106 protein-coding genes, 3 tRNA genes, 3 pseudogenes and 2 riboswitches (1 of these 114 cut by a window edge) are annotated in these 114,388 nt (G+C 56.8%); of the genes and pseudogenes, 62 read left to right on the top strand and 50 right to left on the bottom strand.

Annotated features, from left to right (window positions below; genetic code table 11):
• Positions 1-296 carry the final stretch of a SpoIIE family protein phosphatase gene (locus tag ACR0DX_RS14405; protein WP_170355635.1) on the top strand. 976 nt of this gene lie to the left of the window's left edge, so 296 of the gene's 1,272 nt are visible here — the last part of the coding sequence; its start codon lies beyond the left edge, outside the window; the stop codon is at positions 294-296.
• Here the strand turns inward: ACR0DX_RS14405 and ACR0DX_RS14400 are convergent.
• Entirely contained in the window at positions 293-736 is a 444-nt protein-coding gene (locus ACR0DX_RS14400; RefSeq protein ID WP_170355636.1) for an NUDIX hydrolase, read from the bottom strand. The two genes, ACR0DX_RS14405 and ACR0DX_RS14400, sit on opposite strands and share 4 nt — an antisense overlap.
• A 76-nt stretch (positions 737-812) precedes the next feature.
• Here ACR0DX_RS14400 and hslO point away from each other — a divergent pair, with 76 nt between their 5' ends.
• The 8 genes from hslO (at position 813) to ACR0DX_RS14360 (ending at position 10,047) form a co-directional block, all read left to right on the top strand.
• Positions 813-1,790 carry an Hsp33 family molecular chaperone HslO gene (hslO, locus tag ACR0DX_RS14395; RefSeq protein WP_170355637.1) on the top strand — a complete coding sequence of 326 codons (978 nt, stop codon included), beginning with the start codon at positions 813-815 and terminating at the stop codon, positions 1,788-1,790.
• Positions 1,780-2,379 carry a CoA pyrophosphatase gene (locus ACR0DX_RS14390; RefSeq protein ID WP_170355638.1) on the top strand — a complete coding sequence of 200 codons (600 nt, stop codon included), beginning with the start codon at positions 1,780-1,782 and terminating at the stop codon, positions 2,377-2,379. The genes hslO and ACR0DX_RS14390 overlap by 11 nt, the downstream gene beginning before the upstream one ends.
• A complete protein-coding gene (locus ACR0DX_RS14385; protein ID WP_170355639.1) occupies positions 2,376-3,530 on the top strand; it encodes a CCA tRNA nucleotidyltransferase in 1,155 nt (384 codons plus the stop codon). The genes ACR0DX_RS14390 and ACR0DX_RS14385 overlap by 4 nt, the downstream gene beginning before the upstream one ends.
• Positions 3,531-3,721: 191 nt before the next feature.
• Entirely contained in the window at positions 3,722-5,560 is a 1,839-nt protein-coding gene (locus ACR0DX_RS14380) for an ABC transporter ATP-binding protein (RefSeq protein WP_170355640.1), read from the top strand.
• On the top strand, positions 5,557-7,389 hold the full coding sequence (locus tag ACR0DX_RS14375) for an ABC transporter ATP-binding protein (RefSeq protein WP_170355641.1): 1,833 nt from the start codon (positions 5,557-5,559) through the stop codon (positions 7,387-7,389). Before ACR0DX_RS14380 ends, ACR0DX_RS14375 begins: the two co-directional genes overlap by 4 nt.
• A 48-nt stretch (positions 7,390-7,437) precedes the next feature.
• The gene (locus tag ACR0DX_RS14370) at positions 7,438-8,661 is read left to right on the top strand and encodes a class I SAM-dependent RNA methyltransferase (RefSeq protein WP_170355642.1); all 1,224 of its coding nucleotides are present in this window, start codon (positions 7,438-7,440) and stop codon (positions 8,659-8,661) included.
• A 20-nt stretch (positions 8,662-8,681) separates the two neighbouring features.
• On the top strand, positions 8,682-9,467 hold the full coding sequence (locus ACR0DX_RS14365; protein WP_170355643.1) for an ion transporter: 786 nt from the start codon (positions 8,682-8,684) through the stop codon (positions 9,465-9,467).
• Positions 9,468-9,528: 61 nt separating this feature from the next.
• Positions 9,529-10,047 carry a L,D-transpeptidase family protein gene (locus ACR0DX_RS14360; protein ID WP_170355644.1) on the top strand — a complete coding sequence of 173 codons (519 nt, stop codon included), beginning with the start codon at positions 9,529-9,531 and terminating at the stop codon, positions 10,045-10,047.
• On the opposite strand, the gene ACR0DX_RS14355 is transcribed toward ACR0DX_RS14360, so the two are convergent.
• The 7 genes from ACR0DX_RS14355 to cysQ form a co-directional block, all read right to left on the bottom strand.
• Positions 10,031-11,476 (bottom strand): nodulation protein NodH, encoded by a 1,446-nt coding sequence (locus ACR0DX_RS14355; protein WP_480846510.1) that lies wholly within the window; start codon positions 11,474-11,476, stop codon positions 10,031-10,033. The genes ACR0DX_RS14360 and ACR0DX_RS14355 overlap by 17 nt on opposite strands.
• A 6-nt stretch (positions 11,477-11,482) precedes the next feature.
• Complete coding sequence (locus ACR0DX_RS14350) at positions 11,483-13,183, bottom strand: DUF5927 domain-containing protein (protein ID WP_170355646.1); 1,701 nt, start codon at positions 13,181-13,183, stop codon at positions 11,483-11,485.
• Positions 13,180-14,166, bottom strand: a complete 987-nt coding sequence (locus ACR0DX_RS14345) for a glycosyltransferase family 2 protein (RefSeq protein WP_170355742.1) — start codon at positions 14,164-14,166, stop codon at positions 13,180-13,182. Before ACR0DX_RS14345 ends, ACR0DX_RS14350 begins: the two co-directional genes overlap by 4 nt.
• Positions 14,167-14,302: 136 nt before the next feature.
• Positions 14,303-15,370: a glycosyltransferase family 2 protein gene (locus ACR0DX_RS14340; protein ID WP_480846507.1), complete on the bottom strand. Its 1,068-nt coding sequence runs from the start codon at positions 15,368-15,370 to the stop codon at positions 14,303-14,305.
• A 7-nt stretch (positions 15,371-15,377) separates the two neighbouring features.
• Positions 15,378-16,361 carry a UDP-glucose 4-epimerase GalE gene (gene galE, locus ACR0DX_RS14335; protein ID WP_480846505.1) on the bottom strand — a complete coding sequence of 328 codons (984 nt, stop codon included), beginning with the start codon at positions 16,359-16,361 and terminating at the stop codon, positions 15,378-15,380.
• 70 nt (positions 16,362-16,431) lie between these two features.
• Positions 16,432-17,232 carry a 3-deoxy-manno-octulosonate cytidylyltransferase family protein gene (locus tag ACR0DX_RS14330; protein WP_170355648.1) on the bottom strand — a complete coding sequence of 267 codons (801 nt, stop codon included), beginning with the start codon at positions 17,230-17,232 and terminating at the stop codon, positions 16,432-16,434.
• A complete protein-coding gene (cysQ, locus tag ACR0DX_RS14325) occupies positions 17,232-18,029 on the bottom strand; it encodes a 3'(2'),5'-bisphosphate nucleotidase CysQ (RefSeq protein ID WP_170355649.1) in 798 nt (265 codons plus the stop codon). The genes ACR0DX_RS14330 and cysQ overlap by 1 nt, the downstream gene beginning before the upstream one ends.
• A gap of 122 nt (positions 18,030-18,151) precedes the next feature.
• Between cysQ and ACR0DX_RS14320 the strand changes: the two genes are divergently transcribed.
• Positions 18,152-18,979 (top strand): ABC-2 transporter permease, encoded by an 828-nt coding sequence (locus ACR0DX_RS14320; protein WP_170355650.1) that lies wholly within the window; start codon positions 18,152-18,154, stop codon positions 18,977-18,979.
• Here ACR0DX_RS14320 and ACR0DX_RS14315 read toward each other — a convergent pair.
• Complete coding sequence (locus tag ACR0DX_RS14315) at positions 18,976-19,578, bottom strand: alpha-ketoglutarate-dependent dioxygenase AlkB family protein (RefSeq protein WP_170355651.1); 603 nt, start codon at positions 19,576-19,578, stop codon at positions 18,976-18,978. The genes ACR0DX_RS14320 and ACR0DX_RS14315 overlap by 4 nt on opposite strands.
• A 213-nt stretch (positions 19,579-19,791) precedes the next feature.
• Between ACR0DX_RS14315 and dnaK the strand changes: the two genes are divergently transcribed.
• The 13 genes from dnaK to radC all read left to right on the top strand — a co-directional run bounded on the left by dnaK (position 19,792) and on the right by radC (position 31,394).
• Positions 19,792-21,699: a molecular chaperone DnaK gene (gene dnaK, locus ACR0DX_RS14310; RefSeq protein WP_170355652.1), complete on the top strand. Its 1,908-nt coding sequence runs from the start codon at positions 19,792-19,794 to the stop codon at positions 21,697-21,699.
• 74 nt (positions 21,700-21,773) lie between these two features.
• Positions 21,774-22,919 (top strand): molecular chaperone DnaJ, encoded by a 1,146-nt coding sequence (gene dnaJ / locus ACR0DX_RS14305; protein WP_170355653.1) that lies wholly within the window; start codon positions 21,774-21,776, stop codon positions 22,917-22,919.
• A gap of 173 nt (positions 22,920-23,092) precedes the next feature.
• Positions 23,093-23,199, top strand: a riboswitch (TPP riboswitch).
• Between the two features lie 46 nt (positions 23,200-23,245).
• The gene (thiD, locus tag ACR0DX_RS14300) at positions 23,246-24,049 is read left to right on the top strand and encodes a bifunctional hydroxymethylpyrimidine kinase/phosphomethylpyrimidine kinase (RefSeq protein ID WP_170355654.1); all 804 of its coding nucleotides are present in this window, start codon (positions 23,246-23,248) and stop codon (positions 24,047-24,049) included.
• Positions 24,046-25,023, top strand: coding sequence for an FAD-dependent oxidoreductase (locus ACR0DX_RS14295; RefSeq protein WP_170355655.1), 978 nt, complete (start codon positions 24,046-24,048; stop codon positions 25,021-25,023). Before thiD ends, ACR0DX_RS14295 begins: the two co-directional genes overlap by 4 nt.
• Positions 25,007-25,201, top strand: coding sequence for a sulfur carrier protein ThiS (gene thiS, locus ACR0DX_RS14290; protein ID WP_170355656.1), 195 nt, complete (start codon positions 25,007-25,009; stop codon positions 25,199-25,201). Before ACR0DX_RS14295 ends, thiS begins: the two co-directional genes overlap by 17 nt.
• A 2-nt stretch (positions 25,202-25,203) precedes the next feature.
• Positions 25,204-25,968, top strand: coding sequence for a thiazole synthase (locus tag ACR0DX_RS14285; protein WP_170355657.1), 765 nt, complete (start codon positions 25,204-25,206; stop codon positions 25,966-25,968).
• Complete coding sequence (locus ACR0DX_RS14280) at positions 25,965-26,561, top strand: thiamine phosphate synthase (protein ID WP_170355658.1); 597 nt, start codon at positions 25,965-25,967, stop codon at positions 26,559-26,561. The genes ACR0DX_RS14285 and ACR0DX_RS14280 overlap by 4 nt, the downstream gene beginning before the upstream one ends.
• Positions 26,558-27,523 (top strand): ThiF family adenylyltransferase, encoded by a 966-nt coding sequence (locus ACR0DX_RS14275; protein WP_480846500.1) that lies wholly within the window; start codon positions 26,558-26,560, stop codon positions 27,521-27,523. Before ACR0DX_RS14280 ends, ACR0DX_RS14275 begins: the two co-directional genes overlap by 4 nt.
• A gap of 20 nt (positions 27,524-27,543) precedes the next feature.
• Entirely contained in the window at positions 27,544-28,479 is a 936-nt protein-coding gene (locus ACR0DX_RS14270; protein ID WP_170724647.1) for an ABC transporter substrate-binding protein, read from the top strand.
• A complete protein-coding gene (gene tenA, locus ACR0DX_RS14265) occupies positions 28,476-29,150 on the top strand; it encodes a thiaminase II (protein WP_480846498.1) in 675 nt (224 codons plus the stop codon). Before ACR0DX_RS14270 ends, tenA begins: the two co-directional genes overlap by 4 nt.
• Positions 29,147-29,872 (top strand): ABC transporter ATP-binding protein, encoded by a 726-nt coding sequence (locus tag ACR0DX_RS14260; protein ID WP_170527658.1) that lies wholly within the window; start codon positions 29,147-29,149, stop codon positions 29,870-29,872. The genes tenA and ACR0DX_RS14260 overlap by 4 nt, the downstream gene beginning before the upstream one ends.
• The gene (locus ACR0DX_RS14255; RefSeq protein ID WP_170355663.1) at positions 29,869-30,603 is read left to right on the top strand and encodes an ABC transporter permease; all 735 of its coding nucleotides are present in this window, start codon (positions 29,869-29,871) and stop codon (positions 30,601-30,603) included. Before ACR0DX_RS14260 ends, ACR0DX_RS14255 begins: the two co-directional genes overlap by 4 nt.
• Positions 30,604-30,638: 35 nt before the next feature.
• Positions 30,639-31,394, top strand: coding sequence for a RadC family protein (radC, locus tag ACR0DX_RS14250; protein WP_170355664.1), 756 nt, complete (start codon positions 30,639-30,641; stop codon positions 31,392-31,394).
• A gap of 3 nt (positions 31,395-31,397) precedes the next feature.
• On the opposite strand, the gene ACR0DX_RS14245 is transcribed toward radC, so the two are convergent.
• The 3 genes from ACR0DX_RS14245 to secA form a co-directional block, all read right to left on the bottom strand.
• Positions 31,398-32,954: a phosphate ABC transporter substrate-binding/OmpA family protein gene (locus tag ACR0DX_RS14245; RefSeq protein WP_170355665.1), complete on the bottom strand. Its 1,557-nt coding sequence runs from the start codon at positions 32,952-32,954 to the stop codon at positions 31,398-31,400.
• Positions 32,955-32,978: 24 nt separating this feature from the next.
• Entirely contained in the window at positions 32,979-33,899 is a 921-nt protein-coding gene (locus ACR0DX_RS14240) for a hypothetical protein (RefSeq protein ID WP_480846494.1), read from the bottom strand.
• 99 nt (positions 33,900-33,998) lie between these two features.
• Positions 33,999-36,716 carry a preprotein translocase subunit SecA gene (secA, locus tag ACR0DX_RS14235; RefSeq protein ID WP_170355666.1) on the bottom strand — a complete coding sequence of 906 codons (2,718 nt, stop codon included), beginning with the start codon at positions 36,714-36,716 and terminating at the stop codon, positions 33,999-34,001.
• Between the two features lie 176 nt (positions 36,717-36,892).
• Between secA and ACR0DX_RS14230 the strand changes: the two genes are divergently transcribed.
• Genes ACR0DX_RS14230 through mutT form a run of 3 tightly spaced genes read left to right on the top strand, consistent with a single transcriptional unit; the run spans position 36,893 to position 39,368 of the window.
• Positions 36,893-37,741: a peptidylprolyl isomerase gene (locus tag ACR0DX_RS14230; protein ID WP_170355667.1), complete on the top strand. Its 849-nt coding sequence runs from the start codon at positions 36,893-36,895 to the stop codon at positions 37,739-37,741.
• A 5-nt stretch (positions 37,742-37,746) separates the two neighbouring features.
• The gene (argJ, locus tag ACR0DX_RS14225) at positions 37,747-38,973 is read left to right on the top strand and encodes a bifunctional glutamate N-acetyltransferase/amino-acid acetyltransferase ArgJ (RefSeq protein ID WP_170724648.1); all 1,227 of its coding nucleotides are present in this window, start codon (positions 37,747-37,749) and stop codon (positions 38,971-38,973) included.
• Positions 38,970-39,368: an 8-oxo-dGTP diphosphatase MutT gene (gene mutT, locus ACR0DX_RS14220; RefSeq protein WP_170355669.1), complete on the top strand. Its 399-nt coding sequence runs from the start codon at positions 38,970-38,972 to the stop codon at positions 39,366-39,368. Before argJ ends, mutT begins: the two co-directional genes overlap by 4 nt.
• A gap of 94 nt (positions 39,369-39,462) precedes the next feature.
• Here the strand turns inward: mutT and ACR0DX_RS14215 are convergent, their stop codons facing one another.
• Positions 39,463-39,873, bottom strand: a complete 411-nt coding sequence (locus ACR0DX_RS14215) for an ester cyclase (RefSeq protein WP_170355670.1) — start codon at positions 39,871-39,873, stop codon at positions 39,463-39,465.
• 354 nt (positions 39,874-40,227) lie between these two features.
• Between ACR0DX_RS14215 and ACR0DX_RS14210 the strand changes: the two genes are divergently transcribed.
• The 10 genes from ACR0DX_RS14210 (at position 40,228) to ACR0DX_RS14165 (ending at position 51,136) form a co-directional block, all read left to right on the top strand.
• A complete protein-coding gene (locus ACR0DX_RS14210) occupies positions 40,228-42,171 on the top strand; it encodes an AMP-binding protein (RefSeq protein ID WP_170355745.1) in 1,944 nt (647 codons plus the stop codon).
• 79 nt (positions 42,172-42,250) lie between these two features.
• Entirely contained in the window at positions 42,251-43,069 is an 819-nt protein-coding gene (locus ACR0DX_RS14205; RefSeq protein ID WP_170355671.1) for an ABC transporter ATP-binding protein, read from the top strand.
• A 29-nt stretch (positions 43,070-43,098) separates the two neighbouring features.
• On the top strand, positions 43,099-44,085 hold the full coding sequence (locus ACR0DX_RS14200) for a branched-chain amino acid ABC transporter permease (RefSeq protein WP_170355672.1): 987 nt from the start codon (positions 43,099-43,101) through the stop codon (positions 44,083-44,085).
• 3 nt (positions 44,086-44,088) lie between these two features.
• On the top strand, positions 44,089-44,346 hold the full coding sequence (locus ACR0DX_RS14195) for a hypothetical protein (protein WP_170355673.1): 258 nt from the start codon (positions 44,089-44,091) through the stop codon (positions 44,344-44,346).
• A 3-nt stretch (positions 44,347-44,349) separates the two neighbouring features.
• On the top strand, positions 44,350-45,426 hold the full coding sequence (locus ACR0DX_RS14190) for a branched-chain amino acid ABC transporter permease (RefSeq protein WP_170355674.1): 1,077 nt from the start codon (positions 44,350-44,352) through the stop codon (positions 45,424-45,426).
• 75 nt (positions 45,427-45,501) lie between these two features.
• Positions 45,502-46,782, top strand: coding sequence for an ABC transporter substrate-binding protein (locus tag ACR0DX_RS14185; protein ID WP_170355675.1), 1,281 nt, complete (start codon positions 45,502-45,504; stop codon positions 46,780-46,782).
• A 73-nt stretch (positions 46,783-46,855) separates the two neighbouring features.
• On the top strand, positions 46,856-47,689 hold the full coding sequence (locus ACR0DX_RS14180; protein ID WP_170355676.1) for an ABC transporter ATP-binding protein: 834 nt from the start codon (positions 46,856-46,858) through the stop codon (positions 47,687-47,689).
• 19 nt (positions 47,690-47,708) lie between these two features.
• On the top strand, positions 47,709-48,926 hold the full coding sequence (locus tag ACR0DX_RS14175) for an acyl-CoA synthetase family protein (RefSeq protein WP_170355746.1): 1,218 nt from the start codon (positions 47,709-47,711) through the stop codon (positions 48,924-48,926).
• Positions 48,927-49,045: 119 nt separating this feature from the next.
• Complete coding sequence (locus ACR0DX_RS14170) at positions 49,046-50,713, top strand: ABC transporter permease (RefSeq protein WP_170355677.1); 1,668 nt, start codon at positions 49,046-49,048, stop codon at positions 50,711-50,713.
• A gap of 72 nt (positions 50,714-50,785) precedes the next feature.
• A complete protein-coding gene (locus tag ACR0DX_RS14165; protein ID WP_170355678.1) occupies positions 50,786-51,136 on the top strand; it encodes a DUF2794 domain-containing protein in 351 nt (116 codons plus the stop codon).
• Here the strand turns inward: ACR0DX_RS14165 and ACR0DX_RS14160 are convergent.
• From ACR0DX_RS14160 to ACR0DX_RS14150, 3 genes are all read right to left on the bottom strand, one after another.
• The gene (locus ACR0DX_RS14160) at positions 51,133-51,870 is read right to left on the bottom strand and encodes an NlpC/P60 family protein (protein WP_170355679.1); all 738 of its coding nucleotides are present in this window, start codon (positions 51,868-51,870) and stop codon (positions 51,133-51,135) included. The genes ACR0DX_RS14165 and ACR0DX_RS14160 overlap by 4 nt on opposite strands.
• On the bottom strand, positions 51,867-53,249 hold the full coding sequence (locus tag ACR0DX_RS14155; RefSeq protein WP_170355680.1) for a M17 family metallopeptidase: 1,383 nt from the start codon (positions 53,247-53,249) through the stop codon (positions 51,867-51,869). The genes ACR0DX_RS14160 and ACR0DX_RS14155 overlap by 4 nt, the downstream gene beginning before the upstream one ends.
• Before the next feature lie 63 nt (positions 53,250-53,312).
• Complete coding sequence (locus tag ACR0DX_RS14150) at positions 53,313-53,693, bottom strand: hypothetical protein (protein ID WP_414478922.1); 381 nt, start codon at positions 53,691-53,693, stop codon at positions 53,313-53,315.
• 153 nt (positions 53,694-53,846) lie between these two features.
• On the opposite strand from ACR0DX_RS14150, the gene ACR0DX_RS14145 reads away from it, so the two are divergent.
• The gene (locus ACR0DX_RS14145; protein WP_170355681.1) at positions 53,847-54,497 is read left to right on the top strand and encodes a carbonic anhydrase; all 651 of its coding nucleotides are present in this window, start codon (positions 53,847-53,849) and stop codon (positions 54,495-54,497) included.
• Positions 54,498-54,560: 63 nt separating this feature from the next.
• On the opposite strand, the gene ACR0DX_RS14140 is transcribed toward ACR0DX_RS14145, so the two are convergent.
• The 4 genes from ACR0DX_RS14140 to ACR0DX_RS14125 all read right to left on the bottom strand — a co-directional run bounded on the left by ACR0DX_RS14140 (position 54,561) and on the right by ACR0DX_RS14125 (position 59,658).
• On the bottom strand, positions 54,561-56,171 hold the full coding sequence (locus ACR0DX_RS14140; protein ID WP_170355682.1) for a DUF4139 domain-containing protein: 1,611 nt from the start codon (positions 56,169-56,171) through the stop codon (positions 54,561-54,563).
• A gap of 123 nt (positions 56,172-56,294) precedes the next feature.
• Positions 56,295-57,317, bottom strand: a complete 1,023-nt coding sequence (locus ACR0DX_RS14135; protein ID WP_170355683.1) for an aspartate-semialdehyde dehydrogenase — start codon at positions 57,315-57,317, stop codon at positions 56,295-56,297.
• A gap of 111 nt (positions 57,318-57,428) precedes the next feature.
• Complete coding sequence (locus tag ACR0DX_RS14130; RefSeq protein WP_170355684.1) at positions 57,429-58,463, bottom strand: glycosyltransferase family 4 protein; 1,035 nt, start codon at positions 58,461-58,463, stop codon at positions 57,429-57,431.
• 22 nt (positions 58,464-58,485) lie between these two features.
• Entirely contained in the window at positions 58,486-59,658 is a 1,173-nt protein-coding gene (locus ACR0DX_RS14125; protein ID WP_170724650.1) for an MFS transporter, read from the bottom strand.
• 141 nt (positions 59,659-59,799) lie between these two features.
• On the opposite strand from ACR0DX_RS14125, the gene ACR0DX_RS14120 reads away from it, so the two are divergent.
• A complete protein-coding gene (locus ACR0DX_RS14120) occupies positions 59,800-60,942 on the top strand; it encodes a DUF3095 domain-containing protein (protein WP_170355686.1) in 1,143 nt (380 codons plus the stop codon).
• A 3-nt stretch (positions 60,943-60,945) separates the two neighbouring features.
• Here ACR0DX_RS14120 and ACR0DX_RS14115 read toward each other — a convergent pair whose 3' ends face one another.
• Positions 60,946-61,716, bottom strand: coding sequence for an HpcH/HpaI aldolase family protein (locus tag ACR0DX_RS14115; protein ID WP_170355687.1), 771 nt, complete (start codon positions 61,714-61,716; stop codon positions 60,946-60,948).
• 177 nt (positions 61,717-61,893) lie between these two features.
• Here ACR0DX_RS14115 and hpaR point away from each other — a divergent pair, with 177 nt between their 5' ends.
• On the top strand, positions 61,894-62,328 hold the full coding sequence (gene hpaR, locus ACR0DX_RS14110; RefSeq protein ID WP_170355688.1) for a homoprotocatechuate degradation operon regulator HpaR: 435 nt from the start codon (positions 61,894-61,896) through the stop codon (positions 62,326-62,328).
• A 411-nt stretch (positions 62,329-62,739) separates the two neighbouring features.
• The gene (locus ACR0DX_RS14105) at positions 62,740-63,438 is read left to right on the top strand and encodes a fumarylacetoacetate hydrolase family protein (RefSeq protein WP_170355689.1); all 699 of its coding nucleotides are present in this window, start codon (positions 62,740-62,742) and stop codon (positions 63,436-63,438) included.
• Between the two features lie 3 nt (positions 63,439-63,441).
• Here ACR0DX_RS14105 and ACR0DX_RS14100 read toward each other — a convergent pair whose 3' ends face one another.
• A complete protein-coding gene (locus tag ACR0DX_RS14100) occupies positions 63,442-64,653 on the bottom strand; it encodes a DNA glycosylase AlkZ-like family protein (protein WP_170355690.1) in 1,212 nt (403 codons plus the stop codon).
• Positions 64,654-64,657: 4 nt separating this feature from the next.
• On the bottom strand, positions 64,658-65,683 hold the full coding sequence (locus ACR0DX_RS14095; RefSeq protein ID WP_170755452.1) for a LacI family DNA-binding transcriptional regulator: 1,026 nt from the start codon (positions 65,681-65,683) through the stop codon (positions 64,658-64,660).
• Positions 65,684-65,797: 114 nt separating this feature from the next.
• Here ACR0DX_RS14095 and ACR0DX_RS14090 point away from each other — a divergent pair.
• Positions 65,798-65,874 (top strand) — tRNA-Arg (locus ACR0DX_RS14090).
• 68 nt (positions 65,875-65,942) lie between these two features.
• Here ACR0DX_RS14090 and ACR0DX_RS14085 read toward each other — a convergent pair.
• The gene (locus ACR0DX_RS14085) at positions 65,943-66,635 is read right to left on the bottom strand and encodes an IS6 family transposase (protein WP_170355692.1); all 693 of its coding nucleotides are present in this window, start codon (positions 66,633-66,635) and stop codon (positions 65,943-65,945) included.
• 226 nt (positions 66,636-66,861) lie between these two features.
• Here ACR0DX_RS14085 and ACR0DX_RS14080 point away from each other — a divergent pair.
• Positions 66,862-67,608 (top strand): annotated as a pseudogene (locus ACR0DX_RS14080) (IS5 family transposase); the annotation flags it as partial.
• Positions 67,609-67,648: 40 nt separating this feature from the next.
• Here the strand turns inward: ACR0DX_RS14080 and ACR0DX_RS14075 are convergent.
• The 8 genes and pseudogenes from ACR0DX_RS14075 to ACR0DX_RS14040 form a co-directional block, all read right to left on the bottom strand.
• Complete coding sequence (locus ACR0DX_RS14075) at positions 67,649-68,818, bottom strand: DUF460 domain-containing protein (RefSeq protein WP_170355693.1); 1,170 nt, start codon at positions 68,816-68,818, stop codon at positions 67,649-67,651.
• A gap of 492 nt (positions 68,819-69,310) precedes the next feature.
• Complete coding sequence (locus tag ACR0DX_RS14070; protein ID WP_480846482.1) at positions 69,311-70,423, bottom strand: hypothetical protein; 1,113 nt, start codon at positions 70,421-70,423, stop codon at positions 69,311-69,313.
• 2 nt (positions 70,424-70,425) lie between these two features.
• The gene (locus tag ACR0DX_RS14065; RefSeq protein ID WP_170355695.1) at positions 70,426-71,214 is read right to left on the bottom strand and encodes a sulfotransferase family 2 domain-containing protein; all 789 of its coding nucleotides are present in this window, start codon (positions 71,212-71,214) and stop codon (positions 70,426-70,428) included.
• Positions 71,211-72,899, bottom strand: a complete 1,689-nt coding sequence (locus ACR0DX_RS14060; RefSeq protein ID WP_170355696.1) for a glycosyltransferase — start codon at positions 72,897-72,899, stop codon at positions 71,211-71,213. Before ACR0DX_RS14060 ends, ACR0DX_RS14065 begins: the two co-directional genes overlap by 4 nt.
• A 514-nt stretch (positions 72,900-73,413) precedes the next feature.
• Positions 73,414-74,168, bottom strand: a pseudogene (locus ACR0DX_RS14055) (IS5 family transposase); the annotation flags it as partial.
• Between the two features lie 315 nt (positions 74,169-74,483).
• Positions 74,484-75,566, bottom strand: a complete 1,083-nt coding sequence (locus tag ACR0DX_RS14050) for a glycosyltransferase (RefSeq protein ID WP_170355697.1) — start codon at positions 75,564-75,566, stop codon at positions 74,484-74,486.
• Positions 75,567-75,786: 220 nt separating this feature from the next.
• A protein-coding gene (locus tag ACR0DX_RS14045) for an IS5 family transposase (RefSeq protein WP_170724651.1) occupies positions 75,787-76,544 on the bottom strand; the annotation gives its coding sequence in 2 pieces (ribosomal slippage) (positions 75,787-76,220 and positions 76,220-76,544; 759 coding nt in all).
• A 289-nt stretch (positions 76,545-76,833) separates the two neighbouring features.
• Positions 76,834-78,618 carry an ABC transporter ATP-binding protein gene (locus ACR0DX_RS14040; protein ID WP_170355699.1) on the bottom strand — a complete coding sequence of 595 codons (1,785 nt, stop codon included), beginning with the start codon at positions 78,616-78,618 and terminating at the stop codon, positions 76,834-76,836.
• Between the two features lie 589 nt (positions 78,619-79,207).
• Here ACR0DX_RS14040 and ACR0DX_RS14035 point away from each other — a divergent pair.
• The 4 genes and pseudogenes from ACR0DX_RS14035 to glf form a co-directional block, all read left to right on the top strand.
• Positions 79,208-79,453: pseudogene (locus ACR0DX_RS14035) on the top strand (glycosyltransferase family 25 protein); the annotation flags it as partial.
• 18 nt (positions 79,454-79,471) lie between these two features.
• Positions 79,472-80,008, top strand: a complete 537-nt coding sequence (locus ACR0DX_RS14030) for a hypothetical protein (RefSeq protein ID WP_480846574.1) — start codon at positions 79,472-79,474, stop codon at positions 80,006-80,008.
• Positions 80,005-80,895 (top strand): hypothetical protein, encoded by an 891-nt coding sequence (locus ACR0DX_RS14025; RefSeq protein ID WP_170355701.1) that lies wholly within the window; start codon positions 80,005-80,007, stop codon positions 80,893-80,895. Before ACR0DX_RS14030 ends, ACR0DX_RS14025 begins: the two co-directional genes overlap by 4 nt.
• 1 nt (position 80,896) lies before the next feature.
• Positions 80,897-82,045 carry a UDP-galactopyranose mutase gene (gene glf, locus ACR0DX_RS14020; protein WP_170355702.1) on the top strand — a complete coding sequence of 383 codons (1,149 nt, stop codon included), beginning with the start codon at positions 80,897-80,899 and terminating at the stop codon, positions 82,043-82,045.
• 2 nt (positions 82,046-82,047) lie between these two features.
• On the opposite strand, the gene arsB is transcribed toward glf, so the two are convergent.
• Genes arsB through ACR0DX_RS14000 form a run of 4 tightly spaced genes read right to left on the bottom strand, consistent with a single transcriptional unit; the run spans position 82,048 to position 86,157 of the window.
• A complete protein-coding gene (arsB, locus tag ACR0DX_RS14015) occupies positions 82,048-83,070 on the bottom strand; it encodes an ACR3 family arsenite efflux transporter (RefSeq protein ID WP_170355703.1) in 1,023 nt (340 codons plus the stop codon).
• Positions 83,067-84,332, bottom strand: coding sequence for an organoarsenical effux MFS transporter ArsJ (arsJ, locus tag ACR0DX_RS14010; protein WP_170355704.1), 1,266 nt, complete (start codon positions 84,330-84,332; stop codon positions 83,067-83,069). The genes arsB and arsJ overlap by 4 nt, the downstream gene beginning before the upstream one ends.
• Positions 84,329-85,327, bottom strand: coding sequence for an ArsJ-associated glyceraldehyde-3-phosphate dehydrogenase (locus ACR0DX_RS14005; protein ID WP_170355705.1), 999 nt, complete (start codon positions 85,325-85,327; stop codon positions 84,329-84,331). The genes arsJ and ACR0DX_RS14005 overlap by 4 nt, the downstream gene beginning before the upstream one ends.
• On the bottom strand, positions 85,324-86,157 hold the full coding sequence (locus ACR0DX_RS14000; RefSeq protein WP_170355706.1) for an arsenate reductase/protein-tyrosine-phosphatase family protein: 834 nt from the start codon (positions 86,155-86,157) through the stop codon (positions 85,324-85,326). Before ACR0DX_RS14000 ends, ACR0DX_RS14005 begins: the two co-directional genes overlap by 4 nt.
• 164 nt (positions 86,158-86,321) lie before the next feature.
• On the opposite strand from ACR0DX_RS14000, the gene ACR0DX_RS13995 reads away from it, so the two are divergent.
• Positions 86,322-86,397 (top strand) — tRNA-Thr (locus tag ACR0DX_RS13995).
• An 18-nt stretch (positions 86,398-86,415) separates the two neighbouring features.
• Here ACR0DX_RS13995 and dxs read toward each other — a convergent pair.
• The 6 genes from dxs to ACR0DX_RS13965 all read right to left on the bottom strand — a co-directional run bounded on the left by dxs (position 86,416) and on the right by ACR0DX_RS13965 (position 91,673).
• Positions 86,416-88,344: a 1-deoxy-D-xylulose-5-phosphate synthase gene (gene dxs / locus ACR0DX_RS13990; protein ID WP_170527711.1), complete on the bottom strand. Its 1,929-nt coding sequence runs from the start codon at positions 88,342-88,344 to the stop codon at positions 86,416-86,418.
• Between the two features lie 16 nt (positions 88,345-88,360).
• A complete protein-coding gene (locus ACR0DX_RS13985; protein WP_170355708.1) occupies positions 88,361-89,227 on the bottom strand; it encodes a polyprenyl synthetase family protein in 867 nt (288 codons plus the stop codon).
• The gene (locus ACR0DX_RS13980; RefSeq protein ID WP_170355709.1) at positions 89,228-89,470 is read right to left on the bottom strand and encodes an exodeoxyribonuclease VII small subunit; all 243 of its coding nucleotides are present in this window, start codon (positions 89,468-89,470) and stop codon (positions 89,228-89,230) included. It lies immediately after the preceding gene.
• Positions 89,467-90,393, bottom strand: a complete 927-nt coding sequence (locus ACR0DX_RS13975; protein ID WP_353392641.1) for a histone deacetylase family protein — start codon at positions 90,391-90,393, stop codon at positions 89,467-89,469. The genes ACR0DX_RS13980 and ACR0DX_RS13975 overlap by 4 nt, the downstream gene beginning before the upstream one ends.
• Positions 90,394-90,462: 69 nt before the next feature.
• Positions 90,463-91,164: a response regulator gene (locus tag ACR0DX_RS13970; protein ID WP_170355711.1), complete on the bottom strand. Its 702-nt coding sequence runs from the start codon at positions 91,162-91,164 to the stop codon at positions 90,463-90,465.
• Positions 91,161-91,673 (bottom strand): MarR family transcriptional regulator, encoded by a 513-nt coding sequence (locus ACR0DX_RS13965; protein WP_170355712.1) that lies wholly within the window; start codon positions 91,671-91,673, stop codon positions 91,161-91,163. The genes ACR0DX_RS13970 and ACR0DX_RS13965 overlap by 4 nt, the downstream gene beginning before the upstream one ends.
• Before the next feature lie 160 nt (positions 91,674-91,833).
• On the opposite strand from ACR0DX_RS13965, the gene ACR0DX_RS13960 reads away from it, so the two are divergent.
• From ACR0DX_RS13960 to ACR0DX_RS13945, 4 genes are all read left to right on the top strand, one after another.
• Positions 91,834-92,700 carry a branched-chain amino acid aminotransferase gene (locus tag ACR0DX_RS13960; protein ID WP_170355713.1) on the top strand — a complete coding sequence of 289 codons (867 nt, stop codon included), beginning with the start codon at positions 91,834-91,836 and terminating at the stop codon, positions 92,698-92,700.
• Positions 92,701-92,826: 126 nt separating this feature from the next.
• Positions 92,827-93,777, top strand: a complete 951-nt coding sequence (locus ACR0DX_RS13955) for an AraC family transcriptional regulator (RefSeq protein ID WP_480846474.1) — start codon at positions 92,827-92,829, stop codon at positions 93,775-93,777.
• A 107-nt stretch (positions 93,778-93,884) separates the two neighbouring features.
• A complete protein-coding gene (locus ACR0DX_RS13950; RefSeq protein ID WP_170355715.1) occupies positions 93,885-94,250 on the top strand; it encodes an SPW repeat domain-containing protein in 366 nt (121 codons plus the stop codon).
• A gap of 133 nt (positions 94,251-94,383) precedes the next feature.
• Positions 94,384-95,952: an alkaline phosphatase D family protein gene (locus ACR0DX_RS13945; protein ID WP_480846472.1), complete on the top strand. Its 1,569-nt coding sequence runs from the start codon at positions 94,384-94,386 to the stop codon at positions 95,950-95,952.
• 53 nt (positions 95,953-96,005) lie between these two features.
• On the opposite strand, the gene cobO is transcribed toward ACR0DX_RS13945, so the two are convergent.
• The 5 genes from cobO to ACR0DX_RS13920 all read right to left on the bottom strand — a co-directional run bounded on the left by cobO (position 96,006) and on the right by ACR0DX_RS13920 (position 99,955).
• Entirely contained in the window at positions 96,006-96,605 is a 600-nt protein-coding gene (gene cobO, locus ACR0DX_RS13940) for a cob(I)yrinic acid a,c-diamide adenosyltransferase (RefSeq protein WP_170355717.1), read from the bottom strand.
• A 58-nt stretch (positions 96,606-96,663) separates the two neighbouring features.
• On the bottom strand, positions 96,664-97,599 hold the full coding sequence (locus ACR0DX_RS13935) for a DMT family transporter (RefSeq protein ID WP_170355718.1): 936 nt from the start codon (positions 97,597-97,599) through the stop codon (positions 96,664-96,666).
• A gap of 32 nt (positions 97,600-97,631) precedes the next feature.
• Entirely contained in the window at positions 97,632-98,306 is a 675-nt protein-coding gene (locus ACR0DX_RS13930) for an HD domain-containing protein (protein WP_170355719.1), read from the bottom strand.
• Positions 98,290-99,390, bottom strand: coding sequence for a chorismate synthase (gene aroC, locus ACR0DX_RS13925; RefSeq protein WP_170355720.1), 1,101 nt, complete (start codon positions 99,388-99,390; stop codon positions 98,290-98,292). The genes ACR0DX_RS13930 and aroC overlap by 17 nt, the downstream gene beginning before the upstream one ends.
• A 124-nt stretch (positions 99,391-99,514) precedes the next feature.
• Positions 99,515-99,955, bottom strand: coding sequence for a 6,7-dimethyl-8-ribityllumazine synthase (locus ACR0DX_RS13920; RefSeq protein WP_170355721.1), 441 nt, complete (start codon positions 99,953-99,955; stop codon positions 99,515-99,517).
• A 68-nt stretch (positions 99,956-100,023) separates the two neighbouring features.
• Positions 100,024-100,172: riboswitch (FMN riboswitch) on the bottom strand.
• Between the two features lie 55 nt (positions 100,173-100,227).
• On the opposite strand from ACR0DX_RS13920, the gene ACR0DX_RS13915 reads away from it, so the two are divergent.
• On the top strand, positions 100,228-100,842 hold the full coding sequence (locus ACR0DX_RS13915) for an FMN-binding negative transcriptional regulator (RefSeq protein ID WP_170355722.1): 615 nt from the start codon (positions 100,228-100,230) through the stop codon (positions 100,840-100,842).
• A 2-nt stretch (positions 100,843-100,844) separates the two neighbouring features.
• Here ACR0DX_RS13915 and ACR0DX_RS13910 read toward each other — a convergent pair whose 3' ends face one another.
• Positions 100,845-101,288 (bottom strand): c-type cytochrome, encoded by a 444-nt coding sequence (locus tag ACR0DX_RS13910; RefSeq protein WP_170355723.1) that lies wholly within the window; start codon positions 101,286-101,288, stop codon positions 100,845-100,847.
• Positions 101,289-101,778: 490 nt separating this feature from the next.
• On the opposite strand from ACR0DX_RS13910, the gene petA reads away from it, so the two are divergent.
• The 3 genes from petA to ACR0DX_RS13895 are packed head-to-tail and all read left to right on the top strand — an operon-like array spanning position 101,779 to position 104,509.
• Positions 101,779-102,363, top strand: coding sequence for a ubiquinol-cytochrome c reductase iron-sulfur subunit (petA, locus tag ACR0DX_RS13905; protein WP_170355724.1), 585 nt, complete (start codon positions 101,779-101,781; stop codon positions 102,361-102,363).
• A gap of 11 nt (positions 102,364-102,374) precedes the next feature.
• Positions 102,375-103,706 carry a cytochrome b gene (petB, locus tag ACR0DX_RS13900; protein ID WP_170355725.1) on the top strand — a complete coding sequence of 444 codons (1,332 nt, stop codon included), beginning with the start codon at positions 102,375-102,377 and terminating at the stop codon, positions 103,704-103,706.
• Positions 103,707-103,723: 17 nt separating this feature from the next.
• Positions 103,724-104,509, top strand: a complete 786-nt coding sequence (locus ACR0DX_RS13895; protein ID WP_170355726.1) for a cytochrome c1 — start codon at positions 103,724-103,726, stop codon at positions 104,507-104,509.
• A 142-nt stretch (positions 104,510-104,651) separates the two neighbouring features.
• Here the strand turns inward: ACR0DX_RS13895 and mtaB are convergent, their stop codons facing one another.
• Together mtaB and dapF are read right to left on the bottom strand one after the other, a co-directional pair.
• Positions 104,652-105,908, bottom strand: a complete 1,257-nt coding sequence (gene mtaB / locus ACR0DX_RS13890; protein ID WP_170355727.1) for a tRNA (N(6)-L-threonylcarbamoyladenosine(37)-C(2))-methylthiotransferase MtaB — start codon at positions 105,906-105,908, stop codon at positions 104,652-104,654.
• Positions 105,905-106,747: a diaminopimelate epimerase gene (gene dapF, locus ACR0DX_RS13885; RefSeq protein ID WP_170355728.1), complete on the bottom strand. Its 843-nt coding sequence runs from the start codon at positions 106,745-106,747 to the stop codon at positions 105,905-105,907. Before dapF ends, mtaB begins: the two co-directional genes overlap by 4 nt.
• A 211-nt stretch (positions 106,748-106,958) precedes the next feature.
• Here dapF and ACR0DX_RS13880 point away from each other — a divergent pair.
• The 7 genes from ACR0DX_RS13880 to ACR0DX_RS13850 all read left to right on the top strand — a co-directional run bounded on the left by ACR0DX_RS13880 (position 106,959) and on the right by ACR0DX_RS13850 (position 113,069).
• Positions 106,959-107,034, top strand: a tRNA-Lys gene (locus ACR0DX_RS13880).
• Between the two features lie 69 nt (positions 107,035-107,103).
• Positions 107,104-108,606 carry a tyrosine-type recombinase/integrase gene (locus tag ACR0DX_RS13875; protein WP_170355729.1) on the top strand — a complete coding sequence of 501 codons (1,503 nt, stop codon included), beginning with the start codon at positions 107,104-107,106 and terminating at the stop codon, positions 108,604-108,606.
• Positions 108,603-109,115: a hypothetical protein gene (locus ACR0DX_RS13870; RefSeq protein WP_170355730.1), complete on the top strand. Its 513-nt coding sequence runs from the start codon at positions 108,603-108,605 to the stop codon at positions 109,113-109,115. Before ACR0DX_RS13875 ends, ACR0DX_RS13870 begins: the two co-directional genes overlap by 4 nt.
• A gap of 124 nt (positions 109,116-109,239) precedes the next feature.
• Positions 109,240-109,434, top strand: coding sequence for a helix-turn-helix domain-containing protein (locus ACR0DX_RS13865; RefSeq protein WP_170355731.1), 195 nt, complete (start codon positions 109,240-109,242; stop codon positions 109,432-109,434).
• Positions 109,431-109,970 carry a hypothetical protein gene (locus tag ACR0DX_RS13860; protein WP_170355732.1) on the top strand — a complete coding sequence of 180 codons (540 nt, stop codon included), beginning with the start codon at positions 109,431-109,433 and terminating at the stop codon, positions 109,968-109,970. The genes ACR0DX_RS13865 and ACR0DX_RS13860 overlap by 4 nt, the downstream gene beginning before the upstream one ends.
• Positions 109,967-111,412 (top strand): hypothetical protein, encoded by a 1,446-nt coding sequence (locus ACR0DX_RS13855; protein ID WP_170355733.1) that lies wholly within the window; start codon positions 109,967-109,969, stop codon positions 111,410-111,412. Before ACR0DX_RS13860 ends, ACR0DX_RS13855 begins: the two co-directional genes overlap by 4 nt.
• Positions 111,405-113,069 carry a hypothetical protein gene (locus ACR0DX_RS13850; RefSeq protein WP_170355734.1) on the top strand — a complete coding sequence of 555 codons (1,665 nt, stop codon included), beginning with the start codon at positions 111,405-111,407 and terminating at the stop codon, positions 113,067-113,069. The genes ACR0DX_RS13855 and ACR0DX_RS13850 overlap by 8 nt, the downstream gene beginning before the upstream one ends.
• Positions 113,070-114,388 lie beyond the last annotated feature (1,319 nt).

Genomic DNA, 114,388 nt, shown 5'->3' with positions numbered 1-114,388 from the left:
AAGGCGGCTTGCCAATCGGCCTGCTGCCGGATGTCAAATTCCAGCGCACTGAGACCTATATGCAGCCGGGCGACAAACTGCTTCTGTATTCTGATGGCTTTACCGAATGTAGTATTGCTGATGGCGGTTTGCTTGAGGAAGAGGGGTTGCGGGACCTGGCGCTGAACTGCGTGCCCGAGCGATGTGGGACAGAGTTTCTGGATGATATGTTCTGGCGACTGACACAGAAGATGGTGCCCAACACCGGAATGGACGACGATGTGTCGGCAGTTTTCTTTGAATACAGCGGAACCTAAAGGCCCTGTAAATGTAGCTTGGCGAAGTGACGGTCGCCCGCATTGCCCAACATCTGCGCAGCGTCCAAGCAGTCCATCCATAACGCCTCGTGAAACGGCTCGGTCGGGGGGCCGATGCGGCGCACGGGTCGAGCGCGGTAGATCAGGCAGATTTTCTCGGCCCACAGGTCGTATTCGGGCATGAAGGTAAAGCGCCGAAACGCGCCCATGCGACGCGGCGCGGCGATCAGCCAGCCGGTTTCCTCGTACACTTCGCGATGCAGGGCGGTGATCGGTGATTCGCCCGGATCAATACCGCCTCCGGGCAGTTGCAGATCGGGGCCGGGCTGCAACTGGCAGGTCAGCAACAGGCTGCCGCCGCGCGGTAACAAAGCATAAACTCCGACACGTCTGATGTATTTCTGCCCCGATTGCGGGGTTTCACCGAACCGTCTGATCATGTATGGCCCCTTACAACCCGAAAACTTCGACCTATATGCTGGCGGTATGCCAATCTGTGGCGTGTAAGGAAACCCCATGTCTCTTGGAACCAAAATCGCGTGGGACGACACCGTCCTGCCCTTTCAACTTGATCTGTCGGATATGCGCGGCCGCGTCGCGCGGCTGGACGGAGTGCTGGACGGCATCCTGAAACAGCATGATTACCCCGAAAAGGTCGAGGCTCTGGTGGCCGAGATGGCCCTGCTGACCGCGCTGATCGGCCAGACCGTTGCTCTGCGCTGGAAACTGTCGCTTCAGGTGCAGTCCAAGGGCGCGGTGCGCATGATAGCCACTGATTACTATGCCCCCACGCAAGAGGGCGAACCGGCCCGCATCCGTGCCTATGCCAGTTTCGACCGAGATAAGCTGACCGATGCCGCCCCCTTTGATCAGGTGGGTGAGGGGTATTTTGCCATCCTCATCGACCAGGGTGAGGGCACGCAGCCGTATCAGGGCATCACCCCGCTGGCGGGCGGTTCGCTTAGTGCTTGTGCCGAGGCGTACTTCGCGCAATCCGAACAGTTGCCGACGCGGTTCTCGCTCAGCTTTGGCAAATCGACTGAGCCGGGCGTCGGTGAACACTGGCGCGCGGGTGGGATCATGTTGCAGCACATGCCCAAAGCCTCGCCCTTTGCCGCATCGGGTGAAGGCAGCGGTGAGATTCTGACGGCCAATGATCTGGTCGACGGCGACGAAGGTGAAAACTGGGGCCGCGTGAACATCCTGCTGGATACGGTCGAGGATCTCGAGCTGATCGGCCCCTCGATCGCGCCCACCGACCTGCTGATCCGCCTGTTTCACGAGGAACAGCCGCGTGTCTATGACGCGCAGCCAGTGCAATTCGGCTGCACCTGTTCCGAGGATCGCGTGCGTCAAAGCCTGTCGATCTACTCGGCGCGAGACATTGAAAAGATGACCACGCCCGAAGGTGACGTGACCGCAGATTGCCAGTTCTGCGGTGCGCATTACGTGCTGGATCCGGCCTCTGTCGGTTTTGATGCGGATGAGGCCTGATCCCACCGAACAGCTGCGGGCGGCGCTGCGCCGCCCCGGCCCGGGGTCCAGCGATTTCGACCTGAACCCCGACACGGTGCTGCCCGAGGGGCGCAAACTGCGTCCGGCCGGTGTGCTGGTTCCGATCTCGATCGCAAGCTATGAGCCGCGCCTGATCCTGACGAAACGGTCCTCGGCGCTGAAACATCATCCGGGCCAGATCGCCTTTCCCGGCGGCAAACAAGACGAAGGCGACGCGGATGTGACCGCCGCCGCCCTGCGTGAGGCGCAGGAGGAAATCGGCCTGCCCAGCTATGTGCCGCAGGTTTTGGGCCATCTGCCGCCGCACGAAACCGTCACCGCGTTCACTGTGACGCCGGTTGTGGCAATCCTGCGGGACCCGTTCCCGATCACCCCCGAGCCGGGCGAGGTTGACGAGGTATTCTCGGTTCCTCTGACACATGTGCTTGATCCGGCGAATTATGTTGTTGAATCGCGCCGCTGGGGTGGCCACAAACGGTATTATTATGCAGTGCCGTTCGGTCCTTATTATATCTGGGGCGCGACGGCCCGGATGTTGCGGGGATTGGCCGCGCGGATGAACGAATGACACAAATCTCGGACGGTTGGGTCGCGGACCCAGCAACCCAAAAATTGTGCGCAGCCCTGACGGATGCCGGGGCGCAGGCGCTTTTTGTAGGTGGTTGCGTGCGCAATGCGCTGTTGAAGGCACCGGTTTCGGATATCGACATCGCAACGGATGCGCGCCCCGAACGGGTGATGGAGCTTACACAGGCCGCGGGCCTCAAGGCCATTCCCACCGGGATCGAACATGGCACTGTTACCGTGGTCAGCCACGGCGTCCCGCATGAGATCACCACCTTTCGCCGTGATGTAGAGACAGACGGTCGCCGCGCCGTTGTAGCCTTTGCCGACACAATCGAAGAAGACGCGGCACGGCGTGACTTCACCATGAACGCGCTATACGCCCGGCCCGATGGCACCGTTTTGGACCCGCTTAACGGCTTGCCGGACCTGCATGCGCGGCGGGTGCGCTTCATCGGCACCGCTGAAAACCGCATTCGCGAGGACTACCTGCGCTCGCTGCGCTTTTTCCGGTTTCATGCATGGTACGGCGATATGGAAGCGGGTTTCGACGCGGATGCACTGGCCGCGATTGCTGCCAATCTGGACGGGTTGTCCGGCTTGTCCCGCGAACGAGTCGGGGCCGAGATGTTGAAGTTGCTTGGCGCGCCTGACCCTGCGCCTTCGGTCGCGGCGATGCGGCAGGCGGGGGTGTTGGTGCAGGTGCTGCCGGGGGCCGAGGATCGCGCGCTTGCCCCGTTGGTCGCGTTGGAAGAACAGGCCGGGGCCGCGCCTGACCCGATCCGCCGCCTGGCTTCCATAGCAACACCCGAGATCGCCAAAACCCTGCGTCTAAGCAAGGCGCAGCTGCAACGCCTGACCCGGATGCGCGATGAGGCAATGGCCACCACCAGCATTGCCGAGCTGGGCTTTCGCTATGGCGAAGAGGGCGGGATGCACGAAACCCTGCTGCGTTGCGCCTTGCTGGAACAGCCTTGGTCCGAGGCGATGCGCCAAGACCTGCGCGCCGGGGCGGCCGCCGATTTCCCCGTTCAGGCTACCGATCTGATCCCCGATTTCACCGGTCCCGCGCTGGGCAAGAAGCTGGCCGAGCTTGAGGCCCGCTGGATCGCATCCGGCTTTGCCCTGACCCGAAGTGATCTGCTGGGCGGGTAGGCGAGGTCTCAAAAAGGGATGACAAGTCGAAAGGTTTGTGATTACGTGCGGCTGTCACATGAATGGAGGGATGCGAATGTATTACGGGATCTGGTTCGGCTAAAGCCGGAACACTTTGACCCGTAGGGGTGGTGTTCTGGCGCCATCTGTCTTCGCATGACCTGTTATCTGCTCAATCTGGAGCATCCTCCATGTTTCGCTATTTCGAAAACCTTGTTGACCCTTTTGTCGCCTATCAGGAAACCAACACACCACCCACGCGGCTGTGGCCGTTCATGTTGGAATACACGCGACCGTTTTATCGGCTGTTCTTTTGGGCTGCGCTGATCTCGATCATCGTGGCCGGTGTCGAAGTCGGGCTGATCTACTATATGGGCCGCGTTGTTGACCTGCTGTCCGGGTCCCCGGCCGAAGTTTGGCAGGCCCACGGCACCGAGTTGATCCTGATGGCCGCCTTCGTGTTGCTGCTGCGCCCGCTGCTGCACGTGGTGGACGTACTTTTGCTAAACAACGCGATTTTGCCCAATATAGGCACTATTTTTCGTTGGCGCGCGCATAAGCATGTGCTGCGTCAATCTGTGGGCTGGTTCGAGAATGATTTCGCGGGCCGGATCGCCAACCGCATAATGCAAACGCCCCCGGCTGCGGGTGAGGCGGTGTTTCAGGTATTTGACGCAATCTCGTTCTCGCTGGCCTATCTGGTGGGTGCTGCGATCCTGTTGATGGCAGCTGATCCGCGTTTGCTTTTGCCGTTGCTGATCTGGTTTGCGCTCTACGCGATACTCGTACGCTGGACGGTGGCGCGTGTTGGCCCTGCGTCGCAGGCGGCCTCTGATGCGCGCTCGGCTGTTACAGGGCGAGTTGTGGACAGCTATACCAACATCCATTCGGTCAAGATGTTTGCCCATGACGCGCAGGAACTCGACTATGCCCGCGAAGCCATCGAGGAAACCCGCCGCACCTTCCAGATCGAGATGCGGATTTTCACCATCATGGATGCGGTTTTGGTCACGTTGAACGGGCTGCTGATCGTGGGCGTTGTCGGTTGGGCGATTGCGCTGTGGATGCAGGGCAGTGCCTCGGTTGGGGTGGTAGCGGCGGCGACCGCTTTAACCCTGCGGTTGAATGCGATGACTGGCTGGATCATGTGGGCGCTGACCAGTTTCTTTCGCCAGCTTGGCGTCGTGGCCGAGGGGATGGAGACTATTGCTCAACCCATCGATCTGCTGGATGCGCCGGGTGCTCAACCCTTGCAGCTAAGCAACGGTCAGATCGACATCCGGGATCTGTCGCATCACTACGGGCGCAAAACCGGGGGACTGGACCACATCAACCTGACGATCCAGCCGGGCGAAAAGATCGGCCTCATCGGGCGGTCCGGCGCTGGAAAATCGACCCTAGTTAAGCTGCTTTTGCGGTTTTATGACGTCGAACAAGGGGCGATCCTAATTGACAGTCAGAACATCGCGCAAATCACGCAGGACAGTTTGCGCAGCCATATCGGCATGGTGCAACAGGACAGCGCGTTACTGCATCGCTCGGTCCGGGACAATATCCTTTATGGCCGTCCCGACGCGACCGAAGAGCAGATGATCGCCGCCGCCAAACAGGCCGAAGCGCATGAGTTCATCCTGGATCTGCAAGACCCTCAGGGGCGCACCGGCTATGACGCGCATGTGGGTGAACGCGGTGTAAAACTGTCGGGTGGGCAACGGCAGCGGGTGACGCTGGCACGGGTCATTCTGAAAAACGCGCCGATTTTGCTGTTGGATGAGGCGACCTCTGCCCTAGATTCCGAGGTCGAAGCTTCAATCCAGGAAACGCTTTACGGCATGATGCAGGGAAAAACCGTGATCGCCATCGCCCACCGGCTCAGCACCATTGCTCAGATGGACCGCATTCTGGTCATGGATGGCGGCAGGATCGTCGAACAGGGTGGTCATGCTGAACTGCTGGCCAATGGCGGGCTTTACGCGCAGTTCTGGGCGCGGCAATCTGGTGGCTTTCTGAACCCCGAGGCTGCGGAATGAAGCTTGCCGACCTGATCAACCCGTTCAAAAACACCGAAACGCCCCCGCCGCAAACGCTGGGGGCGTTCATTCGCTGGTGCCTGTCGGGCGCTTGGCCGATGATCTTTGTAGCCGCGGCCTTCTCAGCCACCGCCGGCGCGATGGAAGCGGGCACGGCGTGGATGCTGGGTCTTGTGATCGACCTGACTGCGGAAACCGGGCCCGAGGGCATTCTGAGCGGCCCCGCGCTGTGGACGATCTTAGGGGTGGCGGCGTTTTTCATGCTGCTGCGTCCGGTGTTTTTCGGGCTGTCGGCCTTTTCGAACAACTACATCGTCATGCCCAACATTCCGCCGCTGGTTCTGGCCAAGCTGAACCGCTGGACTCTGGGTCAGTCTGTGACCTATTTCGACGACGATTTCGCAGGCCGGATCGCGCAGAAACAGATGCAGACCTCGAACGCGTTGGCCTCTGTCGTGTCGGAAACGATTAGTGCGATTGTGTTTGCGCTTGCCTCGCTTGTGGGCTCTTTGCTTTTGTTAGGGTCTATTCATCCACTGGTGATCCTTCCTTTTGCCGCTTGGCTGGTGGTCTATTTCCTGCTGATCCGCTGGTATCTGCCGCGCATCCGCGTGCGGTCGGCGGCACGGGCCGGGGCGCGGGCGATGGTGTCGGGGCAGGTGGTCGACACGATAACCAATATCAAAACCGTGAAGCTCTTTGCCCATTCCGCTTTCGAGGATCAGGCCGCACGAAACGCGATGGTCGATCTGCGGGAAAAGATGCTGGCCTTCGGCAAGCTGTCGGCCAGTTTCCGGCTGATCCTGATGGTTCTGGCCGGGGTTCTTCCGGTTCTGCTGTTGGGCGCCACGCTGATGCTGTGGCGCAATGGGATCGCGACAGCAGGGGATATTGTGGCGGCGGGCGCGGTATCGATACGCATATCGCAAATGACCGGCTGGGTCAGTTTCACTCTGATGGGCCTTTATGCCAATGTGGGTGAGGTCGAGAACGGCATGAACACTCTGGCCAAGCGCGACCGGGTCGAGGATGCGCGGGACGCGACCGCCCTGCGCGTGCCCGAGGGCCGGATCGCCTTTGACCATGTCAGCTTTGCTTATGGCCGAGATGTGGGCGGTGTGTCGGATGTGGATATGACCGTTCACGCGGGCGAGAAACTGGGCATTGTCGGCGCATCCGGCGCGGGTAAATCAACCTTGGTTTCGCTTCTACTCAGGCTCTATGATGGGGAAAAAGGCGCGATTTCGATTGATGGGCAGGATATCAGTCAGGTCACTCAGGACAGCCTGCGCAGTCAAATCGGCATGGTCACGCAGGAAACTGCGATGTTTAACCGATCCGCGCGCGAGAATATTCTGTACGGCCGCCCGGACGCGTCCGAGGAGGATATGATCGCAGCCGCTCAAAAAGCCGAAGCGCATGAGTTCATCCTGTCGCTACAGGACGCCCATGGCCGCGCAGGATATGACGCGCATCTGGGTGAGCGGGGGGTGAAATTGTCGGGGGGGCAACGACAAAGGATCGCTCTGGCACGCGCCATTCTGAAGGACGCGCCGATTCTGGTGCTGGATGAGGCGACGTCGGCATTGGATTCCGAGGTCGAGGCGTCGATTCAAACCGCGTTGCACCGGGTGATGCAAGGCAAGACCGTGCTGGCAATCGCGCACCGCCTGTCCACGCTCAGTGAGATGGATCGGATCGTGGTTCTGGATCAGGGCCGGATCGTGGAAACCGGCACCCATGAGGCCCTGTTAGAGCAAGGCGGTCTGTATGCCCGGTTCTGGCATCGCCAGTCCGGTGGGTTCATTCAGGCAGAGGCGGCAGAATAAGGGTCCAAAGGGCTTTTGTTGCGCGCAAAGCCCCGGTATCAGGCCCCCATGACGCAGCAATTCACCATAATCCGCCTTGGTCATCAGGGCGATGGCATCGCCGATGGCCCTGTCTATGCCCCGCGTACCCTTCCGGGTGAGGTGGTTAGCGGCACGGTGGACGGTCAGTTTTTGCAAGATATCCGGGTCGAAACCCCCTCGGACCAGCGTGTTAAGGCGCCGTGCCGCCACTACAAGGCGTGCGGCGGGTGTCAGCTGCAGCACGCGTCAGACGATTTTGTCGCTGGGTGGAAAGTGGATGTGGTGCGCAACGCGCTGGCCGCGCAGGGGCTCGATGCCCCGTTGCGGCCCATTCACACCTCGCCCGAGCGGTCACGTCGTCGCGCCACCATCGCCGTGCGACGGACGAAAAAGGGCACACTTGCGGGATTCCATGGGCGCGCGTCTGATACCATCACCGAGATACCTGATTGTCACCTGCTGGATCCGGACCTGATCGCTGCGATCCCCGTGGCTGAGGCGCTGGCCCTGTTGGGCGGCAGCCGCAAGGGTGTGCTGGCTGTCACTCTGACCCTGTCCGAGGGAGGGCTGGAAGTGGCCGTCAAAGGCGGCAAGCCATTGGACGGCCCGCTGGAGCTGGCCCTGGCGCAAGCGACCGAGAAACACGGCCTCGCCCGCCTCAGCTGGGACGGTGAAGTCATCGCCATGCGCCAGCCTCCGGTTCAACACTTCGGCAAGGCGGCTGTCGTACCGCCCCCGGGCGCGTTCCTGCAGGCCACGAAAGACGGAGAACAGGCTCTGTTACAGGCTGTTTCGCAGGCCACGCAGGGGGCAAAGCGGATCGTTGATTTATTTGCGGGCAGCGGAACCTTCTCTCTGCCGCTGGCCGAAACCGCCGAAGTGCATGCCGTTGAAGGCGAGGCCGCGATGACCGAGGCGCTGGATCAGGGCTGGCGGCGGGCGCAGGGCCTCAAGAAAGTCACGACCGAGGCGCGCGACCTGTTCCGCCGCCCTTTGATGCCCGATGAGCTGAAATCCTATGACGCCGTGGTCATCGACCCGCCCCGCGCCGGGGCCGAAGCGCAAACGGCTGAGCTGGCGCAGGCCAAACGTCCGGTGATTGCCTATGTTTCGTGCAACCCGGTGACTTTTGCCCGCGACGCAAAGACGCTGGTTAACGCGGGATACACCCTTGAATGGGTACAGGTGGTTGACCAATTTCGATGGTCGTCCCACACCGAACTTGCCGCTCGGTTCACCCTGAACCCCTAACCGCACAGGAGACCATCCCAATGGGGATCACTCAGCGCCTGCTGACCATCATCGAAGCCCCATGGTTTGGGAAATTCATCACCGGGGTCATCCTGTTCAATGCGGTGCTTTTAGGGATGGAGACCTCACCCACGCTGATGGAGGCCGCGGGCCCCCTGATCGTAACTCTGGATAAACTGTGTCTTGCGATCTTTGTGGCTGAGATCGCGATGAAGCTGGTCGCAACGGGCCGCAGGTTTTTTACAAGCGGCTGGAATATCTTCGATTTCATCATCGTGGGCATCGCTCTTGTCCCGAGTGCGGGTGCCCTTTCGGTGCTGCGGGCACTGCGAATTCTGCGGGTGTTGCGGGTAATATCCGTTGCGCCGCGCCTGCGCCGAGTGGTGGAAGGCTTCATCTCGGCGTTGCCGGGCATGGCCAGTGTGTTCCTACTGATGGCGATCCTGTTCTATATCGGGGCCGTGATCTCGACCAAACTGTTTTCCTACAGCTTTCCCGAGTGGTTCGGTGATCTGGGTCTGTCGGCCTACACGTTGTTCCAGATCATGACGCTGGAAAGCTGGTCGATGGGTATCGTCCGCCCGGTGATGGAGGTGTACCCCTATGCCTGGTTGTTCTTTGTGCCCTTCATCATGGTCACGACATTCGCCGTGGTGAACCTGCTGGTCGGTCTGATCGTGAATTCGATGCAGGATGCCCACCATGCTGAGGATGAGGTTAAAACCGACGCCTACCGCGATGAGGTTCTGGAGCGGCTGGAAAGCATCGAGCGCCGTTTAATTGAGCACTCGGACATCAAAAAGTGATTTCAGTTTTTGCCGATTCTGGCATAATCCTTGAAAAAAACAGAGCAGCAGGCAGTGAAACATGGATCGTCGAGCATTTGGAATGGGTGCTGTAGCAACGCTGGGCCTTTCGGCCTGCGCGTCGGCCAGCCCAAGGTTTCTGACCTATGACGGGCCCGAGGTCACCTCATTAGTGATCAACAAGGGTGCACGTAGACTTTATCTTCTTCATAACGAACATGTCCTGAAGGAATACAAGGTCGACCTTGGCTTTGCTCCGCGGGGCACCAAGACCCAGCGCGGTGACGGACGCACGCCGGAAGGCACGTATCTGATTGATCGCCGCAATCCCAACAGCCGTTATCACCTGTCGTTGGGTATTTCCTATCCCAACTCGCAGGATGTGGCTAAGGCCAAGGCGGCCGGTGTTGATCCGGGCGGAGACATCTTTATCCACGGCCAACCCAACAAGCGGGCCGAGCGTAAACGGGCAAAGAAAACAGAAGACTGGACGGCGGGTTGCATCGCGGTCACTAACGATGAGATCGAAGAGATCTATGCGATGGTGAACCGCGGCACGACTATCACGTTGCGCCCGTAGCCGGTTTCCATCCTCCGAACCCGAATTGCATATAGTCGCGCTGGTAGGCGTCCTCTGCCAGCGTTTCGAGTGTTTCGTCGTAAATCTCGGCCAATGTGAATGGCGCGTCATCGGGGGCTGTATCCGGCATGGGTGGGGCATCATGACCCATCTCTCGCACCAGATCAGGAAGCGCTTTGGTCATTTCATCTTCGCGTAAGATCAGATCGGGCAGAGCGAACGACGCCATCCCCTCAAGGACTTGTGCCTGACTGCACCAGACGCCATCCACTCGAACAGGGGTCTGCCCGGCGAGGTTTTGGCGCAGAAACACCAGAAACGCGCTGAACGCTTCATGGTGTTGATCCAGTGAATAGGTTTCAGCGCGCACCTGTCCCGGGATCGGGATTTTGAACCGGTTGCGCAGTATGTTGCGTATCTTCAGATAGGCGCCAGGTTCGGTACTGAGGATGTACCTGCAAAACACCGAATGTGCGCGGGCCAAAGGATGGCGCACAACGGTGAACTTACGATGCCCTTTGTTGGACTGAAGCCAGTGCCGGGTTTGCTTGCGGTTCTGGTTCGTCAACAGATTCTCGGGCGACACCCCGTCGAGTTTGGCCAACCACGCCTTAACCCGATCCTCGACACCTCCGCGAACTGGCAAATACATCACTGGCGTGTTCGGTGCTGCAACGTAATTGGCGACCGCCGGACCTCGTCGAGGTTCAAAATTGGGTGTGCGATGCAGATTGAAATAGTCCAGCCCGTGCAGGGATTGCTCGGTCTCGTAAGGGTTGGTGACTTTGGCCAGAGGCGGCTCGGGGTTTTGCGGCTTGAGCGTGTCGTCGATCCGGGACAAGCGACTTTCCACACCTAACCACTTGGCCAGACCTTTCAGTGTTTCAAGACGATGCAGGTCATCATACGAGATGTAGAAGGCTGTTTGGCCGCTTGCCTGCAAATGGTGCAGCAAAAACAGCTGAAAATCCTGCTGCTGGTCCAAGTAGTCCCTAAAGCTGTGAGGGTCGAATTCAACCTGAGCTTCGCGCCGGCGTTTTACGTTCTTTAACTGCCATTGCTTGGTTTCCCGCGCTATCTGCAGGGAAATGAAACTGTCCAACGGATTGCGCGTCAGGATGATCTTGGCGCAACGGGGATCGCTCAAAACAGGCTCTAACACACGGGAATCATGCCCTTGGAAAAAACGAAACCCATTCATTTCGCCGGGTGCAATCCTGATTGCTTCCAGCAGGCGTGACGGGTCGGCGTCCCGTTCGTCCAACGAAATGTCCAAAATCGTGTCCGATTTAACGCGTCCGATGAAATGGGGATTGAACGCCTCGCCATGGCTTGTGACACCATCCAGTGCGTTCAGGTTCGCCTCGAGCAGGTTGGAGCCAGTGCGCATGGCGGCAAGGATGACAAAATAGTCGAAACGGGGCTGCATAAGTGGTCACTGCACCAGATAGGGTTTGTGATAGGGTCTTGTCCGTTTGCCGAACACATCATCGGCAGGAAAATCGCCCATCAGGTAAGGGTGCATTCCTTGGTTTTTTAGGTTCTGCAGAAACTGTCCAAAGCCGCTCAGGTCGACCATCGTCGGCGCGGTTGTCAGGTGGGCTTGGGTCTGCATTCCAATTTCGTCTGCCACAGTTTGCAGGGGTTCCATGGGGGATTCGACGAATTCAGCCAGTGACCACGTTCGTACCCGCGCTTTGGTCCAGACCGAGTTCAAAACTTCGAGCTGCTTGGTTTCGATCTGCTGAAGGCGCGCGGCCTCGGCCCGGATATCCGAAAAATTCATATTTGACCGAAACAGAGATATGGCCCACGCCCCGGTCACGACCGAAATCTGAGCATTTTTGTCGCGCGCCAGAAACCAATTAAGCGACTGCGTGTCGCGAGGCCCGTATTGAAAACACTGCCGCTCGCCGCGCGTGTTCCAGATCAGATTAGACAGGAAGGCGGTTGGGTTATAATCCCGCAAAGTCGCGCAGTCGCTGAGTGCGCCATTCGAGATCGTCTCACCCCCCGAAAACTGGGCACGTTCCGGGGCAAAGAGATGACCATGGACGCGTGCACCAGTCGTATCCGTAAGCCAGCTTTCAAAATCGTCGAACAGTTCCGTAAAGCCCTGAAACACTGAGTAGGGAAAACACGTCAGACCGTTCTCGCTGCCATGCCGGGGAAAGCGGCTTTGCATGTACAAGCCATCCCGCCCGCGCGTGCGACGCTCGACCGCTTTGGAAAACACTCGGTCGATCTTGCCGGGGTTCGGCTCAGCCGGAGTGACCGCGCTGCTCTGCTTGGTCAGAAAGGTCTGATACAAGCGGTCGGCATTGCACCAAATCTTGCGGGCAACAAAACAATCGGACCGCCGTAAAAGCTGTAAATGGTCGTCGTAGAATATATGCGGACGACCTTGGAAATCGAACTTGGACAAGGTCAGTGACCGGCTTTCGATATGTGTGGAATACAACCGGGCAAGTGTTTGGAAATAGCTTTCGTCCGGAATCCACACCCGCCGGAAATAGCGATCATACACCTTGCGTTTGGGGTCTTGCAGAATTGCGGACAGGGTCTGGCGTGTCAGACACCACCATTGGCTACCCATATGCGGAACCAGCCCCTCGGGTATGCTGCGACGCATTCCCAGTGCACGTTGCAATTTAACATAGGCATCAAACAGTTTGCGATGCCTGCGCCATGAAAACGGAAATCGCAGCGTAAAGCGTTCCTGATCCAGGCCACCAATTGTCCAGCTTACGTCTGCCGTGGTTGCGCTTTCGATGAAATCCACTCTGGGGCGTTGCGCCAGGTACTCGATCAGTTCAGGTACTGGTCGCAAAGGTAGGCAAGCGCCCGAGGACAGGTAAACATGGTGAACGTCTGGGAACGCGTCCAGCATCAGTTCGGCCCCTGCCTGCGACGCCTCAACAAGGCCCCAACTGCCCCACGGGCATTTGTGACGTCTGGAGAACCGGATAAGTGGATTGTCATCGCAAGAGGCCACAAAATCCGAAAAGACCTGATCTGACACGTTCTGATCCACGTGGATCACGACGGGGCATCCCGACGCCGTCCAATGCCGCGCAACCTGCTCGGCCCGGTGCAGAGCCGTGTGTACCAGCATGACGACGCCCAGATTGCTCATGCCCAGTTTCCTTTGGACATAAGGCCCAGAATCTCAAGCTGTCGCCAATTGATGTACTTCTCGGACCACGTGCACCAAAAGACGGGCTGCTCGTCCAGGCCTTGCGCATAAGCCTGATATTCCCCGGATTTGCGATAATGCTGGCGACGGCCCATTTCTTCGCGGGCTTTTTCGCCCAGCGTATTGATCAGTTTGGCGTGCAGCAGCGCGCCGCTGGTCTTTTCGCCGCCCCATTCGTCATAGACCTGGTTCAACCCTCGTGGCAGCAACGAATGAGTCGAGCTGACATAAGCATAGCGACGATCCCATTTAACCAGCGGGATTTTGTTAAGCGCTGGTGCCTTTGACGGGGTGTCGCGAAAGAATACCCGTGCCCGCGGCCCACCTTGTATCCACAGATTTCCGTATTCCGGGTTCCGGGTGATCATGTAATTGCCGGAATCGAACCAACGAGCGATTTCAAACGGATCCTGCCCTTCGGTGTAAACCTGTGCATCGACCGGGCCACGCGGGTACATATCCAGCAGCATCGTGCCAAAGCTGCGAACGGCGCATCCGTCCAGCCAATCTGTCAGTGCCCGCAGCGGCCGCGTGTCGCAAAACGGGTAGATAAAAAACTCATCCGGGTCCACGGTCAGAACCCAGTGCCCATGGGCATATTTGCGCAGAAGGTAGTTCGACCAATCTATCCCGAAGGTCGCGCGCCGATAGCTGGCGTTTGTATGCCAGACCGAAACATCCGGCTGCGCGGCCAGGAACTCGGCCGTACCATCGTCACTGTCATTGTCCACGAAAAGAAAATGGTTAACACCCAGCTTACGATAATATTCCAGAAAATAAGGAAGGCGGATTTTTTCATTCCGCACCACGCTCATCAGCAGGCTGTCGCGGCGTTTGATCTTGCCAGTGTTGTTCGAGACGGTCGAAAGCTCGCGTCGTTTTCGAACGCAGCGCAAAATACGGCGCTTGCGCCGCAGTCTCATTCGGTAAGAATCCAACAGGCTCACGTGACCGCCCAACCTTTTGATTTACGCGAGCATCCCCGGGGCCTGGATGTGCCAGAGTGGTGCCAGGTGATTGTCGAGTTATGCCATTTTTTCATGTTTCAAAGCAATGCATTTACAAGTCGTTAGCCCCAGTGGCGGTTTCCCACTCAATTGGACCCATCAGTTTGGCTTGCCGCAGCGCCTTCCAACCCGTGTAGCGTGCGGATTGAGAGGTCCAGAGAGTCGGTCGATCGGCTATCCCGTCATAGTAGTCACCAAATTGATCTGGATCGTGGAAATGCTGTCGGCGGGTTTTTTCGGATTGCGATTTTTCGACGATCTCCGGCAGGAATTTCGTATGCAGCAATACCCCGGATGGGGTTTGGTTATTCGGCCCGGTGTAGGTGGCATTCAGGTCTCGGGGTAATGCGGAATGGCAAGAGTTTACAAAGGCATACCGCCGCGACCAACGTATTAGTGGAATCTTGTTCAGGGTTGGAGATCGGTCCGGCCTATCTGAAAAGAACATGCGCTCCCGCACACCGCCCTGCACCCAGAGATTACCTAAAGGCGATTGCCTTCGTGATCTGTAAGGCGCCGGATCGAACCAGCTCAGCAGGTCGGTTGGGTCGGTTTCAGAGTTATAAGGTTCGGCACCCAGCGGACCTTTGGGGTACAGGTCCAGCATCAAAGCACCAAAAGCGCGTTGTCCCCTTGCGTCCAGCCATGCGGTCAGGTCGTGCAAGGTCCGGGTGTCGTAGTCAGGATAGACAAGCAGTTCATCGGCATCCACCATCAAGGTCCAGTGCCCGTGACCATAGCGCATCTGCAACCATGTCAGCCAATCCAAGCCGAAGCGTGACGCACGATAGCTGGCCTGGGTTTGCCACAGTGAAACATCCGGTTGGTCGCGCAGCAGCTCGACCGAGCCGTCATCGCTGCCATTGTCCACGATCAGAAAGTGGTCAACACCCAGCGCGCGATAATGGCGCAGGAACCAGGGCAGACGGGTGATTTCGTTGCGCAGAGTGGTAAACGCCAAAATGGTGTCTTGTCCGATCCCTGCGGTCCGGTTTGCCAGGGCCGTCAGGTCGTGGCGACTGCGAAAGGATCGCCACAGCAGTCGCCTCCGTTTCAGCCGCAACCGATACTTCTGCGTCCAACTGATGGGCGGAAGGTTATCGGGCGCGGAATCGGTCACCAAAAGCTCATTTCTCGTAATTGCCGTTCTGGTGCCAACGCCAGGCGTCGCCAATCATAGTCTCTAACGTTGATCTTTCCGGCGACCAACCCAGTTCCTCCCCGGCCCGGACGGACCCTGAAACCAGTTTGGTGCAGTCTCCAGCCCGGCGTGGGCCGATTGAATAGGGCACCTCGCGGTTGGTGACGGCTTTGGAATGGCCGATCACCTCCATCACCGAAAAGCCCGAGCCGGTGCCCAGATTGAACACCCGGCTGCCCTTGCCCTGTTCCAGCCAATTCAGCCCCAGCACATGGGCATCCACCAGATCGCAAACATGCACATAGTCGCGGATACATGTCCCGTCGGGCGTATCATAATCGGTGCCGAACACAGTCAGCCCGTCGCGCTTGCCGTCAATGGCATCCAGCATCAAAGGGATCAGGTGAGTCTCAGGGCGGTGGAATTCGCCCACTTCGCCCTCGGGGTCTGCGCCCGCCACGTTGAAATAGCGGAAAATCACGTGGTTCAGTCCATGCGCTGCTTCGAAATCCCTCAGAATATCCTCGATCGCGCGTTTTGAGGCCCCATAAGCGTTCAGCGGCAATTGCGCGGTGTCTTCATCCAGCACCACATTGTCATGCTCGCCGTAGGTCGCGCAGGTCGATGAGAGCACAAAGTTCCGGCAACCCCCGGCGACCGTGGCTTCGATCAGGTTTAGCGAGCCGGTGACGTTGTTGGTCCAGTATTTACCAGGCTCGGACATCGCCTCACCCACCTGGCTGAGGGCGGCGAAATGCATCACGGCGGCGGGTTGGTACTTGGCAAAAACCTCATCCAACCGGGCGCGGTCTAGCAGGTCGCCCTGTTCGAACGGGCCGAATTTCACCGCGTCCTGCCAGCCGGTGATCAGGTTGTCATAGGTCACAGGTGTATAGCCTGCCTGCGCCAGCGCCTTGCAGGCATGCGATCCAATATATCCGGCCCCGCCGGTGACAAGAATATGCGTCAATTCAGTATCCAGTTTTCGAAACCGGGCGTGTTTAGTTCCTGTTGGATAAACACGCCAGCGTCAGTTTTATTCAATCCAGGCCCATCTCGGCCATCATCTGTTCCAGCTTGGGCACGTCCTGTGGGTTGTTCAGCTCCCAGAACTGGCGGCCTTTGGCCTCAACCTCGACGCACAGAACTTTGCGGCCGTTTTCCATGAAGCGCAGCTGTTCCAGCCCCTCCAGCTGCTCCAGCGGGCCTACGGGCCAAGTGGGATAAGCGGCCAGCGCGTCGGGGCGATAAGCATAGACGCCCACATGGTGAAACACCGGGGTGTCGTCCGGGCCCGCATAGGTCTGCGCGGTATAGGGCACCACCTCTTTCGAGAAATAGAGCGCGCTGTGATCGGCGGTGAAAACGGCGGTGGTGCCACCGACCCGCCCGTGTTTGCGGTCGTTCAGCAGGCTGTTGAGCGCGTCCCCGTCGCAACGCAGCACTGGCGTGGCAACCCCGGCGTCGGGTGCGGCGCGCAGGCCCGCGATCAGGTCCTCGACAAACCAATGCGGCGTCAGGGGTGCGTCGCCCTGCAGGTTGACCACGATGTCATAGCCTGCGCCCAGATTGGCGTGGGTTTCGGCACAACGCTCGGTTCCGTTCTGGCAAGTGTCCGAGGTCATGACGACCTCGGCCCCGAAGCCTTCCGCTGCCTCGCGGATACGGTCATCGTCGGTGGCGACAACCACCTTGTCGACGCCCGACACCGAACAGGCTGCGCGCCACGACCGTTCAATCAGCGTCATCGCCTTGCCGCTTGCCCCGGTCAGCGGCACCAGAGGTTTGCCCGGATAGCGGGTCGAGGCATAGCGGGCGGGAATGGCGATGAGAACGGACATCAGGCCTCCTTCAATTCAACACCCGGAGCGTAGGCGATGAAGAACGGGTTTGCATAGCCGTCCTTGCCGTAGGTCAGGGGGGAATGATCGTCGAACCGAACCACCTGACCGCCTGCGCCTGCCAGAACGGCGTGACCTGCGGCGGTGTCCCATTCCATCGTGCGGCCCACGCGGGGGTAGAGATCCGCTTCGCCCGTGGCGACCAGGCAGAACTTCAGCGACGAACCGGCACTTTTGCTGTCTTTGACCTGATATTTGTTGATGTAATCCTCGGTCGCCTGATCGCGGTGCGATTTCGACGCAACGATCAAAAGTGCGGAATTGTCCGGATTAGAGACTGAAATCGGCGTCAAATCCCCAGCTTGCGCCTTGTCCAGCGCGCCGGTTTCCTCGACCGATTGGCCATCGGCTTGGGTATAGAACATGCGGCCTTTGGCTGGGGCATAGACCACGCCACGGGTCGGCACACCGTTTTCCACCAACGCGATATTCACCGTGAAATCGCCGCGCCGGTTGATGAATTCCTTGGTCCCGTCCAAGGGGTCCACGATCAGGAACGTGTCACCCTTTTCCGAATGCGAGGCGGCCTGTTCCTCGGTCACCAGCAGAATATCGGGAAACGCAGCGCGCAACCCGGCCGAAATCAGAGCGTCTGCAGCCTCATCCGCTTCGGTCACGGGGCTGGCATCGGATTTGACTTTGACGTCGAAATCATCTGCCTCATAAATCTCCATGATCTTGTCGCCAGCTTCCAAGGCGAGGCGTCGAATGACAGGGATGAGGGCGTCGTAGGTCACAACAATGCTCCGTTCCAGTGATTTGTTGATCGAAAATCCTAACGGCCTTATGATGCGCCGGTTACGGAACGGCAAGAAATTCGTGGCAAATTGCAGGCGATTCAGCGGGAAAGAGTGCGTACGTGTTTTATTTTGAGCGAAATAAATCGCTGGTGGGCGGTGCCTTTACCACACTTGAGCTGATCTATCATGCGGTTGTGCGCAGCATCCGCTCGCAACGGTCGAATGCTGTACTGGCCGTGATTATGAACATTGTGCAAATTCTTGCGCTGGTCACGGTGTTCTATCTGATCATGACCTTGGTTGGTAAAATCACAGGTGTTGCGAAGATTCGCGGTAACCCGATCCTGTTTTTGCTGTCCGGGGTATTTCTGTTTCTGACCCATGTGAAATCTGTAAGCGGTGTGTCTGGGGTTTCAACGGGCAACAATCCGATGATGTTGCATTCTCCGATGAACATGATGGTATCGCTTTTGGCAGCGGCCTTTGGGACATTATATACTCAGCTCGTTTCGATCCTGGTGATCCTGTTTGTATACCATGTCGCGATCGAACCGCTTGAGGTGCAAGATCCGGGTGGTGCGTTCTACATGCTGGTTTTGGCATGGTTCACGGGATGCGCTGTAGGCGTTGTATTCATGGCGCTGAAGCCTTGGCTGCCAACTTTTGTGTCCATTTCCTCGACCGTGTACCGGCGTATGAACATGATTTTCTCGGGCAAGATGTTTGTAGCAAACAGTTTGGGAGGGTTTACTTTATTGATGTTCATCTGGAACCCGCTGTTTCATGTTATTGACCAGTGCCGCGGGTTTGTGTTTCGCAACTACTTTCCGCGCAACACAAGTTGGGAGTACCCGCTGTGGGTCGGTCTTGTCTTGCTGCTGATCGGGCTGCTGGGCATTTTCTTTACACGCCAGCATATCTCGCAAAGCTGGGGTGCCCGCAGTTAACGTGCGACACGCAAGGTCAGATTGATCCGCCCCCCTTTGGGCAGCAACCGGGATGAACCGAACCTAATTCGGTCTATGCCATGATAGGCCAGGCGAGCAGGTCCGCCCATGATTACGACATCACCCGAGTTCAGCCAGATCGACTCGGTCTTGCCGCCGCGGGTGGTATTGCCGATGCGAAACAGCGCGTCATCACCCAGTGAGACAGACAGAACGGGCCATGAAAAATCCGCCTCGTCCTTGTCCTGATGAAGCCCCATGCGCGTTCCTTCGCCGTAGTAGTTGATCAGGCAGCAATCGGGATCGCGTTCGGATGATGCGAGGTCCCGCCAGATATCAAGGATGGGATCGGGGATAGCAGGCCATGACATTCCTTTAGGGTGCAGATCCTGATACCGATATCCCGCTTTATCTGATACCCATCCCAAAGATCCGGCGGATGTCATGCGGACTGACATTTCCTTGCCCGAAGCCGTAGTTGGTCGAAACAATGGTGCAGATTTCAGAATCGGCCGCAGCATATCGACCAGTTGCGCCTGAGCGTGCCCGTCCAGATAAGCTTTTCGTATATCGAAATCGCGCAAAAGCAGCCGTGCCATCCAAGATTCCCCAATCCTTGCCAAAACCTTGCAAAAAAGGCCACAGATTCCCGAAAACCTGCGATTTACACCGCTTGCAGGCTTTTGGTCTCGCCCTTATATACGCCGGGACGCGTGATGGTGTAGGGCCATTGCGCAATTGAGATCGAGGCAGGGATGCCATAACGGGTCCCGGCCTCGGGACATCGCCTTAAATAGAAAGGGATCGAACATATGAGTAAAGTAATCGGGATTGACCTGGGAACCACCAACTCGTGCGTGGCTATCATGGACGGCTCGCAGCCGAAGGTCATCGAAAACGCCGAAGGGGCGCGGACCACGCCCTCGATCGTCGCCTTCACCGAAGATGAGCGACTGGTCGGTCAGCCTGCAAAACGTCAGGCGGTCACCAACCCCGACAACACGATCTTTGGCGTCAAGCGTCTGATCGGTCGTCGTGTGGATGATGCCGAAGTCGAAAAAGATAAGAAAATGGTGCCGTATGCCATCGTGAATGGCGGTAACGGCGACGCGTGGGTCGAAGCCCGCGGTGAAAAGTACTCCCCAAGCCAGATCTCGGCCTTCACTCTGGGCAAGATGAAGGAAACCGCAGAAAGCTATCTGGGTGAGGAAGTTACGCAAGCGGTCATCACTGTTCCCGCCTATTTCAACGACGCTCAGCGTCAGGCCACCAAAGACGCCGGTAAAATCGCCGGTCTGGAAGTGTTGCGGATCATCAACGAACCGACAGCTGCTGCTCTGGCCTATGGTCTGGACAAAGAAGAAACCCAAACCATCGCGGTCTACGACCTTGGTGGCGGTACCTTCGACGTGACCATCCTGGAAATCGATGATGGTCTGTTCGAGGTCAAATCGACCAACGGCGACACCTTCCTGGGTGGTGAAGACTTTGACATGCGCATCGTCAACTACCTGGCTGATGAGTTCAAAAAGGAACACGGTGTCGACCTGTCGCAAGACAAGATGGCCCTGCAGCGTCTGAAAGAAGCCGCTGAGAAAGCCAAGATCGAGCTGTCCTCGACCTCGCAAACCGAAATCAACCAGCCGTTTATCTCGATGAGTGCCAATGGCCAGCCGCTGCACATGGTTATGAAGCTGACCCGTGCCAAGCTGGAATCGCTGGTTGGCGACCTGATCAAGAAGTCGATGAAGCCCTGCGCGGCCGCTCTGAAAGACGCGGGCCTGTCGGCTGGCGACGTGGATGAGGTTGTTCTGGTCGGCGGTATGACCCGGATGCCGAAAGTGATCGAAGAGGTCACCAAGTTCTTCGGTAAAGAGCCCCACAAGGGCGTCAACCCGGACGAAGTCGTTGCCATGGGCGCCGCCATTCAGGCCGGTGTTCTGCAGGGTGACGTCAAAGATGTGGTTCTGTTGGACGTGACCCCGTTGTCGCTGGGCATCGAGACGCTGGGCGGTGTGTTCACCCGCCTGATCGACCGCAACACGACCATCCCGACCAAAAAGTCTCAGGTCTTCTCGACGGCCGAAGACAACCAGAACGCCGTAACCATCCGCGTGTTCCAGGGTGAGCGTGAAATGGCTGCGGACAACAAGATCCTGGGTCAGTTCAACCTCGAAGATATCCCACCCGCACCGCGCGGCATGCCTCAGATCGAGGTGACCTTCGACATCGACGCCAACGGCATTGTCTCGGTTTCGGCCAAGGACAAAGGCACCGGCAAAGAACAGAAGATCACCATTCAGGCCTCGGGCGGTCTGTCCGACGACGATATCGAAAAGATGGTCAAGGACGCCGAAGAGAACGCGGAAGCCGACAAGGAACGCCGCGAGCTGGTCGATGCCAAGAACCAGGCGGAAAGCCTCATCCACTCGACCGAAAAGTCGATGGAAGAGCATGCCGACAAGGTCGACCCGACCACCATCGAAGCCATCGAACTGGCGATTGCCGCGTTGAAGGACGAGCTGGAAACTGAAAACGCCGACAAGATCAAGTCTGGCATTCAGAACGTCACCGAAGCCGCGATGAAGCTGGGCGAAGCCATCTACAAGGCGCAAGCTGAAGATGGCGAAGATGAACCGGCCGCAGCCGATGCCGCACCGGGCGATGATGACATTGTTGACGCCGAGTTCGAAGATCTGGACGACGACAAACGTAACTAACGGCTCACCGGGCCAATTCGGGCCGGTCCGTTCTCCGGGCCGGCCCATTTACGTTGAGGCAGAAGGACATACTGATGTCAAAACGCGACTACTACGATGTGCTCGGCGTAGCCAAGGGCGCATCGGCGGATGAGATCAAGAAGGGTTTTCGCAAGAAGGCCAAGGAATTGCATCCCGACCGCAACAAGGACAACCCGGACGCTGAGGCCCAGTTCAAAGAAGCGAACGAGGCTTATGACATCCTGAAGGACGCCGAGCGCAAGGCAGCCTATGACCGTTTCGGCCACGCGGCCTTTGAAAACGGCACCGGTGGCGGCCGTCCTGGCGGCGGCTTTGGTCAGGGCGATTTCTCGAGCGCGTTTTCCGACGTGTTCGACGATCTGTTCGGCGATTTCATGGGCGGCCAACGTGGCGGAGGCGGTGGACGTCGCGCGGCGCGCGGCTCGGACTTGCGCTATAACTTGCGCGTGACGCTGGAAGAGGCGTTCTCGGGTCTGCAAAAAACCATCAACGTGCCTGCCGCTGTGGCCTGCTCGGCCTGTGATGGCTCGGGTGCGGAAGGTGGTGTAGAACCCACGACCTGCCCCACTTGTTCGGGCATGGGTAAGGTCCGTGCGCAGCAGGGCTTTTTCACGGTGGAACGCACCTGTCCGACCTGTTCGGGTCTGGGTCAGATCATCAAGAACCCCTGTAAATCCTGTGGCGGTGCGGGTCGCGTGGAAAAAGAACGCGCCCTGTCGGTCAATATTCCGGCCGGTGTCGAAACCGGTACGCGCATTCGCCTAGCGGGCGAGGGTGAGGCTGGAATGCGGGGTGGCCCTCCGGGTGATCTGTACATCTTCGTCGAAGTGTCGGACCACAAACTGTTCGAACGTGACAGCGTGAACCTCTATTGCCGCGTACCTGTCAGCATGGCCAAAGCAGCGCTGGGCGGTTCGATCGAAGTCCCCACCATCGATGGCGGGCGTGGTCGCGTTCAGATTCCAGCTGGCAGCCAGTCTGGCCGTCAGATGCGCCTGCGTGGTAAAGGTATGCCCGCGTTGCGCGGTGGTGGTGTAGGGGACATGTTCATTGAACTTGCGGTGGAAACGCCGGTGAACCTGACAAGCCGCCAGAAAGAGCTGTTGAAAGAGTTCGACGACTTAGGTGAAGACAACCACCCAGAGTCCAAAAGCTTTTTCTCATCCGTCAAATCTTTCTGGGATGGAATGAAGGGCTGAAAAGCAGGGTAGGGGGCTTTGCCCCCGCCGCCCGTTCCGGGCGACTCCCCCGAGATATTTATAGCCAGATGAAGCAGGGGATTCGAACTTTATCTGGCCACAAGTAGCTCGGAACGTGAGGCAGAGCCTCGCAGAATCCTCTTGATTATTTCTCGCGTGCCTGAAATGTTCCGCACCAACCGTTGGGGTGCCTCTTGTGAGGGGCTGAGAGGTGCTATTGCGTCAACCCATCGAACCTGATCCGGGCAATACCGGCGGAGGGAACGGTCGCCAAATTATGGACGTTTTCTACGCCACGATTGCCCAAGATTATCTGGAGCAAAGATATGGCGTCTATTGCCTTAACGATAGCAGGTTCGGACAGTGGAGGGGGGGCCGGTATTCAAGCCGACCTTAAGGCCATGTCTGCTCTTGGAGTGTATGGCGCCAGCGTGATCACGGCGATCACTGCGCAGAACACGCGGGCAGTGACGGCTGTTCACGGTGTTCCGTTGGATGTGATTGCAGCACAAATTGAGGCCGTGCTTAGCGATCTGGATGTCGGGGCGATCAAGATCGGGATGCTGGCAACTCCAGAAATAATCCGAACCGTGGCTGACAGTATCACCGGGTTCGGCGGTCCGATTGTGCTCGACCCGGTCATGATCGCCAAATCGGGTGACTACTTGCTGGCTGAGGACGCGGTGCAGACATTGCGTGATGTGTTGGTGCCTTGTGCTTCTGTACTGACGCCGAATTTGCCCGAGGCATCATGTTTACTGGGCTTGTCGGACGCGGAGACTACAGAACAGATGATCGAACAGGGGCTTGCGCTATGCGACCTTGGGGCTCAGACCGTATTGATGAAGGGGGGGCATGGAAAGGGAGACGTCTGTCATGATCTTTTGATAGATCGGACGGGCTTGATCGCTGAATTCTCGGCCCCCCGCCGTCAAACCAAAAATACGCATGGCACCGGGTGCACATTGTCTTCTTCGGTTGCGGCGGGATTGGCGAAGGGGTTGTCAGTTCCCAACGCAGTCGCGCAGGCGCACGAATACCTGCAGGGTGCGATTGCACAAGCAGATCGTTTGAACATTGGGCATGGTCATGGGCCGGTGCATCATTTCCATCAGGTTTGGCCTGCGTGACGATCTGGCCGGTCATAGGTTCGGGCGTTGCTGGTTTGGCTGTTGCCAGTGAATTGGTCTCGCGCGGGGCACAAGTGCAGGTTTTTGACCCCGGCGGGCCACCCGGAGCACATGGTTGTTCTTGGTGGGCCGGTGGGATGCTAGCCCCATGGTGCGAGTATGAAAATGCTGAAGAGCCAGTGATGCGTTTGGGGCAGACCGCGTTGGATTGGTGGGCCGCGCGGACTCAGGTGCAGCGGTGTGGGACGTTGGTTGTGGCCAATCCGCGCGACCTGCCTGATTTACGACGATTTGCGCGCAGGACTGAAGCATTCGTCGAAGTCGATCAATCTAAAATCGCCGAGTTAGAGCCTGATTTACATGATTTCCCCAAGGGTCTGCACTTTGCGCAAGAGGCACATCTTGATCCGCGTCAAGCGCTGCATGACCTGTATCGCCAGTTGCAGGATCAGGGTGTTGTGTTCCACCGCAAGCTTGCGCCTTCGCGGTTGGAAAACGCGATTGACTGCCGGGGGCTGCACGCGCGCGAGGTCTTGCATGATCTGCGAGGTGTGAAGGGTGAGATGTTGGTGATCCGCTGCCCCGAGGTCACTCTGACCCGGCCGGTGCGGTTACTGCATCCCCGGATGCCACTTTACATCGTTCCGCGTGGTGATGGCGTCTACATGCTGGGTGCGACGATGATCGAGAGCGAGGATAGCAGCCGCATCACCGCGCGGTCTATGCTGGAACTGCTCAGCGCGGCTTATGCGTTGAATCCGGCCTTCGGCGAGGCCGAGGTGCTGGAGATTGGCGTCGATCTTCGTCCTGCCTTCCCCGACAACCTGCCGCGTATTCGGCGGTTGGGCGACACGATCTACGCCAACGGTCTTTATCGCCACGGCTATCTACTGGCCCCGGCGCTGGCGCAGGGTGTGGCCGATCTGGCGCTTGAAAACAAACATTCGGAGATGGTCGATGAAGATCGTGCTTAATGGCGAGACCCGAGAAATAACGGCTCTGACGCTGGCGGAAATGTTGGTTGAATGCGGATTCTCGGGCCGGGTCGCAACGGCGGTGAACGAGGAATTCGTTCCTTCGAGCCTGCGCATCGCGCACGAACTGGTAGATGGCGACCGGGTCGAGGTCGTCGCACCGATGCAGGGGGGCTGAGGATGAAGACGTTTTACGGCACAGATTTGCCCAACCCCTTGATGCTGGGCACGGCGCAATATCCAAGCCCGGCCATTCTGGAGCAGGCGTTTCGGGAAAGCGGGGCCGGGGTGGCCACCGTGTCGCTGCGACGGGAATCCGGCGCAGGGCAAACATTTTGGCAGATGATCCGCGATCTTGGCGTGTTGGTCCTGCCGAACACCGCCGGGTGCCACACGGTCAAAGAGGCTGTGACCACCGCCCATATGGCGCGTGAGGTGTTCGACACCAAATGGATTAAGCTGGAACTGATCGGCCACACGGACAGTCTGCAACCGGATGTGTTCCAACTGGTCGAAGCTGCCCGCATTCTGACCGAGGATGGGTTTCAGGTCTTCCCCTACACCACCGACGATCTGATCGTGGGTGAACGTCTGCTGGCTGCAGGGTGTGAGGTGCTGATGCCCTGGGGCGCGCCGATCGGGTCGGGGCGCGGATTGAACAACGAATACGCTTTGCGGGCGATGCGGGCGGAATTCCCGGATGTGCCGTTGGTGATTGATGCTGGCATTGGCCTGCCCAGCCACGCCGCGCGCGCGATGGAGCTGGGTTATGACGCTGTTCTGCTGAACACGGCTGTCGCGCGTGCTGGTGATCCGCCGGCGATGGCGCAGGCCATGATGCAGGCGATTGAGGCCGGGCAACTGGCCCATCAAGCCGACCCGATTGAGGCGCGCGATATGGCTGAACCCTCGACCCCCGTGATCGGAAAGGCGTTTCTGTCATGAGCCTCGACCGCTTTTACCCGATCTTTGATCACTCGGACTGGCTGCGGCGGATGCTGCCATTGGGTGTCAAACTGGTGCAGCTGCGCGTCAAGGATCAGCCCGATGCAGTGGTGCGTGAACAGATTGCCCAGTCACGCGATCTGTGCTGCCAGCATGGTGCGGTTCTGGTGGTGAACGACTATTGGCAGGCCGCGATTGAGGCCGGATGTGACTGGATTCACTTGGGGCAGGAGGATCTGGACGATGCCGACCTGCAAGCCATTCGCAAGGCTGGACTGAAGCTGGGCGTATCGACCCATGATGACGACGAGTTGGAACGCGTTCTGGCGATGGACCCGGATTATGTGGCGCTGGGGCCAGTCTATCCAACCATTCTGAAAAAGATGAAATGGCATCAGCAGGGCTTGCAACGCCTCACCGAATGGAAGGCGCGGGTGGGCGATATCCCTTTGGTCGGGATCGGCGGGATGAGCGTCGAACGTGCGCCGGGTGTGCTGCAGGCGGGCGCGGATATCGTCTCGGTCGTGACAGATATCACCCTGAACACGGACCCCGAAGCGCGCGTTCGCGAATGGATCGAGGTCACGCGATGAGCCGCTACGCCCGCCAAACCATCCTGCCTGAGGTAGGGGCAGAAGGACAGGCGCGGTTGTCTGCGGCGCATGTGCTTGTTGTAGGGGCCGGAGGGTTAGCTGCGCCGGTTCTACCCTTGCTGGCTGGGGCTGGTGTCGGGCGGATCACGGTGATGGACGGGGATACAGTCGATTTGTCCAACCTGCATCGCCAGACTTTGTTTACGCAGGCGGATTGTGGTCGACCCAAGGCTGATGTGGCGGCTGAGCGCTGCCGGAGCTTGAATAGTGAGATTGATGTTGGGGCGCTGAAAAATGCTCTAACCAACTTAAATACGCCCAATATGGTCGCGCAGGCTGATGTGATCCTAGATTGTGCGGATAGCTATGCGGCCAGCTATATTCTGTCGGACACGTGTCTGGCGCAGGGGAAACCGTTGATCAGCGCCTCGGTACTGGGGTTATCGGGCTATGTTGGTGGGTTCTGCGGAGGGGCACCCTCGCTGCGCGCGGTGTTCCCTGACGCGCCCGATAGCGGAGCGAGCTGCGCAACCGCCGGTGTACTGGGTCCGGTCGTTGGGACAATAGGCGCGATGCAGGCACAGATAGCGCTAAACCTGATCCTTGGGATCTCACCCTCGCCCTTGGGGCAGATGGTTCAATATGACGCCCGTACCCTGCGTACCAGCACCTTCCGGTTCGACAACGCGCCCGAACCCAATAGCTGTTTTCGGTTCGTCTCGGCCAGTCAACTCAGCACGGATGACCAGATCGTCGAGTTGCGAGATAAAACCGAAGCCGCCATCCCAGCCCACCCCAATGCGCAGCGCATTTCGCCCGAAAATTTGCAGGAAATAGACCCCAACAAAGGCAAAAGACTGGCCTTGTGCTGCGCCACGGGCCTGCGCGCATGGCGTGCTGCCGAACAGATTCAACCGGATTGGCCGGGCGAGATTGTCCTCGTCGCGGCCTCGACCTCGTAAGCGAAAAGGAAACGCGAGATATGAAAAAGCTGATTACCGCTATTGCTTTGCTGGCTGCCACGCCAGCCTGGGCCGAGGACAAAATGACCGTCCTGCTGGACTGGTTCATCAACCCCGATCACGGCCCGATCATCGTGGCGCAGGAAAATGGCTATTTCGCCGAGCAGGGGCTTGAGGTTGAGATTGTCCCGCCCGCCGACCCCTCGGCCCCGCCGCGTCTGGTGGCAGCAGGTCAGGCTGAACTGGCGGTTTCGTACCAGCCGCAGCTGCACCTGCAAATCCACGAAGGCCTGCCGCTGAAACGCGTGGGCACGCTGGTTGCGACCCCGCTGAACTGCCTTCTGGTGTTGGAAGACGGTCCGATCAAATCTTTGGCCGACCTCAAGGGTAAAAAGATCGGCTTCTCGGTCGCGGGCGTGGAAGAGGCCATTCTGACCGCGATGCTGAACGCCCATGGGGTGGCGCTGGACGATATCGAATTGATCAACGTGAACTTCTCGCTGTCGCCGTCGCTGATGACCGGGCAGGTGGATGCGGTGATCGGTGCGTTCCGCAATTTCGAACTGAACCAAATGGATATCGAAGGTGTCGCGGGCCGCTGCTTTTACATCGAGGAAGAAGGCGTACCGCCCTATGATGAGCTGATCTACGTGGCCAACCCCGAAACCATGGATGCTGACATGATCGCGCGTTTTCTGGCCGCGACCGAGAAAGCTACGCAATATATCGTCAACAACCCGGAAAAAAGCTGGGAGATTTTCGCGGCCACCTCGCCCGAGCTGCAGGATGAGCTGAATGCGCGCGCATGGGTCGACACTCTGCCCCGTTTCGCCCTGCGTCCGGCTGGTTTTGACGCTGGTCGGTACGCACGGTTCGAGGCGTTCCTGAAAGACAGCGGCATGATCGACAGCATCAATCCGGTCAGTGACATCACCATTGATGTGACCGCGCAATGAGCGGCTACGGCAAAGCCTTCGCGCTGATGCGTGATGCGGCGCAAGGGCCGTGGCGGGATTATACCCGCCACGCCTTCGTCGAAGGCATGAAGGACGGCACGCTGCCGCGTGAGGCGTTCCTGCACTATCTGCGGCAGGATTACGTGTTCCTGATCCATTTTAGCCGCGCCTGGGCATTGGCGGTGGTGAAATCGGAAACGCATTCCGAGATGTTGACCGCTGTGGGCACCGTGAACGCTCTGGTCGCCGAAGAAATGCAGCTGCATATCGGCATCTGCGAAGCGGCCGGGATTTCGCAGGAGGAGCTGTTCGCGACTCCCGAGCGGCCCGAGAATCTGGCCTATACGCGGTTCGTGCTAGAGGCCGGGTATAGCGGAGATCTGCTGGACCTGCTGGCCGCCCTTGCGCCCTGTGTCATGGGTTATGGTGAGATCGGCGCGCGGCTGGCTGCTGAGGCGACATCCGAGACCTATCGCGATTGGATCAACACCTATGCCGGTGAGGACTACCAAGGCGCATGTCAAGCGGTAGGAGAATTGCTGGATCAGGCTCTAACGCGGCGTATTGGGGCAGGTTTCGAAGCCTCACCGCGTTGGGATCGACTGTGTCAGACCTTCCGCACTGCGACCGAGCTTGAGGTCAACTTCTGGCAAATGGGCCTGACCCCGTGACCCAAGCGCCTGATCTGACCATCAGTGGCTCGGCCACAATCGACGGCGCGCCATTGTTCGCGCCGTTGGCCCTGACCCTTGGAGCGGGGCAGTGGACCTGCTTGTTGGGCGGATCGGGTGTGGGGAAAACCACCGTTTTGCGCCTGATTGCTGGATTGGAGACGGGCGCAGATTTCAAAGGGCAGATCACTGCCAGCGACACGCAGCCAGTGCAAAGCCGCGTCGCTTACATGGCGCAGGACGACCTGCTGCTGCCTTGGGCGACGGTGGCGCAGAATGTGTCTCTGGGCGCGCGGCTGCGCGGGGAAAAACCCGACCTGGCCCGCCGGGACCGTCTGATCGAGCGGATGCGATTGCAGGATCATCTGGACAAAAAACCCGGAGAATTGTCTGGCGGTCAGCGTCAGCGCGTGGCCTTGGCGCGTACGTTGATGGAGGACCGGCCCATCGTGTTGTTGGATGAGCCGTTCTCGGCCCTCGACGCCCGCACCCGCGCCGATATGCAGGATCTGGCGGCCGAGTCGCTGGCGGGGCGCACCGTATTGCTGGTGACGCACGATCCGGCCGAGGCCGCGCGTCTGGGTCAATCCATCATGGTGATGACCGCGCAGGGGCTGACGCCCTGCGAGCCGCCTTCGGCCCCGGCTCCGCGCCATGTGGATGACCTGGAAACGCTAGAGACGCAGGGCGCGTTGTTGCGGTTGTTGAGAGAGGCGGCATGAAAATCCTGTCCGCCCTTGCCGCAACTGTATTCGCGCTGGCCGTTTGGCAGGCGATTGTCAGCTTGACGGGTTTGCCGAAATTCATCCTGCCCGGTCCTGCGCTGGTGGCTGAGACATGGTGGCAGAACCGCTGGGTGATTGCCGAACATACATGGATCACGGCGGTTGAGGTGGTGATCGGCTTGGCTTTCGGCACTGCTCTCGGCGTGATCACCGCGCTTCAATTGGCCAATTCGCGGGCAGCGCGGGTGTTGGTGCAGCCGATGCTAGTCTTCACACAGGCGCTGCCGGTGTTTGCTCTGGCCCCGTTGCTGACCCTGTGGCTGGGTTATGGGCTGTGGTCCAAGGTCGCGATGGCGGTGCTGATCATCTATTTCCCGATCACCTCATCCTTTTTCGACGGGCTGATGCGCACGCCCCCCGGCTATCTGGACCTTGCACGCACCATGCAGGCCAGCCCGCGTGCAGTGTTGTGGCATATCCGCATTCCGGCGGCATTGCCCTCGCTGGCGTCGGGGATGCGGCTGGCGGCGGTTTATGCGCCCATCGGGGCCGTGATTGGCGAGTGGGTGGGCTCGTCTCAAGGCTTGGGCTATCTAATGCTGCTGGCCAATGGGCGCGCCAAGACCGATCTGATGTTTGCCGCAATGCTGACTTTGGGCGTGTTTTCCATCCTGTTGCATATGATCATTCGCCGCGCCACGGCGCGCATGGCAGGTGAAGCGCGTTAACGGTTTGGAAACCGATTCGGCGTCAGGGTTGGGACATGACCAAGGACGCCTTTGCCGAAGCCCCGATGCTGTTTGAAACGGACGAAGCGCCCGCGCAGCCGCTGCCAAGTGGTCGATTGCCCTCCTATATAAAAGACCATCGCAAGCGGCTGCGCGAAAGGTTCATGTCGGGTGGGTCCGCCGCAATGCCGGATTATGAGCTGTTGGAACTGGTGCTGTTCCGGTCCATCCCCAGGCAGGACGTGAAACCTCTGGCGCGGGCGCTGATGGATACGTTTGGGGATTTCAACCGCGTGCTGACCGCGCCCGAAGAACGGCTGCGTCAGATCAAGGGTGTAGGTGATACAGTCATCACTGATCTGAAAATCCTTGAGGCTTGCGCCCATCGCATGGCCCGCGCGCGGGTGATGCAACGGCACGTGATCTCGGGCTGGGATGCGTTGCTGGACTATTGTCACACCACAATGGCCCACCGTGAGACCGAGCAGTTCCGGGTGTTCTATCTGGATCGTAAAAACGTCCTGATTGCGGATGAGGAACAAGCCAAGGGCACAGTTGATCATGTGCCTGTTTATCCGCGCGAGGTAGCGAAACGGGCGTTGGAACTGAATGCCTCGGCGCTGATTCTTGTGCACAACCATCCGTCGGGCGATCCGACGCCCTCGCAGTCGGATATCGACATGACCAACCGGATTCAGGATGCATGTCTGGCGCTTGGCCTGACTCTGCATGACCATCTGATCATCGGAAAATCAAACGAATTGAGTTTTCGTTCGGAAGGTTACTTGTAGTGATTATTCGACCCACACTTCGACACGGCGATTGATTTTGCGACCCCATTCAGTGTCGTCACAGGCCATGGGCATCGCCTCGCCAAAGCCATCAACTTCAAGCGTCACGCTGTCTGCGATTTTGGTTTCAACCGCATCGAGCACCGCGTTTCTGACGGTTTTCGCCCTCAGTTCGGCAATCCGGGCGTTTGCGGTGGCGGCGCCGTCTCCGTCACTGAATCCGACAAAGGTCAGTGTTCGTCCATCAAACTTGCCGGATTCCAAAAGCTGGGCCAGATGGAGCAGGTTCGATCTGGATTGCGCGTCCGGTCGGGAGGAGCCTGCCTCGAACCGAAACGACAAGGACAAACGGGATCGCGGCCGTAATGTTTCGACCATCCGTTGCAATTCGTCCAGACCGACTTCTGAGGCGCCAGATGCCACGGCGTTTGCCAACCGATCACCTTGCGCGCTAAGAGGCAGCAACTCGGGCGATTGATCCACGAAACCGGCATTCCGGATCACATCCTGAGCTTCGGCGCCTTGGATATAGGCCAGAAACTGTCGTCCAATTCGCGGCAACCGACGATTGGGCAGATACAGGAACATTGGCGCGGTCAGAGGGTAATCCTCGGTTTTGATAGATTGCCGCGTGGCTGCCAGCGGATGACCACAGCCACCGGTCAGGGCCAACGCGCGGGCCGCATCGGCCTCGGCCTGGCTGGCGATCCCGATTGCAAACGGATCTTTGGCAACAGCCCGCGCCATTGCAGTGCTGCGTGTGTGTCGGATAACCGTGCCGGCAAGTGAAACGTCTGCGGGTTGCAAAAGCTGTTTTTCAACACCTTGAGTCAAACCTGAGCCAACCTCGGGCATATGAACGGAAATTGGCGCATCGGGACCACCGAGTGCGACCCAGTTGTCGATCTGGCCGGACAGAACCTGAACCAGCTGCCCCAAGGATATCTGTCCCACAGGATTGTCGGAGGCCACAATCGGCACCAGTGCGTCTAATGCAATGACGCGCGCACGCCGACTATGCTGAAGGTCCCCCAGTCCGGCATCCCGCGCGGCCTCTTGTTCCTGGGAAGTGATCTCACGCAGGGCCATCACGATGTCGGTTTCATTTTCAATGAAATCCGAAAACCCGCGGGCTGTAGTACCAGGGTCAAAGTAAAACCGACCGAGCGGTGCCTCACGATCAGTTGTTTTCAACTCATAGTAAAATCGGCCTGAGGATTCCCGAATAGGCGCCGCCGACAACCCTTCTTGTCGGGCAAAGCCGATGATCAATTCGGGCAAGATTTTTTCCGCCATGACCGATGCACCGGAAAAGCGCAGCTCGGCGACGAAATCCGTGAGGCTGGGGCAAGCAGGCCCGGCACATGTGACGCCTGAGCCGTCGACGGTCAGCTCTCCGAACTGCGTATCCACGCGATAGAATTCACCATCAAATCCCAACAGGTTACCCACGACCTCGACCTTGCCGTCATGGGAGGTAAGAGAGATATCCTGCGCCGATGCATTCAGGGTATATATCGCCGAAAACAGTGCGGCCACCGCCACACGATAGAAAGTCATCAAAAGCCCGAGCCTGCCTGCGTTTTATTTGGCCGCGATTGTCAGGTCTTCGAGCAGATTATTCAACACCAGAAACTCGCCAGACTGGCCGCAATCAGGCAGAGTCAGCGACAAATCGCGTGACCGCAGACGACGGTCGCCGTGTAACTCCAGCGATTGCAGGGCCAGTTCCTGACCGCAATTCTCGGCGGTCACTTCGGCCTCGACGGACAGGGCAATCGAACCGGATTGGGCGGATTGGCCAGCCGGGTAGGAATACACCTGAATGTTTTTGGCATCGCCTATCCCGGTGTGCCCCAGATGTACGACTTTGCCGGTTCCCTGGGTTTCAGGATCGGCTGAGACATGCCCCTTGCCGCCATAGCTGGCACCGAATTCCAGAGCATGAATCTGAAGATCGGTCTGCCCGGTCCATTGTAGGGCGACCCGGTTGTAATGCGCGATTTCTGGAATATGAGTCGTGGCAACCGTTCCTTGTTGATCCTCTGTCGAGATCAGAAAGATCGCGTATTCCGATAAGGCTGGAACAGTTAGGTCTGTCTTGCCGTTCTTGTCAGTCTTTTGGGTGACAGTCAGACCCCTGTGGTGGACATCGATGCGCGAATTGCTGTGGCAGGGGGCAATGACGCTTAGATGTGCGGCGGCACCGGGAACGGCAACTGCGCGTGCGCTGATGGCACAATCGCTGTTGTCCGCGATCGATTGCGCGGTCGTGACCGCGTGTCGTTGAGAGTGCGGTTCGCTGGCGTCATTACCGGAAGGAGCCGAGGAGGTCAGAACGATATGCTCAAGACCGGTTATCCCGACACTCTGATACGAGGCCGAGTTTGCAGCGACCTGCGTGCCTTGCGGCTGCGCAGGTGTTCCATTCTGCATTAAGTAACCGATGGCGAGGGCGCATACGACTGTTCCCCCGGTGGTCACGTAGTTCTTGATTACAAACAAAACACCCTCCCCAGTTGAAGGAGCGAGTCGGATATTTAAGCCGAAACACGGCCAATATGTGGCCGTGGCGCGGACTCATTGTGACTGAACCCGGTTAAATCAGGTCAGTCTGCCGTGACAGTGTTTGAACTTTTTGCCCGATCCGCAGGGGCAGCGGTCATTGCGCGATGGGTTACCCCATGTGTTGGGATCGTTTTCATCAAACCCGGGGAGCGGATCGCCTGAGGCTTCGGCCTCGGCCACTGCTTCGGCCTGTTCGGTTGCTTGGTTGACAGCTTGCTGAGCCTGCGCCTGTTGCGCCTGCATCTGAGCCAGCATCTCGCGCTGTTCTTCTTCGGTCAGCGGGCGCACGCGTGACAATTGTTGCGTAACGGTTTCGCGAAGACTGTCCAACATGCTTTCGAACAGCTGGAAGCTCTCGTTCTTGTATTCGTTCAGCGGATCACGCTGGGCATAGCCCCGGAACCCAACGACCGAGCGCAGATGTTCCAGTGTCAGCAGGTGCTCGCGCCATTTGCCGTCGATGGTGTTCAGCAGAACCTGCTTTTCGATGTTGCGCATGTTTTCGGGGCCAAAGGCGGCGGCCTTCTGCGCCATCATCTCATCGGCGGCATTGACCAGACGCTCGCGCACCTGTTCGTCGTCCACGCCTTCCTCGGCGGCCCAATCTTGTACGGGCGCGTCGATGGTCAGCTTGTCCTTGATCGCCTCATGCAGACCGTCGGTGTCCCACTGATCGGCATAGGTTTTGGGCGGCATGTATTCGTCGATCAGGTCGTCGATTACCTGTTCGCGCATGTCCGAGACGATCTCGGAGAGGTCATCCGCAGACATGATCTCGCGTCGCTGGCTGAACACCACTTTCCGCTGGTCGTTCATCACGTCGTCAAACTTCAGGACGTTCTTGCGCATGTCAAAGTTGCGACCTTCGACCTTGGATTGCGCGCGCTCCAGCGACTTGTTCACCCAGGGGTGGACGATGGCTTCACCCTCTTTCATGCCCAGCGTGGTCAGAACCTTGTCCAACCGCTCAGAGCCGAAAATCCGCATCAGATCGTCTTCTAGGCTGAGGTAGAATACGGTGCGGCCCGGATCGCCCTGACGGCCCGAGCGTCCACGCAGCTGGTTGTCGATGCGGCGGCTTTCGTGGCGTTCGGACGCCATCACGTAAAGGCCACCGGCGGCCAGAACCTTTTCCTTCTCAGTGGCGTGGTTCGCTTCTTCGGCGGTGCGCAGCTCGGCTGGGTCGGCCTCGGGGTTTTCGGCCAGTGCTTTCAGCACCTTCATTTCAACATTGCCACCCAACTGGATGTCGGTTCCGCGACCGGCCATGTTGGTGGCGATGGTCACTGCACCCAGACGGCCCGCATCGGCGACGATCTGCGCCTCTTGTTCATGCTGGCGGGCGTTCAGAACGTTATGCTCGATGCCTTCTTTCTGCAGCATCTGGCTGAGAAGTTCGGATTTCTCGATCGAGGTGGTGCCCAGAAGAACCGGTTGCCCCTTCTCCTGCGCCTCTTTCGTCTGCTCGATCATGGCGCCGTATTTTTCCATCGCGGTGCGATAGACCTGATCGTCTTCATCCACGCGGGCAATCGGCTTGTTGGTCGGCACTTCGACCACGCCCAGACCGTAGATTTCTTGGAATTCTTCGGCCTCGGTCAGGGCGGTGCCGGTCATGCCGCCCAGTTTGTCATACAGGCGGAAATAGTTCTGGAAGGTCACGCTGGCCAGCGTCACGTTCTCGGGCTGAATCGGAACGCCTTCCTTGGCTTCGATGGCCTGATGCAAACCCTCGGACAGGCGGCGGCCTGCCATCATACGGCCGGTAAACTCGTCGATCAGGACCACGTTATTGTCACGAACAATATAATCCTTGTCGCGCTGAAACAGCTTATGCGCGCGCAGACCCTGGTTCACATGGTGCACCACTGTCGTGCTTTCGGGATCATAAAGCGAATGGCCTTCGGGGATCAGCCCGTTGGCGATCAGTTGCTGTTCCAGAAACTCATTGCCCTCATCGGTGAAGGTCACGTTTCGCGATTTTTCGTCCAGCGTGAAATGATCATCGGCCAGCGAAGGGATCAGCGCGTCAATCGCGGTATACAGATCGGATCGGTCCTGAGACGGCCCTGAGATAATCAGCGGTGTCCGCGCTTCGTCGATCAGGATCGAGTCGACCTCGTCCACAATCGCGAAGTTGTGGTATTTCTGGTAGATCTCGGCAAGGTCCGATTTCATGTTGTCGCGCAGATAGTCAAAGCCCAACTCGTTGTTGGTGGCATAGGTGATATCGCACCCATAAGCGGCTTTTTTCTCGGCGTCAGGTTGTCCCGACCAGATTACGCCGGTTGTCATGCCAACCGCGGCGAACACCTTGCCCATCCATTCCGAGTCGCGCTTGGCCAGGTATTCGTTCACCGTGACCACATGCACGCCCTTGCCGGTCAGTGCGTTCAGATAGGCTGGGAAAGTGGCGACCAGGGTTTTGCCCTCACCCGTCTTCATTTCCGAGATATTGCCTTGATGCAGGAAGGTGCCGCCCATCAGCTGCACGTCAAACGCCCGCAGACCCAGCGCACGCTTCGCGCCCTCGCGCACATTGGCAAAGGCTTCGGGCAGCAAATTGTCCAGGCTTTCACCGTCCAGCGCGCGTTTGCGCAGTTCGGCGGTCTTTTCGATCAGGCCTTCATCGGTGAGCTTTTCGAACTCGGGCTCCAGTGCGTTGATCTTTTCGATCAGGGGGCGGGTCGCCTTGATCTTGCGGTCGTTCGGTGTTCCGAACACCTTTTTGGCGAGCGTTCCGAGTCCCAGCATGTTCACTCCAGCGGATCTGTTCTTGTCTTGGTTGCGACAGGCTTGCCCACCTTGCGCGCAACCCATAGATACGGGGGGTGAAAGGCGGCCCTGTCCAAGGCTTCAAAGCGATGTAAGCGGCAGGTTCCACAGTGTCAACGCTGCGCCCCGTCGTGGCAAAGAAATAGGATGATTCCATGCCCAAAGGCCTCACTTTTCTGCCATCGCTGGCCCTGACTGCCATGCTGGCCCTGCCGCTGGCCGCCGAAACCAAGCCTGACGCCAGCACCGTGGTCGCCCGCGTGAACGGAGATGAGATCACTTTGGGTCACGTTATCGCCACTGTAGCGACCCTTCCGGCGAATTATCAGCAGATTGAAGATGACGTCTTGTACGACTTCATCATCGAACAGTTGATCCAGCAGCAGCTATTGGGTCAGCAACAGGACGAGCTGACCAAGCTGAACGCGCTGGCGCTGGCGAATGAAACCCGCTCGTTGATGGCAGTTCAGACTGTGAACGCTTTGATCGGCGATCTGGTCACCGACGAGGCGATTCAGTCCGCCTATGACGCGCGGTTCGCCGAGTTCGAAGGTGAAGATGAGTTCAACGCCAGCCATATACTTGTCGAAACCGAAGAAGAAGCCAACGAGATCAAGTCGCAACTGGATGACGGTGCGGATTTCGCGGAACTCGCCAAAGAAAAATCGACCGGTCCCTCTGGCCCGAATGGGGGCGAGCTGGGTTGGTTCGGAAAAGGGCGGATGGTTCCGGAATTCGAGACAGCCGTCGTAGGATTGGACAAAGAACAAGTTTCTGATCCGGTGCAGACTCAGTTCGGTTGGCACGTGATCATCCTGAACGACAAACGCAAAACCGAGGCACCAGAGTTGGCCGCTGTGCGGGAAGAACTGGCTCAGACCTTGCAGAACGAAGCGATTCAGGCCCGCATTGATGAGCTGACGCAAAGCGCTCAGATCGACCGCCCGGAAATCGAGGGCGTGACCCCCGGTATCGTTCGTCAGCTGGACCTGATTCAGGAGTAACCCGCGTGGCCACGATTACCAAAGTGTCCCCGCTGGCTCCGGCGGCATTTCCCGACCTGCCCGCGATTGACGGCGTGCGCTTTGCCACTGTTGAGGCGGGCGTGCGCTACCAGGGGCGCACCGATGTGATGCTGGCGGTGCTGGACCCTGGCACCTCGGTAGCGGGGGTATTTACCCGCTCGGCCACCCGCGCCGCGCCGGTGCTGGATTGTCAGGACAAGATCGGTGGGGCCAGCGATGGCCCGGCGGCCATTCTCGTGAACTCGGGCAATGCCAATGCGTTCACCGGGCATTACGGTCAGACCTCGGTGGCCGAAGTTACGCAGGCTGTGTCCAAAGCCACCGGCGTCGCGGTCGAGCGAGTCTTTACCTCGTCTACCGGCGTGATTGGCGAACCGCTGCCGCACGACCGCATCCTATCGCAGCTTGAGGCGCTGAAAACGGGCCTCAGCCGTCACGCGATCGAAGACGCCGCGCGGGCGATCATGACGACCGATACCTTCCCCAAGGGGGCCTCGGCACAAGTCGAGATTGATGGTAAAACAGTCTCAATTGCGGGGATTTCCAAGGGTTCCGGTATGATCGCGCCGGATATGGCGACGATGCTGGTTTATATCTTCACCGATGCGCAGGTCGAACAATCGGCGCTGCAGTCCATGCTGGGCGCGCAGACGGATCGCACGTTTAACTGCATCACGGTGGACAGCGATACCTCGACCTCGGATAGTTTGCTGCTGTGCGCCACCGGGGCCTCGGGCGTGGATGCTACTGGCAACGCAGCGTTTGCGCAGGCGCTTGAAACGGTGATGCTGGACCTTGCGCAGCAGGTGGTGCGCGACGGTGAAGGCGCCACGAAATTCGTGGAAATCCGTGTGACTGGAGCGGCCTCGGACGCGGATGCCAAGGTGCATGGTCTGGCGATTGCAAACTCACCACTGGTGAAAACGGCGATTGCGGGAGAAGACCCGAACTGGGGCCGCGTGGTCATGGCCATCGGCAAATCCGGAGCGGCTGCGGATCGTGACCTGCTGAGTATCTCTTTCGGAGACATCCTTGTGGCCGAGAAAGGCTGGGTCAGCCCTGATTACAGCGAAGACGCCGCCGCCGCCTACATGAAAGGTCAGGATTTGGTGATCGCGGTCGATCTGGGGCTGGGCGAGGGCGCATCCACCGTTTGGACCTGCGATCTGACCCACGGCTATATCGAAATCAACGCGGATTATCGTTCATGAAGACCGTTTTGGTGTCGGCCGTCGCCCTGATCGACGTCGAAGGCCGGGTGTTGCTGGCGCAACGCCCGGAGGGGAAGTCCATGGCCGGTCTGTGGGAATTCCCCGGCGGCAAGGTCGAACCTGGCGAAACCCCCGAGGTCGCCCTGATCCGCGAGCTGGAGGAAGAACTGGGCATCAACACCTGGGCCTCCTGCCTCGCACCGCTGACCTTTGCCAGCCACAGCTATGACGATTTCCACCTGTTGATGCCGCTGTTCGCTTGCCGGAAATGGGAGGGAATACCACAATCAAGAGAAGGTCAGGCGCTGAAATGGGTCCGCGCTAATGATCTGCGGAACTATCCTATGCCCGCAGCTGATGTGCCGTTGATCCCGATTCTGCGGGATTGGTTGTAGTGTCGCGGCAGGGCGCATGCCCCCTGTGGCCAAAAGAGAGCACGCGGTGGTCGGAATTGCGTGATTTGTGACCTGTACCCCTGATCCTAAAGTATTAGGCCCAGCCGAGCTGTTTCAAGGAATGCGCATCATTCCATATCTTGGTCATGTGTTTGATTTTGTCACCGTCAAACTCAATGGCATAGACGTATTCCGCGGCCAGAGTTTTTCCCGTAGCAGGCACTGGGCCATCCACGGAATGAGTTCCATGGAACACGGCAAATATGCTTGCAATTCCACGCTCTTCATCAACAGAAAATGATTTGAGCTCATAATGACCATCCGGGATCGGAGTCAGCAGGTTTTTCATCCAGTCTGCGTAACCTTCCAAGGAAGTGACGTCGGCCAATGCGTCGGCTTGTGCCGAAAACGTCGCGCCCTCATGGCAAAAGTTTTTGCAGGCATCCCAGCCTTTGCCTGTATCGCAGGCCTCAAAGAATTCTCTTGCGGCTTTTTGGATAGACATGTGTTTCCCCCCCTACGAAACTGTGACCAACCGTGTTGACCATCAACTGAAGCAGTAAGAAACAGGGTACGCTGAAATAGCTCATTATCAAAATGCGCGGAAATATCGTGGCTTGGTGACGACATTGTGACTGATGTGCTCCGGCGATCCATCCAATCCATCACCCTTCCACCACTGTTACAATTCGTAAGGATTGAGAAAACATCAGGCAAAACTTGACGCTGATCGTTCTCATGTCTCTTAATCGGGGCATTGGCGTTCGGGCACCAACCCGGACCCGCCAGTTCCGGCCCGGGGAGGGGTCGGATGGGGAGGAGAAAAAGATTGGCTCAGATGCAGTCGGGCGCGGAGGGGATGGTATCTCTTCCGGCGCTATTACATCGCAATGTGACGCAGTTCGGGGATGCCCCGGCCTATCGGGAAAAGGAATTCGGGATCTGGCAATGCTGGTCCTGGGCTGAAACCGCCGCCGAGGTGCGCAAGCTGGCGTTGGGATTTCTGGAGATCGGCGTTGAGAAGGGCGACCATATCGCCGTCATAGGCCGCAACCGCCCGGCGCATTACTGGTCGATGGTCGCCGCGCAAATGGTGGGGGCGGTGCCGGTGCCGCTGTATCAGGACTCGGTCGCGGAAGAGATGGCCTATGTTCTGGAACACTGCGGTGCGAAGTTCGTCGTCTGTGGCGACCAGGAACAGGTCGACAAGGTCATCGAGATTCAGCAGGGGCTGCATCAGGTCAGGCATATCCTCTACACCGACAAGCGTGGGATGCGGAAATACGACCACTCCCAGATGAACGCACTGGACGACATCATGGCCGAGGGCAGCGCCGGACACGCGCGGTTCGACGCAGAACTGGACAAACGTATCGCGGCGATCACCTATGACGATACCTGCGTGATGCTCTATACCTCGGGCACGACCGGAAAGCCCAAGGGTGTGGTTCTGTCGAACCGCAACGTTATCGAAAGCGCCAAGAACTCGGCCGAGTTCGACCATCTGACCCGCAACGAAGATATTCTGTCCTACCTGCCGATGGCGTGGGTGGGCGATTTCATCTTCTCGATCGGTCAGGCCTATTGGTGCGGGTTCTGCGTGAACTGCCCCGAAAGCGCCGACACGATGATGACCGACCTGCGCGAGATAGGCCCGACCTATTTCTTTGCCCCGCCGCGCGTGTTTGAGACGCAGCTGACCAACGTGATGATCCGGATGGAGGATGCGGGCAAGCTGAAGAAGCGCATGTTCCGTCACTTCATGGATCACGCCAAGAAGGTGGGCGGTCTGTTACTGGATGGCAAGCCGGTTGGGTTTGGCGACAAGGTGAAATACGCGCTGGGCAATATGCTGGTTTACGGACCGCTCAAAGATACTCTGGGCTATGGCCGGTTCCGCGTCGGCTATACGGCGGGTGAGGCGATTGGGCCTGAGATTTTTGATTTCTACCGCTCGCTGGGTATCAATCTGAAGCAGCTATATGGTCAGACCGAGGCTACCGTTTTCATCACCGTGCAGCCTGATGGCGAGGTGCGCGCGGATACGGTTGGTGTGCCCGCGCCGGATGTCGAGTTGAAGATCGACGACAAGGGCGAGATTCACTATCGCTCGCCGGGTGTGTTTGTCGAGTATTACAACAACCCGGACTCGACTGCCTCGACCAAGGATGCCGAGGGTTGGGTGGCTACGGGCGATGCCGGGTTCATCGAGGAAGGGTCCGGCCATCTGCGGATCATCGACCGTGCCAAGGACGTGGGCAAAATGGCCGACGGGTCGATGTTTGCGCCGAAATATGTCGAGAACAAACTGAAGTTCTATCCCGATATCCTAGAAGTCGTGCTGTTTGGCAACGGCAAGGATCGCTGCGTGGCCTTTATCAATATCGACCTGACGGCGGTTGGAAACTGGGCGGAGCGCAACAATGTGGCCTATGGGTCCTATCAGGAACTGACCAGTCATCCCCGCGTGTTAGAGACGATCAAGTCGCATGTGGAAGAGGTCAACAAGTCGGTTGCGGCAGATGAGATGTTGTCGGGCTGCCAGGTGCATCGCTTTGTGGTTCTGCACAAGGAACTGGATGCGGATGATGGTGAGATGACCCGGACTCGTAAAGTGCGGCGCGGTTTTGTGGAAGAGAAATTCCACGACATCATTGATGCGCTTTATGACGGATCATCCAGCGTTTCGACTACGACTGAAGTGACCTATGAGGACGGGCGGAAGGGGTCGATCTCGGCCACGCTGGAAATTGTGGACGCGCCGGTTGTTGCTGCGACCTCGCACAAGGTTGCGGCAGAATGAGTGCCGTTCGAGCGCCGCTCGACCTGACGGTCATCGCCCCGCCCGCCGTCCCGTTTTTTCGCAGCTCAGGGAGGATCTGATGCTGGATAGTTCCGAAGGATATGTCACCGAAGACGGCCGCAAGATCGGTGGTGTGGTGATGGAGATGAAGAACATCACCCTGCGCTTTGGCGGTGTGGTGGCGATCAAGGATATCTCGTTCGACATTCGCGAGGGTGAGATCCGGGCCATCATCGGACCGAATGGTGCGGGTAAGTCTTCGATGCTGAACGTGATTTCCGGGTTCTATGTGCCGCAGGAAGGTGAGGTTTGGTTTCACGGATCAAAACGCCCGCAGATGCGACCCTTTGAGGTGGCGCAGCAGGGGATTGCACGGACGTTCCAGAATATCGCTCTGTTCGAGGGGATGAGCGTTTTGGACAACGTCATGACAGGGCGTTTGGGCTTCATGAAGACGAATATTATCCAACAGGCCTTGTGGAAGGGCAAAGCCGAGGCGGAAGAGACGGAAAACCGCGAGGCGGTCGAAAAGATCATCGATTTCTTGGAAATCCAGCACATCCGCAAAACACCTGTGTCTCGCCTGCCCTACGGGCTGAAGAAACGGGTCGAACTGGCGCGAGCCTTGGCGGCGGAGCCAAAGCTGCTGCTGCTGGATGAGCCGATGGCGGGCATGAATGTCGAGGAAAAAGAGGACATGAGCCGCTTTATCCTGGACGTGAATGACGAGTTTGGCACCACCATCGCGCTGATCGAACACGACATGGGCGTTGTGATGGACCTGAGCGACCGCGTGGTGGTGATGGACTATGGCCGCAAGATCGGTGACGGCACACCCGATGAGGTGCGCAACAATCAGGAAGTCATCGACGCCTATCTGGGGGTGAGCCATGACTAAACATCTGACAGACATGAGAGGGGGCGGACATGCCTGATCAGTTGGTATTCGCGATGGAGGTCATCCTGAATGGCCTGATGGCCGGGGTCCTATATGCTTTGGTCGCGCTGGGTTTTGTGCTGATCTACAAGGCCTCGGGGATTTTTAACTATGCGCAAGGGGTTATGGCCCTGTTTGCCGCGATGACTCTGGTGGGGATCATGAAAGGGCAGGTGCCGTTTGCGCATCTGATCAATGCCACGTTCGGGACGCATATCCACTATTTTGGCTGGAGCGTGCCTGCGCTGCTGGCGATTATTCTGACCATGGCGGTGATGGTTCTGCTGGCTTGGGCGGTGCAGCGCTTTGTGATGCGCCATCTGGTGGGGCAGGAGCCGATCATTCTGTTCATGGCAACGATTGGTCTGGCCTATCTGCTTGAGGGTGTTGCAGACCTGATGTGGGGGTCCGAAATCAAGACGCTGGACGTGGGCCTTCCGCAGGGCATCAACCTTTGGATCGATGAGAGCACGTTCAACATCTTTGGCTACGGCTTCTTCATCGACAATCTGGACATTGTTGCAACAGTGATCGCGGCATTGCTGGTGGCGGCGCTGGTGGCGTTCAGCCAGTACACCAAACAAGGGCGTGCGATGCGCGCGGTGGCCGATGATCATCAGGCTGCGCTGTCGGTCGGGATCTCGTTGAACTTCATCTGGGTGATGGTCTGGTCAGTGGCCGGTTTTGTGGCCCTTGTCGCGGGCATTATGTGGGGCACGAAATCGGGCGTTCAATTCTCGCTGAGCCTGATCGCGCTCAAGGCGCTGCCGGTTCTGATGTTGGGCGGCTTCACCTCGATCCCCGGCGCCATCGTTGGCGGCCTGATCATTGGTGTGGGCGAAAAACTGTTTGAGTTTGCCATCGGTCCGATGGTGGGCGGGGCGACTGAGAACTGGTTTGCCTATGTACTGGCGCTGATCTTCCTGGTTTTCCGGCCGCAGGGTCTGTTCGGCGAAAAGATCATCGAGAGGGTGTAGGGCATGACCAAACTGATCGCCATCACCAATGTCATTGCCTGGGCCGGGTTCTGGGCGTTTGGATATATCGCTCTGACGTCGGACGACTTGTCGGACGGGCAAGTGACAATCGCAGCCATTCTGGCTTTTGCCGGTCTGGTCATGGGTGTTCTGGCCTATTTGAAACTTGTGCGCGCGTCCGAAGCGAGCGGCTACGCCAAGGGATCGAACCAACTGGATGCTGCAGCCCGGAACCGGGCGCAGGAACAATGGGGAAAGTAAGACATGTTCTATCGTGAAGCAGGGGATTTCAAAGTCTCTTACGTGGATGACAGCCAGACCTTCCCGATCAAGTTCGACCGGTATCGGTACTATGTGGTGCTGGCGGTGGCATTTGGGATCATCCCGTTCATCATCAACGACTACTGGGCGAACGCTTTGCTTTTGCCTTTCCTGATCTACGCGATTGCAGCGATCGGGTTGAATATCCTTGTGGGTTATTGCGGTCAGGTCTCGTTGGGGACAGGCGGATTCATGGCTGTGGGGGCCTACGCTTGCTATAAGCTGATGACGGCCTTCCCTGATGTCAGCATGTTTATCCATGTTATCCTTGCAGGTGGCATTACCGCGCTGGTGGGTGTTTTGTTTGGTTTGCCAAGCCTTAGGATCAAGGGCTTCTATCTGGCCGTGGCGACACTGGCGGCGCAATTCTTCCTGGTTTGGCTGTTTAACCGCGTGCCGTGGTTCTACAACTACTCAGCCTCGGGTCAGATCAACGCGCCTGAACGGGAAGTATTTGGTATCATCATCACAGGTCCGAATGCGCCAGCCTGGGCCACCTACCTGTTTTGCCTGATCTTCCTGACAGTCTGTGCCGTGATTGCCCGCAACCTGACGCGCGGTACGACCGGGCGAAAATGGATGGCGATCCGGGATATGGACATCGCTGCCGAGATCATCGGCGTGAACCCCCTGCGGGCGAAGTTGACGGCCTTTGCTGTCAGTTCGTTCTTTGTGGGCGTCTCGGGTGCGCTGTTCTTTGCGGTCTATCTGGGCGCGGTCGAAGTCGGCGAAGTGTTTGGCATCCAGAAATCGTTCCTAGTGCTGTTCATGATCATTATCGGCGGGCTGGGCTCGATCTTCGGGTCTTTCGCGGGGGCTGCGTTCCTTGTTCTGCTGCCAGTCGTGCTGAAGGTCGTCGGTGCGGACATGCTGGGTTGGCCCACCGATATCGTGGCGCATTTGAATCTCGTCATCGTCGGCGGACTGATCATCATGTTCCTGATCCTTGAACCACATGGTCTGGCGCAACTGTGGCGCGTCGCGAAAGAAAAACTGAGACTCTGGCCATTCCCGCACTAGCGGGTCGGCCCAATCACATAACGGGTGGTACACGCCCGAGCTCACCATCGGACAAACCAAGGGAGGAGACACCCGATGAAATTGAAACTGGCAACCATGGCGCTGGGCGCTGTAATGGCGGCAGGTCCGGTTATGGCCGACCTCGTCTTTCCGTCGCTTAGCTATCGTACGGGGCCATATGCGGCGGGCGGTATCCCGTTTGCGGATGGCTATGCCGACTATTTCACACTGCTGAATGAACGCGATGGCGGGATCGGAGGAGTTCCGACCAGGGTGATCGAATGCGAAACCGGCTATAACACTGAAAAAGGTGTGGAATGCTATGAATCGACCAAGGGCGAAGGCTCGTTGGTGTATCAGCCGCTTTCGACAGGCATTACCTATCAGCTGATCCCCAAGACCACCGCAGATGGCATTCCGATGCACACGATGGGTTACGGGCGTACCTCGGCCAAGAACGGTGACGTGTTCAGCCATACCTTCAACTATCCTGCGAACTACTGGGATGGGGCCTCGGGTGCGATCAACTATCTGTTGGAGTCGAACAACGGCGACCTCAGCGGCAAGAAAATCGCGCTGGTCTATCACAACTCGGCCTACGGCAAGGAGCCGATCCGCACACTCGAAGAGCTGTCGGCAAAGCATGGCTTTGAGCTTGTTGCGCTGCCCGTTGATCACCCAGGTCAGGAGCAGAAGTCCCAATGGCTGCAAATTCGCCGCGATCGTCCCGACTTCGTCCTGATGTGGGGCTGGGGTGTGATGAACCAGGTCGCTGTTCAGGAAGCTGCCAACATCCGCTACCCGATGGAAAACTTCATCGGTATCTGGTGGTCGGGTTCCGAGAATGACGTGCTGCCTGCGGGTGAAGCCGCCAACGGCTACAAGGCACTGACCTTCCACAACGTGGGCACCGATTTCCCTGTCTTTGACGACCTGCAGAAATATGTGGTCGACGCCGGTAAGGCTGCCGGTGCGGGCGATCAGGTAGGTACGGTTCTGTATAACCGCGGTCTCTATGCCGCTATGTTGGCCGCCGAAGCTGCCAAGAAAGCGCAGGAAATCCACGGCACCGACGACATCACCCCTGCGATGATGCGCGACGGTATGGAAGCGCTGGAAATCACCGAAGCCAAGATGACCGAACTGGGTCTGCCCAACTTTGGTCCAGCCTTCTCGGTCTCGTGCGAAAACCACGGCGGGGACGCTTTGGTTGGCGTGACCCAATGGGACGCGGCCAGCAAGACCTGGAGCTTGATTTCAGAGTTCAAGGCCACCGATGGCGACGTGATCGGCCCGCTGATCAACGAAGACTCGAGCGCTTATGCGACCGAGAACAAAATCGACGGACGTTGCTGATCCGATCTTCTGAAAAACGGGGTGGCGCATTGACGCCGCCCCGACCCCAACACAAGCCTGAGGACACGCACTGATGCTGGATGCGGCTCAAAACACCGAAGTGCAGGCTGAAACCCTGCTTGAGGTCAACAATATCGAGGTGATCTACAACCACGTGATCCTCGTTTTGAAAGGCGTCAGCCTGACCGTGCCCAAGGGCGGGATAACCGCTTTGCTGGGTGGCAATGGGGCGGGCAAAACGACAACGCTCAAGGCGGTGTCGAACCTGCTGCATTCGGAACGGGGCGAGGTCACGAAAGGGACGATCAAGTATCGCGGTACCAGCGTGCATGAAAGCGATCCAGCTGATCTTGTGGAAAAGGGCGTCATCCAGGTTATGGAAGGCCGCCATTGTTTCGAACACCTGACGGTCGAGGAAAACCTGCTGACCGGTGCCTATACCCGTAAGGACGGCGCGGCTGCGATTCAGAAAGACCTTGAGCTTGTCTATTCTTATTTTCCGCGACTGGCCGAACGCCGCAAATCTCAAGCCGGATATACTTCGGGCGGTGAGCAACAGATGGTCGCCATGGGGCGCGCATTGATGTCACGACCTGAGACGATCTTGTTGGATGAACCGTCGATGGGTCTGGCCCCGCAGCTGGTCGAAGAGATTTTCGGCATCGTGAGAGACCTGAACGAGAAAGAGGGTGTGTCCTTCCTGTTGGCCGAACAGAACACCAACGTGGCGCTGCGGTTTGCGCATTACGGCTACATCTTGGAATCGGGTCGTGTGGTGATGGACGGTCCGGCGGCGGAGCTGCGCGAAAACCCGGACGTGAAGGAATTCTACCTCGGTATGTCTGATGAGGGCCGCAAGAGCTTCCGCGATGTGCGGTCCTATCGCCGCCGCAAGAGGTGGCTGTAAGCGGATGGAGGATCTGGCGATGACCTATTTCGACGCACTCGAGACCCGATCAGCCGACAAACGCGCTGCTGATCAGGCCGAGGCGCTGCAAAAACAACTTGCTCGGGCCCTTTCCGCCCCCGGTTTTCAAACGCATCTGACGGATGTGGAGACTGATGGTGTCACATCGGTTGAGGACTTGCCCAAACTACCGGTTCTGCGCAAATCAGACTTGGCGCAGGCACAGGCTGCACGTCCTCCATTTGGAGGGTTCACCGTCAAACCCGCACGGCATTTCCACCATGTGTTTCAATCTCCGGGCCCGATCTATGAACCGGGTAGCACCGATCCCGACTGGTGGCGCATGGGCCGATTCCTGCACGCTGCTGGTGTGGGGCCGGGCGATATCGTTCAGAATTGCTTTGGCTATCACCTGACGCCCGCGGGTATGATCTTTGAAAGCGGCGCGCGCGCGGTCGGGGCAGCTGTTCTGCCCGCAGGCACCGGCCAGACCGAATTGCAAGTGACTGCTGCCCGCGATGTGGGCTGCACGGCCTATGCCGGGACGCCGGATTACCTGAAGGTCATACTGGACAAGGCGGACGATATGGGCGTCCAGCTTCATTTCACGACCGCCGTTGTAGGGGGCGGGGCCTTGTTCCCGTCACTGCGGCAGGAATACGCGGATCGTGGAATCTCGTGCCTGCAATGCTATGCGACCGCCGATCTGGGTAACATCGCCTACGAAAGTCCCGCTATGGAGGGGATGATCATCGACGAACATGTCATTGTCGAGATCGTGACCCCCGGCACCGGTACCCCGGTGGCAGAGGGTGAAGTGGGTGAGGTCGTTGTGACCTCATTGAACCCCGACTATCCGCTGATCCGTTTCGCGACAGGCGATCTATCGGCGATCATGCCCGGCCAGTCATCTTGCGGGCGCACCAATGCACGGATCAAGGGCTGGATGGGCCGCGCCGATCAGACCACCAAGATCAAGGGTATGTTTGTACGCCCCGAACAGGTGGCCGCGCTGGTCGATAAACATGCCGAGATCGTCAAAGCCCGCGTCATTGCCGCCCGACAGGGTGAGATGGACATGATGACTGTTCAGATCGAAAGCCCCGGTGGCGATGACATGGCCTACGCTAAATCGGTTGTCGAGCTGCTGAAACTGAAGGGCGCGATCGAGGTCGTCGCGCCGGGATCGCTGCCCAAGGACGGGTTGGTGATCGAGGATCAGCGCGTTTACGAATGACGCCAAGCAGGTCTGCGGCAGTATGTGCCGCAGATTTGTATCCCTGCCCACTGGTGTTTCTGACCGTTTTGGTCGATTAAAGACGAAACCTGCGCCTTAGCCAGTAACAAGCCGGGATCATGGCCGACGTCGAATTCTCAGAACACGGAACGCGCAATCGGGGCGCGTTGGGCACCCGGTTGGTGGCGACCGTGGCCTGTCTGGTGGCGGCGGCCTGTCTGCTGCCTATGCTGGCCGTCGTTCTGGCGGCGGTGACAGGCGGGACGGACACGATCTCTCACCTAATGGAAACGGTCTTGCCGGGCTATGCGCTGACCACTGCGGTGCTGGTTGTTTTGGTGGCGATAGGGACGTTTTCCATTGGTGTCGGTGCGGCGTGGCTGGTGACGATGACCCGTTTTCCCGGCGTGAGGTTTCTGGAAATCGCGCTGGTGCTGCCGCTGGCCTTTCCGGCCTATGTTCTGGCCTATGCCTATACGTTCATTCTGGACCACCCAGGTATCGTTCAGACCACCCTGCGCGACATAACCGGCTGGGGTCCGCGTGATTATTGGTTCCCCGAGATCCGCTCGACCGAGGGTGCAGCGGCAATGCTGATCCTCGTGCTTTATCCTTATGTCTATCTGCTGGCCCGCGCGGCATTTCTGCAGCAAAGCGCCAGTGCGTTTCTGGCTGCGCGCGCGCTGGGCAAAAGCCCGTGGCTGGCCTTCTGGCACGTTTCGTTGCCAATGGCGCGCCCGGCGATTGCCGGGGGTGTGTTGCTGGCCATCATGGAGACCATCGCCGATTTCGGCACCGTCGCCTATTTCGGCGTGCAGACCTTTGCCACCGGGATCTACACCAGCTGGTTTTCCATCGGAGATCGTGCTGCCGCCGCGCAACTCGCGTTGTGCCTTCTGGGTTTTGCACTGCTGATGGCCGTGGCTGAACGGATGCAACGCGGCAAAGCGAAATATTACCAGGCGGGCAAAAGCCACGCATCGCTGCCCTCGGCCCAACTGAAAGGATGGCAGGCGGCGGCAGCGTTTACGCTATGTGCCATTCCGGTACTGTTGGGCTTTTTGCTGCCGGTATTCATTCTGGTTCAGATGGGGATGGAATCAGAACAAAACCTGCTGTCGCGGCGCTATATCGGCTTCATCCAGAACTCGCTGACTTTGGCGGGGACGGCTGCAGTCGTCACGGTTTTTGCTGCGATCTGTGTCGGGTTCTTTCAGCGTCTGCGCCCTGGTCGGGTATCCTCGGGCGCTGGCTATATGGCGCGACTGGGCTATGCGGTGCCGGGCGGAGTTATCGCCGTCGGCTTGATCGTGCCCTTTGCAAGTTTCGACAATGCTCTGGACGCGTGGATGCGGCAGACCTTCGATATCTCGACCGGCTTGCTTGTCACCGGCTCGATCTGGCTGCTGGTTGCGGCCTATATGGTTCGGTTCCTGGCCGCTGCGCTAAGTGCCTATGAGGGCGGTCAAAGCACAGTCCACGCTAATATGGACGCGGCCTCTCGGTCCTTGGGACAAAGCCCGCTGGGCACGCTGCGCCGCGTGCACCTGCCGATTCTGACACCATCGCTGCTGACCGCGCTGCTGATCGTGTTTGTGGACGTGATGAAAGAGCTGCCAGCGACCCTGATCATGCGCCCGTTCAACTTTGACACACTGGCGGTGCAAGCCTATCGGCTGGCCTCGGACGAACGGCTTGAGGGGGCTGCGGTGCCGTCGCTGGTTATTCTGGCTGTGGGGCTGCTGCCGGTTATTCTGATCTGCCGGCAAGTGGGGCGCAGACGCTAGGTCGCTTCAAAATTACCACACCTTGCGTTGGGTGGGCTTGATTCAGACGCGTTTTCCGGCAAGGCTTGACGCATGAACATGCAGCCTCCTAGCCGGTTCTCTGGCAACTCGGCCCAGATGCCCGTCGCCTTCAACCGCCACGAGATGTCGCATATCCTGTCCGTCTATGGCCGGATGGTCGCCGCCGGAGAGTGGCGGGATTACGGCATTTCCAACCTGCGCGAAATGGCAGTGTTTTCCATCTTTCGCCGCACGGCTGAACATCCGATCTATCGGGTCGAAAAGCACCCACGCCTGCGGCAAAAACAGGGGATGTATTCGGTGGTGGGCATGGATGGCCGTATCCTGAAGCGCGGCCATGATCTGCGCACCGTGCTACGGGTATTGGAACGCAAGCTGATCCGTTCGGTTGACCTTGATTAGAGCCTTTTATGGCTGGTCACTGGCCCGTCACCTTGATCCTTGATACGCGCGATCGCCTGCGTCATCGGCTCGAACGTCACATCCATGTGGAAGGCGTTGGCGTGTAGAAGCATGTCCTCAGCGTAAACCCATGCAACATGGCCTTTCCAGAACAAAAGATCGCCACGTTGGGGCGGTGTACCGTCGGGCAGTGTTCTGCCAACTTCACGCTCTTGATCCCCGCTATCGCCAGGACAGGGCAATTCGCAGGCCAGCATTCCGGCCTGCACCAGGCCCGAGCAATCCAACCCAAATCGGCTGTTGCCACCCCATAAGTACGGTGTGCCCAAAAATAGTTCGGCCACGGCGACCGGATCGGTCAGGGTGACGCCGACGGGTTTGGCGTGAACAGCGGGAATAAACCCAAGACCAGTTTCCAGAAACCCATTTTTCTCGGAACTGGCGGTTATCTTGCTGCCGAAACTCAGCGACGCGGAATCCGGGCTTTTCATGTCCGGCTGCGCGTAAATATGTGTCGCCGGTGCAGTGATCCAATGGGTAGCAGGAACGTGCAGACCAAGCTGGTTCGAGCGGACCCAACCACGGTATCCATCCTTGTCCGCTTTGATCTGCTTCCATCCATCTGCGGTATCGGTCACCGCGACAGTGTCCCCGTATAAAAGCTGTCGATCCCGAGGGCCATCGGGCGCGCGCATCAAATCGACGACCGGTTTGATGATGCTATGTCGCGTCATAGGTTCAGCATCTCGGGCAAGGCGGCCAGCAGGGCGCGTGGACCTTGTCCCAAACCGCCTTTGCTGCGCCCCGGTTCCTTGCTGCGCTGCCACGAGAAGATATCGAAATGCATATAACGGTTGTCACCCACAAAGCGGCGCAGGAACAGAGCGGCGGTGATTGACCCGGCAAAGCCACCAGCCGGCGCATTGTCCAGATCGGCGATGCCAGGTTCTATCATCCCTTCATATGGCTCGTGAAAGGGCATTCGCCAGACCGGATCGGCTGCTTGACGCGCGCCGCGGGCCAAGGCATCCGCCACGCCATCATCATTGGTGTAAAACGGCGCAAGATCGGTTCCTACCGCCACGCGTGCTGCGCCGGTCAATGTCGCCATCGAAATCACAAGGTCTGGTTGCCCCTCATCCGCCAGCGTCAGCGCGTCTGCCAGAACAAGACGCCCTTCGGCATCGGTATTATTGATCTCGACCGTAAGGCCCTTGCGCGAGGTCAGGATATCGCCGGGTCGGAACGCGTTTCCGGCCACCGAATTCTCAACCGCTGGGATCAGGACACGCAGTTGCAACGGCAGGTTCAGTGCCATGATCATCCGCGCCAGACCCAGAACATTGGCCGCCCCGCCCATATCCTTTTTCATCAACCCCATCGAGGCACCGGGTTTCAGGTTCAACCCGCCAGTATCGAAACAGACACCCTTACCGACCAGAGTCAGTTTCGGTCCTGCGTTGCCCCAGTTCATCTCGATCAGGCGAGGAGCCTGCGCGGCGGCACGACCCACAGTGTGGATCATGGGAAAATTCTGATCCAACAGATCATCGCCCGCAATTACTGAACAGGATGCGCCGAATTCCTGCGCCAGCGCTTCAGATGCGGCCTGCAACTGGTTCGGCCCCATATCCGAGGCGGGGGTGTTGACCAAATCTCGGATCAACGCCTCGGCCTTGGCTAGAACCTCTAATCGGGTGGCATTCACGCCATCCGGTGCGACGAGGCGCGCTTTGGCGGCGGATTGACTGGCATAGCGGTCGAAACTGTATCCGGTCAGCAACCATCCCAGGCATTCGGTCTCAACCACGTCGTCTGGCAGGCCCGAAACGATGTGATACGTGCCCTTGGGCAAAGCTTCGGCAGCGGCGGCCAGCGGGAACCGTTTGCGTGCGCGACCCGCAGGCTTGCCATAGCCCGCCAGCGCCATGGACGGCGCACCGTCTGCATTGGGAATCAACAGGGTTTGACCCAAACCAGCGGTAAAGCCGCTGTTTTCAACCCAAGCCCTCACAGCGCCCGACTGATCCGCCAGCCAGCTTTCGAGCTGGGGCTGCGCGATCACGTGCAATGGCAGGGACGGGTCAGAGGCGGAGGCAAAGGACAGAGTCATGGGGATCTCAACTGGTTCGGTTTGCGCCCAGCCTATCCGTCCACGATCCGTCCGCAAGCCCCGTCAGACCGAAAGATCCTGCTGGTCCCAAATAACGGTCAGCGATTTCTCACCCACGCGGATCAGGCGCGACAGTGTTGCGCCGGTGGCGACGGCATCGCCGACATCCACGTTATGCGCCACATCACCCGCTACGCGCGCCAGCGCAGTCATGCCGACCTGTTCGGAAATCGCCACCAGGGAACGCGCACATTTGCGCAAGCTGGTCCAATCACGCCGCCGCCAGTAGCGTTCGCAATTCGACAAGCGCACGGCCAATTCCTCGACTGTGCGGCATAGCACGTCCAGTGCATTCTGATCACCCAGTTGCCCGCAAAGACCATTCAACTGGTCCGGATCCAGACGGACGGATTCCTTGTGTTCAAGTGTGACTATCTTTTCCACCACATTTACCCCAATTCTAAACGCCCCCACGGCGTGGATTGACTGTTGCGCGGAATTCCTTTGCAAAACCTTGCAGCGCACAGGGATAATGGCTCGAATTTTCGGCGAATTCAGGTTACAGCACTCGTCAGACACAAGACTAAGGACATAAAAATGGATCGCGCCAAACCTTTGCCGAACTATCTGGTCAAGCGATATCACGGCTGGAAAGCTACGACGTATTCGGAAAATCAGGTCTGGTACCGGCGTCTTGCCACCGAAGGACAGCGCCCGCGCGCCATGGTCATTTCCTGCTGTGACAGCCGGGTGCACGTGACTTCGATTTTCGGAGCCGATCAGGGTGAGTTTTTCATTCACCGAAATATTGCCAACCTGGTTCCACCCTATGCCCCGGACGGAGACCACCACGGCACCAGCGCAGCAATCGAATACGCTGTAACTGCGTTGAAAGTGGCGCATCTGATCGTTCTGGGCCATTCGCAATGTGGCGGTGTTCAGGGCTGTATCGACATGTGCAAAGGACAGGCCCCACAGCTTGAAGCGAAAGACAGCTTTGTGGGGCGTTGGATGGATATCCTTAAGCCGAAATATGATCTGGTAGCGGATATCGAGGACAGCACGGACCAGGCGCGCCAATTCGAGCGCCACGCGGTTGTCGCCTCGCTGGAAAACCTGCTGACCTTCCCGTTCATTGCTTCGGCGGTCGAGGACGGATCACTGAGCCTGCACGGGCTGTGGACCGATATCGGAGAGGGCGGGCTGCAATGCTATGACCCACATGAAAAGAAGTTCGTGGTTGTTTGACCATCAGTAAGTGCGCTGCGATCGGAAGGGCCGGTCAGGCCCTTCTTGAAACGCAGTTACTCATCACTTCAGAACCATTCCTTCGGGCCAGCTGAGCTTAGTTTCGATCTCAACGGTTTCGGTTTGGCCGGGCGCAAGCTCCATTTCCCACGCCAGAATACCGCGCCGGTTGTCGACATTCTCGTCGGTCGGCTTGGGGGTCGCGGTCCATTCGATCGTAAGATCATCCTGTTCGGAATATGGAACACTGTCGAGCAACCGCAGGGGCCACGTCTCATCCGAGAGGTTTTCAACACGAATTTGCGCACGTTCGGCGCGTTCGTTCGAGCGTGCAATCAAACCGACATCACCACTGCGCCGACCCAGAACCTGCCGCCGCAAGGTGAGCGCGTATAGGGGGCCAAATCCCAGCTCGACCTCTTCGCCGGGGCCGATATCAGGGCTGGAGTCGACCGCGACCAGAACACCGTCGACCTGCCACCGGGCGTAGTCAGATGAAAACAGGTTTTGCGAATAAGGGTTCGTAAACCGCGCGGTCCGATAGGCTGTGGTATCCCGGCTGGGATTTGCCAGGGCAAACACCTCTGCAGGTTGGGACATGCTGTCCAGTTCCAGCTCGGCGGCCCCATATCCGCTGGAAATCGAGATCGGCACAGGCAGTGTATAGGTCGTGCCTGTTCCTTGAATTGACGCGGCGCTCGGTCTCCATCTTTGAGTTACTTCGAAAACGGGCGCCTCTACAACCGGTTCTTCCAGCGCTTTGGGTTTTTCACGAATGGAGCGGCGTTTGTCTCTAATCCTTGACGCGGCGCTTTGATCGTTGGGCTGTAGTGTGGAAACGCTGAGGGTGATGTCGTTCCAGTCCTCGCCGGTCATTTGACCCACTAGAACGCTACGACTGATCTGTACCTCCGGGACACTTCCGGTCTTCAGATCAAATACATAAGCCGGCTGCCAAGTTGCGGTTTCATAACTGAGATATGACAGCGATAATGTTCCTTTTGTATCTACTTCGGTGTCAACATCGACGGCGATAAAGATACGTTCATTCGTTTCGGGCAAAAGGGCGGCCAGATCAGCGCGGGCGGCGTCCAACTCGGTCTCAAGCTCGGTCAGTTGGGTTTCTGTTTCGCGGGCCTCATGCTCTGCCGCCAGCGCAGTGTTTTCGGCCTCAAGGGCTTCGTTTCCAACCATGCGGGCAATGTTGCGCAGGTTTTCGGGATCCGATCCGGCCAAACCAACATTACGCCCCAGATTGGACAGGAACGTAATCGTATGATCGGCAGCTTGGGCCTTCAATCGGACGGTTTCGGCCTGATCTTGAACCGATTGAATTCGTGTTTCTATGTCTTTGATGCGGTCTTCTACCTGTTTGATAGCGTCGCCGACGTATTCACGCCAGGGCACGTCTTCGAAACGTGAAATAAGGGCTGTTTGGGTTAACCCATCGGCGCGGAACTGCATGGTCGCGATTTGGTGGCCTAAATCGTCGTTCTCTGGGGTGCCCAGCAGGATCAGGCGATGAGCGCCCGCCGGAACGTCGAACTCAGCTGTTCGGGTAATCAGGGCGCTGTCCGGGTAAACGGTCACGGCGCTGATATCTGTATCAAGGGTAAAGGTTTCGGCGGACAGAATAGTCGGCACAAGGGCCAACAAATAGAACACTGGTTTCATAATCACTCGCGGAAATAAAATTGCAAACTACCGTATTGGTTGCAATTGAACCGCAATACATCAAGTCAAAATAAAAAGAGCCGCCCAAAAGGCGGCCCTTCATATTGGTTCAGGTAAGCGATTTCAGCCCTTTTTCAGAACCTCACGGCCCAACAGTTCGGCGATCTGCACCGCGTTCAGGGCGGCGCCCTTGCGCAGGTTGTCGGACACGCACCACAGGTTGATGCCGTTTTCCACGGTCGAGTCCTGACGGATGCGGCTGATGAAGGTCGCGAAATCGCCCGCGCATTCGATAGGCGAGACGTAGCCACCGGCCTCGCGCTTGTCGATCACCATGATGCCCGGTGCTTCACGCAGGATATCGCGGGCCTCATCCTCGTCCAGGAATTCCTCGAATTCGATATTCACGGCCTCGGAATGGCCGACGAATACGGGAACGCGGACGCAGGTGGCTGTGACCTTGATCGACGGATCGACGATCTTCTTGGTCTCGACCACCATCTTCCATTCTTCCTTGGTCGAGCCGTCTTCCATGAAGACGTCGATCTGCGGGATGACGTTGAAGGCGATCTGCTTCTGGAACTTCTTGGGCTCCACTTCTGTTGTGGGGTTGTAGACCGCTTTGGTCTGATCCCACAGCTCATCCATGCCCTCTTTGCCCGCGCCCGAGACCGACTGATAGGTCGAGACGACAACGCGCTTGATCTTGGCGCGGTCATGCAGCGGCTTCAGAGCGACAACCATCTGCGCGGTCGAGCAGTTGGGGTTGGCGATGATGTTCTTGTTTTTATAGTCGTGGATCGCCTGCGGGTTACATTCCGGCACGATCAGCGGAATGTCGGGGTCGTAGCGATAGAGCGACGAGTTGTCGATCACCACACAACCAGCCGCAGCCGCCTTGGGCGCGTAAACCTTGGTTGCGTCCGAGCCGATGGCAAACAACGCCATGTCCCAGCCGGTGAAATCAAAGGTGTCGATGTCCTGGGTGGTCAGTGTCTTGTCGCCAAAGCTTACTTCGGTACCCAGCGAACGACGGCTTGCCAGCACGGCAAGTTCATCGACGGGGAACTGGCGTTCCGCCAGAATGTTCAGCATTTCGCGGCCCACGTTACCCGTGGCGCCGGCGACAACGACGCGATAGCCCATTTCATGTCTCCAAAGTTAAGGACGCGCGTTCATAGCTGCGTTGCGGCAAAGAAAAAAGGGTTTTCGGGTCAGATTCCGCCCGATGACACCGATTTGACGCGGCGCATCGCCTCAGGTGTCGGTCAAAAGCCGTTCGTAGAGGGCGACAAGGGTCTTTGCTTCGCCGTTGATGTCGAAATTCTGCTCGACATGGGTACGGGCGGCGCGGCCGGATTGCGCTAGGGAATCGCGGTTTTCCAGCATCCGGGCTGCGGCATCGGCCAAAGCCGGGATATTGCCTGGCTCCACCACATGGCCCAATGACGGGTCAGTAACGATCTCAGAGAACGCACCGACATCGGTGGCCACGACGGGTACGCCGCAGGCCATCGCCTCCAACGGGGTCAGGCCGAAGCCTTCCCACCGCTGGGGCGCGATGAAAAGGTCCAGAACCTGATACCATTCGGCGATCTGGTCGACTGTAACCTCGGGCATGAAGAGGATGCGGTCGGACAGGCCCGCCACCGCGACCTTGTCTTTCAATTCGGACAGAAAGGTGGTGTGTTGTTCCGTAGCGCGGCCCATGACAATGCCATGCACATCGTCAAAGCGGCCACACAGATCGATCATTGCATCTACAAAGGCGTCAGTACCCTTCTGGTGGCGGATACGGCCATAGCAGCCCAGCAGCAACCCATCAGGCAGGCCCAACCGGGCACGAACGGCTGCTTTATCCTCGGGCGGGGTAAAATCCTGCAGGTTGATGCCATGCATGATCACCTGTGCATCCCGATCCAGATACCCTGCGGTTTTGCGCGAGGTGGCGACCACGGCGTCCATCTTGTCGATCAGCCATTTGGTATAGCCCGTATGCGCCCGCTGCGACGCGCTGGTGAACAGCAGTTTCAGTCGCAGCCGCAGGATGTTGCGCAGGAACAGACCCAACAGCATCTCGGTATTACGGCGGGCGTGCCAGACGCGCAGGGTTTTGCGCGACAGAAAGGGCAGGCGGCCAAGCGGGATATGCGGGATGTCATCCGGTAGGCCCGGACCGGTGGCTGCAATGTCGATCCATTGCACCTGCAACGGCACCAGCCGCGCAATCGTTGCCGTCACGCCCGAAAGCCTGCGTTTGAGATTGGGGGCAATGACGCGCGGGTCAGACATGGGCTCTCCTGACGGGTTAGCGTCAGTCGACGCTGTCCCGGCTGAATAGATAGATCACGCAGCCAATGGCAAGCGAGATGGCAAAAAAGCCAAATATCGCTGTGTAGGGTGCAGAGGGGCTGATGTCTACCGTGGCCGCGTGGACGCGGCCGGTGACGAATTGGGCAAGGCCGACGCCTCCGATCCCGAACAGGTTCAACAGGGTCACGCCTCGGCCCACTAGGTGTGGAGGAACAAAGGCGCGGCCATGGGCCATGATGACAGGAAAGCTGGCCCCGGTGAACCCGATGACCGAGATTAGAACTACCGACAACCAGACCGCATTGTCGATCCACAGGCACAACAGGGTCAGGGCGACCACGCCCAGCGCGTTACCGCCAAAGATCACCCATTTCCGCGTTCCCAATATCCGGTCAAGCGGGCCATAGGCGAAGGTGCCCGCAATCATCGACGCGCCCATGATCAGAGTGGCGGTTCCGATCTGTGTTGTGCTGAGTGCGAAGATATCGCTTAGATAAGGTCCGGCCCAAAGGCCGCGGGTTGCAGCCGATGGCGCATAGGCCACCAACATCAGCGGCAGGATGGCCCAGAGTGCGGGTTGCTTCAGCAGATCCAGAACCGATCCTTTGTGGTCGGTTTCAACGCGTTTGGGATCATGAACTGTGAACAGGATGCCGATGGCGATCACGCCCGAAAACAGGGCCAAAGTGACCATTGTGGCGCGCCAACCCATCAGCTCAACGGCCAGCGCAGTGGGGTAGGAGGCGACCAAATTTCCGACCGACCCAACACCCAGCATCAGGGCGGCCAGCGTGGCGAAACGGGCCGGGGGGTATTCGCGGGCGAAGATAAAGTAAGACGCCATCAGGATCGGCGAGCATCCCACTCCGATCAGCCCCATGGCCAGGGCGACATGAAAAGGCGTGCTGGCCACGGCAAAGATCAGTGCGCCGCCTGCGCCACCGACCAGCAACAAAACAGTCGAGGTCAGCCGCGGCCCGACCCGATCCAGCGCCCAGCCCACCGGCAGTTGCATGGCGGCAAAGACCAAAAACCAAAGACCCGATGCAAAGGCGAGGTCCTCTGGCGTGGCGCCGATATCCCGGCCTAGATCGACGCTGAGTACGGCTAAAAACGCGCGAAAAAACTGGCTGAGCACATAGCCCAGGCACAACACGACCAAACCTGCTTTCATGAAATGACACTCTCCCCCGCGGCTAACCGGCTATGCTTGGCACGGCAGGACTCCGCACACAAGCATGTGTGTAATGACGATTTCGCGGGACAGGTGCCACAATCGGTCTATGTTCAGGGATAATTTCGACAAGAGGTTATTATGAAGGACGCTCAGGTCGCGTTTTACGACAGCCTGCCCTTGCTGCGGGACTTTACCCGTTTGGCCGACCCTCAGCGGTTTTCGGCCATTCCCAGTGACTGGGTTGTTGGTGTTGCGGACATTGTCGACTCGACCGGGCAGATCGCGCAGGGACGCTACAAAACGGTCAATACCGTCGGGGCAGCGGTTATTTCAGCGATGATCAACGCCATGAGCGGGCGCGAGTTTCCGTATGTGTTCGGTGGTGACGGCGCAGGCTTTGCCGTGCCCGCCAGTGCAGCTGAAGCGGCCCGCGAGGTTCTGGCCGCCATGAGGCGCTGGGCGCAGGAAGAGTTTTCCATTCCGCTGCGCGCAGCATTGGTGACGGTGGCCGAAATCCGCAAGGCGGGCAAAGACCTGCGCGTCGCCCGTTTCGCACCATCGGACGGGGTCGACTATGCAATGTTCTCGGGCGGGGGGCTTGCTTGGGCGGAAACGCAGATGAAGGCCGGTCACTTTATGGTGCCCGAGGCCGACCCCGGTGCGCGCCCTGATCTAACCGGTCTGTCCTGTCGGTGGTCCAACGTTAGGGCGCAGCATGGGCAGATCGTTTCGCTGGTCGTGGAACCCACGCCGCACGCCACCGAGGCGGATTTTGCCGACCTCGCCCAATCGGTTCTGTCTGCAGCCGAAGGGTTGGAGCGCGCGGGTCACCCGGTACCGGAAAACGGCCCACCGATCGGATGGCCACCACCTGGTCTGAGCATTGATGCCCATGTCTCGCGCGCTGGCGGCAGCCTTGTTGGTCAAACGCTCAAACTGTTGGTACAGAATTTGCTTATCGCATTGCTGTTTCGGTCCGGCAAACGGCTGGGTAACTTTGAGCCGGATCACTATAAACGCATGGTCAGCCGGAATGCGGATTATCGAAAGTTCGACGACGGGCTTAAAATGACGCTGGATTGCGATCCTGCGACGTTGGCGCAAATTCAGATGATGCTGGAACAAGCGCGCGGGCGCGGCAAGGTGCGTTACGGCTTGCACGCACAGGACGAGGCGATGATGACCTGTTTTGTGCCTTCAGCTACCCGCGATGACCACGTGCATTTCGTTGATGGCGCGTCAGGTGGCTATGCGCAGGCCGCTGCGGCGATGCAGAGCTGATCGTTACCGGGTCTTCCACTTCGTCGCCAATGCGCGCGCCGCCTGCGTCAGGATCATGACGTCGATTCCAACAGCCAGAAATTGTGCGCCCATCTCAAGGTAGCTTTGTGTCGCCTCTTCATGAGTGCCCAGAATTCCGGGAGCCTTGCCGGCTTTTTTGATTCGGCTGATTGCGTCGGCAATCGTTTCGCGAACCTCCGGCGCCGCGCTGTTGCCCTGGTATCCCATATCCGTCGACAAGTCCGCTGGACCGATAAAAACGCCATCGACGCCATCGACTTTCAAAATATCATCAAGCGCGGCGATGCCGGCACGGTTTTCGACCTGAACCAATAGGCAGACTTGCGCATCTGCTGTCTGGATGTAATCGGAGAAAGATCCATACCCGGTCGCCCGCGCGGCGCCGGCACCGACGCCGCGGACCCCTTCTGGTGGATAGCGACACGCGCGCACCAACTCGCGCGCTTGATCGGCGCTGTTGACCATGGGAACCAAAATTGTTTGGGCACCGGCGTCCAATACCATTTTGATCAGCGCGGTGTCTCCGACGGGCACCCGAACAACCGGATGTGTGGCACTGGCCGACAAGGCCATTAGCTGGTCACGAACCGAGCGGATATCGTTGGGCGCATGCTCTCCGTCGATTACCAGCCAGTCGAAGCCAGCGGTTCCCATGATTTCGGCGGTGACGCTTTCGGCGAAGCTGGTCCAACAACCGATCAAGCGATCCCCATTGGCCAGAGCTTCTTTGAATGTGTTTACAGGGGCTGGCATCACGGAGCCTCCAAGGCGGTGGTGGAAACGCCTGACAGTGATGGCCATTCGGGGGAAAAGGTCAATCAGATTTGGCATTGGGTTCGAAGGTGCTGCGGGCAAATCTGGGCAACAAGGCTCTGAATAAAGGGTTTTCCGCGCTGTTGCAGTCTTATTGGATTTCGGTCAAGATTCCGTATGACCAAAGACCTGCCATCGACATCCCGCTCGTTGCCGATTGCGTTGCTTCGGGCCCGCGAACGGGTCATGGGCCCTATTCGGAAGATGTTGGCAGACGCCGGCGTAACCGAGCAGCAATGGCGCGTGTTGCGTGTTCTGAACGAGGAAGGTCCACAAGAACCCACGGTGATTGCTGACCGGGCGTGTCTGTTGTTGCCCAGCCTGACACGGATTTTGCAAAAGCTCGAGGTTAAGGGACTGATCCGGCGCAGTGCCCATCCAATCGACAAGCGCCGACAGATTGTCGAGATCATGCCAACGGGTGAGCAGATCATCCGCGACAATATCGACGTCACAGTCCGGCTGGCGGATGAGATAAAGTCGCAATTGGGCCCCAAAAGGCATGAGACGCTGCTGGACCTTCTGAACGATCTTTATGATCTCAAAACCTGAGAGGTAACTCTGCGCCCCGCCAGAGGCGGTGATTGGTGTCCCCTGGCGGGAGAGTCGGACTTAGACTTGTGTTTTGTGTCCGACCGACGCTTCAGAGGACCAGCCAACCTGAAATGAGGCGACATTGCGAAAGTTGCGACCCTTGGGGGGGCGGGCCACGACCGCGGTTCTCTGAAACAGGTGCACCCGGTCTTTTGTGCAATCTGCCCTATCTTGGGGCTTTGGGCGGGCAAGAATGGTCTGGGTGCAATTCAACGTCTGTTTGTTGTCTGCAACCTTTGATTTAGTGCTTCGATCTGTCATTCCAAGATGTAGGGCTACAAAGTAACCCGGGTCAGGACGTCGCTTTGGCTTGTTCAGACCGGGTGTATCCTTAGGATGCGCCCAGTGCGTTGCAAGAAGGGGCCAAAGATGTCTGATACGTTGTTTTCCTTGCCAGACCCGATCGAGGTACCGATCCACGGGGAGTCGTCCTTTTACCCCGTCGGTCGCATTTTCTGTGTCGGACGCAATTATGCAGCCCATGCCGCGGAAATGGGCCACGAGGTTGACCGCGAAGCGCCGTTCTATTTCACCAAATCGGCAGCCAACGCCGTTCTGTCCGGTGCGACCGTGCCGTTTCCGTCCGGAACCGAGAATTTTCATCATGAGATGGAATTGGCAGTCGCGCTCGGAAATCCCGTTTTCAAGGCCAAACCTGCCGAGGCCGCAGATGCAGTCTACGCCTATGGCTGTGCTCTGGACATGACCCGTCGGGATTTGCAGATCCGCGAGCGTAACAAGCAACGCCCTTGGGATCTGGGCAAAGACCTTGAAAATGGCACCGTTCTTGCCCCGCTGACGCGCGCCTCGGACTGGATGCCCGAGGATGACAAACGCATTTTTCTCAGCGTGAACGGCGACGTTCGGCAAGATGCGACCTTGCACGAACTGATCTGGAAGATTGATGAGATCATCAGTCACCTTTCCGGATATTACCATCTGCGACCCGGAGACATAATCCTGACCGGTACACCGGCCGGAGTGGGGGCGCTTGCACCCGGAGACGTTCTTGAGGGTGGAATAGATGGGCTGCAGCCAATCTCTCTAACGCTGTCAGATCCTGAATAGCCTCTATTTAGGCTCTTTCAGCCAGTGCTTAGAAAACTCCACGCGATCCAGCCCTGCAAACCTGCGGACCCGGTCCAACTCCGAGGTCAAACGACTTGTCCGTGCCGCGGACCATTTGACCGAGCGTTCTGGCCACAACGCACTGACTTGCAGAACGCCCCGATCGCGATGAGCCTTCATGTCGACCCGGCCAATAAGCCGGTCGCCTTCAAGCAGCGGGAAGACGTAGTACCCATAGGTACGCTTCGCTTCGGGGACGAAGACTTCGATACGATAGTGAAATCCGAACAATCGCTCGGCCCGGTTTCGATCACGCAGCATGGGGTCAAAGGGGCTGAGCACGCGAATGCGACCCGGCGGGGCAGCCTGGGGCTTGGTGTCGGCCAAGACCGGTTTTGAAACCAATTTGCGGGTCTGCCCATCCGCACATGTGATTTCGACTTCCTCAATTTCCCCCCGTCTTAGAGCCTGCTTTACCCATTCTCGCGCCTCTGTTGCGCTGACTGTGTCCCAGAATGCTGCCAGCTCACCGGACGTGGCGAACCCCAACCTGTCCAGGGCTGCGTTACAAAGCCAATTCACTGTTTCCGGCGCATCAATATCTGCACCGCCGGGGCAAAGATGCGTGTCGATCACCCGTTCCGTCAGGTCGTATCGTTTTTGGAACCCGCGCCGTCCGACAACTGTCAACGCGCCAGATCGCCAGAGAAATTCAAGCGCGGTTTTTGAAGGGTGCCAGTCCCACCACCCACCCGAGCCCTTCTTTTCGTCCTTCCCGACATCGGACGACGATACAGGGCCATGATCACGAATATGGTTCAGAACGGTCTGGAACTGCTGTTCGAAGCCATCGCGTCGCCAATTCTTCCACCGGGATTTCAGCAGTTCAGCATCGCGTTGAAAGCGCAGATGCCAGTGTCGGTAGAATTCCATCGGAATAACGGCGGCATCATGGGTCCAGTGTTCGAACAGCGCGCGGTCGCGTTCATAAAGGCGCTTTAGGTTTTGCGCGCGATAGCTGGGCCTGCGCGAGAACAGGATCATGTCATGGGCTCGCGCGACCGTATTGATGCTGTCCAGTTGAACAAAACCCAGCCGATGGATCAGATCCAGCAGCTCCGCCCCTTTGGCACCCCCTGAAGGCTGTTCTGCCAATGCATGACGGTCCATGAACAGCAATCGGGCTGTGCGATTGTCCAGCTTTTGAATAGCCACGGCGTCAGCGCCGTTTCAGCGTGTCACCATAGCTGATTTTCGGCGTCAGGGTAACGCGAGACTCTAATTCAGCCTCGGGATCGGCCAGTTGGGCGGCTATGATCTCGGCGGCTTTGCGTCCGATCTCAAGGCGACAGGCATCCATCGTGGCCAGCTTGCGCGGCAGGCCCTGCAACAGTTCAACGTTGTTGAACCCGGCAAGACCAATCTGTCCGGGCACGTCAATACCTTGCTCCAACAGGTACAGCAGCCCTCCGGCACCAATCATATCATTGGAATAATACAGAAAATCCAGATCCGGAGAGCGTTCCAGCATGGCCTGCGTCATCTCACGCCCCTTGGCCAGGGCTGACCCGCCGGAATAGAACTCGCGGTCTTCAATTTCGACCCCGTGTTTGCCCAGCACTTCGGTGAAGCCTTCGAACCGTTTGCGGGCGCGGTGATCCAGCGGCATTTTGGTGCCCATAAACCCGATATGCTCGTACCCCGCCTTCAGGATTGCCTGCGCCATCTCGCGTCCGGCGCGGCGGTGCGAAATGCCAACCATTGCATCCACGGGTTTGCCATCAGTATCCATGATCTCGACCACTGGAATCCCCGAGGAGTCCAGCATGGCGCGCGCGGCCTCGGTATGCTCCAGCCCCGCGATGATCACACCTGATGGCCGCCACGAGAGCATCTCGTACAGTACCTTTTCCTCTTTCTCGGGAAGGTAGTCGGTAACGCCGACCACGGGCTGCAATTCGGTATCTTCCAATACTTGGTTGATGCCGGTCAGCACCTCGGGGAAAACCATGTTCGAAAGTGAAGGGATGATCACCGCGACCAGATTCACCCGGCTTGAGGCCAGCGCGCCAGCGATCTTGTTGGGCACATATCCCAGTTCTTTTGCGGCAGCCAAAACGCGGGTGCGGGTGGCGTCCGACACGTCACCCCGGTTGCGCAGGACGCGGCTGACCGTCATCTCGGACACCCCCGAGGCCTCAGAGACATCCCGAAGAGTGAGCGGGCGTTTGGTTTCTGTTGTCACGATGGCACCTGCGTCGTTGTTTTAAGGGATGGTAGCGTGAACAGGACGCATTTTACAACTGCCCATCAAAGGTCATGACAACCTGAAAAATCCGGGGTACAGAGAGCCTTGCGCGGCCCCGTGGCTCAACTGGATAGAGCAGCCCCCTCCTAAGGGGCAGGTTGCAGGTTCGAATCCTGCCGGGGTCGCCAGACTTACTAGTGCTCTGAGTATTGCCAAGTTGTTGACCCGAGCATGTGAGGTATTGGCGAAGACAGGATCAAGCGGTCATTTCCACAGCGTAATCGTCCCAGAGGCTGAATGCGTCGGGACGAGCGTGGCGGTATGAGTTTGCGGTGAGTTGATATTGGTGGGGGCGGAAGACCAGGTTGATTTGGTCATTCGCAAACAGAAATCTCTGAGCCTTTAGGTGAGACTTGAAACGGCCCATTATCTTTTCTCGTTTGCGGGTTGGTCGGTGCGAGACTTCGATCGCGTTATTCAGATCTTTGTGGGCACGATGGTCGGTGTTCGGTGCCAGTATTTTGAACGGCTTGATATAGCTGCGCAATTTGTCGGTGATGACGACCCTGGGTTCGCCAAACTTGGCAACCAGCCCGTTGAAAAAGCGCTTTGCAGCTTTAGCATTTCGGCGCGTTTGCACGAGAATGTCGAGAACGTTTCCATTGGCGTCAATCGCACGCCACAGCCAGTGTTTCTTGCCACGGATCAGGATCACAACTTCGTCCATGTGCCACTTGTCGTTCGGCCGTGGGCGATCCCGCCTGATGCAATCTGCAAAGTGACGACCAAAGCGATTGACCCAAAGACGAACTGTTTCCCGGCTAACGATCACGCCACGCGCAGCTAACAGATCCTCAACGTCAGCAGTACTCAACGCAAAGCGATGGTAAGACCAGACCGCGTAAGCAATGATCTCACGAGGAATGCAAAAACCCTTCAGGCGTGGCATGATCGGTCTTGAAGAGAACCTTGTTCGTTAGCAGCTTATAGGCGGTTTTATCGCCTCCCCGTGTAGTGTTTATAAGGTTATGAATGCAGCCGACACGTTGATCGGTTCGTAGCACGCGTCGGATCCAGTTGTAATACCAAACCAACTAACTGGGTGCTGACTAGGGTCAGGACCCGTTGATTTCCGTCTTACAGCGTGATTCACGGTTCAAAAACGATCGGTGAACATGTCTTATCTTTTCTGGCTTACGGACGCGCAGATGGCGCGTTTGAAGCCCTTCTTCCCAAAGCCCCACGGCAAGCCACGCGTAGATGACCGGCGAGTATTGAGCGGGATTATCGTCATCAATCGCAATGGGTTACGGTGACGCGCCTGCTGCCTATGGCCCGCACAAGACGCTGTACAATCGTTGGAAACGGTGGAGCGATAGGGGTGTTTTTGCACAGATGATGGTCGGTCTGGCCGCTGAGCACGGCGAAGAGAAGACTGTGATGTTCGACGCAACTTATTTGAAGGCCCACCGTACCGCGACCAGCATGCGCGTCAAAAAGGGGGGCGTGGACGCCTGATCGGTCGAACCAAGGGCGCTATGAACACCAAACTGCATGCCATTTGCGACAGCCAAGGGCGTCCGCTGAACCTGTTTGTCACAGCCGGACAAGTCAGCGACTATATCGGCGCAAGGGCGTTACTGAGTAGCCTGCCGGATGTCGATTGGCTGCTTGTTGACCGCGGCTATGACGCGGACTGGTTCAGAGAAGCATTAAAAAACAAGGGCATACGCCCCTGCATCCCGGGTCGAAAGCAACGTAAGACGACCGTAAAATACTACAAGCGGCGATACAAACGCCGCAATCGGATCGAGATCATGTTCGGCAGGCTGAAAGATTGGCTGCGTGTTGCAACAAGATACGACCGATGCCCGAAGGTCTTCCTCTCAACAATCGCTCTCGCGGCGCTCGTAATTTACTGGCAAGGAGTCCTGACCCTAGGGCGGTTGTGGCGTTTTCTGTTCACTTGTCACTTGGGAAACGTTGTTTCAACGCTGATCTCAAATACTTCCAAGGATACCTATAAGCGTGATCTCTTTCTGCTTGAAGCTGATTGTTCTTCCTAAATATTTTAAGTTTTTCACTCTTCAGCTCGTTGACTTTAGACCCTAGGTGTTCGATTTTTTTCTTAAGGCTTCGCGCCTCTTTCTGTAGTTGTACATTTTCATGCTGAACTCTCTCAATTTCGAGCCTTGACTGCCTTAGGTGTTCGATTTTTTTCTTAAGGCTTCGCGCCTCTTTCTGCAGTTGTACATTTTCATGCTGAACTCTCTCATTTTCGAGCCCTGACTGCCTTAGGTGTTCAATGTCTTCGGCCAGAGTTTCAAAAACTGCGTCCCATTGCGCAGTTGTAAATCTGGTATGTTCCAAATCCCCCGCTCGCTTTATTGTTTGCAAAGAAATTTGATTTTTGGGGGACAGGTATTGGTTAATGAAAGCCGCGGCGTCGATATTTTTTTGAACTACCTTTTCCGAGATTGTCTTGGGAATTTCAGGGGGCTCTGATGCTATTTCTGAAAATCCAACCACGAGAGCATCAGACAATCTCCTGCCGTATTCTTTGCCAAGCACCTTGTTTGCAGACTTTATGAGATTTCTTTCTTCATAGGTAAGTGAACGGTTCATAATTGCGGGAATCTGTTTTTCCCAATGATCCACTAGAGCTTGCGGTATTCCAAAGTACTCAAGTAGACATTTAGATATATCCCTTTTGGCCACTGAGTAGTTGAACAGCTTAACTGTAATTCCCAGATCAGAGCATACAGCTACAATATCGGAAGCATGGATCAGGTGCTGTTTACCGTCTACAAAACCTTCGATCTCTCCAAAATAGCCATTTCGTTTGATCTCTTGCCCATAATAGGATTGCAGCATCTCAAGCGGTTCTCGTACAGAAATGACTACTGAAAGATCGTACTCAGGCGAAATCTGGTTGTGTACAACTGGTAACTGATCGGCAATCTCCCAGAAGACGATTTCGCTAGAGAAAATGTAGGTTGAATAGCCTGGATTCTCTCGGACTGCTTTGAGTAATTGTGGTGCGACTGGTTCCTTTGCGCGGATGTTCCCAGATGTCCCTTTGCCTTTCAATGCGTCTTCGATGTTACGGCGGACCGGATAAAAAACACCCATCTCAGCTAGGTGTGGATTCGCAACTGTCAGCAAGTTCTGTGTCGCTGTTGTTCCAGTTTTCTCGTAGCCTAAATGTAGAAATATTTTGGTCAAACCCGACGACAACTTGTTGGTCCTTTAGTCCTTTGGTCCTCCAAGCCTATGAGATGATCGGTGGATCTTCTCTTGTCCCGGCCTGAAGCGCACTATGAATAACAATGAATCCTATTCAGAGTTATCTTTCCCTTTGTAGCGTGTTAAACAACTCATGGCATTCTGCAACCTGTATGAAATAATCACTGGGCACAATACGCGGAAACCTGTTCTGAGTTACGCTGGAAAGTTGTTCAAGCAAAGCTAGGGCTTTTGTCCGCAGGTTGAGCAGTGATCAGATTATCTTAGCAGCACTAAGTTGTGACCGTTAGGCCTAACTAGTCGCCATTCACAACGACAAGGTTTACTCGATAGATCTAAGTGTTCTAATTTGGAGGCACAATTTGACTGAAAAGCCCATTACTTTCTCTTGAATTTTTTAGCTAAAGCTTTCGCGGACCTTTTCAACGCAACTTCCCAAAGTCGATTTAGCTTAAAATTGTCGACTGATCGGCTTTGAAGATCTTCGATTTTTGACTCCAGCTCGACGAGACTCAGATTATGCCTTTTACCGCCGGGTTTGTGAAGCCGTTTCTCAAACGGAGGCAAATGCTCACTCGCCGAGTACAGAGGGCCCAACGTTCCACGAACTGCTTGAACTTTATAATATTTTCCAATTGGAAACGCACCCAATGGATTCCCAAAAACATCAAGCACGCCACTCTCTTGAAAAATAGCGTCTTCGAAATCATCATCGCAGACAAGCTTCCCCCTACCAAGAAAAACTATCTCGAATAAGCCTCTTTCTTTCATTACCGAATAGGCCCGAGCCCCGAAACCCGTGTGTTTTCCAAGTTCCCAAGTCACTTCGTGAGCTATTTGACAGTGAAGGCCAGAATAAACCACCGACACATCTTCGGCTTTACTCTTAGTGAAAAGCTGAAGAAGTATCCCCCACGTACAACCCGGAATAAAGGCAGGAAGAAAATCTGGAAGCGCATCGATCCTGCAGACTACAAAGTCACCTCCAAAATCCACTTCACAGTACGAGTACGGCCCCCAGACCTTCCAAGTGTCGACGGCCATCTCGATTGGTGTGCAGAACAGGCTTTCGCCCGAGTTAACTGGGTCAGAAAGAAAAGCCGCACTGTTCCATCCCGAGGGGCCGTTAATAATTCCAAAGACACGTGTGAGTTTGTGGCTCTCCATTAACTCGATTGCACCATGTATTCCGACCGACCTGCAAAACTTAAAGTGCTGTGGAAGAAAACAAACATATTCGAATGCGTTTGAAAAATTGCTTATTCTCTCAGTAATGTTTCTGGGGTTCGTCCCATCTATTGAAGCTAATAACGCAACATTTTCGCGTTGGAGGTTGGAAACTTGGTCAAAAGTTAGGCTGGGTCCAGTAATCACCAATAATGAAGTTCGAACTTCGTCCAAGACTTCGAAAGACGCAATGGACTCGACGACGCTCGCCATCGTTTCACAACGCATAACCAGCAAAGTGGAAGTGTTGGTCTTAGGGCCCATCATTAGAACTCCCGCACAACGGACTTATATAGCTCAACGTCACGGAAGAACTTTTCAAGATACTTATTTTTTACAGACTCCGACACTGCCAAATTGTGCAAACTTGACCGGGAAGAGTTGAGCATTTTGCCATCAAATTTATAATTGTTGTCTCCAACCTTTTCCGCAAGTCGCTGGAGCGAAGCGTTCAAATGCTCGACAGTGCCGATTATGTCGAAAGGTATATGGTCAACAAACACAGCTTTATATTGATGGTACCAATGGCGGTCCATTTCGTAATCATTCTGGGAAATAACAAAACCAATAAATTGGTCAAAAGTTATTTCTTGGGTGATAACCCCCAATTCGGAATGGCGAGTACCTTTTGTCGCCTCAATAATCTTTTGCCTGTTAACTATCCACTCATTCCGAGCGTAGTTGATTGAGTCATATTGCTCCATAAGATAATCGGAAACTCTCGAATTGTAACATGAAACAATGCGTGACCACGGGTCACGAAGTACAGTGAACTTTGTAACTTCAGGATCGAAAATATGCTTAAAGAACTTTTTCCGTCCAATGTCTAGTGGACTCTGGAAACCCATGGCTCTTCTGTTATGGGGGCTGAACTGCTCAGGTGGATAAACACCGTTTTCAATTTTGTACAGTTCCAACTTAATTTTAGAACTTGCATTTTTTGAGCATGACAAAAAAACGATCTTTCGCTTGGGTAGAAAGAGCATATCGTTCCAAATTAAGTCACCCCAATAGTTACTGTCCAAAAGGATGTCGAAGAATTTTTCAGGGCTCACCAGGACAATTCCCAAGTTCTATGGTCTAACCGGAACGAAGTTTCTTCCTTCAGCAATACATCAGTTCGTTTTCCGGGGAAGCGGAAGCAACTCACGCCAATATCATTCATCGCAATAGCTAATCCTTCATTACGACGTCTAAGCGCCGCAAACTGAGAGCTGGTTTTTCGGTGATGTTGTGTAAACAGAAGATTGGTGTAGTAGACGCCAATTTCTTGAGTACACCTTTTCACTTGGTAATAAAAGTGCTCATGCTCACCCATAATTTTGATGCTATCGTGCCACCTGATACCGCAATCACTAAAGACTTCCCTGCGCATCAAGGCGAAATTGTTTACTGTGTCTATTTTCTGAATATAAGCACAGTTACCGATGAACTCTCTTGGAAAATCTACATACTCTGTTGGTATGAAGGTTACGTCACTTTCCTTCTCTACCATCGAGTGATTAAAACAGGTCGGGCAAATTGAGGAAACTTTTCCTTCCCTGTAGTCATAATTTTCGAACATTCCGCCTAGAATTGAAACTTCTGGTTTTTCTGACATCACCTTGAGTGCTGCATCAAGTTTTAAACGGTCATCAAAGACAAAGTCATCATCACACAAGAATAAAATTTCTTCTTTTGTGTTTTCTACCAGGTAGTTCCGACACTTTGAAAGCCCTGCATCTTCTTCTAGTAAGAATACTCTTCCTCCATACGTCTTCTCAATTTCGGAGTATTGCTCTTCATTTTTTCCTTGAGCTGCTATATATATTCCTATATCTGAGCCCAAAACTTTTCTGATTGATTTAACGAACTCTAGGCAGGATTCTGGCCGTTCTATTGTCGAAAAGATGATCGCTACATCCTTTTTCGAATAACTTGCTTTTTCCGCAAAATTCTTTTTGCTTGACGCAGGTACTTCATTTTGAAAGGAGAGGCCTTCTCGCATAAGGGCTCCCATTAAGCTATTTTGGTTTAATATTTGTCGCCTGGTAAATGATTTCTGTGCGTCGGTGAACATTGCGTTGTACAGCATTACTATGTTTGCCGATTTAACGCGGTCATCCAAATCTAGTAAATCGTCCCTTCGCGTCCAAAATTTTTCGTGTTCGGTGTAGTTTACCGGATGAACTTTGGATTCAAATTCTAGTTTGCAGATGGATTTATTTTTCTCGACGATCGGCGTCAAAAGCTCCGCACCAATTTCTGTCCAGTTAAAAGTTTCGTTTTTTTCGATTTTGTATTTAAGGAGGTCGTCCATAGCTATTAAGTATTCCGAAATAAGGGTCCCGGAAGGCCTACTTGCCATGATATTGTTTGTAACAATTCCGCTTGTTTCAGTCTTTTGCATCCCCCAAAAGTCAAAGGAACTTAGCGCTTCTTTGAGTTCGGGAATGATGTCTTTTCGGACAACACAGTCTACATCCAGCCATAAGCCGCCATATTTTTTTAGTAGAGCAGCTCGGTAGTAATCTACTTTGAGAGCTAACGGATTCCTGTTTGGATCCGACATGTGAATTTTTGAAAAGTCTATTTCAATGTCACCCAACAGTGATTGAATTTTCTGTGGGTCCAATAGCTGCAAACGCCCGGAAAGTCTTTGCCGTGCTATTTCAAAACACATTTTCAAGTATGTTGGCATACGTCTACCAGGAAGGTTTTCCCAGTACATCCAGATAGGAAACTCGTTGAGGTCGGTCATTGCTCGTGCCTATATTTTGCCGCTTGGACTCTGAATGGATGCCACGTTGCGGTCTACTATTGAAATACACGACTGGGCGTCAATCACAATAGCCGAAGCAAAATGTATTCACGACAATTGTTCAGCTCGTATACAAGGGTAGGGTTTAGTGCTTGACTAAAGTACCGTGGGTTGCTTTTCGTCATCTGATGCGGGTCTTCTCACGGTGTAGGCGATCGCTGGAAGCCTTTTTGCAACGTGGTGTGTCCAATCAAAGGATTTTTTTGTAAGAGGAACAGAGGATCAGCTAACCTCGCTGGCTGACTGCTGGTCAAACAATAAACTGTCCGCTTAACACTCACATAGACTGCGACCAAGTCCTACGGTATCGACCTCGATGATGCCGCGCAAAATGTTTGACGGTGGCGCGGTGCAAAGGTCTACGAGGTACTTCAGCGTGGTCGGTAGTTCGAACCCGGAGACTTGGGCGCGTCGTTCTCGAGAAATCTCGAATTGGGGCTAGGCTCAAGACTAATAGCCAATAGACGACGTGGGCTGCGAGGGCGATTGCGGATAGGAAGACTTTTGGGCCCCTGTCGTATCTTGTTACCACCCGCCGCCAGTCTTTCAGTCTGCCGAACATGATCTCAATGCGGGTGCGTCGTTTGTAGCGACGCTTGTTATAGCGGACAGCCTTCTTTCGTTGTTTTCTGCCGGGGATGCAGGCGCGTATACCTTTGTCTTGTAACGTTTCTCTGAACCAATCCGCGTCATAACCCCGGTCGCCGAGCAGCCATTTGACGTTTGGCAAGCTGCCCGCCAAAGCTCGGGCGCCGATGTAGTCGCTGACTTGCCTTGCCGTAACAAACAAGTTCAGCGGGCGGCCCTGACTGTCACAGATGGCGTGCTGTTTCGTGTTCACGCCGCTCTTGGTTCTGCCGATCAGATGGCCACGCCCTCCTTTTTGACCCCCAAACTGGACGCCGTGCGATGGGCCTTGAGATAGGTGGCGTCGATCATCACCGTCGTCTTCTCACCGTGGCCTGCGGCCAAAACAATCATCATTTCGGCGAAGATACCCTTGTCGCTCCAGCGCTTCCATCGGTTGTATAGCGTCTTGTGCGAACCGTATTCCTTAGGCGCGTCGCAACAACGTAAGCCATTGCGGTTGTTGAATATAATGCCACTTAGCACGCGTTTGTCGTCCACGCGAGGTTTGCTATGGGACTTGGGGAAGAAGGGTTTCAGACGCGCCATCTGCGCATCGCTCAACCAGAAAAGATCAGACATGTTCACCGCTCGATTTTCCGACCGTGAATCACGTAGCCAGCCCGAAATCAATAGGTCCTGAACCTTGCTTTTCGATCAGCAAGTCGTTCGAAAATACCTGCTTCCAGAATTTAGATTGCATCCACTCAGGGCAATTTTTTAGGTTTAGCAAACCCTGGTTGCTCTGGTGTTCGGCGACATTCGTCAAGCAATTTGATTTAATCATCCCCAATTGTTCTCGCGTTGGGCACGCGTTTGCTCTGCCACCCTTTTTTGGTTTCACGAGTCGTTATTCTTGTTTAGAGCGCAGAATTACTGCAGAACTAAATTTTCTTTTTAATCCAATAACTTTTCGGGTGCCATACGTTTCAAACGAACGCCCACCCAAAGCAAAATGCCACGTAGTCTATCCGGCGGTGTACCGTAAATGCTAACTACTTTAAGCAACCTGTTGATCACTTTGTGATCCACTCCGTAAGCCTCCAATATCCACTTTGGGTTGATCATTGGGAATAGGCGAGCAACACGTTTGTCGAACTCCTTTTTCATATTGGATGGTAATCCTATCCGGCACCAGAACACGGTTTTCAGAAGGCCTGCTAAAAGATACCCGCCATGCAGTCGATCGACTGCCGAAATCTCTTGTAAATTCAGAAATTTACAGGCGTTATCCAGTACATCATATCTCTCTGGGCCGATGTTCCCAGTTATTCGACCAGTATGGTCTTCTCTGTAATACAAGCCCACTTCGTCCACAATCCCAACTTTACCGTTGAGAGCCAAGGCCCTTAGGTGAAAACAAATATCCTCGAACACTTTTCCTTCCGGAAACTCAAATTTGTGCCGAATAAGGTAATCTCGTAGCCATATTCGTGTACAGATCTTCGGTTGTGTAAGAAATACCAAAGGGCTTTCAAGTGGGCGAAAACTACGCCGGCTCTGACCCTGCAGAAGCTCATCCCAATAGGAAATGTCATAGAAATCTTGGCAAGTATTATCGTTGTTATTAAAAGTTTTTGTTCTAGCAAAAACTTGGACCGAACCCGTCTTCGACGCGAAATCAGTTAGAGACCGGTACATAGTTCCAGAAACAAAGTCGTCACTATCCAGAAACGCAACATAAATACCTTCGGCGGCCCTAAATCCGACATTCCGTGCTGATGACAATCCTCCGTTCGGTTTGCGGATAATTTTGAAATTGACGTCCGACTCTACAAGGACCTTTTCAGCGACCTCCGAACTTCTGTCTGTTGAACCATCATCAACAACGATGATCTCAATATCTACTGACCCCGCGTTCGCCAAAATGCTTTTTAAGTTTTGGCCTAGATATTGTTCGTCGTTGAAAACAGGTACAACAACGCTCAAGGTTGGGATATGTGTGATTTCAGTACTTGGCATTGCCTGTAAAATTTTCACCAAATGGTTTAGACGCACCTACTTTCAATCGATCAGATGAAAAGAGCTTCGACTACTGGGCGTATTGATTTCCTCATACCTAAGAAGGTGTCTGATCACTGTCAAATTTTCTTTCCAATGCCGTTTTAGTTCCATTTGTTCTTGGGTGCCTGCCACTCTGTACGAGGTGCGGCTGAGCAGCCTCATCTGACTAGTCCAAGTTGATTGTTAGGGTCAGGATTCATAACCAATAGATGACGGTTGCAGCCAGAGCGATGGCTGAGAGGAAAACCTTGGGACAGCGATAATAGCGTGTCGCCACGCGCCGCCAGTCCTTGAGTCTGCCGAACATGATCTCGATGCGGTTGCGTCGTTTGTATCGGCGCTTGTCGTATCGAACCGGTGCCTTTCGTTTCTTTCGGCGGGGGATGCATGCGCGTATCCCTTTGTCTTGCAACGCTTCTCGGAACCAGTCGGCATCATAGCCGCGGTCCCCGAGAAGCCAGTCGACCTTGGGCAGGCTGCTCAATAACGCCCGCGCACCGATGTAGTCGCTGACCTGCCCAGCGGTGACGAACAGGCTGAGCGGTCGCCCGCGGCTGTCGCAGATAGCATGCAGTTTGGTATTCATGCCGCCCTTGGTTCGGCCGATCAGGCGTCCACGCCCCCCTTTTTCGCGGCCATGCTGGTCGCAGTGCGATGCGCCTTCAAATAGGTCGCGTCGATCATCACGATCATTTCCTCGCCGTGCTCGGCAGCCAGGCCGACCGTCATCTGCGCGAAGATGCCTTTCTCGCTCCAACGCTTCCATCGGCTGTAGAGCGTCTTGTGCGGACCGTTTTCCCGCGGCGCATCCCGCCAGCGCAACCCATTGCGATTAATGAAGATAATCCCACTCAGAACCCGTCTGTCATCGACCCGTGGCTTGCCGTGCGACTTCGGGAAGAAAGGGGTAAGTTTGGCCATCTGCTCGTTGGTCAGCCGGTAAAGGTCGCTCATGTCACCGCTCCGTTTTCCGAGCCGTGGCTCACGCAGTGCGTTGAAAATCAATGCATCCTGACCCTAATGAAGACATATGAATCGGTGAGTAGCCTCAGGTATTGACCCTTCGATGTCTGTCGGTTGCAAATTGTGCTTTCCATAGCGATAGACGAATTTTAGCGAGGATTTTACTTTCGACTTGGTTACCTGGCCGCGGTTTTGTCAGGATCGTCACCAACCGTGAGAGAATGCCGCCCGCCCCGACCCACGGAGCCCACTCCTTTTGACGAATTAGAAGGCTATATCGTCATTCTGCTGCGTTAGTGTCAAAACTACGTTTATTGAATTGCTGATCAAAGAGACTCTTGAACTGGCCGTTGAGTTCAATGAGTTCGTCCAGATTGCCCTCTTCGATAACGGCCCCATCCTGGACAACCATTATCTTGTCAGCCTCAAGGATCGTGGACAGCCGATGTGCGATTACGATCACAGTGATGCTCTGTGTCAGCGTGTCCAGCGCCGCTTTCACAAGAGCCTCGGACTCCGCATCCAAAGCGCTGGTTGCTTCGTCCAGCAGTAAAATCTCTGCGTCGCGCAATACCGCGCGAGCGATGGCGATACGTTGCTTTTGACCACCGGAAAGGAACGCGCCGTTTTCTCCGACATGTGTATCGTAGCCGTTGGGCAGCTCGCTAATGAAGCCATGAGCATGTGCGGCTTTAGCGGCTTCAATAACCTCTTCGTCTGTCGCATCCGGCGCGGAGCAGCGTAGATTTTCCAGCACGGAAGCGGAAAAAAGGAAGGTATCTTGGCCGACATAAGAGATCTTGCGCCTCAGCGATGAATAGCGAGCGTCCTGAATATTCTGACCATCAATTTCAACACTTCCTTCATCGGGGTCATAAAACCGCATTATCAGTCCGAAAATCGTTGATTTTCCGCCCCCGGACTGGCCGACTAGCGCAGTGGTTTTTTGGGCTTGGAAAGTCACGTTCATATCTTGGATGACAGGCATTGATCCGTGATAGCTGAAGGTGACGTTGCGCAAAGCGATTTCGCCCGGTCCTTCAAGCAGGTCGCGTGCCACGGGGCTTTCTGGCATCGTGTCTTCTTGATCTAAGAGTCCGAATAACAGCCCGACACCAACCATGGCAGTTTCGATCTGGACGCGCATTCTCGACAAACGCTTTGCGGGCTCGTAGGCCATAAGCAGCGCGGTGATGAACGACATCAATTGCCCTGCAGACGGTTGTTCACTGCCAGAAATTCCAAGCGCGCTAATGACCAGCACACCTGCAACAGCCAGACCGGCCAGAAATTCCATTAATGGGCTAGCGATTGATTGAAGGCGTGCAATGTCATTCGCACGATTTTCGACTTTCCGGATAGCCGTGTCCATTCGGGTGATCATCCGTTCTTCCAGTGAAAACACCTTGATCACCTTTATCCCAGAAGATGTTTCCTGGAGGACGCGAATGATTTCAGCCAAGGATTTGAACTCAGCCTGCATAATCGCACGGACGCTTTTCAGAAGCCGTCGAACACCAAAAAGGGCAACAGGGCCAACCACAAAGAACATGATCGATAATACAGGCTGCTGATACACCATGACGATCACAAGGCCAATCAGTGTCAACGCATCGCGAACGAAGCCGGTGACGATGACATCGATAAGCCTGCGCGCGGCCTGCGCACCGTTTGTTGTGCGCATTAGCAGATCGGCGGATTCATTTTGTGCGAAGAATGATACGCCGTGCCGAAGCAGCTTGCGATAAACTCGGTCCTGTTGCCTTGCAACTATACGGTTTCCAGCCCGTGCCAGGAAGATGGCTTGCACATAGGAGGCCACCGCTTTTGTAAGAAACAAAAGAATGACGCCGAACGCGATCATCCCAGCCCATTCACGCATTTCAGGGCTGGTCATCGCATCGACGATGTATTCCATCATGTAGGCGGAGCCGGCGGTGGTTGCAGCAACTGCGATCATTGCAACGATCGCAACAGCATAAAGATGACCTTGGGCAAAAAAGCTCTCGACGATGAGGCGGCCCATATAGCCTGATCGCCATTCGGTCCAGGCACGCTTAATCATTGCTTTCTCCAGATCGTGAAATCATGCGCTCGCTCAGATAACCTATAATCGTCCCCGCCTAAAGGGCAGATCAAATGACGCGACAGAGTTGCCCAATCCTAAGGTTGCGCGGGGGCCTTGGCAGATAAGGGTTGGAGCTGGGTTGTACAAGGTTTTGATGCTCTCGTTCAACAAGCTGGCGCGATGTATTGTGGGCCTTCGTGCACCGACCTCTATTTGGTGTTTATATGTCGATGCCGGTAGTTGTCCGCACAGCTTAATAGCGTCTTGTATGCACCTTCTGCTGCGCGAGGTCCCTTGATTATGATGGATAGATTGAAGCGTTGACAGAAATTCGCGCTAGCTCGCGTGAAGTGGTCAGGTGATTTTCTTTTTGGTTTCATCGTGATATGTACATGTTTGGAAGAATGTAAGCTCTGATATTGTGGGGCAAATTGCTGTAACGTGAGAGTAACGATTGAATTTCAGCGGTTTTCTGCAGCAGGAAATCCTTGACGCGTCGCGGGAAAAGGGTAGACCAGTTTTGCTTGTGCTTGGTAAATACGGCCCGCAGTAACGCGGTGCAAAAAAAATTATTGGTAATGGAACAGTGTCGATTAAGGCCGTCATTCTGAGTTTGCCGCAAGATGTTGAACGGCGACGTTTCTGCGAAAGCGAATTTACCCGCTTTGGCTTGAACCATGAGTTTTGCGACGCCATTGCTGGAGACCAGTTGAACAACTCTGAGTTGCAGCGCATTTATGATGCCGACATGAATCGGAGCAAATTCAAACGCCCGCTCAGCCGCAACGAAGTCGCATGTACCCTTGGGCATCGCCGGATATGGAAGGATATTGCGGCCTCTTCCGATTTCGTGAACCTTGTTTTGGAAGATGACGCGACATTCGTGCAAGATCCCAGGCCATTTTTCAATGAACTGGCTGGATGTGGCGAATGTTTCGAAGGTGTTATGATAAAGCTGGATGGCACTTCGAGCAGCAACGGGCAGGTGATTAAATCCGTGGCAGATCAGAATCTTGTCCTGTCGGATCGCCTGCCGCCCAGAACCACAGGTTACATCATCGGTCGGCGTGCTGCCGCTCAACTATTTGCGATCGAGGCCCCGATTGCGCGCCCCATCGACATCGACCTGAAATTCTATTGGGAACACAACGTACCCATCCTCACACTTGCCGAGCAGATGGTCGCGGAGCGCAAAGAGGTAGACAGCACGATTGACCACTGCCGCAGTAAAATGAAACCCGGCTCGCCCATGGCCAGATTCGTTCGAAACCTAATGTACCAGACGAAGTACACGTACGGACGGTTGAGCCATCCGTTGAACCCAGACATGATTGAAGGGCTCGGCCCTTTGATGCAGGCAGGAAATCGGGTTCGGAACCGCGCATGAAGAATAGCCTTGTGGTTGTCCGTGCGGGCAACAAGTCATTGCACCATCGGTGGCAAGAAATCCCCTATGAAGATCGCACCTACGATCTTCTGATCAGCTATTTTTCGGACGAGGCTTTTGCGGCATTCAAACCTGAACCCGGTGTCGAGGCTGTGCTGGTAAAAGGCGGCAAATGGGACGGGTTATTCAAGACCCTCGCCGACCGTGACCTTGGTAAGTATGACTACTATTGGCTGCCGGATGATGATCTGGACATAGGCGCTACGGATGTAAACGCGCTGTTTGATGCTATGCAGGTTCACGGATTGCGTATTGCACAACCGTCGCTGACCCCCGAAAGCTATTTCTCGCATTTTGTGTTCAGCCAATGCCCGGGCTTCGTGCTGCGGTACACAAACTATATCGAGATCATGGCCCCGTGCCTGCACAAGGACATTCTGAAAAAGGCACTGCCGCTGTTTCAGGGCACAATGAGCGGCTATGGTCTGGACTACATCTGGTGCCGATGGGCCGAGGCTGGCGCGTTTCGAACAGCCATTCTGGACGAGATCGCGATGCACCACACGCGGCCGATCGGAAAGAACCTGAAAGCTGCGATGGCCGAGTCGAATAACCTCAGCTCAGAGGAAGAAGAGGCCGTTCTAAAGCAGATGTTTGATCTGTCGCGGCGTACCGTTCCGGTCGTCTTTGCCGCGATCCTGCAAGGTGGGCAACCTATCTCGGGTCGTTTACAGTTGGGATGGCGCATGTGCCGGGCATGGATGTCGGTTCTGCCGAAGTTCCGCAGTGCCAGCGAGGCGCGGTCGGGTATATTCAAGATTGCCCGCCGTCAGTTGATCAAACCCCTCGATATGACTACGATTTCGATGAAACAGGAAAGCCCCTGATATGCAGTTTTTGATGGTTGGGGCCGGATTGTCTGGTGCTGTGATCGGTCGGGAACTTGCGGAACAAGGGCATGATGTCACCGTGGTCGACAGCCGTGACCATATCGGTGGAAACTGCCACACAGAACGGGATGCCGATACCGACGTCATGGTCCATGTGTACGGGCCGCATATCTTCCACACGGATGACGAAGAGGTTTGGCGGTATGTGAACCAATACGCCAATTTCCTGCCCTACAAGAACCGGGTCAAGACGACCTCGAACGGTCAGGTGTTTTCGCTGCCGGTGAACCTGCATACGATCAACCAGTTCTTTGGCAAGACGATGCGCCCGGACGAAGCACATAAGTTCATCACCGAAGAACAGGCGGACACATCGATCACCGACCCTCAGAGCTTTGAAGAACAGGCGATGCGGTTTGTTGGCCAGGACCTTTATGAGGCGTTCTTCAAGGGCTACACCATCAAGCAGTGGGGGTGTCACCCGTCCGAACTGCCCGCATCGATCCTGAAACGCTTGCCTGTTCGCTTCAACTACGACGACAACTACTTTTTCCACAAGTTCCAGGGCATGCCGGAAAACGGATACACCGATATGATTGCGGGTATTCTGGATCATCCCTCGATCACTGTGAAGCTGGGCACGACATTCGACCGCAGTATGGGCGATGACTTTGACCACGTTTTCTATTCGGGGCCGCTGGACGGGTATTTCGACTATGAGCTAGGCCGGCTGGGGTATCGTACGCTGGATTTCGAACGCTTCACGTATGATGGCGACTACCAGGGGTGTGCTGTCATGAACTACGGCGAGGAAGATGTCCCATATACCCGCATTACCGAGCACAAGCATTTCGCGCCGTGGGAAACGCATGAAGGTTCCGTGTGTTACCGCGAATTCTCGCGAGCGGCCGAACCGGACGACATTCCTTATTACCCTATCCGTCAGGTCAAGGAAAAGGCGCTGCTGGGGGATTATGTCGAGCTGGCCAACAAGGCCGAAAATGTCACGTTTGTCGGTCGCCTCGGCACCTATCGCTATCTGGATATGGACGTCACAATCCGCGAGTCTCTGGACACAGCCAAATCGGCGTTGTCCGCGATTGCGGCAGGAGAGAAACTAAAGCCGTTCTTTGTAACGGTTCTCTGAGTTCAGGACGGTGTAGGTTCGGGGAACCGGGAGCGGGTTCTGTTCGCGAAGGCAACAAGCGACAGCATCACTGGGACCTCGACCAAAACGCCCACAACGGTCGCAAGCGCCGCCCCTGAATTCAGGCCAAACAGGCTGATGGCGACGGCGACTGCCAGTTCGAAGAAATTGGATGTGCCGATCATGGCGCACGGGGCGGCTATACGATGCGGAACCTTCAGCGCGTAGGCTGCGCCATAGGCCAGGGCGAATATGCCATAGCTCTGGATCAGGATCGGTACTGCAATCAGGACAATCACAAGCGGCTTGGCCAGGATCGTCTGTCCTTGCAGGCCGAACAGGATGACGACTGTGGCAATCAACCCCAGGATGGACCACGGCTTAACGCGGGCCGAGAACGCCTCAATCGCTTGTTTAGAGCCTAGTTTGCGTCGTGTGATCAACCCTGCGATCAAGGGCAAAACAACATAGAGCACCGTCGCCAGAACCAGTGTTTGCCACGGAACCGCGATATCAGTGACCCCCAACAGAAACGCCACAATAGGGGCAAACGCCACCACCATGATCAGGTCGTTGACCGAGACCTGCACCAGCGTATAGGTCGCGTCCCCCTTGGTCAGTTGCGACCAGACAAACACCATCGCCGTACAGGGCGCTGCACCCAGCAAGATCAGACCGGCGGTGTATTGTGCGGCGTCCTCGGGGCGTATCCACGGGGCGAAAACGTAGTCAAAAAACAGTACAGCCAACACGGCCATGGTGAAGGGTTTGATCAACCAGTTCACCACGAGGGTCACGATCAGTCCCTTGGGTTGGCGGGCAACGCCGGCTACGGCTCCGAAGTCGACTCCGACCATCATTGGGTAGACCATGGCCCAAATCAGCACCGCGACAACCAGATTGACGCTTGCCACCTCGGCCGAGGCGACCAGGTCCACCAGCCCGGGCGCGGCGAGTCCGATCAAGACGCCGCCGATCATCGCCAGCGCAACCCAGATGGTCAGGTATCTTTCAAAGACGCTCATGCATGTGCCTCGTGGGTTTGGTCGGTCAGCTTGCCGGATGTTAACGCGGCAAGCGCGACCATTGCGGCGGCTGTACCCAGGACCAAAGGCAAGCCTCCGACTTGGTAGGTAAGGCCGGATAGAACGGTGCCCACAAGGCGTCCTGTGGCATTGGCCATATAATAAAAGCCGACGTCCATGGTGACCCGCTCGGATTTGGTGAAGGCCAATATCAAGTAGGAATGCAGGGACGAGTTCACTGCAAAGATCGCTCCGAAAACCAAAAGACCCAAAACCAGTGTCACGGTTAGCCATGTTTGCGGCCCGTCCGAGATCAGTATCGCTACCGTCAGCGTCGCAGGAATGCAGAACAGTACAGCAGCCCAGGTGCGAGCGGCTTTTATCAAGTCGCTCTCGGTACGGTCCGCGGCCCGCAGGATTTTCGGCGCGCTGGCTTGGACCGCGCCGTACAGTATGACCCAGACGGCCATGAACGTACCGATCATGAAAAAGGCCGCGCGGTTGCCTTCTTCCGTGCCATCCGACAGGACGGCGTAAAAGTATATCGGTATGCCGACCACAAACCACACATCGCGTGCGCCAAACAGAAAAACCCGCGCCGCCGATAGCCAGTTGACGTTGGGCGATTTCGAGAAGACCTCGGAGAACTTGGCTCCTTTGCGTCCTTTGGGTAGGCCGGGCGGCATAAAACGAATGACGGCGAACAGGATCACGGCCAGAACAGCGGCCATGACAAAGATCGCTGTCATAAAGCCCATTGTGACCAGCATGATCGCGCCAAGCAAAAAGCCCACTCCTTTGACCGCGTTTTTAGATCCGGTGAGAATAGCAACCCAGCGAAACAACCCTCCGCCTGTCGTGGGGGCCAGCAGTTTGACGGCGGATTTCGAAGACATTTTGGCCAGATCCTTGGCCACGCCGCTGGCACCCTGTACAGCCATCACGAAGGCGACCGAGGTGGCGACGCTCCAATGCGGGTCCAGAAACGTCATTGTCAGCAATGCTGCGATCTGTATCCCCAGACCTGCATAAAGCGTTGAGGTCAGCCCGAACCGCGCAGCGATCCAACCTGCTGACAGATTGGTCACCATCCCGGCGACTTCATACAGAACAAACAGATAAGCCAACTGAACCGGCGAGAACCCTATGGTATGAAAGTGCAACAGCACCAACATCCGCAGGGCTCCGTCGGTCAGCATAAAGGCCCAATAGGCCGCCGTGACCGCGATATAGGCCGACAGTCCCTCGGGCCGGTCGCTCACAGCGCGTTCCCCACCATCAGCGCCACATCCACCAGACGGTGCGCATAGCCCATTTCGTTGTCATACCACGCATAGATCTTTATCTGCGTCCCGTTCACCACCATGGTCGAGGGCGCATCGACAATCGAAGATCGTTCGTCATTGGTGTAATCCGTCGAAACCAATGGCCGGGTCTCATAGCCCAGAATGCCTTTCAGCTCACCCTCGGCGGCGGCTTTGAAGAAGGCGTTGACCTCTTCGACGGTGGTTTCACGTTCCACCTCGAATACGCAATCGGTCAGCGAGGCGTTCAGCAGGGGCACCCGAACCGCGTGGCCGTTCAGGCGGCCTTTCAATTCGGGGTAAATCAGCGTGATCGCCGTGGCCGAGCCGGTGGTGGTCGGGATCAGCGAGTTCAATGCCGACCGCGCACGCCGCAGGTCTTTGGCGGGGCGGTCCACGATGGTTTGCGTGTTGGTCACATCGTGGATCGTGGTCATCGAGCCATGACGGATACCCAGATTCTCATGAATGACCTTAACCACCGGGGCCAGACAATTGGTGGTGCAGGACGCCGCGGTCACGATGTGATGGGCTGCGGGGTCATAAGTGCCTTCATTCACGCCCATCACGATATTGGCCGTGGGGCCGTCCTTGACCGGGGCCGAGACGACAACCTTCTTCACCCCCGCCTCGAAAAACGGTGCCAGCTTAGCCTCGGTCTTGAACACGCCTGTGCAGTCGATCACCACATCCACGCCGTCCAGAGGCAGGTCGGACAGGTCTTTGGTGCCAACAAACGGCAGGCGCGTGCCATCGATCGTCACGCTGTCGGCATTATGGGTAAACTCCGCATCCCAGCGGCCATGGACCGTGTCGAATTCTAGCAGGTGCGCGTGCATCTCGGGGTCGCCGACGCCATCATTGATCCAAGCGATCTTGGCGCCCTTCTCGATCAGAGGTTTCAGGGCCAGTTTGCCCATCCGGCCAAGGCCGTTTACCGCGTAAGTGGTCATTTCATATCCTCAACGGGGGTTCTGCCGATATCATCGACGGCGGTTTGCAAAGCGATCCGGTCCAGGCTTTCGACCGGCAGAGAGGTAAACGCCTCGATACGACGCTTCAGCGCGCCATAGGCGTTCTGGAAGGCCAGGCTTTTCTCGGCGTCCGTGCCTGTGGCCTTGACCGGGTCGACCATGCCCCAATGTCCGCTGATTGGCTGGCCTTCCCAAGCGGGGCACTCCTCATTGGCGGCCTGATTGCAGACGGTGAAGACAAAATCCATCTCGGGCGCGCCATCGGCTGCAAATTCGGACATATGCTTGGACCGCAGCACTGAGGTGTCGTGCCCTTTGTCGCTAAGTACCTGAACGGCAAATGGGTTGAGCTGCGATGTGGGCTGCGTTCCGGCCGAATAGACGTTGAAGCGATCCTCTCCCAACGTGCGCAGAATGGATTCGGCAAAGATCGAGCGGGCGGAATTGCCCACGCATAAAAACAAAACGTTGTATTTGCGATCCGGCATAGTCTCGGGTCCTTGTGAAAACGGCATACAGATATCGGGCCGGCCCCTGCAGCAATCGTTCAGCAAGAAGTCCAGCATGTGCTGCACATTCGTCATCTCGATCGAATAGAGCAGCGACGTCCCTGACCGTTCTTGCCGCACCAGCCCCGCGCGTTGCAGCGCGTTCAGGTAATTCGACAGGGTGCTGGGTTTGATATCCAGCTCGGATGCAAGCTCACCCGCTGGAACAGTGTCAGGATATCGTCGCATGAGCATGCGAAACACCATCAAGCGTTGCGGGTGACCCAGAGTGGCCAGTTTGTCGGTTGTTTCATTTATCATATTTCATGAAATAACGAAATAATAGAAAAACGGCAATCGGCGATCAGCAGTGTCGTAAAAATTTCACAAAACTGACCGGGGTTTTGGGCGCTGTAAGCACGCCTAAAAGCCCTGCCGAACAAGTCTTGCACGTCAGGGCGAGACGGTTTAAACGGTCCCCCGCTGCCTCAATAGCTCAGCTGGTAGAGCAGGTCCTTCGTAAGGACAAGGTCGGGGGTTCGAGTCCCTCTTGAGGCACCATTTTCCGCAAAACAAAGATTAGGCGCGTTTTTCGCCGATTGTCGCCACGCCCAGAACCGAGAGCACTTTGGCCTCGATCTGCTCGGCATTCATCCCGGCCACCGTGTACATATCAGCAGGGCTGGCCTGATCGATGAAGATATCGGGCAGTACCATTGAACGGTATTTCAGGCCGTCATCAAACACGCCCTCATCAGCCAGCAGCTGCGCCACATGGCTTCCGAACCCGCCGATTGCGCCTTCTTCGATGGTGATCAGTGCCTCGTGATTGGCGGCCAGATCCAGAATCAGGCCGTGGTCCAGTGGCTTGGCAAATCGCGCATCAGCAATGGTCGGCGCTATGCCTTTGGCGGCAAGCGCCTCGGCCGCTTTTTGAACTTCGGCCAGACGGGTACCGAAGGATAGCAGCGCGACGCGCGCGCCGGACTGGATAATGCGGCCTTTGCCGATTTCCAAAACCTCACCGCGTTCGGGCAGGTCTACGCCCACGCCCTCGCCACGCGGATACCTGAAGGCGATGGGGCCGTCGTTATGCGCGGCGGCGGTGGCGACCATGTGCATCAGCTCGGCTTCATCGGCGGCGGCCATCACCACCATGCCCGGCAGGTTGGACAGATAAGCGATGTCGAACGATCCCGCATGCGTCGCGCCATCGGCCCCCACAAGGCCCGCGCGGTCGATGGCGAACCGAACCGGCAGGCGCTGAATGGCCACGTCATGCACAACCTGATCATAACCGCGCTGCAGGAAAGTCGAATACATGGCGCAGAACGGCTTCATCCCGCCTGCGGCCAGTGCGGCAGCAAAGGTCACGCCGTGCTGTTCGGCAATCGCCACGTCGAAACAGCGTGAAGGGTAGCGTTCGGCAAACAGGTTGAGCCCGGTGCCATCCGGCATCGCAGCGGTCACAGCTACGATCTTGTCGTCGCGCCCGGCTTCCTCCACCAGCGTCTTGCCAAAGACCGAGGTATAGGACGGCGCGTTCGACGGTGCTTTGTGCTGTTTGCCGGTCACCACGTCGAATTTCGCGGTTGCATGCCCCTTGTCGCGGGCTTGCTCAGCGGGGGCATAGCCCTTGCCTTTCTTGGTCAGCACATGGATCAGGATCGGCCCGGTTGCCCGCGCCTTGACCGTGCGCAGAACCGGCAGCAACTGGTCCATGTCATGCCCGTCGATTGGGCCGATATAGGAAAAGCCCAGTTCTTCGAAAAACGTGCCGCCCATGGCCATGCCCTTAAGCATCTCTTTGGCGCGTTTCGCCCCCTCGCGGAAGGGTTCCGGCAGCAGGGACACCGCGCCTTTGGCGGCGGCTTTCAGATCGTGGAACGGGGCCTCGGTATAAATCCGCGACAGATAGCTGGACAGCGCACCAACCGGGGGCGCAATGCTCATCTCGTTGTCATTCAGGATCACAACAAGGCGTTTTTTCAGGTGGCCCGCGTTGTTCATCGCCTCGAACGCCATACCTGCGGACATCGACCCATCGCCGATCACGGCAATCGCATCACCCAAGCCTTCAGGCGTGACACCGCCCAAATCGCGCGCGACGGAAAACCCAAGCGCGGCACTGATCGAGGTACTGGAATGGGCAGCCCCGAACGGGTCATAGGGGCTTTCGCTTCGCTTTGTGAACCCGCTCAGCCCGTCTTTCATGCGCAGGGTACGAATGCGGTCACGCCGTTCGGTCAGGATTTTGTGCGGGTAACACTGATGCCCCACATCCCAGATGATCTTGTCGCGCGGCGTGTCAAAGACGGCATGCAGCGCCGTGGTCAGTTCGACCACACCCAGCCCCGCGCCCAGATGTCCCCCGGTGACAGACACGGCCGAGATGGTCTCGGCCCGCAGCTCATCCGCGACCTGTCGCAATTGCGAGTCCGAGAACTGCTTGAGGTCCGCAGGGCGGTTCACAAGGTCCAGCAGAGGCGTATTGGGGCGGTCAGACATATGGCGCATTCCTGGCTTAGCTGTCCCGGGCAATAACGAAGCGGGCGGCGTCCTTCAAGGTTTCAGCGGCAGGCCCATAGCCATCCAGCGCAGCACAGGCCTGATCCACCAGCTCCGCCGCGCGGGCCTTGGCGGCCTCCAACCCAAGCAGCGACACAAAGGTGGCCTTGCCCGCCTGTGCATCCTTCTGCAGGCGCTTCCCGGCCTTTTCGGCATCGCCCTCAACATCCAAAATGTCATCCGCGATCTGAAAGGCAAGCCCCAGGGCGCGGGCATAGTGGCGCAGCGGGTCCGCATCCGCCTGCGCCAACCGCGCGCCCGCACAGGCCGACCATTCGATCAGAGCCCCTGTTTTGCCCGCCTGCAGCCGCGTGATCTGATCCAGCGTCAGCGGGCTGGCCGCTGTTTCCGCCGCGATATCCAGCGCCTGACCCAGAACCATCCCCTGCGCACCGCTGGCTTTGGTCAATGTTAGGGTCAAATCTGCGCGAATTGCGGCTTCACCCACCTCGGCACGCGCGCACAGCTCAAAGGCCAACGTCTGCAGAGCATCCCCGGCCAGAACGGCGGTGCCTTCATCCCATTTCACATGAACCGTGGGCCGCCCCCGGCGCAGATCATCATCATCCATGCAAGGCAGATCATCATGGACCAGCGAATACGCGTGCAGCGCCTCGATCGCCGTAGCTGGCCAAATCGCGCGATCGGCGTCGACCCCATGCAACCGCGCGCTTTCCAATACCAGAAATCCGCGCAGCCTTTTCCCACCCTCGGTGGCATAAGCCATCGCCCGGGTCACATCCAGATCGTCCAGCGCCCCCAAAACCGTATTGAAGTGGTCCTGGATAAACGCCGCATCCTGCGCCAATCTGTCTCGAAACATTTACTGACCTTCGACAGGCGTAGTCCCGGTCGGCTGACCATTGGCGTCCAGCGTGATCGCGGCCACTTTTTCCTCGGCTCGCTTCAACTCATCCTCGCAGCGCTTCTTCAGCGCCGCTCCGCGTTCGTACAGCGCGATGGACTGGTCCAATGCAACATCGCCACGTTCCAGCTGGCCGACCACGGTCTCCAGCTCTTTCATGGCCTGTTCGAATGTCATCTGGTCGACGGGTGTCTCGGTCATTGGGCTGCCTTCATCAATTCTTCCACATGAGCACGGGTGGCTTCGGACAGGGCTCTCAGATCATACCCGCCCTCCAGAGTCGAGACGATACGACCGCCGCATACTTCGCCCGCAATTTTGCAAAGTTCGGAGGTGATCCATGCGAAATCATCTGTGGACCAGTTCAACTCTGCCAGCGGATCGTCCTGATGCGCGTCAAACCCGGCCGAGATGATTATCAGCTCGGGCCGAAACTCTCTGAGACGCGGAAAGGCCAGCGCGCGATAAGCTGCCTGCATCACCACCCCGCTTGAGCCCGGAGGCAGGGGGATGTTCAAAACAGTATCAAATGTTCCTGTCTCGTCGGGCCGGCCTGAACCCGGCCACAGGGGCATTTGTTGGCTAGTGATGACCAGAGCACGTTTTTCGTCCCACAACAGGTCCTGCGTGCCGTTACCGTGATGGACGTCGAAATCGAAAACGGCGACCCGTTTCAATCCGTGATGGTCCAGCGCATGTTTAGCCGCCAGCGCTGCATTACCGAAAACACAAAACCCCATTGCGGTGTCCGTTTCCGCGTGGTGGCCGGGCGGCCTAACCGCACAAAACGCGTTTGGGGCCTCACCACCAAGCACCAAATCCACCGCACGAACAGCCGCGCCCGCCGCGCGGTAGGCGGCACTGACCGAGCCTGGGCACAGAAACGTATCGCCATCAACCTGACGGAACCCCTCGGTCGGAGCGGCACGGCGAATATCCTGAATATAGCTTTCGGGATGAATACGCAGCAAATCATCATCCGCTGCCAAGGGTGCAGTCTTGCGATCCAAATCCAATGGTTCCAAAGCGTGCAGAATATGCTCTAACCGCGCGACCCGTTCAGGATGGCCCTCGGGTGTTATATGTCCAAGGCAATCCGCATGAGTCAAAAGCGCAGTCTTCATCGGGATCCCATCTTCATCTGGCTACAAATATCCTCGCCGAAGGCATGAAATCGCCGCGCAGCGGCTCAATCAGTCCGGAGCCAACATGTAACCCGCGCCGCGTACAGTTTGCAAATACCGCGGCTGTTTGGGGTCTTGTTCGATTTTGCGCCGCAGCCGGGTGATCTGGACATCCACCGCGCGTTCCTGTGCCTGACCCTTGTCGCGGCCCAGATCTTCAACCAGTTTCGACCGGCTGATCGGCTCGCCAGGCTGGGCCGAGAAAATCTTCATCAACTGGCTTTCCGTTGCGGTCAGGCGAACAGGTTCTTCACCTTGCCACATCTCACCTTTTTCGACGTCGTACCGGATCGGACCCAGGGTTAGGATTTTGCTGACAGTCTCTTGTGCTGGCGTTTCGGGCATGCGCCGCAGAATGGCATTGATGCGCAGCAGCAGTTCCTTGGGCTCAAACGGCTTAGCCAGATAATCGTCTGCCCCCGCCTCAAGCCCTGCAATGCGATGCTCGGTCTCGCCGCGGGCTGTCAACAACAGGATGGGCGTCGCATGGGTTTCGCGCAGCGCCTTCGTCAGGCTTACACCATCTTCCCCTGGCATCATCACATCCAGCACGATCATGTCGAAATCCAACCCCGACAAAACCCGACGTGCATGGGCTGCATCCCGCGCCGCCGTAACCAAAAACCCGTTCCGCATCAAAAATTTCTTGAGCAAATCCCGGATACGTTCGTCATCGTCAACGATCAGCAGATGGGCGTCCATATCGCTCATGAGGTTGTATCCCGCAATTTCTTATATGCATGACGCATATCAGCATCCATCATGGCTTCAAGTACTTTACGAAACCCTGACACGGCCTCGGGGCCTGCATCTTTGTAAGCAGCACGCATTCGAACGCGCTGGGCTTCTGATAGTTTCGCTTCCAGAGCTTCGCCTTCATGGGTTAGAAATAGGTGCCGTTCGCGTTTGTCCACTGTTCCAACGCGACTTTCGACCAAACCGTCCTCGATCAACGTGCGCAAAACCCGATTCAGAGACTGTTTTGTCACCCCCAATATGGCCAGCAGGTTGTTAACCGTTGTCCCTGGCGCGCGGTTGATGAAGTGGATCGCGCGATGATGCGCGCGACCATAGGCAAGGTCCGACAGAATGCGATCAGGATCCGCCGTGAACCCGCGATAGGCAAAAAACATCGCTTCGATCCCCTGCCGCAGTTGTTCATCTGTCAGAAACAACAGGCTTTCGCCGCCGAAAACCTGGGCGGGACGGGTGTTAGACATATCATGCCTCATACGTTACTTCTGCCCGAGTTTATGTCAGCGTTATTGACATTCCAAGAGGAGACAGGTATCGAATCGCAGTTTTTGCGCAACTTTATGTCCGGTTCGGACTTAATTGGCGCAATAATCGAAAATTTCGACCCGGTTCAGGAGGTTTCGCATGGCGGGGTATGATGATCGTGATGGTGTCATCTGGTTGGATGGCAAGCTGGTTCCCTGGCGCGAAGCCAATGTCCATATCCTAACGCACGCAATGCATTACGCGTCCTCGGTCTTTGAAGGCGAGCGCGCGTACAATGGAAAGATTTTCAAAAGCCGGGAACATTCCGAGCGCCTGATCGCCTCGGCCGAGGCGCTGGATATGCCGATGCCTTACACGTTGGACGAAATCGAAACCGCTAAGGAAGAGACTCTGAAAGCCAGCGGGCTGCAGGACGCTTATGTGCGTGTTCTTGTCTGGCGCGGCTCGGGTGAGGATATGGGGGTCGCGTCGGCTAAGAACCCTGTGCGGATGGCTGTGGCAGTCTGGCCTTGGGGTGCCTATTACGGCGACGCAAAGATGCAGGGTGCCAAGCTGGATATCGCGGAATGGAAACGCCCCAGCCCCGAAACCATCCCCGTCCACGCCAAGGCGGCGGGTCTTTACATGATCTGCACCATCTCAAAGCATAAGGCCGAGGCCAAGGGCTGCTCGGACGCATTGTTCATGGATTACCGCGGTTATGTGGCCGAGGCGACCGGTGCGAACGTGTTTTTCGTTAAGGATGGTGAGGTTCACACCCCGCTGGCCGATTGCTTTCTGAACGGCATTACCCGCCAGACCGTGATTGGGATGCTGAAAGACAAGGGTCTGAATGTGATCGAACGTCACATCATGCCGGAAGAAATGGCGGATTTCGAGCAATGCTGGCTGACCGGCACCGCAGCCGAGGTCACCCCGGTCGGGCAAATCGGCGACTACACGTTCGAAGTGGGCGACATCACCCGCGAGATCGCTGCCGAGTACGAGGCGCTGGTCCGCGCCTGATCGCGCCCGGTTCACAAGGAATCACACCCCCGCTCTGGCGGGGGTTTTTCTTTGCCCAGCGTTCAAGAGATTATGCAGATCGTCCGGGCTGCTGGATGTTTTGGCAGACGGTTGTACGTTAGGTCTATGTTGGACCTTCTCAGCGATATCCTCACCCGCCTGTCTTTGCGCGGTACGTTTTATTTCCGAACTTCGTTCACGCCCCCTTTTGGCATTCAGGTACCGGCCTTTGAAAACGTAGCCCGGTTTCACTTTGTGCAGCGCGGTGAACTGAAGGTTCATGTCTCTAACACAGGTGAAACGCTGCGTCTGAAGCAGGGCGATCTGATCCTGATCCCGCATGGATCAGCCCATGCATTGCTGTGCAACGAGGTCAAACCGCTGGATGCGCTACCGCTGGAACAGGTGCTGCAGGATGCAGGCTATCAGGGTGATGGCGTGCTGATCTACGGCGGCGAGGACAAGACTCGCGATACCCAGCTGATATGCGGGCATTTTTCTTTCACTGGGCCACCCGGGCGGCAGGGTACCGGACATATGCTGATCGACCGGCTGCCCCCTTATATCCTGATCGAGAATTACGGCGAGGAAGCCGGGGCCTGGATCGAATCCACCCTGCGGATGATTGGGTCCGAGATTGGTGGAACGCGTATTGGCGGCGATCTAATCGCGCTGAAACTGTCCGAAGTTCTGTTTGCGCAGGCCATCCGCGCCCATCTTGAACATCAAAGCCCCAGCGAATCCGCGCTGGCCGGGTTTGCTGACCCGCGTGTGTCCCGCGCGCTGACAGCGTTTCATCAGGCGCCTGCGCAGGAATGGAGTGTTGAGAGCTTAGCGCGCGAGGCTGGAATGTCCCGCACCGGATTTGCGCAACTGTTTTCCGAGAAGATGGGGACAACTCCGATGCATTATCTGACCGATTGGCGGATGCAGATCGCTTGCCACGGTCTTACTGAAAACCGGTGGAATGTGGCAGATGCGGCGGCCGAAGTAGGATATGCATCCGAGGCAGCCTTTTCCCGCGTCTTCAAGAAACAGATCGGCCTGTCGCCGGCAGCATATCGATCAATGCATTGATGCTCTGATTTCTGGACGATCTGCAATTTTTTGCGGACGATCCGGACTGAAACGTACAGGCTTTCCGACCTACATTGGAGCCATTCCAAGCAAGGAAAGGAAATATAATGTCTGTTCGTTTCGTTACGCGCAATATCCATGCCTATCTGGACTATCCCGTCGCTATCGCCCTGATGACGCTGCCTTTTCTTTTGGGGCTGGGTCAATCCAATCCGTTGGCGCTGTGGTTGTCGGTCGTCACAGGCGTTGCCGCCTTTGTGCTTACCGTCCTGACCGACCATCACCTGGGGATCTGGCGCGTCTTACCCTATAAGTTTCATCTGGCCGTGGATCTTCTGGTCGGAGTGACATTTCTGGCTGCGCCCAGCCTGTTTGGGTTTTCGGGCCTGGATGCGGTATTCTACTGGTTAAACGGCGCTGCGGTGGTCGCCGTCATCTCGCTCAGCACGCCGGAAGAGGGTGTGACAGCGTGAATGCGTTATCCACAAGTGTCACAATATCATCGTGATACTTTCAAAAATCTGAGCCGCTTGTTTTACAAACAGGCGGCTCACTGCCGCTCACCAATCGCGTGGTCCCTAAGGGCCACCAGACAGGAGAGCCCAAATGACCCGAATCTTACGCCCCAACCGCCGAGCCTTTCTGGCTGGCAGCACCGCCTTCGCCGCATCACTGTCCATGCCGGCCATCAGTCGCGCATCCTCGCGCCCGGTTTTCACCCACGGCGTTCAGTCGGGTGATGTTGACACCACCTCGGGTATGATCTGGACCCGCACGGATCGTCCCGCCCGCGTGATGATGGAAGTTTCCACTACCGAGAGCTTTGCTAATGCGCGCAAATTGACTCCGATGGATGCAATCCCCAACAGTGATCTGGCCGTCAAGCGACTGGTCGATGGGCTGCCGTCGGATCAGGATATCTTTTACCGTTTTGTGGCCGCCGATTTGCACGACATCAACGCCGTATCAGAGCCTATTGTTGGCCAATTCCGCACTGCACCGACCTCACGCCGGAATATCCGTTTTGCCTGGTCGGGTGATACGGCCGGTCAAGGCTGGGGGATTGACGACGACGGAATGCGCACCTACGCCACTATGGCGCAGCACAAACCAGATTTCTTCATCCACTCGGGCGACACGATTTATGCCGATGGTCCGATGCAAGATGAGGTCGTCAAGGATGATCAACTGATCTGGAAAAACACCACCTTGATCGACGAGAAACGCAAAGTGGCTGAAACGCTGGACGAATTCCGTGGTCAGTGGAAATACAACATGATGGACGAGCATGTGCGCGCCATGAACGCCGTCTGCCCGACCTTCTTTCAGTGGGATGACCATGAGGTCGTGAACAACTGGTCGGATGCGAAAGATCTCATCTCGGACGACCGCTATACCGAGAAGTCGGTCCACGTGCTGCAATCCCGCGCCGCCCGCGCCTTCCACGAAATGACACCGCTGCGCATCACCCCGGCCGAGCCGGGGCGGGTGTATCGCAAGATTTCATATGGGCCGATGCTGGACGTGTTCTTTTTGGACCTGCGCAGCTATCGCGGGCCGAATGGTGCCTCGATGGAGGATGAGATCAACGATCAGTCCCGCATTCTGGGGGCCGAGCAACTGGCTTGGCTGAAACGGGAACTGGCCGCATCTGAGGCGACGTGGAAGGTTATCGCGTCCGACATGCCGATTGGGTTGATCGTCTGGGACAACTGGAGCGAAAAGTCCGGGGCCGAGGCGATCTCGAACGGCGATAGTGGCCCAGCCAAAGGGCGCGAGTTGGAGATTGCCGAACTGCTGCGATTCATCAAAACTGCTGGGATCACAAATACGGTTTGGTTCACGGCTGACGTTCACTATACTGCTGCACACTACTATGACCCTAACAAAGCGCAATTTCAGGACTTTGAGCCGTTCTGGGAATTCGTCTCGGGCCCGTTGCACGCTGGAACCTTTGGTCCGAACGCGCTGGATGGGACCTTTGGTCCTGAAGTCAAATTCGTCAAAGCCCCGACTGAGGATCAGGGTGCCAACCTGCCGCCCAGCGCTGGCCTTCAGTTCTTTGGATTGGTGGATATCGACGGTGCAACCGAACAGATGACGGTACGCCTGATGGACCGCGCCGATACCGAGCTTTGGTCGATCACGCTGGACCCGAAGTCTCGCGCAATTTGATAGGATCAGAGCGCCCCTGACTTATGATCGGGGGCGCTCTGTCATCCCAAAGTTTAATAGTCCACGCCGCGCTGGGCTTTGATGCCAGCTTGAAACGGGTGTTTTTCTTCGGTCATTTCCGTGACCAGATCGGCATAGTCTCGCAGGGCTTGCGGCGCGTCGCGGCCCGTCAGGATCACGCCAGTCTTGACTGCCCGTTCGTTCAGACCGTCAATCACCTGATCCTCCGTCAGATATTCATAGCGCAGGGCGATGTTGATCTCGTCCAGCACCACAAGGTCGTATTCGCCACTGGCCATCAACGCCCGCGCTTTGTCAAAGGCCGCGTTGGCGGCGGCGATGTCACGCTCGCGGTCTTGCGTGTCCCAGGTAAAGCCCTCGCCCATCGTGTGCCAGGTGACCAGATCGCGCTCTTCGAAGAAGCGGCGCTCGCCCGTTTTCCACTTGCCCTTGATGAACTGCACCACGGCCACTTTCTGACCCCAGCCAAGCGCCCGGATCACTACACCAAACGCAGCCGAGGATTTGCCTTTGCCCTTGCCTGTGTTGATCAAGACTAACCCGCGATCCGGGTCTACGGCCTCGGATACTTTCTTGCGGTGCTGGGCCTGCACCTTTTGCATCTTTTCCTTGTGATCCTGCGCGTCACTCATGAGAGGAACCTTTCATTCTGTTGCGCCCAACCTAGGTGAAGTTCGGCAAAGGTAAAGATCAGGTCTTGGGATCGGTTGCAGATTGGGCTTTATTGCGTTCCAAGCCCAGCTGACGTTCGCGTAGGATAACCACAACGTTGCCCGCAATTACCAAAGTGGCACCGATCAACATGACGAGTGTGGGCAGTTCGTCGAACCAAACGTAACCGATAACCACGGCAAACAGCATCGTTGTATAGTCGTAAGGCGCCAGCATGGAGGCCTGCGCGAACTTGTAAGACGTCGTCACCAAAATCTGAGCAACACCGCCTGTTATTCCTATAACTGCCAGTGTCAGAGTCTGTTCAAGGGTTGGTGTCGTCCAGCCCCACAAGGCCGTACAGGACGATAAAAGGGTTGCTGTCAGTGAAAAGTAAAAGGCCACGGCGGCGGGGTGATCGACCTGCACCAATTGTCGGATGTGGATTTGTACAAACCCACGCGCCATCGTCGCAACCAAAACGCAAAGCGCCCCGATCGCCGCCGTGCTTTCCATGTTGTTGCCGCCCAGCCGGGGCCAAATCATGATCAATACGCCCAGCAGCCCAAGACTGACTGCACCGATGCGGATCATACGAATACGTTCGCCCAACATGAAGGCCGCCAGAATCAGGGTGAAGATCGGTGTGGCATACCCAATCGCCGTAACCTCAGGCAGGGGCAGTAAAGCCAGACCGGTGAAGGTTAGTCCCATGGCTGACGTTCCCAGAACTCCTCGCCAGAAATGCCCCATGGGTTTTCTGGTGATTAGACCTTGTGCCAGTTCTCCGCGCCAAAGCAGCCAGCCAACGACGACCGGTATCGCAAAAAGTGATCGGAAGAACACGATTTCGCCGGGCGGAAAGTCATCCGACACCGCTTTGACCACTGCAGCCATCGCCGTGAACAGGAACAAAGCGCCCAGCTTTAGACCCACCGCCAAGACGGGTCGATGCGATGTTAAGGATTTTGCCATGGGCCGAACCCTGCGCCTTTAGTCGGCAAAGATCAACGGGTGGCCTCGCCGTTTATCCATGTATTGGGTAGTTCACTGCCGATTTCTTCGGCGAAGTCTTCCAGAAACCGGATCATCCGCGCGGTACGGCGTTTTGCAATCTGCCGTCCGGATTCGGTGAGCATATCGTCGGACAAGTTCAGCAATTTCACTTTCCAATGGTCCAGTGAAAAGTGCAGATCATCTAGCGTGCGATCAGCGGCAAAGGGATCAGATGCATCATACAGAGTGCGCCCCAAAGCGCCCGAGACCGAGAAGTTCCGTGCAATCCCGATGGCGCCCAATGCGTCCAGCCTGTCGGCGTCGCGCAGAATGCGGGCCTCGGGCGTTTCGGGCGGAATATTTGCCGAAAAGCTATGCGCCTCAATGGCATGTTTGGTGGCGTCGATCTGGGCGCGGCTATAACCTAAAACCCCCAGAATAGGCTCTGATTCCAGCGCTGATTTACGTGAGGCCAAATGGCGATCCGGATCATCTTTTGGCAGGTTTACCAGATCGTGCAGATAGCTGGCCGCCAGCAGAACAGTCATATCTGTCCGGTCATCAGAAATGGCCTGCGCGTTCACCCAGACGCGGTCCAGATGGGCCAGATCATGGGCCGGGTCTGTTTCCATGCGCTGCGCGACGACGCCGCGCAAGCGGCTGCGCAGGTCAGCCGATATGTCCACGGTTTTCTCCGATCTGACCGCGATGCAGCAGCAGGTGGTCCAGAATCACGCAGGCCATCATCGCCTCACCCACCGGGACGGCTCGGATGCCGACGCAGGGGTCGTGGCGGCCTTTGGTGATGATCTCGGTTTCCTCACCCGATTTGGTGATCGTCTTGCGTGTGGTCAGGATGGATGAGGTCGGCTTTACCGCAAACCGCACCACGATGTCTTGCCCGGTCGAGATACCGCCCAGAATTCCGCCCGCGTGGTTGGAGCTGTACTGCGGGCCGTTCTGACCCATGAAAATCTCATCGGCGTTGGCCTCACCGGTCAGTTCTGCGGCGGCCATGCCTTCGCCGATTTCGACGCCTTTGACGGCGTTGATCGACATCATCGCTGCGGCCAGATCAGTGTCTAACTTGGCGTAAACCGGCGCGCCGATCCCTGCGGGGACGCCGCGCGCGACGACTTCGACCACAGCGCCAACCGAGTTGCCGGATTTGCGCAGATCATCCAGATAGGCGGCCCAGTCGTCAGCGGCTTGGGCGTCGGGTGTCCAGAACGGGTTCTGTTCGATCTGTGACCAGTCGAAGTTGGCGCGGTCGATTTTGTGTGGGCCGATCTGGGTCATATAGCCGGTGATCTGCACATTTGGCGCGATCTGCTTGATCGCTTCACGCGCCAGCCCTCCGGCCGCGACGCGCGACGCCGTTTCTCGGGCCGAGCTACGCCCGCCGCCGCGATAGTCGCGGATGCCGTATTTCTGCCAATAGGTGATATCAGCGTGGCCCGGACGGAACTTGTCCATGATATCGCCGTAGTCTTTCGAGCGTTGATCGGTGTTCTCGATCATCAGCTGAACGGGCGTGCCGGTTGTCTGCCCCTCGAACACGCCGGACAGGATTTTGACCTGATCGGGTTCGCGCCGCTGGGTGGTGAATTTGTTCTGACCCGGTTTACGCTTGTCCAACCAATGCTGGATCATACCCTCGTCGATCGCAACACCCGGAGGGCAACCATCCACCGTCGCCCCCAAGGCGGGGCCGTGGCTTTCACCCCAAGTGGTGACGCGGAAGAGGTGTCCGAAACTGTTCATCGACATGGGGCGTGCTCCTTTGAGGGTTGTGATTAGCGGGGAGAGCCTCTGGCCTCAAGCGGATTTGCGGTTGGGGCGGGGTGCGCTGCCCTGTGGGCAGCGCGTTTGAGTATTTGCGAAAAGAAGAAGATCAGGCCGCCTGCGCAACTTTTTCGCGGGTTTCGGTGATTTTGAGTGCAGCATGTGCGGCCTCGCGCCCTTTTTCCACGAAATGCGCGCGGTAGATCGCATTGTGGTGGTCGGTTTCCTGATACTGGTGCGGGGTCAGCGAGACCGACAGGACCGGAACGCCCGTGTCCATCCCGGCGCGCATCAACCCATCGACCACGGCCTGCGCCACGAAATCATGCCGGTAGATGCCACCATCCACCACAAAAGCGGCACAGGCGATGGCCGCATAGCGCCCGGTTTGCGCCAGGTCGCGGGCCAGTAGGGGCATTTCGAACGCGCCGGGGACGTCAAACACGTCGATCTGGTCGGCGGGGATAAGTTGCAGGAACCCTTCCAGCGCCTGATCAACGATATCGGAATGCCAGTTGGCTTTGACGAAAGCGTAGCGGGTGTGTGTCATCATGATCTCCTACGTAAACAGACACGTCACCCAAGGCGATCACGAGCAGCCGCGCCGAGGGGCACGCTGCGCGTTCTCTTTCATCCGGACTGTAACCGTCGGCTCTGGCTTCTCACCAGATCTGCTTGTCACCTCGTGTACCGAGGCCGCTCGCGGGCTTACGGATCAACGCCCGCATACCGCCGGTGGGGAATTTCACCCCGCCCTGAGAACGACGCGGACCTTGCCAAGATCGCTGCGAATCTGCAAGGCGTTCCGTTAGGAGATTTGATATGCACCCAAACCCGGCTTTCCGCTCTGAAGATCAGGCCCTAAGCGTTGAATTTGCCCGCGCGCGGGCCTTTGGCGTATTGGCGCTGTCCACCGAAGGCGCTCCGTTGATCAGTCATGTACCTTTCCTGTTGAGCGAAGATGGCACGGTCGCAGAATTGCATCTTGTGCGGTCGAACCCGATTTTCCGCGCGCTGACAGTCCCCCGCGCCGCGAAAATCGCCGTCGCCGGTCCGGACGGTTATGTCTCACCCGATTGGTACGGGGTCGAAGATCAGGTGCCTACGTGGAACTATGTCGCCGTTCACTTGACGGGAAAGCTGGAACTGCGCCCGCATGATGAATTACGGGATCTTCTGGACCGTCAGTCGGCTTTTTATGAGCAGCGGTTGTTGCCTAAACCAGCTTGGACAACCGGCAAGATGACACCTGATGCACTGGACCGGATGATGCGCATGATCGTGCCGTGCCGGATGCAAGTCGACGAAATTCAGGGCACATGGAAGCTGAACCAGAACAAACCCGAAGCCGTGCGCTTGGCCGCAGCGGATCAGGTGGCAGAGGGGATCGGTTCAGAGCTTTCGAGGCTGACCGCGCTGATGCGGGGTCAGCGCTAGGGTCAGTCGCTGAACGTTGCCAGGTAGGCCGCGATGTCCTCGGCCCCTTTTTTCAGCTTTACGCTCATGTTGGGACGGGCCGTTTCGTCGTCAAGATAGTCTTTAATAAAGCGAATCGGATCTTTGGAATAAGCGGCGATGCTGTCTTCGGTCCAGACCAGCCCTTCCTGGCCCGCGCGGATCATGTCGTCGGTGAACATTCCGATCGGCAGCCGCTCACTGCCATTCAGGTAGTCGGTTTCGGTACCAGCTATGCGCCCAACAACACCAAAGAGATTCGGACCGGTGATTCCTCCTTTGACCAAAACCTCACCATCCTTGATGATAGCGTGGCAAGAGGAACACCTGTTGTAAAGCGCCTCGCCCTTGGCTGGATCTCCGGCCGCGAGGGCCTGTGTCGATAGCAACAAAGCGAAAAGCAGCGTGATCCGTGAAGTCTGTGGCATGGGAAAAGTCCTGCAAAAAGTTGTCCTGACCCGCGCCTTCTTGCACTCGTTTGCCAAGTGCAATCAAATTCCGAGCGTATGGGGTCATTTTGAAATATCTATTTTTAATTCAATAATTTATACGCTCTGAATCTAACTGAAGTTGAAGAAAATAAGGCAAGAATTGGGGATATTCTTGAAAGTTTGGCTTCTTCGGTTTCTGCTTTGCAAAACCTGACGGCTCGCGCGTGGACCTGCCCGTTATTAGCGCGAATCACCTGAGCAGAGACATGGCCCTGGTGCTCGAATCCTTTGGCTAAAATCAGCTCCAACCTTGAAAAAAGTACCTGACGTAGTGACATGAATGCCCAGTTGCGGCGTAGTGCGCGCCTATGACCGCTGGACGAACCGATTTCTCCCGGCTAGATAGCCGCGATGAGACGCCGCTTTGATGCGGTGCTGATGCATGTTTGCCCGGTATCCTCCGGGCGCCGGAATCGGAGAAAACCTCGTGTCCCACGCAGAAGACAACGAAGGCACCCGCAGAGATTTCCTCTACTACGTCGCTGGCGGCGCAGGTGTCGTTGCGACGGGTGCAGCCGTATGGCCCCTGATCAACCAAATGAATCCCTCGGCAGACGTTCAGGCGCTGTCCTCAATCCGTGTGGACGTGAGCGGCGTTGAGCCGGGGACGCAGCTGACTGTGAAATGGCTGGGTAAACCCGTCTTTATCCGTCACCGCACCGGTGCCGAGATCCAAGAGGCCAAAGAGCAGGACGCCGAAGGTCTGGATGCGCTGCCCGATCCGCTGGCGCGCAACTTCAACCAACCGGCTGACGCGCCCGCGACCGACGAAAACCGCGTCATGCCCTCGCCTGAGGGCGAAGCCCCCGGTGCCTGGCTGGTTCAGATGGGCGTATGTACGCACCTGGGCTGTGTGCCGCTGGGTGATGCCGGTGACTTTGGCGGCTGGTTCTGCCCCTGCCACGGTTCGCACTATGACCTTGCCGGTCGTATCCGTAAGGGCCCTGCGCCTGAAAACCTGCCTGTTCCGCCCGCTGAGTGGACGGACAACAGCACCATCAAACTCGGCTAAGGGAGACCCAAATGTCCGGAATTCCCCACGATCATTACGAGCCGAAGACAAACGGCGAAAAGTGGCTGAACAGCCGCCTGCCCATCGTCGGCTTGCTGTACGATACACTCATGATCCCCACCCCCAAGAACCTGAACTGGATGTGGATCTGGGGTATCGTGCTGACATTCTGTCTCGCACTGCAGATCATTACCGGTATCGTTCTGGTGATGCACTACACCCCGCATGTTGATCTGGCCTTTGCCAGCATCGAGCACATCATGCGCAACGTGAATGGCGGCTATATGCTGCGCTATCTGCACATGAATGGCGCATCGCTGTTCTTTGTTGCGGTCTACATCCACATCTTCCGTGGCCTGTTCTACGGCTCGTACAAAGCCCCGCGTGAGATAACGTGGATCATCGGGATGCTGATCTACCTGATGATGATGGGTACTGCCTTCATGGGCTATGTTCTGCCCTGGGGTCAGATGTCCTTCTGGGGTGCAACCGTGATCACCGGCCTGTTTGGTGCGATCCCCTTCGTTGGCGACGCGATCCAGACCTGGTTGCTGGGTGGACCCGCAGTGGATAACGCCACGCTGAACCGCTTCTTCTCGCTGCACTATCTGCTGCCGTTCGTGATTGCGGCGCTGGTTATAGTGCATATCTGGGCCTTCCACACCACCGGCAACAACAACCCCACAGGTGTTGAGGTTCGCCGCACGTCGAAAGCCGATGCCGAGAAAGACACGCTGCCCTTCTGGCCCTATTTTGTGATCAAGGATCTGTTTGCGCTGGCTGTGATCCTTGTCGTGTTCTGGGCGGTTGTGGGCTTCATGCCGAACTATCTGGGCCACCCCGATAACTATATCGAGGCCAACCCGCTGGTCACACCTGCACATATCGTGCCTGAATGGTACTTCCTGCCGTTCTACGCGATCCTGCGGGCCTTCACCGGTGAGGTTTGGGTTGTTCAGTTCGCAAGCTTCATCACCGGCGGCATCATCGATGCCAAGTTCTTTGGTGTGATTGCGATGTTCGGTGCGATCCTGGCGATGGCTCTGGCACCGTGGCTGGACACTTCCAGCGTGCGTTCGGGCAAATACCGTCCGATGTTCAAATGGTGGTTCTACCTGCTGATCGTCGACTTCTTTGCCTTGATGTGGCTGGGTGCGATGCCCGCCGAGGAGCCCTATGCGACCTTCTCGCTGATCGCCTCGGCTTACTGGTTCGCCTATTTCTTCGTGATCCTGCCGATCCTTGGTGTGATCGAGAAACCTCTGGCCCAGCCCGAGACCATCGAAGAAGACTTCAACGCGCATTATGGCAAGGCTGACGCCGAAGCCACGCCGGCCGAGTAAGAAGAGGGACCGGAAACATGTTCAAGAAACTTGCAATCGGTGCCGCGTTTGCTCTGGCCCTCACCCCTGCTGCGTCCTTCGCGGCAGGCGGCGGCGAGCAGCATATCGAGGACTTCAGCTTTTCATTCGAGGGGCCGTTTGGCACCTGGGACAAGAACCAGCTTCAACGAGGTCTTCAGGTCTATACCGAAGTCTGTGCGGCTTGCCACGGTCTGCAATATGTACCTCTGCGTGATCTGGAAGCGTTGGGATATTCGGAAGAAGAAGTCATCGCCTATTCGGCAGAGAATTTCGAAGTGTTCGATCCGGAACTGGATGATTTCCGTCCTGCGATCCCAACCGATCACTTCCCGGCAAACACTGGTGTTGGTGCACCGGACCTGAGCCTTATGGCAAAGGCCCGCGCCGGGTTCCACGGCCCTTACGGCTTGGGGATCAACCAGTTCTTCAAAGGCATGGGTGGAGCTGAATACATCGCGTCCCTGCTGGATGGCTATACCGGTGAGGAAAAGGAAGAGGCAGGCACCGTTCTCTATGAGAACAAAGCCTTCCCTGGCGGCTGGATCTCGATGGCACCGCCCCTGTCCGAGGATCAGGTGGAATTCGCCGATGGTCACTCGGCGTCGGTTGAGGCCATGTCCGAGGATATCGCTGCCTTCCTGATGTGGACGGCTGAACCGAAGATGATGGAGCGTAAGTACTCTGGCTTTGTCGGCGTGATCTTCCTGTCTGTTCTGTCGGTGCTGCTGTATCTGGTGAACAAACGCCTTTGGGCCGGTGTCAAAGGCAAGCGTCAGCACTAAGGCTTTTGCATCGCTGAAATTAAAAACCCCCGCGCCATCCGGTTGCGGGGGTTTCTTGTTTCTGGCGGGATAAAGGGGCCAGCCCCTTCTTGGCCTGCGGCCAATTCAACCCCGAGGTATTTTTAGCCAGATGAAGGACGGATCAGGCTTTGAGTTGGCTGTCCGTGTAATCGGTGATCGAGGCGGTTACGATCTGACCTTCGGGTTGGGGCGTATCGAAGGTGACTTCGGTGAACTGTTCCGTGCGGCCCATATGTGGGTTTTCCATCAGGATGTGATGGGTTTTGCCCAATTGTGCGGTCAGGTGTTTCGCGACCTGAGCGTCTCCGGCAGCGCGCAGGCGCGCGGCGCGGGCTTTGATGATGGTGCCGTTGATCTGCTGAGGGATACGGGCCGCGGGCGTGCCTTCGCGTTTGGAGTAGGGGAAGACATGCAGCCAGGTCAGGTCACAATCCGTGACCAGTTTCAGCGAGTTTTCGAAATGCGTGTCTGTTTCGGTGGGGAAGCCTGCGATGATATCCGCGCCAAAGGTCATGTCTGGACGCAGCTTGCGGGCCTCTTCGGTGAAGCGGATGGCGTCGTCGCGCAGGTGGCGGCGTTTCATCCGTTTCAGGATCAGGTCATCGCCATGCTGCAGCGACAGGTGCAGGTGTGGCATAAGGCGCGGTTCGGTCGCGATGGCCTGCATCAGATTTTCATCCACCTCGATCGAGTCGATCGAACTGATCCGCAGGCGCGGTAGGTCCGGCACCAGCTTGAGGATGCGCATCACCAGATCGCCCAGCTTGGGCTGTGCGGGCAGATCGGCGCCCCACGAGGTCAGGTCGACGCCTGTGAGCACCACCTCGTTATAGCCCCGGTCCACCAGCCGCTTGATTTGGTCCACCACCACGCCCGCAGGGACGCTACGCGAGTTGCCGCGGCCATAGGGGATAATGCAGAAGGTGCAGCGGTGGTCACAGCCGTTCTGAACCTGCACATAGGCGCGCGAACGAGTGCCGAAGCCGTCAATCAAGTGGCCTGCGGTCTCGGTCACGGACATGATGTCATCGACCTGTACCGCCTCAGTCTGACCGATGAAATCGGCGGCCATGCCTTTCCAGGTGTCGGGTTGCATTTTTTCGGTATTGCCGATGACCGCGTCGACCTCGTCCATTTTGGCGAAGGTTTCGGGTTCGGTCTGAGCAGCGCAGCCGGTCACGATCAGACGTGCATCGGGGTTCTCGCGACGCAGCTTGCGGATTTCCTGCCGGGCTTTACGCACGGCCTCGGCCGTCACGGCGCAGGTGTTCACCACCACGGCGTTCGACAGACCCGCCTGTTGCGACAGTTCTTTCATTGCCTCGGTCTCGTAGGCGTTCAGGCGGCAGCCCAGAGTGGTGAACTTGGGCGCACTCATCCCAGAGCCCCCAGAAACTCAGGGGTCAGCGTACCTGAGAAAACATGGGCAGTGGGACCGGTCATCCAAACGCCATCGTCGCGCCAGTCGATCCAGATCGTGCCGCCGTCCAGTTCGATCTGCACCTTGCGCCCGGTCAAGCCGCGCCGTGCAGCCGCCACCGCTGTGGCACATGAAGACGAGCCCGAGGCCAGCGTAATGCCCACGCCGCGCTCCCACACGCGCATACGGATGTGATCGGGGCCGATGATCTGCGCCACCTGAACGTTCGTGCGTTCGGGATAAAGCGGGTGATATTCGTAGCGCGATCCGAATTCTTCCAGTGGGATGGCCTCGGCATCGTCCACAAAGAATGTGCAGTGCGGATTGCCCATTCCGGTTGCCGAGGGAACGCCTTCGATAGGCAGTTCCAGCGTATCAACCTCTTCAGCCAGCGGAATCTCGTGCCACTCCAGCTGCGGTGGGCCCATGTTGACCGAGGTCAGCCCGTCGCCCGCGTCGCGCGCATAAAGCGTGCCGCGTTCCGTCGTCAGGGTCAGCTCGGGCTTGCCGGTTTCCTCCATCAGGAAGCGGGCGATGCAGCGCGTGGCATTGCCGCACGCGGCCGAAGTCGACCCGTCCGCGTTGTAGAACACCAGATGCGCATCCGATTCGCCGTTTTCGATGACTGCCAACTGATCAAAGCCGACGCCAAACTGACGGTGCCCGATTCCCTTTGCCAGGGCGGGTGTTAGGTCAATGCTTTGCGCACGCGCATCCACAATGACAAAGTCATTGCCTAGCCCGTGCATCTTCATGAAGGGCAAACCCGAGGTCAGTATTCGTTGCATGGCGGGCATATAACCCTGCCTTTGAAATGAATCCACCCTATCGCGCAGATTCCTGAAAAAAGGGGTTGACCCCCCAGCGTCCCCTGCCTAATTAGGCCGCCTATCGGGTCGCCGGAGCGTAAGAAATTACAGGCGAAACGAGGTGTGAAATAAGGACTTGCACCCGATCGGGAAAATGCCTTAGAGAGCGCCACGGATCGAAAGATCCTAACAAAAGAGTGGGCCGTTAGCTCAGTTGGTAGAGCAACTGACTTTTAATCAGTGGGTCGCAGGTTCGAATCCTGCACGGCTCACCACTCTAAACATAAAGAAAATAAGGCTAAAACCCCTGAAATTTAGGGGCGCTACGGTCCTTCTTTTATGGCATGCAGAGTGCGAGTTTGTGCAGGTTTCGGAGCAATAATGCAGGCAAATCTGGAAAAAACCTGGAAGAACCTTTAGTTTTGTGGTGCGGCCAGCCGCTGGAACGACTGAGCCCGACATCGCCAAACTATGAAGGAACTCCGGCAATGCCTGAAAAGAGCCTATCAGCACGTGAGCTTGCTTCAAATCACATCCAAGCGGCGTTGGACACGGGCGTCCGAGGCGAATTGCGCGAGGCCCTTAGGAAGGCGGCTGCATTGGCAGCAGGTGAACGCGTGACAGATGTCTCTGATCTAGAGTACCGCCAACTAGCCATCGGCGGTAAGTTGGTTGATAAGGATCGACCTGGCCTGGTGATGCGTCACGGCAAACGTACGGGTAAAGTCTGGATCTACCGATACGAACACCCCGACACAAAGAAACAAGTGGAACTCCAGTTCGGGCGCTACCCTAAGATGTCGACGGCGGACGCTCGTGAAACATGGCGCGAACTACGCTCTCAACGGCTCGAAGGCAATGTGCCAATGCCAGCCACATCTGCATCTCCCAGCGCCCTAACCATGGGCAATTTGATTAAACGATACATCTCTGACTACGCGCGGGTGACTAAAGCCGAATCGTCGTCGAGGGAGGACGAGCGCCTCCTGGGAAAATTCATTGTGCCGTATTATGATGAACTGCCCGCAATGGAATTTGACCACGAGGTAGCCAAGGCGGTCTTGTCCAACATCGTGAATGCGGGTGCTTTACGTGAAGCTGAGAAAGTCCGTTCGGTACTTTCAACGATGTTCAATGTGGCCAGTGGGCGTACGCGAAAAATCTCGACATTGGACGGTACGTGGCTTCCGCCAGATCATCCCAATCCGGTAGGGGCAGTAACGCTCCCGAAGCGGAAGCCGCGCCAACACACTCCCGGGTCGCGTGAAATCCGCAACTACGTACGCGGCCTCGATCAATTGGGGCAACATGGTGAGATCCTCCGCACTCAGTTAGAGACATTTGCACGCATTGGGGAGGTGACGTCCATGGAGTGGGATGAGATCGATATGGATGCTGGCACGTGGACGCTGCCCGCTGCCCGCTCGAAGAACGGAAAGGCTCATGTCGTTATGCTTGCGCGCCAGACCGTGGAGCGACTTCGGGATCGCGAGGGCGAGACCGCCTCACACCTGGTCTTCCCATCAGTTCAAGACGCCAATCGGCCGACTGACAAACATCTGGTGATCCGGACCCTTGCTCGGAAGCGGCAAGTGATCGGCATATCAGAAGAGTTCACATCTCACGCGACGCGGAGAGCGGCGCTGACGTGGGTTGCTGAGAATGGTGGAGGCCGCGACATTCGCGACCGCTTATCTAACCATACACCGCCGGCAGACGGATCAGACCACATATATGTTTCCGCGGAGCACAACGAGGCCGCACGAAGGTTCACCCAAGCTTGGGTCGACCATCTTACGGGTTTGGAGGCTGACAACGTCAAGTCGCTTGAAGAGGTGCGAGCATGAGCCAGGTATTCGAGATCGGTGGTATATACCTCCGGCGCAACGATGATGGCTCGTATCGCTTCGCAAAAGATGGCTGGTCGCAGGCACTTCCGCTCGATCTCGATAACCACGATGCATTAAGGGCAATCGTTCAGTTAATGGCACCCCGCCTAGCTACTCTGCTTGAAGATGATCATCGGCGATGGACGCATGAATTCTCAATACGCAATGAGCAAAGTATCCAATTGCACAAGTCGCTGAAGAAAGAGTCCACGCTTGTGAAGGGACGCAGGAAAGGTCTCGATGGGTCCCAAAAAGTCAGAAAGTCAAAGTCCAAATTAACAGAAGAGGTGGCGCTGGGGATCTTTGACGAACAAATGGCTGTTCCTGGTGTCAGACGAAGGTGGGCACTAGCGCGAAGTGAGAAACTGCTTGCGGAATGGGCCGAAAAAGACCCCGCGAATCGCTATGCTTGGAAGGCGGATACAATAGCTAGAAAGGCACGTGAAAGAGACCAGCGCTTCGGATAGCGGTTACCATCCGTTGCCACAAATGGGAAAGTGGTAACCAGAACGCACCGCTACATTGCAGGTATCTGCACGTACAGTGATCTTCGCTCCCATCTACGCGCAAGTGCGCATTGGGGGAGTAACTATGGAACGCGAGCCTGACCTTAGAATCGCTGACGCCGCGGCCGAGATCGCAGTCTCGGATCGCACAATTTGGGATCTTATCCGCCGCGGTGAGCTGGTTTCTTACAAGGTTGGCCCGCGAGCTCGCCGAGTGACGCGTGAAAGCCTTGATGCCTTTCGTGAGCGACATGTTGTTCCACCGCGTGGTGCAGCATGAGCAAACGTGGCTACACACTGATTAAGGATGACAAAGTTGATACGCCCGAGTCCGTGACCGACAGGCTAGTGCCGTATTTGGATCCGAAGGAACAAATCTCGGAGCTGTGTGCAGGCGCGAACATGCTTGCCGCACGATTGGAAGCGCATGGGTTCAAAATTTCAGAGGCTTACGACACTGAGCCCCGCGATCTGGCGATCGAGACTGCTGATGTCGCGGATCGGTGGCCACAGCATCTCGTAGTCACGAACCCCCCGTACGGAAAGAAAAGTCGACTGCGCGTGCTCAATGCGCTGCTAGCAGCAGAGTGTCGTGCATGGCTCCTGATCCCTTCGGATTGGCTCACTGGTCAATGGTTCGCGCCATTCGCGCCCCACGTAACGAAGATCATTCCGGTTGGACGGGTTTCGTGGATGGGAAATGGCCGAGGCGGCTATGACAACTCCGCGTGGGTGAATTTCAACTTCGCCGAAATGCATGAGTTCGTGATGCCCAGAGTTGAGGCCAAACTAGTGGCCGCAGGGGTCAAAACATGAGTTGCGAAGAACTGAACCAGAAGGGTCAGCGACTCGCTCGCGCTGAGCGATCAACACACAGGCATTCAAGTCTTCCAGAAAACAACGCCGAGTTTCTGGAGGCAGTCTTTCATGCGGCCGAAGCGAGTGAAACAGGCTGTATTGCAGCCACCCATCTATTGCGCGGAAGACCCACATTTCCCGCGTATGCTTGGCCGGCGAGCAAAGTACAGGGCTTTCACACACATTTTGGTGTCGGTCTTCACCTTCCGCAGGATCCAACAATCGCGGATCGGACTAAATTTCGGCGAACCAAAAGTACCTGGCGCGGGATGGCAGTTTTGGTGCTCGACGACGTTGGTCAGAAAAAGGGTGATCGAACAATTAAGGTCCCCGAAATGGAGCCGAGCTTTGTGGTGGAGACCAAACCAGGTTCGCAGCAATGGGGTTATATCTTTGATGAGCCAGTACGTGACTATCAGCGCGCAAAACTGCTGCTCCATTCAGCTATTGTAGCTGGTGTAAATGATCCAGGCGGACAAAACCCGCTGCGACTCGTAAGGCTGCCAGACTCTTTGCCCCACGGTAAAACACATTGTGCAGAGTTGGTCGCATGGACCGGGGAACATTTCAGTGAAGCGGAAGTCATCAAAGGCTTGGGTCTCGATCTCCAGGCTGCCAGTAAACTAGTGAGGGCAAAGGCCTCAGCGCCTCGGACAGTGGGTGATCCAGCGCCAATTAACTCGGGTCACGACCCAGTGCTAGTTTGGCTTGATGCCCAAGGAATGATCCTTGGCGACCTAGGCGACCACGGTTGGATCGACATTGTTTGCCCTTGGCATGACGAGCACACTGACGGTGAGACCCAGGGCACTGGCTACCGACCGCCTACAAATACCGACCCCTATCGCTCTTTTAACTGTTTCCACCGTTGCTCGAGCCCTCATTACGGACGCACCACAGACGCGTTTCTGGACTGGGTACGACAAGCAGGCGGTCCAGACGTGGGCAGCCTAGACGAGGCCGTGCGTGCAAAGCGTCGCGCAGTCTACCGCAAAATGCGCTCCGATATGAGCCTTGGGGCCGCCGATCCAGTCCTACTTGATCATGTTCGCCGCGCCAAGATCGCTGCCGCTGGCTCGGACGATTGGAAACGCCGAATTAACAGCATCTCATGGCTCTTGTGCCAAGATGGCTGGGGAGATGCGGAGATTATCAGAACTCTAATAAGCATTGGCGTCATGGGCCCAGATATTGGCGCCAGCGTCATTTGGGTTGTTTCGCAGATCGACAGCGCCCGAAAAATGCAGGCGGCCAACTCAAGGCGAGACGCTGAGAGGGCACGGCGCCGGATTCCAAATCAGGCGCAGCGTGTTGAGTCCGCTATCGGTACTCTTTCGCGTCTCACTCTTAATGAACAGAAGGCCATTGCCAAATGGCTGAATGGGCAGATCGATGGCTGACGACGTGAAGCTTGTGCTCAATATGATTGAGGGCGTTCAGCATACGGATCGCATTGTCGTGCTTGACGAAGGGGACGATCGCAGCGCTACGATCGTGGCTGTCGTGAAGGCACTGAACAGGTTTGGAGAAGTCTATTCCTTCGCCGACGCGACCGTCGTCGTGGCCGAGACCGAAAGCGCAATTCTTCGAGAAGGTATCGATAGCAATGCTCCATTCGTCCGACGAAAGCGTCCAATTAGAGCCGATACAGTCAACCTGATCCGCCCGATGGAGCGCGCCATCAAATGGCACGGGCGTGTGCAACGCGGTCAGCGGATAGAAATCGTCCGAAAAAGAATGGACCCGTGGATCATCAAAGCGATCGCAAATCTTGGGCCGACCGGGGGCCTGCGCGAATTGGCAGGTGTTGTTGATCACCCTGTGTGGTGGGACGGACAGTTACTTACCGGCTCTATCGGATACCACCCCCCGACGAAGCTCTACATCGACAGCAAAAACGTCCACATAGATCCGGACATGTACACGTCCCCACAGGACGCATTCAATTTTTTGGCCGAAGAATGGATGATGGAAGCTCGTTTCGATAGCTTTCAGGACTTGGTGCACTTTCTGTCAATGCCCTTAACTCTCATAAAGCGTCCAACGTCGATCCGGCGTGGTTGTCCGATCTACCTTCTGAATGCGCCCGAGCCGAATAGCGGAAAAACAACAAGCGCTGAAGCTGCGCACCTCTTGGTCACCGGAGGGCTGCCTGGCGTGACAGAGTATCCGGAGGATAGAAATGAGTTCCAGAAGTCCTATGCGGCAGCACTGATTGAGACGCCGACCATGATCCTTTTCGACAACCTTCCCAACGGTTGGCATTGGAGAAACGCGACCCTAGACAAGGCTGCCACCAGCGACACCATGCGACTTCGCATCCTGGGAAAGACGCAAGAGGTGGAGGTTTCGACGTTACCTGTAGTTTGTGTAACCGGAAATGCGCTTCAACCAGGATCCGCGGATAGTATGTCACGCGCGCTTTGGGTGAACTTTAGGGGTCCCAAACCGGGACGTCTATTTAATAGGGACCTGATTGGCTTCACGGCCGAGAACCGCTCTGAGCTTCTCTCCGCTTACGCAAAAATCGCACAAGCCGAAATCAGTTCAGCTGCCCGCATCCCCGGTGGTCGGTTTAGTGATTGGGAGAATGAAGTGGCGGCGCCCATGATGATTGCTTCGAGGACAGGGATAGAGATTTACGATTTATGGGCGGAGAATCGCTTTTTAACATCTGTCGATGAGGCCGCCGCCGATCTGGTCGAAGCAATGGTTGCCGAGCAGGAAGAGATCGCCAAGAGTGTGGCCGACCTAGGGCTTCTCCGGCTGGCAGCAGGAAAGGATCAGGACGCCGACGCCAGGGTTCGTATCAACAATGAGGGCTTCATGCCAGGGGATATGGCCGTCCGCTTCCAGGATCAGCTGTACAACTTTGCCGTGGCGCGAGGAAAGAAGCACCAGAGCGACGAAAGCAAAATATCGGCACGCGCTGTGAACGAGTTGCTTGCGCCTCTAGATCGGCGCCGCTTCGGCACACATCAGTTCAAGGTGACGTTGGGGAAGAAGCCAAACGGCCGCAAGAAGGTAACCTTTCGTGCCGAAGTTGCCGAGTCTTGAAGGTCTTTTTGGTAGGTCTTTCGGCGCTAGCGGCGCTGCACCAGCCTGAAGGCCAGGCAAATTCCTCACACCCCTTGCCCCCTGATCACCCCATAGTCTTATTCTTCGCGGGAAGCCAAATTTGGCTAAGTATTACAGAAGAAATAATGGGTGACATGTGGTGGAAAGGGTGCGCGTTCCGTTGCAATATGGATCGAACTTGAGGCCAGGGTCGGTCCTCGTGGAAGGGTTCAGCATGCCTCTTTCTAGCAATCCAGAAGCTCGTGCGCGACAGCTGGCCAATCTGCGACCGGTTAGTCGAGATAAGTCGCTTACAATGGAAATGGCGCTGCAGTATGGCTTCGGTGTGGGGGTGCAGAAACGTTGTACTGCGCTTAAGCGCGACGGTACCCCCTGCAGGGGATGGGCGGCCTATGGGACCCCGAAATGCCTCAAGCACGGAGCGCGCCTATATGCCGGAACTCCACCCAGCCCCAACCGCGATGTTCGGCAAGCCAGAGAGTGGCTTTCTGAAAATCCTCCAACGCTTGAATTGACCCGAACGCCCGAGTGGCGTGCGACGGATACGCTTGGAGCCCGTCACGGGCTATTGCAAAAGGCAAATTTGGTTGCCGCCTGGAGTGCAGCGCAGAAAGGTGATTGGAAGGCTTGGCGTAATCTTACAAGTGTATGAGAAGCTAGAGTTAGATCGACGAGCCGCGCTACTGTCATGTCACTAGAAAATCTGTGGCTGCGGTTCCAATCCTTTGCGTCAAAAACGATGAGCTTGCAAATATCGTAAGGAAATTGAGTTTTTGAGGTTTGTCCCTTTGATATCTTTAAAGAATCAACAGACTTCTACTCAGTTGCGCAAGAATTTGTCTGTCGGAGGAGCGCAATCGAGCCCTATCCCCGTAACGGATTGTCACTTGCAGGCTTTGCTTCAAGTGAGGCTCAGCGGTGTTGACCCACCCCCTGGCACCCCTTCAGCCAGTCTCTTACATGCTTGTGAGGCGCCCGCATCATCTGGGGCATCTTTTCAAAGATTGCCCACACTAAGAAGGCTTGCATGCCATTCCCTAAGAACCCTCGAATTGCGATCTCCTCAGCAGATACCGTTTCCGCCTACAGCGGAGATTGTTTGAAGACAGAACTGCGTCCGGTGTGCATAGAATCGCGCGGAATGGAAAGTTCGTGAGTTCTCATGCACACACCGAAGCAAGTCTACTCCCAATCGCCAGCAGACGAACGCCACGTTTTAGCTTCCGCGTCCCAAACACTGGCCGTGACGCAAGGCGTTGGGTTTATTCCGTCGCAATTGGATCCATGAATATCTGCCA

Source organism: Ruegeria sp. D3, from assembly GCF_056534465.1.
The sequence above is the reverse complement of the archived record's forward strand: the minus strand, read 5'-3'. Positions and strand labels throughout refer to the sequence as shown.

Coding starts and splice junctions, on each gene's coding strand:
- dnaJ (WP_170355653.1), top strand. CDS start 21,774: ATGTCAAAACGCGACTACTACGATGTGCTCGGCGTAGCCAAGGGCGCA.
- ACR0DX_RS14370 (WP_170355642.1), top strand. CDS start 7,438: ATGACGCAGCAATTCACCATAATCCGCCTTGGTCATCAGGGCGATGGC.
- ACR0DX_RS14270 (WP_170724647.1), top strand. CDS start 27,544: ATGAAAAAGCTGATTACCGCTATTGCTTTGCTGGCTGCCACGCCAGCC.
- ACR0DX_RS13950 (WP_170355715.1), top strand. CDS start 93,885: ATGTCTGTTCGTTTCGTTACGCGCAATATCCATGCCTATCTGGACTAT.
- ACR0DX_RS14315 (WP_170355651.1), bottom strand. CDS start 19,578: ATGGCACGGCTGCTTTTGCGCGATTTCGATATACGAAAAGCTTATCTG.
- ACR0DX_RS14160 (WP_170355679.1), bottom strand. CDS start 51,870: ATGACGCGACATAGCATCATCAAACCGGTCGTCGATTTGATGCGCGCG.
- ACR0DX_RS14230 (WP_170355667.1), top strand. CDS start 36,893: ATGCCCAAAGGCCTCACTTTTCTGCCATCGCTGGCCCTGACTGCCATG.
- ACR0DX_RS14000 (WP_170355706.1), bottom strand. CDS start 86,157: ATGATAAATGAAACAACCGACAAACTGGCCACTCTGGGTCACCCGCAA.
- ACR0DX_RS14130 (WP_170355684.1), bottom strand. CDS start 58,463: ATGTCTGACCCGCGCGTCATTGCCCCCAATCTCAAACGCAGGCTTTCG.
- ACR0DX_RS14245 (WP_170355665.1), bottom strand. CDS start 32,954: ATGACTTTCTATCGTGTGGCGGTGGCCGCACTGTTTTCGGCGATATAT.
- ACR0DX_RS14180 (WP_170355676.1), top strand. CDS start 46,856: ATGCTGGATGCGGCTCAAAACACCGAAGTGCAGGCTGAAACCCTGCTT.
- dapF (WP_170355728.1), bottom strand. CDS start 106,747: ATGCCCGCCATGCAACGAATACTGACCTCGGGTTTGCCCTTCATGAAG.
- ACR0DX_RS14375 (WP_170355641.1), top strand. CDS start 5,557: ATGAAGCTTGCCGACCTGATCAACCCGTTCAAAAACACCGAAACGCCC.
- ACR0DX_RS14275 (WP_480846500.1), top strand. CDS start 26,558: ATGAGCCGCTACGCCCGCCAAACCATCCTGCCTGAGGTAGGGGCAGAA.
- ACR0DX_RS14120 (WP_170355686.1), top strand. CDS start 59,800: ATGAAGGACGCTCAGGTCGCGTTTTACGACAGCCTGCCCTTGCTGCGG.
- ACR0DX_RS14125 (WP_170724650.1), bottom strand. CDS start 59,658: ATGAAAGCAGGTTTGGTCGTGTTGTGCCTGGGCTATGTGCTCAGCCAG.
- ACR0DX_RS14115 (WP_170355687.1), bottom strand. CDS start 61,716: ATGCCAGCCCCTGTAAACACATTCAAAGAAGCTCTGGCCAATGGGGAT.
- ACR0DX_RS13935 (WP_170355718.1), bottom strand. CDS start 97,599: ATGGCAAAATCCTTAACATCGCATCGACCCGTCTTGGCGGTGGGTCTA.
- hslO (WP_170355637.1), top strand. CDS start 813: ATGTCTCTTGGAACCAAAATCGCGTGGGACGACACCGTCCTGCCCTTT.
- radC (WP_170355664.1), top strand. CDS start 30,639: ATGACCAAGGACGCCTTTGCCGAAGCCCCGATGCTGTTTGAAACGGAC.
- ACR0DX_RS13855 (WP_170355733.1), top strand. CDS start 109,967: ATGAGTTGCGAAGAACTGAACCAGAAGGGTCAGCGACTCGCTCGCGCT.
- ACR0DX_RS14280 (WP_170355658.1), top strand. CDS start 25,965: ATGAGCCTCGACCGCTTTTACCCGATCTTTGATCACTCGGACTGGCTG.
- ACR0DX_RS13960 (WP_170355713.1), top strand. CDS start 91,834: ATGGCGGGGTATGATGATCGTGATGGTGTCATCTGGTTGGATGGCAAG.
- ACR0DX_RS14200 (WP_170355672.1), top strand. CDS start 43,099: ATGCCTGATCAGTTGGTATTCGCGATGGAGGTCATCCTGAATGGCCTG.
- dxs (WP_170527711.1), bottom strand. CDS start 88,344: ATGTCTGACCGCCCCAATACGCCTCTGCTGGACCTTGTGAACCGCCCT.
- ACR0DX_RS13875 (WP_170355729.1), top strand. CDS start 107,104: ATGCAGAGTGCGAGTTTGTGCAGGTTTCGGAGCAATAATGCAGGCAAA.
- ACR0DX_RS14380 (WP_170355640.1), top strand. CDS start 3,722: ATGTTTCGCTATTTCGAAAACCTTGTTGACCCTTTTGTCGCCTATCAG.
- ACR0DX_RS14005 (WP_170355705.1), bottom strand. CDS start 85,327: ATGACCACTTACGCGGTAAACGGCCTTGGCCGGATGGGCAAACTGGCC.
- ACR0DX_RS14205 (WP_170355671.1), top strand. CDS start 42,251: ATGCTGGATAGTTCCGAAGGATATGTCACCGAAGACGGCCGCAAGATC.
- thiS (WP_170355656.1), top strand. CDS start 25,007: ATGAAGATCGTGCTTAATGGCGAGACCCGAGAAATAACGGCTCTGACG.
- secA (WP_170355666.1), bottom strand. CDS start 36,716: ATGCTGGGACTCGGAACGCTCGCCAAAAAGGTGTTCGGAACACCGAAC.
- arsB (WP_170355703.1), bottom strand. CDS start 83,070: ATGAGCGTCTTTGAAAGATACCTGACCATCTGGGTTGCGCTGGCGATG.
- ACR0DX_RS14140 (WP_170355682.1), bottom strand. CDS start 56,171: ATGAAACCAGTGTTCTATTTGTTGGCCCTTGTGCCGACTATTCTGTCC.
- ACR0DX_RS14135 (WP_170355683.1), bottom strand. CDS start 57,317: ATGGGCTATCGCGTCGTTGTCGCCGGCGCCACGGGTAACGTGGGCCGC.
- ACR0DX_RS14360 (WP_170355644.1), top strand. CDS start 9,529: ATGGATCGTCGAGCATTTGGAATGGGTGCTGTAGCAACGCTGGGCCTT.
- ACR0DX_RS14390 (WP_170355638.1), top strand. CDS start 1,780: ATGAGGCCTGATCCCACCGAACAGCTGCGGGCGGCGCTGCGCCGCCCC.
- ACR0DX_RS14070 (WP_480846482.1), bottom strand. CDS start 70,423: ATGGGCCCTAAGACCAACACTTCCACTTTGCTGGTTATGCGTTGTGAA.
- ACR0DX_RS14165 (WP_170355678.1), top strand. CDS start 50,786: ATGAACATGCAGCCTCCTAGCCGGTTCTCTGGCAACTCGGCCCAGATG.
- ACR0DX_RS13955 (WP_480846474.1), top strand. CDS start 92,827: ATGTTGGACCTTCTCAGCGATATCCTCACCCGCCTGTCTTTGCGCGGT.
- mutT (WP_170355669.1), top strand. CDS start 38,970: ATGAAGACCGTTTTGGTGTCGGCCGTCGCCCTGATCGACGTCGAAGGC.
- ACR0DX_RS14400 (WP_170355636.1), bottom strand. CDS start 736: ATGATCAGACGGTTCGGTGAAACCCCGCAATCGGGGCAGAAATACATC.
- ACR0DX_RS13920 (WP_170355721.1), bottom strand. CDS start 99,955: ATGACACACACCCGCTACGCTTTCGTCAAAGCCAACTGGCATTCCGAT.
- mtaB (WP_170355727.1), bottom strand. CDS start 105,908: ATGAGTGCGCCCAAGTTCACCACTCTGGGCTGCCGCCTGAACGCCTAC.
- ACR0DX_RS13850 (WP_170355734.1), top strand. CDS start 111,405: ATGGCTGACGACGTGAAGCTTGTGCTCAATATGATTGAGGGCGTTCAG.
- ACR0DX_RS14145 (WP_170355681.1), top strand. CDS start 53,847: ATGGATCGCGCCAAACCTTTGCCGAACTATCTGGTCAAGCGATATCAC.
- ACR0DX_RS13870 (WP_170355730.1), top strand. CDS start 108,603: ATGAGCCAGGTATTCGAGATCGGTGGTATATACCTCCGGCGCAACGAT.
- ACR0DX_RS13980 (WP_170355709.1), bottom strand. CDS start 89,470: ATGACCGAGACACCCGTCGACCAGATGACATTCGAACAGGCCATGAAA.
- ACR0DX_RS13945 (WP_480846472.1), top strand. CDS start 94,384: ATGACCCGAATCTTACGCCCCAACCGCCGAGCCTTTCTGGCTGGCAGC.
- ACR0DX_RS14175 (WP_170355746.1), top strand. CDS start 47,709: ATGACCTATTTCGACGCACTCGAGACCCGATCAGCCGACAAACGCGCT.
- ACR0DX_RS13970 (WP_170355711.1), bottom strand. CDS start 91,164: ATGAGCGATATGGACGCCCATCTGCTGATCGTTGACGATGACGAACGT.
- ACR0DX_RS14385 (WP_170355639.1), top strand. CDS start 2,376: ATGACACAAATCTCGGACGGTTGGGTCGCGGACCCAGCAACCCAAAAA.
- ACR0DX_RS14330 (WP_170355648.1), bottom strand. CDS start 17,232: ATGTCCGTTCTCATCGCCATTCCCGCCCGCTATGCCTCGACCCGCTAT.
- ACR0DX_RS14190 (WP_170355674.1), top strand. CDS start 44,350: ATGTTCTATCGTGAAGCAGGGGATTTCAAAGTCTCTTACGTGGATGAC.
- cobO (WP_170355717.1), bottom strand. CDS start 96,605: ATGAGTGACGCGCAGGATCACAAGGAAAAGATGCAAAAGGTGCAGGCC.
- ACR0DX_RS14210 (WP_170355745.1), top strand. CDS start 40,228: ATGGTATCTCTTCCGGCGCTATTACATCGCAATGTGACGCAGTTCGGG.
- ACR0DX_RS13965 (WP_170355712.1), bottom strand. CDS start 91,673: ATGTCTAACACCCGTCCCGCCCAGGTTTTCGGCGGCGAAAGCCTGTTG.
- ACR0DX_RS14060 (WP_170355696.1), bottom strand. CDS start 72,899: ATGACCGACCTCAACGAGTTTCCTATCTGGATGTACTGGGAAAACCTT.
- hpaR (WP_170355688.1), top strand. CDS start 61,894: ATGACCAAAGACCTGCCATCGACATCCCGCTCGTTGCCGATTGCGTTG.
- ACR0DX_RS14105 (WP_170355689.1), top strand. CDS start 62,740: ATGTCTGATACGTTGTTTTCCTTGCCAGACCCGATCGAGGTACCGATC.
- ACR0DX_RS14085 (WP_170355692.1), bottom strand. CDS start 66,635: ATGCCACGCCTGAAGGGTTTTTGCATTCCTCGTGAGATCATTGCTTAC.
- ACR0DX_RS14155 (WP_170355680.1), bottom strand. CDS start 53,249: ATGACTCTGTCCTTTGCCTCCGCCTCTGACCCGTCCCTGCCATTGCAC.
- ACR0DX_RS14285 (WP_170355657.1), top strand. CDS start 25,204: ATGAAGACGTTTTACGGCACAGATTTGCCCAACCCCTTGATGCTGGGC.
- ACR0DX_RS13975 (WP_353392641.1), bottom strand. CDS start 90,393: ATGAAGACTGCGCTTTTGACTCATGCGGATTGCCTTGGACATATAACA.
- ACR0DX_RS14075 (WP_170355693.1), bottom strand. CDS start 68,818: ATGGGTGTTTTTTATCCGGTCCGCCGTAACATCGAAGACGCATTGAAA.
- dnaK (WP_170355652.1), top strand. CDS start 19,792: ATGAGTAAAGTAATCGGGATTGACCTGGGAACCACCAACTCGTGCGTG.
- ACR0DX_RS14185 (WP_170355675.1), top strand. CDS start 45,502: ATGAAATTGAAACTGGCAACCATGGCGCTGGGCGCTGTAATGGCGGCA.
- petB (WP_170355725.1), top strand. CDS start 102,375: ATGTCCGGAATTCCCCACGATCATTACGAGCCGAAGACAAACGGCGAA.
- ACR0DX_RS14350 (WP_170355646.1), bottom strand. CDS start 13,183: ATGAGCAATCTGGGCGTCGTCATGCTGGTACACACGGCTCTGCACCGG.
- ACR0DX_RS14170 (WP_170355677.1), top strand. CDS start 49,046: ATGGCCGACGTCGAATTCTCAGAACACGGAACGCGCAATCGGGGCGCG.
- ACR0DX_RS14255 (WP_170355663.1), top strand. CDS start 29,869: ATGAAAATCCTGTCCGCCCTTGCCGCAACTGTATTCGCGCTGGCCGTT.
- ACR0DX_RS13985 (WP_170355708.1), bottom strand. CDS start 89,227: ATGTTTCGAGACAGATTGGCGCAGGATGCGGCGTTTATCCAGGACCAC.
- ACR0DX_RS14365 (WP_170355643.1), top strand. CDS start 8,682: ATGGGGATCACTCAGCGCCTGCTGACCATCATCGAAGCCCCATGGTTT.
- glf (WP_170355702.1), top strand. CDS start 80,897: ATGCAGTTTTTGATGGTTGGGGCCGGATTGTCTGGTGCTGTGATCGGT.
- tenA (WP_480846498.1), top strand. CDS start 28,476: ATGAGCGGCTACGGCAAAGCCTTCGCGCTGATGCGTGATGCGGCGCAA.
- ACR0DX_RS14215 (WP_170355670.1), bottom strand. CDS start 39,873: ATGTCTATCCAAAAAGCCGCAAGAGAATTCTTTGAGGCCTGCGATACA.
- ACR0DX_RS14040 (WP_170355699.1), bottom strand. CDS start 78,618: ATGATTAAGCGTGCCTGGACCGAATGGCGATCAGGCTATATGGGCCGC.
- aroC (WP_170355720.1), bottom strand. CDS start 99,390: ATGTCGATGAACAGTTTCGGACACCTCTTCCGCGTCACCACTTGGGGT.
- ACR0DX_RS14025 (WP_170355701.1), top strand. CDS start 80,005: ATGAAGAATAGCCTTGTGGTTGTCCGTGCGGGCAACAAGTCATTGCAC.
- ACR0DX_RS13910 (WP_170355723.1), bottom strand. CDS start 101,288: ATGCCACAGACTTCACGGATCACGCTGCTTTTCGCTTTGTTGCTATCG.
- thiD (WP_170355654.1), top strand. CDS start 23,246: ATGGCGTCTATTGCCTTAACGATAGCAGGTTCGGACAGTGGAGGGGGG.
- ACR0DX_RS13860 (WP_170355732.1), top strand. CDS start 109,431: ATGAGCAAACGTGGCTACACACTGATTAAGGATGACAAAGTTGATACG.
- ACR0DX_RS13895 (WP_170355726.1), top strand. CDS start 103,724: ATGTTCAAGAAACTTGCAATCGGTGCCGCGTTTGCTCTGGCCCTCACC.
- ACR0DX_RS14195 (WP_170355673.1), top strand. CDS start 44,089: ATGACCAAACTGATCGCCATCACCAATGTCATTGCCTGGGCCGGGTTC.
- ACR0DX_RS14355 (WP_480846510.1), bottom strand. CDS start 11,476: ATGCAGCCCCGTTTCGACTATTTTGTCATCCTTGCCGCCATGCGCACT.
- ACR0DX_RS13915 (WP_170355722.1), top strand. CDS start 100,228: ATGCACCCAAACCCGGCTTTCCGCTCTGAAGATCAGGCCCTAAGCGTT.
- ACR0DX_RS14345 (WP_170355742.1), bottom strand. CDS start 14,166: ATGAGACTGCGGCGCAAGCGCCGTATTTTGCGCTGCGTTCGAAAACGA.
- ACR0DX_RS13865 (WP_170355731.1), top strand. CDS start 109,240: ATGGAACGCGAGCCTGACCTTAGAATCGCTGACGCCGCGGCCGAGATC.